The sequence below is a fragment of the Rhizobium fabae genome, from assembly GCF_003985135.1.
GTDB classification, from domain to species: Bacteria; Pseudomonadota; Alphaproteobacteria; order Rhizobiales; family Rhizobiaceae; genus Rhizobium; species Rhizobium pisi.
Genome location: NZ_ML133658.1, coordinates 31,318 through 144,485 on the forward strand (window position 1 = coordinate 31,318; position 113,168 = coordinate 144,485).

Sequence of the window (113,168 nt, forward strand, 5' to 3'; positions counted from 1 at the left end):
AAGCGCTCCCCACTTGATGGCTCTGATCATACCAGTTGGATCTATTTATTGCCTGGATTGCTGCTTTATGCGGCTTTCGTCTTCGGGCCGATTGTCGCGGCTTTGGGACTGAGTCTGACCAGCTGGGACGGCCTCACTGTGCCCAAGTGGGTTGGCCTCGGCAATTATGTCGATCTCTTTTCCGATGATCGTTTTTATATTGCCTTGCGCAACAATGCCGAGCTGATGATTTTCTATTGTGTCCTGCCGCTCGTGCTCGGCATAGCCCTTGCTGCGTGCGTCTGGAATCTGAAGCAGCGCGAACAGCTTGCCCTGCGTACGTTCCTGTTCCTGCCTTATATCATGCCGACGGCGGTGTTGGGCATCATCTGGGCGTGGCTCTACAATCCCGCATTTGGCCCATTCAATCAGTTTCTGAGAGCGGTGGGCTTGGGCGCGTTCGCACTCCCATGGCTGGGAGATTTCGACTTCGTTCTTCCCGCGGTCGGGATCGTCGCGACCTGGTACTTCTTCGGTTTTTGCATGGTCATTTTCCTGACCGGAATTCAGCGCATCGACCCATCGCTTTTCGATGCTGCCAAGGTCGACGGCGCTTCGGCGCGAAAGACCTTTTTCTGGATAACGCTGCCGCTTCTGATGCCTGAGATAAGGGTGGTTCTGCTCTTGACGGTCATCGCGTCGATCAAAAGCTTCGACCTGATTTTCACGATGACCCGGGGCGGGCCTGCCAATGCGACGCTCGTGCCGAATATCTACATGTATCAGCTCGGCTTCGAACTCAATCGGTTCGGTGCCGCGGCGGCCATCGCCATTGTCGGCGCGCTCCTGACATTCGCAATCAACTATGCAATTCACCGGTTGGTGGGCTCGCAGAATAAAGGATAGGCTTGATGAGCCGTTCGTCTAACATCCCCGCCGCAGCGCTATCGTTTCGCATTATCCTCTGGCTTCTCGCTTTCGTAACGATCACACCGTTCCTGCTTCTGCTTCTGACGTCGATAAAGAGCAAGGCCGACGTCCTGAAGGGGGCATTCGCCTTACCCGCATATCCGCATTTCGAAAATTACGTCGATGCCTGGAGCGCCGGGCATTTCAACATCTACTTCTGGAATTCGATCATCGTTGTCATACCCGTCGTTGCGGCAAGCGTCTTCCTGGGCCTGCTGACGGGCTTTGCCTTCGCCTATCTGTCATTCCCGCTCCGCCGCACGCTGTTTGGCATCCTGACAATCGGCATGATGGTGCCGGCCGAAGCCTTCATCATCCCGCTTTATTATGAGATGCGGTATCTCGGCTTGATCAATACCTATGCGGCTGTGATCGTGCCGCAGATCGCGATGTCGATACCATTTTCCACGATCTTCCTCGCCAGCGCGATGCAGCAATTGCCAGATGAAATTCTCGAAGCGGCGGTTCTGGATGGCGCCGGGCGCTTCTACATCCTGCGGAAGATCGTCATCCCGCTCATGGTGCCGGCAATGTCGACACTGGCGCTGTTCCTGTTCATATGGACCTGGAACGAGTTTCTCATTCCCTTCATTCTCGTCAACGACGACGCCTATCGGACGCTGCCCCTCGGCATGCTGTTTTTCCAGGGACGCTACACCGTCAATACGCCGGTTCTGACCGCTGGTGCGGTGATAGTCATTGCTCCGCTGATCCTGACCTATCTCGTTTTCCAGCGGCGGTTTATTGCCGGCCTGACGGCAGGAGCGACGAAATAGACAGCCCCGAAAATCGATTGACTTTCAGGCTGATACGCTAGGCGGCAAGACCTCACGCCGCTCATTTGGGGCTTCGGCCGCGCTTATGGCGCGCTTCCAGTGCCGCACAGCCCCAGACCGTGCCGAGCAGCAGGTAGACATGGCGCCAATGGTCAATGTCGATGACGTTGCCGATCGCCGCATGGCCGAAAACGGAAATCCAGGCGATCATAAGGAAGGGTTGCCAGGGCCGGTCCAGCAGCAGGTTGCGGAAGCCGATGGTGATCGTCCAGAGTAGCATGCCGACATAGCTGACGAAGCCGAGCCAGCCATAGGTGGTGAGCGATTTCAGCCAGATATTATGCTCGTCCTCGGGAAACATCGTGCCAAACACCAACGGCCCGATGCCGAACGGGCGCTCCATCATCATGGTGAAGCCGATCCGGTGGCGCTCGAAGCGGCCGAGATGCTCGCCGTCATACTGCTGTACCAGCTGGGCGCGCGCCGAAAACAGTCCGGCGACCTTCGGGATCTGCAGCGCCACTAGCAGCGAGGCGACCAGCATGATGATCGCAGCCAGCGACAGGATCAGGACCCGCAAGCGAAAGGCGCCGCTGCGCTCTTTCAGCAGCATGAGGAAGATCAATAGCACGCCGCCAAGGGCGAAGAGGCCCCAGGCGGCGCGCGAGAAGGAAAGGAAGATGCCGAGTGCAAGCACGAGCAGGGCGGCCGCTTTCAAGGGCGCTTTCTTCAGGTCGCCGACCAGAATGCCGTGGATAAGATAGAGCGAGGGCGGCACCAGGAACGGGCCGAAGACGTTCGGATCCTGGAAGGCGCCCTTGGCGCGGTCGTAGAGCGTGAAGACTTCGGAGCCCGGAAAGGCGTGGAAATAACCGAGCACGCCGAGCGCCGACGTGGCGGCGGCGGCGAAGGTCCAGGCGTTGAACATCAGCGGCAGCCGCTTGTGGCTGTCCTCGATGATTGCCGCATAAAAGACCGCCGTCAGCGCCAGAAAGGTAGAGACGGCGATATACATCGGCCCGGTCGCCAGATCCTTCATCTGCGTCAGCGACAGCATGCCGCCGATATTGAAGGTGAGGAGCAGGGCAAGCAGCGGCGCTACGCCGCGCGAAATCTTGAGGCCGAGAATGAACCACAGGCCGACCAGCCCTGCCATCCAGAGTTCATAGGGTGCCGGTTCGTCGATGACGAAGCCGGAAAGAAAGACGCCGAAAGCGACGAAGGCCGAGCCGATCAGGCGCAGCGTCATCCGCTGCGGCTGGGCGACACGGGGATATGTCGCCTCGATCGCGCTCAATAGGCGTTTTCCGTATTCAGCAGCCGGATGGGCGTCAGGAACAGGATCTTGAGGTCGAACCACAGCGACCAGTTTTCGATATAATAAAGGTCGTAGGCGGTGCGGAATTTGATCTTCTCGTCATTATCCACTTCACCGCGCCAGCCGTTGATCTGCGCCCAGCCGGTAACGCCGGGCTTGACGCGGTGGCGGGCGAAATAACCCTCGACGACATCGCCGAAGGCGCGGTCGCGGGCCTGGGCGAGAACCGCGTGCGGGCGGGGGCCGACGAGCGACAGATCGCCTCTCAGCACGTTGAAAAGCTGCGGCAGTTCGTCGATCGAGGTCTTGCGGATGAAGCGGCCGACACGAGTGACGCGCGGATCGCCCTTGGTTACCGCGGCCTTGCCTGTAGGGTCGCCCATGTTGGTGTACATCGAGCGGAACTTGAAGACGTTGATGACTTCATTGTTGAAGCCGTGGCGCTTCTGCATGAAGAAAACAGGGCCTTCCGATGTCGCCTTGATGGCGACCGCAGTCACCAGCATCAGCGGCCAGAGCAGCGAAAGCGCGATCACGGTGAAGAAGATGTCGAAGCCGCGCTTGGCGACGGAATCCCAGTCACGGATCGGCTTCTTGAAAATGTCGAGCATCGGCACCGAGCCGACATGCGAATAGGCGCGCGGCCTGAAACGCAGCCGGTTGGCGTGCGCGGCAAGGCGGATATCGACCGGCAGAATCCAGAGCTTCTTCAGGAGATCGAAAATACGCGCCTCGGCCGAAAGCGGCAGGGCGATGATCAGCATGTCGATGCGCGTCAACCGCACGAATTCGACGAGTTCGGCTACGGTGCCGAGCTTCGGATAGCCGGCGACCATGATCGGCGAGCGCTTCTCACCGCGGTCGTCGAAGATGCCGCAGATGCGGATGTCGTTGTCGTCCTGCTGCTCGAGGATGCGGATCAGGTCCTTGGCCGGTTCGCCGCCGCCGACGATGACCGCGCGCCGCTCCATGATGCCATTGCGCGCCCAGTTACGGATGCCGTAGGCGACGAGGAAGCGCTCGGCCGCGAGAAAGAGCGCGCCTGCGACGAACCAGGGAATGTAGGCATCGAACATCGCCCATGTCGTCCCGCGGACCAGCGCGGATAGACCGGCGGTCAGGACAAGCGCGATCGTCCAGGAAGCGAGGATGCGCGGCATCAGCCTGAGCTTGGCCCGAAGCGCGGGAATGGTGTAGGTGTCGGCAAGCTGTAGGGCGATGACGGTCAGAGCCGAGGCGATTGCCGCCATCCCCGTCCGCGCCAACAGCGAGTCGCCCCCGTCGCCGGGCCAGAAAATGTGGGCGATCAGGGCGATGGCGAAGAGCGCCAGGAATTCCAGCAGCCGCAATTGCCCGATGATGATGACAGGCGAATAGGGTCCGTCGCGGAATTGTTCGGCGATCTGCCGGGCATAAGGATTGATCTCTGTCGGCTCGGAAGGTTTCTCCTGAGCCGTGTCGCCGCGCACTTCGATGTCGGAAACCTGCTTGCGCAGTGCTTCCACGTCGAATTGATCGCTCTTTTCCAACTTGTTCATGGGGTTTTATCGCTCGTTGTCACAAGCGAAATAGCAGCAAGCCCCTAAGAAATATTTACGAGGCGATGGGTATTGCTTGGCCGGCAGCGGGATTGACCAGTTCATAGTACAATTTCAGGACATCGCGGGCCATGACGCTCGAGGAAAACACGGCCTTTACCGCTTCAGGCGAGGGCATCGTCTTGGCATGCCAGCCGGGCGTGCTCAGCGTTTCCGCCATGACGCGGGCAAGATCGTCGGAATTGCCGGGCTCCACAAGTGCTGCGCTGCCCTTGCCGAGCACCTCGGGGATGCCGCCGACGCGGCTGGCGATGATCGTCTTGCCGGCGCCGAGTCCTTCGAGCACGATATAGGGCATGGCTTCGGCGCGCGAGGGAACGACGAGATTCTGCGCCATGGCGAAGGCTTCATGGATGCGCATCGCCGGCAGCATGCCGATACGTTTACCGAGGCCGCGCTCGACCATCATCTCGCGGTAGCGATCGCGGTCGGGTCCGTCGCCGATCATCAGCGCCGAAAGCGGCCTGCCGAGCAGCCGCTCGGTCTTGGCGAAGGCATCGATAAACAGATCGGGACCCTTGAGGTCCCGGAGCATTCCGACATAGATGAAATGGACGGCATCCGACCGGGTATAGATCGGCTCGAATTCACGCTCGCCGATGCCGTTATAGATCAGTCTCGTCTTCGTCCGCGGCCGGCCGACCTTGCGTGCATAGGTGTCGCGCTCGTATTCGCAGATGAAGACCAGCGCATCGGTGAAATATTCCTGCAGGCGCTCCATTCTGAGGACGAATTGTCCACCGAGCGAAGAGCGCGAATAATGCAGGCTTCCGCCATGCGCGGTATAGAGGCGGGCTACGCGATACCTGTTCACCCGCAACGCTGAGCCGGCAAGTCGCGCGAGCACGCCGCCTTTGGCGCCGTGTCCGTGCAGCACATCCGGCCGCAAACTTTTGATTTTCTTGTATGTATCCCACATCGTCGCAATATCGGACGGGCTGATCGAGCGCCGGATCGGAACGCGTGTCAGGCCGAGCGAGAGAAAGGGACGAATATCGTCGAACAGACGATCCTCATACTCGCCGCCGGTCGAGCTGTCGCAGAGAATGCCGATTTCATGACCGGCCTTGCTATGCTCCTCGACGAGATCGCGGACATGGCGGAAGATCCCGCCGACCGGCGACCTGAAGCAATGGAGGATGCGGAGCGGCGGCTGTTCTTCCATCGCTCAGAATAGCCGTTCGCGAACGTAGATCGTATCGCCTGCAATGATCGGCCCCGATATGTTGACGCGGCCGGTCAGCACCTGTCCGTTGATCTTGCGGGTGACGTCGACCATGCTCTGGTTGGCGCGGTTGGTGAAGCCGCCGGCAACCGCGATGGCGTTCTGTACCGTCATCCCGGGAACATAGGCATATTGGCCGGGCTGGCCGACTTCGCCCATGAGGAAGATCGAGCGGTAGCGATCGACATCGATGGTGACATCGGGATCGCGAAGGTAGCCCTGCTGCAGTTTCTGGGCGATCTGCCCCGAAAGTTGCTGCAGAGTTCGGCCGCGGGCAGGGACCTGGCCGATGAGGGGGAAGGCGATATAGCCGGCCTGGTCCACCGTATAGGTGTTGGTCAGGCTCTGCTGGTCGAAGACGGTAATGCGCAGCCGATCGCCGCTGTCGAGCGTATAGGGCTGGATCGTCGCCTCGTTGAAGGCCTTAGGGGCCGGCTTGTACGTCGTACAGCCGCCCAATGCTGCCGTCATGGCTGCAAGGCTCAGGGCCAACAGGATCTTAGGCGGGGCGAATGACATCCGCTTTGTGCTCACAGAAAATGAACTCGGTGAAGTCGTTATCGATCCGTTAGGGTTAATGCCCGGTAAAGGACGCATGTAATTTCCCGGGTTCCTCCTGAGATCATCAGTCATTTTCTGGCGAGATTGCCATTAACCGTTGAGTTACCATGGTCGTTTACGCTTGCGGCACCTTTGTTGTGGAGTAAGAGCATGTCCGGCGTAGCTCGTGATCAGGATGTGGACATCGACCTTGGCCAGCTGGTCCGTGCGGTCTGGGCCCGCCGTCTCAGGATTTTGGCGATTACCCTAGTGGCGGCGGGCGTCGCCTTTGCCGGCGCCAAGATCATGTCGCCGCAATATCGCAGCGAAACACGCCTCCTCATCGAACCCCGCGCGCCGGCTTTCGCCAATACACAGCAGGTCAACGATGCCAGCGCCGGCCCGCTGATGGACGAATTGAATATCGCGAGCCAGGTACAGCTTCTCCAATCGGCCGATCTTCTCAAAAAGGTCATCAACGACCTGAAGCTCTATAACCTGCCGGAATTCGACGATGCAGCCAACGGCTCGGCCATGAGCAGCATTCTCGTGAAGCTGCATCTGAAGAAGAACCCGCTGGAAAACCCGCCCGAAGAGCGCATCATCGACGCATTCATCCAGCGTCTGCAGGTCTATCAGGTACCGGGTTCGCGCGTCATCGGCATCAATTTCACCTCGAAGGACCCGAAGCTCGCCGCCGCCATTCCGAATGCCATGGCGAATGTCTATCTTTCGACCCAGAGCGGCGCCAAGCTCGATTCAAACTCCGAGGCGACGCGCTGGCTGCAGCCGGAGATCGAAGGCCTGCGCCAGAAGGTCAGCGAAGCCGAAAAGAAGGTCGCCGAATATCGCACAACACACGGGCTGTTGCAGACGAACGGCACGACCACCTTTCCCGCCCAGCAATTGAACGACATTTCCGCCGAGCTGACCCGCGTGCGGGGCGACAAGGCCAATGCCGAGGCGAGGGCGCAGTCGGTGCGCAATGCACTATCTTCGGGCGAGGCGTTCGATACGCTGCCAGACATCATGTCTTCGCAGGCGATCCAGCGGCTGAAGGGAACGGAATCCGGCCTGCAGTCGCAGATCTCGGACCTGCAGACCAGCCTTCTCAACAATCACCCGCGGCTGAAAAGCCTGCGCGCCCAGCTCTCCGACATCCGCACCCAGATCCGCCAGGAGACGCAGAAGATCCTGGCGAGCATCGAGAATGAAGCCAAGGTCGCGGATCTGAGGGCGAAGGAGCTCGAACGCCAGTCGGACACGGTGCAGGCCACCAGCGCCCGCGCCGGTGAGGACGAGGTCGGCCTCAACGCGCTGGAACGCGAGGCGACCGCCCAGCGCCAGCTGCTCGAAACCTATCTGGTGCGCTACCGCGAGGCCGCTTCCCGCGCCGACGCCAATTCGAGCCCCGCCGACGCCCGCATCGTTTCGAGGGCGATCGAGCCGGTCGATCCCTATTTCCCGAAGGTCGTGCCCATCGTCATCGTCGCGGCCGTCGCGACGTTAATCATCAGCGCCATCGTCATCATGCTGGCCGAACTCTTCAGCGGTCGGGCGCTGCGCCCCGTGGATGTTTCCCCGAAGCTGACCGAGGAGGGCAAAACCATCGAGGAAGAGCATGTGCCGGAGGCGGCTCCGGTCGTCGCCAAGGCTGTCAGAAAACTCGTCCAGCCGAGCATGCTCGCCATTGTCGCGGAAGAGGATGACGCCGTCGAGGCAGTCAAGGCTGCCGAGGAGGCGCCGGACGACGACAATGAATTCTCGGTTGCTTCCGTTGCGGATTATCTCACAGGCAGCCGCGCGCCGCTGGCGATCGCCATATCCCCGACCGGTGACAACGGCTCGACCGCAACGGTTTCGTTGACCCGCATGCTCGCCCATGCCGGCCGCCGCGTGATCCTGATCGACATGACCGGTTCCGGATGCCCGACCGACCTGATGGCCGAGGACCGGTCCGCCTTTGGAGTTACCGATCTGCTTTGCGGTGAGGCCGCCTTCGGCGACACGATCCACAGTGACCGCCTTTCCGATGCCCATCTGATCCCACAGGGCCAGAGCGACGTGCGCCGTGCCATGCGCGGCGTCGACAGGCTGTCGCTTCTGCTCGATGCGCTCGCCGCCGCCTATGACCTGGTGGTGGTCGAATGCGGTGCGGCCGATCTCGCCGGCGTTTCGCGGCTGACCCACAGCCGGGACATCGAGATCATCCTCTCGCTGCCGGAGGTCGAGGAGACGATTTTCGTGACGCTGATGACGGAATTCCAGGCGGCCGGCTATGAGCGCGTCGTGCTGATGTCGGGCGGCGAGGGGACCGAGCAGATGCTCGGCCGGGCCGCCTGATGAATCAAATTCGATGCGAAGCGCCTGGCATTCAGCCGATCCGGGCGCGGATGCCCTGGGCGAATTTATAGAGCTTCGGGCGCGCCTTGATATGCGCCTTACCGCGGGTGACGATCCGGTGCGCGGCGCCACCGACGATGCCGAACGGCGAAACCGGCAGCACGACGTCGTAATGCGCGGTCTCGACCGGCGCCCAGGAACGCTTGTAGATCTGGTCGCCCAGGCCGAAATCGAACAGCGCGACACCCTTGCCATGCAGTCCCGAGATGGTCTGCCAATAAAGGAACTCGCCGGGGCTCGTATCCGGCACGAGTTCTTCGTCGATCGCGCCGAACTGGCAGATGATGTGGTCGCCCTTGCGCGAGATCCCTGAAATCGCGGCGATGCGGCCCAGGTTTTCGCCCTTGAGCCGGAGCACATGCATCTGCAGCCCGAAATATCGGTTGGCATCATCGCGTTTGTCGAGGAGGCCGTGCAGGAAGGCTCGGGTCTCCTTGTCGGCGAAGACGTCGGGCAGGCCGAGGTTGGCGAAGCGAACGCTCTTCAGGCGGAAGAACGTATCGAGCAGGTAGTGCTGTTCTTCCGATGTCTCGGGAATGACGTATTCGACACCGCCGGCTGCCTCCAGACGCTTCGATTGAACGCGGAATTTCTTGCGCCGGCCCTTGGCGTTGAGCTGCTTCAGCGTTTCCTCGAAAGTGGAGTGGAACGGCAGCTGGTAGGCGTGATTTTGGTTCTGCACCATTGGGAGCCCCGTGAGTGGGGTCTGCCGCTCGCGCCATTCCAGCGGGATGTTCTGCAGCAACAGAAGATCGGCCCGGCCCTTCAGCGCGTGCTGGAGCTGGCCGGCGAACTTGTCGGCGTCGATGCTGCCGCCGCTCTCTGCAAAACTCTCGGAAAACAGGCCGGTATTGATGTTGCTGTGGTCGGCGGCGATGAACTTCGCGACGGAAAGCCCGCGGGACTTGACGATCTCGACCGGCAGAATGAAAGCGGTCTGACCGTCATAGGTGCCCTTAAGGATCGCAAGCGGACGCTGAAAGGCGCTCACCCAGGCGGCGCACCAGTCGTAGCTTTGATGCAAGGATTGAAGATTGTCGCGCTCCAGCGCCCGCCAGTCGTCCTCCAGCGGCTGCATGCTGTCGAAAACGCTGATGTCAATTTCGGCCATGGCGAGTTTCATGCTCAGCTGGCGCAGGCGGGAAATGGCCGTGTCGGCCAGCGCCACTCCGTCTGACGGCTGTTCATGAACATCGAGCTTTTGCGTCTGCAAGGGTGTTCTCCGGTCAAGAATACTGAGCGGAAAGTAGGGATGCAGGACGTATATTTGGTTTAACTGCACGCGACGGGCGAGGTTTTCCGCCGATCACGGTTATTCGGCCGTTAATGGTCTCACTGCTGCCGCGGTCCGGCCATCCATTTGATGATCATCATCGCCGGCAAGACCCAGAGCAGGCCGGTGAGCAGGAAATAAAGCAGATGTCCCCACCAGGGCGCGTTGCCGAGCGTTGCCACCGCGATCGTGTTCGCCACCAGCGCATAGACGAGCACGAGCACGATGATGAGAATCGTGCCGATGAATTTGCGGAGGCGGACGGGCATCGGTTATCTCTTGCAATGGAGGGGCGAGCCGGCGCGACGGCATGCCGCAAAGGTTCGGGGCTTGTTTTGCATGAGCCGGTGGGGCAAATCAACTGCCGGATTAGAAGGAGACATCATGGCCGTCGCGAACCTTACCACGGAACAGGCGATCCTGAGCGAAGTGCGCAAGCAGAACCGCGACCGACGCGCCGTTCGCCTCTGGCTTGGCTTCGTGCTTCTGGCGCTCTTCTGTCTCGTGCTCGTCGGCGGTGCCACGCGGCTGACCAATTCCGGCCTGTCGATCACCGAATGGAAGCCGATCCACGGCGTCATCCCGCCGCTGTCGGCTGCCGAATGGGAGGAGGAATTCCGTCTCTACCAGCGCATTCCCGAATTTCAGCAATTGAACAGCTCCATGACGGTCGACGAGTTCAAGGGCATCTTCTGGTGGGAATGGGCGCACCGGCTGATTGCGCGCGGCATCGGCGTGATCTTCGCGCTGCCGCTTATCTATTTCTGGCTGACGGGGCGAATCGAGAAGCGCCTGCGCTGGCCGCTCGTCGGCATCCTGGCGCTCGGCGGGCTGCAAGGTTTCATCGGCTGGTGGATGGTCTCCTCGGGCCTTGCCGTCCGCACTGATGTCAGCCAGTACAGGCTGGCGACCCATCTCGTCATGGCCTGCCTGATCTTTGCCAGCTGCATGTGGATTATGCGCGGTCTCTCCAGGCATTCGGACGATCCGGCACCGGCGCGAAGCTCGCGCGGCTTTGCCGCAGTAATCGCCATCTTTGCGCTGTTCCAGATCTATCTCGGCGCGCTGGTGGCAGGGCTCGATGCCGGCTTTTCCTACAATACCTGGCCGCTGATGGATGGCGCCATTATCCCTTCGGACCTGCTGATCCAGCAGCCCTTCTGGATCAATGCCTTCGAGAACCCGAAGACGGTGCAGTTCATCCACCGCATCGGCGCCTATACGCTCTTTGCATTGACGCTGATCAACATGGTGATCGCCCTTCGCGCAGCGCCTTGGACCACCCATGCACGCCGCGCCGCCCTGCTCTTTTCGCTGGTGACGTTGCAGGCGGCAATCGGTGTCGCCACGCTGCTGATGCAGGTGCCGCTTCACTGGGGCCTGCTGCACCAGGCCGGCGCACTTGTTGTTTTCGGTTTCGCCGTCGCCAACTGGCGCGGGTACTACGGCGAATATCCGCACGAGACAGTGATCGCCGAGCGCGATTGAAGCGAGCAGGCTTAGCGCAGCACGCCGTCGAGCAGCGGCATGCCGATGATAGCGGCGGCAGCGATCAGGACGTAGCAGGCGATGCGGAAGGTCCGCTCTTCGGCGAGACCGAACAGTTTCGAGCCGCCATAGAGCCCGACCGCATAACTCGGCAGGATGACGACGGTGAGCGCGAAGACGGCAGGCACGAACAGTCCGCCGAAATAATAGCTGATGGCGCTGACGACGCTCGAAATCGAGAAATAGAGCACGACATTCGCCCTGACGCGGGTGAAGTCGCTTTTGCCGCCGAGCCAATAGGCGACAACCGGCGGCCCGCCGAGCTGCGCGGCGCCACTGAAAAGCCCGGCGATCAGCCCGACGCCGCTGGTAAGCGGTGCGGTCGGCTCCCCATGGTAGCGCCATCCCGATACCAGCAGCGCAAGCGGGCTGATGGCGATGAGCGTAATGCTCCAGCGTTGGACCAGCGGATCGAGCAGGGCCAGTATCGCCGTGCCGGCCGGGATGCCGAGAGTAGCGCCTGCCGCCATGACGAAGACTTCTTGCCGGTTAGCGCCGCGCCAGGCCGGCGGAATCATCCCCAATGACGCAATGCCGTCGATGACAAGCAGGATCGGCGAGATCATTTTCGGGCCGACGATCGCACCGCCGAGCGGAACGAAGATCAGTGCAGCGCCAAACCCCGAAAAGCCGCGCGCGAGCCCGGCGATGAAGGCAAAGGCCATCAGCGCGTAGATGCCGTGGTCGGGCAGGGCGGCGGTAAACCATGCGTGCGCGCCATCGACGAGCGCATCGAGCGTCATGACATCAGGCTCCGTGATTCGGGGAACGCAGGCTGGGAAGGTCCACTTTCATAGCTTAACCGTCGCCGATGATCGAGCCGAAAGCGATGTGCGGCCGCCGAGGCAGGCGACCGCGAGAAGAATCATGATGATGAGATCGACGAGAAGCTCGAACGCGCATCACGTCGATGCCGCCGCTCAGGCCTTACGAGGCGAGCATCAGGTCCATGTTCTGGACGGCGGCGCCGGAGGCCCCTTTGCCGAGGTTGTCGAGCAGCGCCACGAGGTTCACCTGCGAACCGCCCGATGTGCCGAAGACGAAGAGCTTCATTGTGTCCTTGCCTTCGAGTTCGACAGCGTTGACGCGGGGCAGCGCCTTGCTTTCCGCGAGCGGCACGACATGAACGATGTCTTGGCCGGCATAATGGGAGACGAGCGCGGCATGGATGCTCTCCATCGTCGTGCCCTCGGCGAGATCGCCGAGATGCAGCGGTACCTGCACGATCATCCCTTGCGCGAACTTGCCGACCGACGGCGAGAAGATCGGCGCACGATCGAGCAGGCCGTGCACGGTCATCTCGGGCACGTGTTTATGGGTGAGCGGCAGGCCGTAGAGGAAATGCGGCGCGGTGATCGCATCGAGGTGATCCGGATTTTCCATCTGCGCGATCATTTGTTTGCCGCCACCGGTATAGCCGGAGACCGCGTTGACTGTAACGGGATAACCGTCCGGCAGAATGCCGGCAGTGCGCAGCGGCCGGAGGAGGCCGATTGCTCCCGTGGGGTAGCAGCCTGGATTGGCGACGAAGCGGGCAGCCTTGATCCTGTCGGCCTGTGCGCTGTCCATTTCGGCAAAGCCATAGGCCCAGCCGGGATTGACGCGGAAGGCGGTCGAGGTGTCGATGACGCGCACATTGTTGTTGGCCGAAACCATCTGGACCGCTTCCTTGGAGGCGTCGTCGGGCAGGCAGAGAATGGCAATGTCGGCGCTGTTCAGCATGTCCTCGCGCAGGGCGGCGTTGCGCCGCTCAGCCTCGGGAATGGACAAAAGCTCCACATCGCGGCGGCCTGCCATGCGCGTGCGGATCTGCAGACCCGTCGTGCCGTGTTCGCCGTCGATGAAGATTTTCGGTGCCATGTTAAACCTGCGCTTTCAATGGGTTATGAATTTTTCCGGATTCAGTTTGAGCGATGATAAGTCAGCCTTGTGACACGGCGATGGCGCGTCGCTCCGCATGAAGCCCCAGCATATACATCGCCACTGTTGCCCCCGCAATGGCGGTGATATCGGCATGGTCGTAAGGCGGCGACACCTCGACGACATCGGCGCCGCGTATATCGAGCTGGTGCAGGCGCTGCAGCACCGAGAGGATCTTGGCGCTCGACGGCCCGCCGGCCACCGGTGTGCCGGTGCCCGGCGCAAAGGCCGGATCGAGGCAATCGATATCGAAGGTGAGATAGGCAGGCGCGCCGCGCGTATGAGAGATGATCGCCGAGGCGATGTCGCCGGCACTCATATCCTCGAGCTGGTGACCGTAAAGGATATTGACGCCGCAATCCTCGGGCGCATGGGTGCGGACGCCGATCTGGATCGAGCGGTCGGGATCGATGATGCCCTCGCGGGCGGCCCGCGCCACGAAGGAGCCATGGTCGATGCGCCGCTCCTCGTCGAACCATGTGTCCTGGTGCGCGTCGAACTGCACGAGCGCCAGCGGTCCATGTTTTGCCACATGGGCTTTCAGCAGCGGCCAGGTGACGTAGTGGTCGCCGCCGAGCGTCAGCAGGAAGGCGCCGCTGTCGAGGATGACGTTCGCCTGGCGCTCGATGGCGGCAGGCGTATCCTGATGGTTGCCGTAATCGAGCAGGCAATCGCCGTAGTCGATCACGGCCATGTCGGCGAAGAGATCGCGGTGGAAGGGATACTGCGCATCATTGTCGAAGATCGCCGAGGCGCGCCGGATCGCCTGCGGCCCGAAGCGCGTGCCCGGCCTGTTCGATGTCGCGGCATCGAAGGGAATACCCCAGACGGCGACGTCGACGCCAGCGAGTTCCTTGGTGAAGCGGCGGCGCATGAAGGACAGCGCCCCGGCAAAGGTCGGGTCGCTGGCGGCGGAGGTGAGGCTGGTCGCCGTGAAGGCGTGATCGATGGTCTTGTTCGCCAAGGGGGGCTCCTTTTTCGGTCGTGAAAGGTCAAGGCGTCGACAACGGGTAGGCGACCGGACGACGAATTACAAGCGATCGGAGATGGAGCGGCCGCCAAAAGCACTTGCAGGCGCGTCGTGCGAATGCCGCAGGCGCAGGAGAAACAAGGCGAACCGGCACAAAGCAAAAAGGCCGGGTCTCCCCGGCCTTCGTGAATTCCGTCTGTCCGAAGCGATTAACGCTTGGAGAACTGGAACGAGCGGCGGGCCTTTGCCTTGCCGTACTTCTTGCGTTCGACGACGCGGCTGTCGCGGGTCAGGAAGCCGCCCTTCTTCAGGACCGAGCGCAGGCCCGGTTCGAAGTAGGTGAGCGCCTTGGACAGGCCGTGGCGAACCGCGCCGGCCTGGCCGGAGAGACCGCCGCCGGCAACGGTTGCGACGATGTCGAACTGGCCGTCACGGGCAGCCGCAACGATCGGCTGGCGCAGGATCATCTGCAGCACCGGACGAGCGAAATATTCCGCGAATTCCTTGCCGTTGACGATGATCTTGCCGGAGCCCGGCTTAACCCATACGCGGGCAACAGCGTTCTTGCGCTTGCCGGTCGCGTAGGAGCGGCCGAGCGAGTCGACCTTGCGGACGTGGGCCGGAGCGGCAGCTTCCGAAGCCGTGCCGAGATCCTTCAGGGAGGAGAGGTCAGCCATGATCAGGCGCTCCTTACGTTCTTTTTGTTGAGCGCGGCAACGTCGAGTGCGACCGGCTGCTGGGCTTCATGGGGATGGTTGGAGCCGGCGTAGACGCGCAGGTTCTTCATCTGGCGACGGCCGAGCGGGCCACGCGGAACCATGCGTTCGACGGCCTTTTCGAGGACGCGCTCCGGGAAGCGGCCTTCGATGATCTGGCGCGCGGTGCGTTCCTTGATGCCGCCGGCATAACCGGTGTGCCAGTAGTAGACCTTGTCGGAATACTTCTTGCCGGTGAAAACGACCTTGTCGGCATTGATGACGATGACGTTGTCGCCGTCGTCAACGTGAGGCGTGAAGGTTGCCTTGTGCTTGCCGCGCAGGCGCATAGCGATGATGGAAGCGAGACGGCCAACGACCAGCCCTTCGGCGTCGATGATCACCCACTTCTTCTCCACCTCTGCAGGCTTCTGGGAGAAGGTTGCCATAGTGAATACTCTCTTTTAGGACCCTTGGCCCGAAGGCTTGAAGGGCGTTTCTTGTTGCTTGGATTGGCAGGCTCGAGGCATGCCAAAAAGAAAGCAGCCCGGAAAGGCTGCGTTCTGGCGCGGTGTATAAAGGGAATGTGACATCGGGTCAATATCGAGCCTTCCGGTGCCTTGAAAAAATTGCAAGCAAAAACAATTAGTTGCAGGCGTGGTATTCCAATACCTCACATTTATGAGGTGCGGCCGGCCCCCGTTTGGCTGTTTCGCGTCGCCTCTGCCGCCTTTCCTGCGGGACGTGACGCGCAGCCGCAGCCCTAGTTTTTGAACTCGCGCAGGCATTTCATCATTTCGCGAAGGCCGCGTGTCAGATGTTTGTCCCGGCGAAGAACCATGGCAAGCCGGCGCGTAAGCCTGGGCTTCAACGACGACGTGGTCACGAGGCCGGCGCGTTCGCGCTTCAGCGCCAGCCCAGGCAGGATCGACCAGCCGAGGCCGACGGCCACCAGCTCCTTGATCGCCTCGATGCTGCCGAACTCCATCGCAGGCCGGGTCCTGGCATCCGGGGCGGCCAACCATTCGTCGATCGCGCGCCGCGTATTGCCTCCCTCATAAAGCAGGAGCGCCCTCTCGCGCATGAAGGCGGCATCCGGCCCGCCTTCGGGCATGAGGCTGCCTGCAGGGGCAACGGCCAGCAATTCCTCCTCATAGAACGGTTCAATCTCGAAATTCCGTCCCGAGGCAGGCATGGCGACGACGGCGATATCGAGGCTGTTGGCCTCCAGATCGTGCAGAATGTCGTCGGCGTTACCGATGTGCACGGTGATTTCGAGACCGGGCATGCTTTTCCTGGCGGCGGCGATGGCGCGGGGAAGCAGATGGATCGACGCCGTGCCGCCGCTGCCGATGCGCACGCGGCCGCTCGCGCCATCTCGGTATGGCATCATCGCCTCTTCCGCGGCCGCCGACGCCTGAAGCAGGCGCTTTGCGTGCACAAGCAGGTCGAGGCCTGCCGCGGTGGGCTGCGCGCGCCGGCCGACGCGCTCGATCAGCCGGACGCCAAGCCGCTGCTCGAGCCCCTTGACCTGCAGGCTGACGGCCGGTTGCGTCAGTCCTTCCATATCGGCGGCGGCCGTAAAGCTTCCGAGATCGGCGACGTTGACGAAGGTCGCGAGCTGATCGAGATTGAGCGCCATACCAAAGAAATCCTTATGCATCGCATAATTTCCATAAGCTTCCTTCGCGGAATTTTCCAGCGCATCCTTCATGCGTTGGCGAAAGGAAGATGAAATGGCTTTGGAAACAGGCGAGACCACGGAGACATTGGGCGATATCGTCCGGTCGAAGGTCAGCGAGTTCATACGCTGGGGCCGGCGGTTGCTCGCGGCGATCGAGTGGCACCTCGAGAAGCGCCGCAGCCGCCGCACGCTTCTGGAGCTGACCGATGACGAACTTCGTGATGTCGGCCTGACGCGTGCGGAGGCGACGACCGAGGCATCGCAGTCATGGTTCTGGTCTTGACCGCAGCGGCCTGTGCGGGAACGGATCACGCTCGAAATTGCCGCTGCCTTGTGGCACAAAGGCTATCTGGAATCGAGCGCAGGGAGCAGTGTCATGGCCGAGATCGTATCCTTCCGGAAGGACGCAGACAGGATGGAAGAGGGCGGATTGTTGAGCCGCTCGCTGCGGGACGGCGTGTTGCGGCTCGTACTCAACAATCCGCCGACCAACGTGCTGTCGATCGCGCTTCTCGAAGCGCTGATGGCTGCGCTTGAAACGGCCGAGGCGGATCCGGATGTGCGCGTCGTCGTCATCGCCTCGACCGGTACTGTCTTTTCGGCCGGCCATGATCTCAAGGAGCTCACGGCCCATCGGGCCGATGAAGACCAGGGCGCCGGCTTCTTTGAGAAAGCCTTCCGGCTCTGCGCCGATCTGATGCTGAAGATCGCGCATCTGCCGAAGCCTGTCATCGCCGAGGTTGATGGGCTTGCCACGGCCGCGGGCTGTCAGCTGGTGGCCTCCTGTGATCTGGCGATCTGCACGGACACTTCGACATTCTGCACGCCGGGCGTCAACATCGGCCTGTTCTGCTCGACGCCGATGGTGGCCGTTACCCGTGCCACCCATCGCAAGCAGGCGATGGAGATGCTGCTGACCGGCGAAACGATCGACGCCTCGACCGCCAAGGATTTCGGCCTCGTCAACCGTATCGTGCCGAAGCAATATCTGGCGCAGGTGGTTGCCAAATATGCCGGGGTGATCGCCAGCAAGTCGCCTCTGACCCTGAAGATCGGCAAGGAAGCCTTCTACCGGCAACTCGAGCTGCCGGTGGAGGCGGCCTATGACCATACCGCCCGGGTGATGGTCGAGAACATGCTGACTGAGGATGCGCAGGAAGGGATCGGCGCCTTCCTCGGCAAGCGCAAGCCCGAGTGGAAGGGCGAGTGATCACGCCAATTTCAGAACCAGTCCGCCGACCGCGATGACGACGCCGGCGACGTAGCGCCAGATGCTGGCCTTTTCCTTGAACACGGTGACCGAGATCACCAGCGCGAAAAGGATCGCGGTTTCGCGCAAGGCGGCAACGGTCGCGACCGGGGCTTTCGTCATTGCCCAGAGTGCCAGCCCATAGGAGGCGATCGAGCCCGCGCCGCCGATGAGGCCGCGCCACCAGTTGCGGCGGATATGACGTGCCACGGCGACGCTGCCGCGCTGGGACACCGCCCAGGCAAACAACAGGACGGGCGGCAACAGCGACATCCACAACGTGTAGGAAACTGCATTGCCGGAAATACGCGCGCCGATGCCATCAACATAGGTGTAGCTGGCGATGACGCAGGCATTGGCGAGCGAGAAGATGACGGCACGGCCGCTGCCGTGCCGCGCCTCCAGAGCAAGCGTCAGGACGCCGGCTGAGAGCGTCATGATGCCCGCAAGAGCGCCGGGGGACAGATTTTCATGCAGGATAAACCCGCTGGTCGCGGCAACCAGCAACGGCGCGCAGCCGCGCATCAGCGGATAGACGAGGCCGATATCGCCGGTCCGGTAAGCGGCGGCGACCAGCTGGAAATAGGCGAACTGCAGGATGGCCGAGGCGCCGATGAACGGCCAGGCGACGGCTTGCGGCAACGGCAGGAAGGCAAGGAACGGCAGCGCCGAAACCGCGCCGCCGGCCGAGATCAGCGCCGCGTCCAGCGATTTATCGCTGCCGGCCTTGACGATGGCATTCCATGTCGCGTGCAGCAATGCGCCGAAGAGAACGAGCAGGATGACGTCGATAGGCAAGGGAGCAAATCCGGAAGGAAACGAAAAGGAGAATACGCCTCGCCATAGGCGACCTAAATTCTTGAAAAGACAACTGCGATTTGCACGAAAATGAACAGGAGTGGTCGAGCACCACGTTCAGACTGGATGACATCCTTCCAATAAGTGAACAATGGGCGCCATTGGAGCAATTTTTACGTGCGCGCGACATGCGTTCAATCTACGCGGCGCTTTCAACTATGAGATGTTTCTAATGGATGCGGGAACATAAGGCGGCATTATCGGGAACAAAAAAAGAAAATGTCCGGAGGGCTTGGGGAGCCGATTATTCTATGCTGCTGAAATATAGATATTCTTCTATAACTTTGATATATCGGGAAATTAAGCTGCTGATTGCATAATCTGCGGGAAATCGCAGCGCGGGATTGAACCCGAGCCCTTCCCAACCGCGAAGGGCGTACAGGTTATGCGTCCGTCCAATCCGGGAAAAAACATCAAAGCTGATGATGCGGAAGGAAAAGCATCCCGTCAAGGTTGTCCATGTTCTGGCAATTCAGAACCGGACAGCGGGGATCGTCCTTCGAGGGGATATGCGTCCACTCCGCATACTCTGTCGCATCGCAATAATTGCTGTTGCGGACATAGCGATCGTAAAGCGGCAGACCGCGGGGGGACTGGTAGCGGAAGATGACGGCGCCCTGATTATGGATGGCGGCGCGAATGCTGGCGCAACTCATGGAGAGCGGATTGTAGCGCGAAATCGCCAGCGCCGGCGAAGCGGCGAGCACCAGCGTGAGGGCAAGAGCGATTTTTTTCATCGAATCATCCTCATAGGCATCCAACTCATATATACGGGAAAGATGCACTGCCAGTTTCACGGAAACGCAAAAAAACATGCGGGCCGGGCCGAAGGGCTTTCGGGAGTGGAGAATTCGGGAGTGGAGAAACGGATATGAACCACGATACCTACACGGATGATTATCTCGCCGAGATCCTGGGTTCAGTAAGGACCATCGCGCTGACCGGCGCTTCGCCCAATCCGGCGCGGCCGAGCAACGGGGTCATGGGTTATCTGCTGTCGCTCGGCTACGAGGTCATTCCCGTTAATCCGGGGCAGGCGGGTAAACAGATCCAGGGCCGCACCGTCTACGCCCGGCTTGTCGACATTCCCGTACCGATCGACATGGTCGACGTCTTCCGCGCCTCCGAATATCTGGATGGGGTCGTCGACGAGGCGCTGGCGCTGAAGCCGCTGCCGAGGGTCGTCTGGGCCCAGCTCGGCGTTCGCGACGATGCGGCTGCGGCAAAGGCAGAGGCCGCCGGCATCAAGATGGTGATGAACCGCTGCCCCGCGATCGAGTATCCCCGTCTCATTGCCTGAGTTGCGGTCGGCTGAGACGGATTTTCCACGGAACGCCCATGGGTTGAAATGGATCGCGATTAACTTTCGTCCTGGAGCGGTTATGATCCCGCCCGTCAGCAATAATTGGAGGACGACATGGCCAAGAACGATCCGGGATTCAACACGTTGGCGATCCACGCCGGCGCGCAGCCCGACCCGGCGACCGGCGCTCGGGTAACGCCGATCTACCAGAGCACCGCTTTCGTCTTCAACGATTCCGATCATGCCGCTGCGCTCTTCGGCCTGCAGGCCTTCGGGAATATCTACACCCGCATCATGAACCCGACGCAGGCCGTGCTTGAAGAGCGAGTCGCAGCGCTCGAGGGCGGCACGGCCGCCCTTGCTGTCGCCTCCGGCCATGCGGCGCAGATGATCGTCTTCCACACCATCATGCGTCCCGGCGAGAATTTCATCGCGGCCCGCAGGCTCTACGGCGGCTCGATCAACCAGTTCGGCCATGCCTTCGAGAATTTCGGCTGGCAGGTGCGCTGGGCCGATTCCGCCGATCCGGCGAGCTTCGAAAGCCAGATCGACGAGAAGACGCGGGGCATCTTCATCGAGAGCCTTGCCAATCCCGGCGGCACCTTCGTCGATATTGCCGCGATCGCCGAGGTCGCCCACCGCAACGGCCTGCCGCTGATCGTCGACAATACGATGGCAACGCCCTATCTCATCCGCCCGATCGAACACGGCGCCGACATTGTCGTGCATTCGCTGACGAAGTTTCTCGGCGGTCACGGCAATTCCATGGGCGGCCTCATCGTTGACGGCGGCACCTTCGACTGGTCGAAGTCGGGCAACTACCCCATGCTGTCGAGCCCGCGGCCGGAATATAACGGCATCGTCCTGCACGCGACTTTCGGCAATTTCGCCTTTGCGATCGCAGCCCGCGTGCTCGGCCTGCGCGACCTCGGGCCGGCGATTTCGCCCTTTAATGCCTTCCTGATCCTGACCGGCATCGAGACGTTGCCGCTCCGGATGCAGCGCCACAGCGACAACGCGATCGCGGTCGCCAGATGGCTGAAGGCGCACAGTAAGATCGCCTGGGTGAACTATGCCGGTCTCGACGACGATCCGAACCACGCCCTGCAGCAGCGCTACTCGCCGAAGGGCGCAGGCTCCGTCTTCACCTTCGGCGTCCACGGCGGCTACGAGGCGGGCAAGACGCTGGTCGAGGGGCTGGAACTCTTCTCCCATCTCGCCAATATCGGCGACACCCGTTCGCTCGTCATCCATCCCGCCTCGACGACCCACCGGCAGCTGAGCGACGAGCAAAGGATTGCGGCCGGCGCCGGACCCGACGTGGTGCGCCTTTCCGTTGGCATCGAGGACGTCAAGGACATCATCGCCGATCTCGAACAGGCGCTCTCTAAGATCTGAGATCAGAGGAAACCATGGGGACCATGACAAATTTCATTACCTTTAGCATTGACGGCGTCGAACCGGAGTTCGGCGCTCCGGAGGCTGAGCGGATCATCTCCGGCGATCCGCAATTTCGCACGTGGAATCTGGAGGAGGCAGAAGGCGGCCTCTATTCCGGCATCTGGGAGGCGACGCCTGGCAAGTGGCGGATCGTCTACGAGGAGTGGGAATATTTCAGCCTGCTCTCCGGCCATTCGATCGTGATGGAGGAGGGCGGCGAGCCGGTTCATCTGAAGACGGGCGACCGGATGATCCTCAGACCGGGCTTCAAGGGAACGTGGGAAGTGGTTGAAACGACTCGCAAGGACTATGTGATGAAGGTCTGAGCAATGCCCGCAAACCGACGTCGGCGATCCGGAACCTGTCCCGGTTTGCGGCGATTATGGCCCCTTTCTCCGCGAATGGCCGCGTCTCTTTGCCGGATAGAATGCTTTTGATCTTTCGCATTAACGCCGCCTACATCGTCAAATGCTAAACCTTATCCGCAGCGCATTGCGGACATGATGTCTCCTGCCGTCTCACAGACATGACCTTGCAATCGATCTTTTCGGAATTTGCATGTCGTCGAAACTTGCAGGTAGGCACGTTCGTGCTCAGACGTTTTCCATCATTGCGACAACCGTCTGCTTCCTTGCCATCGCCCTCGTGCTGACCGGCCTCGTGAGCCATGTGGTCGTCACGATGACCCGGTCGGCAAACGAGATCGATGATGCCAGGGCCAATCGCGCCGCCCGGGCCGCGATCGCGGCCTTTGTCAGCCGCCTGAGCGCGACGACGAGGGATAACGCCGTATGGGATGATGCCTATACCGCGACCGCATCTGCGACCGCAGCCGATTGGGCCTATGAAAATTGGGGGAAAACCACCGAGGACTACCCGCTATACGACGGCGCGATCGTGATCGGCCCCGACGGGTCATCGATCATTTCCGCTTATGCAAAAGGCAAGCCTTTCGAGCCGGGCGTATTTTTTGGCGAAGCCTTTTATCGGCAGATCGATGCAGCCGCCGATCCGAAGCAGGCGCCGGTCATCAATTTCATCAAGACCGAAACCGGTATCGCGCTGATCGCGTCGCAGGCAATCCAGCCTTTCACGATAGAAGGCGAGCTGCCGAAGCTCAGCGTGCTGAGCCTCTACAAGGAATTCACGTCGGAAGTTCTCGACACGCTTTCGAACGAACACGAACTTGAGGGGTTGCGCCTTGCAGCCACCGCCGAGCCAGGTTTGCTCGACACGCCGATCACGGATATGAAGGGTGACGTCATCGGCCATCTCGTCTGGCCGAGCAAAGCACCGGGCAGCGCCGTGTTTCATCAGGTCTATCCTTATGTTGCAGCCGCAAGCATCATTCTTGTGCTGTTTCTTGTCGGCGTTCTGCTGGTGGGCGCATCCGAAGCGCGGCGCCTGCGCCAATTGGCGCAAACGGCGCTTTTCGAGGCAAACCACGATAGCCTGAGCGGACTGTTGAACAGACATGGGCTTCTCAGCCTGCTGGAAGAGCTGGAGGCCTCGGATTCTTCGCCGCCCCGGCTCCATCTGGTCGATCTCGATGGCTTCAAGGCCGTCAACGACGCCTGGGGGCATGCGGTGGGGGACGAGTTGATCCGGATGGTCTCGACCGCGCTGGTGGCCTGCCATCCCGAAGTCGTTGCCGCGGCTCGGCTCGGGGGCGATGAGTTCGCACTGGTGCAGGTCGGGTCCGCCTCGGGCGAGGAGATGGAAAGGACCATCCTGGCGCTGTTTGCCGAACCCTTCAAAATCGAAGGTCGGACGATCGAGATTGGAGCAAGCATAGGCGCGGCTGCCTGCACCACAGGCGTATCGCCGCTGGAACTTCTCCGCAGAGCGGACATGGCTCTCTATCGCGCCAAGGCAAATGGCCGAGGCCAGGCAGTCGAGTACGACTTCGAGCTGGACCGGGAGCGGCAACGGGTCGCCGAACTGGAAAGCCTGTTGAAGAGTGCGATCAATGGTGGCGCGATCGAAGCCGTCTTCCAGCCTCTCGTCTCCGCCTCGACGGGCGCCATCACCGGTCTTGAAGCACTGGCGCGTTGGCGCACGGCGACGGGGAACATCAGTCCGGAGATTTTCATCCCTCTTGCCGAGAGATGTGGCCTCATCGATGCGCTCGGCGCTCACATGCTGAAAACATCGATCGAGCATGCCAGGAGCTGGCCCGATCTTGCACTGTCGGTAAACGTCTCGCCGATCCAGCTCTGCAATCCGGAATTTGCCGCCGAAGTGATCTCTCTCCTCCAAGAGCTCGATTTCGATCCGCATCGACTGACCTTGGAAATCACCGAAGGCGTTCTGATCACGAATCCGGATCAGGCCCGGCGCTCGATAGACCATCTCAAGCGCGTCGGCATCAAGTTCGCGCTCGATGACTTCGGCTGCGGCTACGCAAGCATCGGCGCATTGCGGCAGTTCGGCTTTGATCGCATGAAGATCGACCGGTCGCTCGTGTCCGCTCTCGACGAGGCCACAAATGGTGCGGACGTTCTCCGGGCAACCATCTCTCTCGCAACCGCTCTGCAGATTCCCGTCACGGCCGAAGGGATCGAGAATAGTCGCCAGGCCGCGATCCTGCGAGATGCTGGTTGCGATCAGCTTCAAGGCTATCTGATGGGCAAGCCTATGTCGGCCAGCGACATATCCAGCAAGCTGCAGGAAGAGACCGCTGCATGATGCCTGTCTGATTTCCTCGCCGTCGCCCGCCTTGCCGGGAGGCCGATGGCCAAAGACAAGATCTCTCTTGAGAACGTCAATTTCTATTACGGCGACGCCCATGCGATCAAAGATGTGAGCCTGAGTTTTCCGGAGCGTCAGGTCTCGGCGCTGATCGGTCCGTCAGGCTGTGGCAAGTCCACGCTGCTGCGTATTCTGAACCGCATCTACATGCTGTATCCGAAGATGCGCGCCACCGGCTCGATCAAGCTCGACGGCAAGAACATCCTCGACCCAAGCTTTTCGATGAACGAACTGCGCGCCCGCGTCGGCATGGTGTTCCAGAAGCCGGTGCCGTTTCCGATGTCGATCTATGACAACATCCCCTATGGCATTCGCCACCACGAGCGCCTCAATAAGGCCGATCTGGATGTGCGCGTCGAGCAGGCGCTGCGTCAGGCGGCTCTTTGGGATGAGGTCAAGGACAAGCTGAAGGGCAGCGGTCTCGGCCTCTCCGGCGGCCAGCAGCAGCGTCTGTGCATCGCCCGCGGCGTGGCGCTGCGCCCGGAAGTCCTGCTTCTCGACGAGCCGACCTCGGCCCTCGACCCGATCTCGACTGCCAAGGTCGAAGAGCTGGTCTCGCAACTGAAGGGCGAGTTCACCATCGTGATCGTGACGCACAACATGCAGCAGGCAAGCCGTATCTCGGACAATACCGCCTTCATGTATCTCGGTGAACTGATCGAATACGGTCCGACGCTGAGATTTTCCAGTCGCCGAAGATCAAGCGCACGGAAGACTACATCACCGGCCGTTACGGCTGATACGGCAGTCCCTTGCAATGAAGAACGGCCGGCGTGCGTGTGCACCCGGCCGTTTTGATGAGAAGATCGACTGCGATGGCCTACCAGGCGAGATCCAGCCGGTCCAGCCCGTGGAAATGGTAGACGTCCTTGACCACCGGCGTCTTGGCCAGTCTTAAGCCCGCAAGCCGTTCGAACAGGATCGGCAGCACGACATTGAGCTCCAGCCGTGCCAGCGGCGCGCCGATGCAGAAGTGGATGCCGGCGCCGAAGGAGAGGTTTGCGGCCTCATTCCGATCGGGACGGAAGGTGAGGGGATCGGTGAACTTTGCCGGATCGAGATTGGCGGCGGCGAGGATGAGGCTGACCTTGTCGCCGCGCTTGAAGGAGACGCCGTCGATTTCGACGGGTTCCAGCGCCCAGCGCTGGAAGATATGGACAGGCGCGCCGATGCGCAGAGACTCCTCGACGGTGCACTCGGTTGCTGTTTCGTCGCGAAAAAGTTCAGCTGGATCGTAGCCGCTAACCAGAATGATGCGCACGGAATTACCGATCTGATGGACTGTCGCTTCATGGCCGGCATTGAGCAGCACGATGGTCGTTGAAACAAGTTCGTCTTCCGTCAGGTACTGGCCCTTGTGCTCTGTATGGATCATATGCGTCAGCAGGTCGTCACGCGGTTCGGCCCGGCGCTCGGCAATGACGGTCTTCACATAATCGGAAAATTCCCGTGCCGCCTGCTCCGCAGCATCTTCGTCTGCGCGGGTGCGCCCGAACATGTACATGCGGACATAAGCATGCGACCACTTGAGGAGCTGCGGTCCCATTTCTTCGGGAATGCCGATCATGCGGGCGATCATCGTCACCGGGATGATGTCGGCAAAGGCCGAGAGCAGCTCGACTTCGCCCTTGTCGGCAAAGCCGTCGATCAGTCTATTTGCGAGCTCCTCCAGCTCCGGCTTCATCTTCTCGACATGGCGGGAGACGAAGGCGCGGTTGACGAGCGTGCGCAGCCGCGTGTGTTCCGGCGGCTCGAGTTCAAGCAGGGAATAGCGTTCCGAAAGATCGAAACTGGCAAGATGCGGCATCGGCTCGGCAAGGCCGAGTTCCTCGCGGCTGGCGATATGCAGGATCTGTCGGCCGAAGCGACGGTCGCGCAGCAGTGCGTTCACGTGGTCGTAACCGGTGAAGAACCACTGCTTCTGCTCGCTCCAATAGAAGGTCGGGCAATGGGCGTGAAGCGCCGCATAGACAGCATTCGGATTGCCGTAAAAGGCCGGGTTGCGGGCGTCCAGCGAGACATGGCGGCTGGTGCGATCGATCGAGAGGAAGGGCGGTATCGTCATGCTTCGAGGCTTAGCGGATTTGCCGGGCCTCGGAAAGATGGACGTGAGGGGCGGTGATGGAACATTGCGTGTAGGGCGGGCTCCATCACTTTAAAATTTCAGTCTAACCCAGAGAATCGATTCCGATTTTCGGGGTCGATGCGCTAGCCGGCCCTTGAGAGCTGGCCCATGCGCCGGAGCGCCTCGACCTGGTCGTCGACGGTCGGCACGAGTTCGCCTGCAGTGTTGTCCGGCGTCGCCGGCGCCGGCGCTGCAGTCTCCGCTTCGCCGAAAGTGACCGTGCAGTTGCGGCCGGCGCCTTTCGCCGCATAGAGCGCCCGGTCGGCGGCCGAGATCAGCTTGTCGATATTGGCTTCGATCGAGGAGGCGAGCGCGATGCCGATGCTGACCGTTGCAGGAACGATCGCCTCGCCGGTGCTGACGGGAAGACGGCAGAATTCGGTGCGAATCGCCTCGGCGATCGCCTCGGCTTCCGTCTGGTCGGCGACGTCGGCGAAGGCCGCGAATTCCTCGCCGCCCATGCGGCCGAAGATGTTGTTCGGAATGTACTGGCGGGCCATGCGGGCAAACGCGGTCAGCACGGCGTCGCCGGACTGGTGGCCAAAGCGGTCGTTGACGCGCTTGAAATGGTCGAGGTCGAAGAGCATGACCGCGACCTGGCGCTGTTCAATGTGGGCTCTTTCCTGGATGGCGCCGAAATAGCCGAGCAGGCCCCGGCGGTTGAGCACGCCGGTCAGCGCGTCGGTCAAGGTCAGCGCGCGCAGGTGGCGTTCGGAACGCTCCATGATCAGCCGGCAAGTGAACGCAAAGGCGATGGTGAGCAGGAAGGCGCTTGCCATGGCGGAGGCGCCGGCGAGATTGGTTGCGTCGATCTCGCTCGGCAGCGTCAGCGCCATCGTCAGCGCCGAGCCGAAGCACAGGCAGCCCTGAATGACGAAGACGCCCATCAGCTTGACGCGGGTGCGCTCGCGGCGCATGTCGCCTGCAGCAACCGCCATGGCGAGCGCTGTGGCGCCTGTCGCGGAAGCGAGGTTGTAAAGCACGACGCGGTTCGAATAATCATCGTTGACCCAGGGCAGGAAAATCCCGGCCAGCCAGATGACCGGCGGCAGCAGCGCCCACCATTCGATCCTCTTATGCTCAAGCGCAAGGAAGCCCGCCACCCAGGCACTTTGGCCGAGTAGCGCGATGGCATTGCCCGCCTCGATGGAAAGCACGCTCGGGATTTGGCCGCGCAGCGAGATCATCGCAAAGCCGATGCCGGTCAGAAGGAAACCGAAGCCCCAATAGAGATAGGCCTCGTTCCTGACGTTGTGACGCCAGGCGACGAAGAGCACCAAAGCGAGCGTCATGGCCTCCGAACACCAGATGGCGAGACCTGTAGCGATATTGAACACGGCGGCAAACCCCTCGTCTGTCGGCCTTTTCTGTTGGCCTGCATCCTTGCCGAGGAAGTTCGCCACTTTCTTAATGCCGCTGCACTGCGGCATGGATTTGCGCCGATATCTGCCGGTAGGCTTTCCGTTGGGTAAACGTGTGTGAGCACTGCCGAATGGAGTAAGCCTTTCTTCATCCTGTCACGGAGAAAAGCCGGGGGAGACGTTGCCGAGGGCTCGCCGTTAACAGGCGTTTTGGCGAAAGAGGCTACCAGGAGCCGGAAACGGAGCCGTCTTGCCCGCCTTCTTAACGTTATCCTCATGCGTGTCTTGAAGAGAAGGGCCGGGACACTCTATGTAGGGGTAAGACATTTTCTTTGATTCCCGGCGCCGGCCGGCGAGACGTTGACAAAGGACGCACATGAGAAACCCAGTCGATACCGCAATGGCCCTCGTGCCGATGGTCGTGGAACAGACCAATCGCGGTGAACGCTCCTATGACATCTATTCCCGCCTGTTGAAGGAGCGCATCATCTTCCTGACGGGTGCCGTCGAGGATCACATGGCGACGCTCGTCTGCGCCCAGCTTCTCTTCCTCGAGGCCGAAAACCCGAAGAAGGAAATCGCGCTCTACATCAATTCGCCCGGCGGTGTCGTTACCGCAGGCATGGCGATCTACGATACGATGCAGTTCATCAAGCCCGCGGTTTCGACTCTCTGCATCGGCCAGGCCGCGTCCATGGGTTCGCTGCTGCTTGCCGCCGGCCACAAGGACATGCGCTTCGCCACCCCGAATTCCCGCATCATGGTGCACCAGCCTTCGGGCGGCTTCCAGGGCCAGGCCTCGGACATCGAGCGCCACGCCCGCGACATCCTCAAGATGAAGCGCCGCCTGAACGAGGTCTATGTCAAGCACACGGGCCGCACCTACGAGGAAGTTGAAAAGACGCTCGATCGTGACCATTTCATGGATGCCGACGAGGCCCAGGGTTGGGGCGTGATCGACAAGGTTCTGACCTCGCGCCTCGAAATGGAAGGTGAACAGGCCTAGTAATTAATTGGGATGGTGTTTTCCTCGCCACAGTTCTATCCCATTTGTGATTGAACAAGGGCTTTCATGCGGCGACGAAGACGCTAATAGTAACTATTAATGCTATGTTGAATTTTTATGACATAGCATTTGGCATTCGAAGGGGAATTCGTTGCCGCCGGAACCCGGACAGGATTGAATGGGCCCGGTTCGTAGCCCCTGAAGCCCTTCTCGGCAAAGGCTCCGGAGACGGAGTGCCGCCAGGAGCTGATTGAGTGGACCGCGATTTCGCGTTGAAATGCGGCGTGCTGGAAGGAAAGTGATATGAGCAAGGTCAGCGGCAGCAACGGCGGCGACAGCAAGAACACCCTCTATTGTTCGTTCTGCGGAAAGAGCCAGCACGAAGTCCGGAAACTGATTGCCGGACCGACCGTGTTCATCTGCGATGAATGCGTCGAATTGTGCATGGACATCATCCGCGAGGAGAACAAGTCCTCGATGGTCAAGTCCCGTGACGGCGTTCCGACGCCCCAGGACATCATCAAGGTCCTCGACGAATACGTCATCGGCCAGCGTCAGGCGAAGAAGATCCTGTCGGTCGCCGTTCACAATCACTATAAGCGCCTGGCGCACGCCTCCAAGAACGGCGAAGTCGAGTTGGCGAAGTCGAACATCATGCTTGTCGGCCCGACTGGCTGTGGCAAGACCTATCTTGCCCAGACGCTCGCCCGCATCATCGACGTTCCCTTCACCATGGCTGACGCGACGACGCTGACCGAAGCCGGCTACGTCGGCGAGGACGTCGAAAACATTATTCTGAAGCTCCTGCAGTCGGCCGACTACAACGTCGAGCGTGCGCAGCGCGGCATCGTCTACATCGACGAAGTCGACAAGATCTCGCGCAAGTCCGACAACCCGTCGATCACCCGTGACGTTTCGGGCGAGGGCGTGCAGCAGGCGCTGCTGAAGATCATGGAAGGCACGGTCGCTTCCGTTCCGCCGCAGGGCGGCCGCAAGCATCCGCAGCAGGAATTCCTGCAGGTCGACACGACGAACATCCTGTTCATCTGCGGCGGCGCATTCGCCGGCCTCGACAAGATTATCTCTGCCCGCGGCGAGAAGACTTCGATCGGTTTCGGCGCGACCGTCAAGTCGCAGGACGACCGCCGTGTCGGCGAGGTCCTGCGCGAGCTGGAGCCGGAAGACCTGGTCAAGTTCGGCCTCATCCCGGAGTTCATCGGCCGTCTGCCGGTTCTGGCGACGCTCGAGGATCTCGACGAGGACGCACTGATCCAGATCCTGTCCGAGCCGAAGAACGCGCTGATCAAGCAGTATCAGCGACTGTTCGAGATGGAGGATGTGGAGCTGAACTTCCACGAGGACGCTCTTCGCGAAATCGCCCGCAAGGCGATCACTCGAAAGACCGGCGCCCGCGGCCTTCGCTCGATCATGGAGAAGATCCTGCTCGACACGATGTTCGAGCTGCCGACGCTGGAAGGCGTACGCGAGGTCGTCATCTCGGAGGAAGTGGTGCGCGGTTCTGCCCGTCCGCTCTACATCTATGCCGATCGTCAGGAAGAAAAGGCCAACGCTTCCGCGTGACCTTGTGACTTTCACACGATTATTTTGAGGGGCTTGCCGTCGGCGAGCCCCTTTCTATTTGAAAAACCATGCGAGGCGCTGTTAGTATTTTTCGCATGGGAACCGCGATTGCCTTTGTCGATATTGCGCAAGGGGCGGTGCTTGGCAAAGATGCAGTGATTCCGTAAGCGTATTGCTGGCGTTTGTATTTTAGCCAGGTCGGAAGTGGTAAGCGCCGGTCCAGCCACGCGCTTCATAGTGTTGGCGTTCCGTTGTAATACAGCTGTCACATCCGGGGAACGCGGGCGTTAGCGTGGCTTGAAAAGCGTAGTCAGAACCTCCACTTGTAGGCCAAGTGAGAGTGCCGGCCGGTCCCAAGCGGCCGTGCAGAGAGCCCGGCAACGGGACGATGGAAAGGACATAAAAATGACGAAGAAAACGTCTGTAGCGAGCAGCACTGCCTACCCTGTTCTGCCCCTGCGCGACATCGTGGTTTTCCCGCATATGATCGTGCCGCTGTTCGTCGGACGGGAAAAGTCGATCCGTGCGCTCGAAGAGGTCATGGGTTCCGACAAGCAGATCATGCTGGTGACGCAGATCAACGCCAGCGACGACGATCCGGATCCTTCCGCGATCCACAATGTCGGCACCGTCGCAAACGTATTGCAGCTGCTCAAGCTGCCGGACGGCACCGTGAAGGTTCTCGTCGAAGGCCGCGCGCGCGCCGAGATCGACGCCTATACCAGCCGCGAGGATTTCTACGAGGCGCTCGGCCATGTGCTCGAGGAGCCGCATGACGATCCGGTCGAACTGGAAGCGCTGTCGCGCTCGGTCGTTTCCGAATTCGAGAGCTACGTAAAGCTCAACAAGAAGATTTCGCCGGAAGTGGTCGGTGCCGCCAGCCAGATCGACGACTATTCCAAGCTCGCCGATACGGTCGCCTCGCATCTGTCGATCAAGATCACCGAGAAGCAGGAAATGCTGGAGACCACCAGCGTCAAGGCTCGCCTCGAAAAGGCTCTTGGCTTCATGGAAGGCGAGATCTCGGTTCTGCAGGTCGAAAAGCGTATCCGCTCGCGCGTCAAGCGCCAGATGGAGAAGACCCAGCGCGAATACTACCTCAATGAGCAGATGAAGGCGATCCAGAAGGAACTCGGCGACGGCGAGGAAGGCCGCGACGAGATGAGCGAACTGGAAGAGCGCATCTCCAAGACCAAGCTGTCCAAGGAAGCCCGTGAAAAGGCCGATGCGGAGCTGAAGAAGCTGCGCCAGATGAGCCCGATGTCGGCCGAAGCCACCGTCGTGCGCAACTATCTGGACTGGCTGCTCGGTATCCCCTGGGGCAAGAAGTCGAAGATCAAGGCCGATCTCAACAATGCCGAGAAGATCCTCGAAGCCGATCACTTCGGTCTCGACAAGGTCAAGGAGCGCATCGTCGAATATCTCGCCGTGCAGGCCCGCGCCACCAAGATCAAGGGCCCGATCCTGTGCCTCGTCGGCCCTCCGGGCGTCGGCAAGACCTCACTTGCCCAGTCGATCGCCAAGGCGACCGGCCGTGAGTATGTCCGCATGGCGCTCGGCGGCGTTCGCGACGAAGCCGAAATCCGTGGTCACCGCCGCACCTATATCGGCTCGATGCCCGGCAAGGTCATCCAGTCGATGAAGAAGGCGAAGAAGTCCAACCCGCTCTTCCTGCTGGACGAAATCGACAAGCTCGGCCAGGACTATCGCGGCGATCCGTCTTCGGCTCTGCTCGAAGTGCTCGATCCGGCGCAGAACTCGACCTTCATGGACCACTACCTGGAAGTCGAATACGACCTTTCGGACGTGATGTTCATCACGACGGCGAATACGCTGAACATTCCGGCGCCCCTGATGGACCGCATGGAGATCATCCGTATCGCCGGCTACACCGAGGATGAAAAGCGCGAGATCGCCAAGCGGCATCTGCTGCCGAAGGCCATCAAGGAACATGCGTTGCAGCCGGAAGAGTTTTCGGTCAGCGACGACGCCCTGATGGCGATCAGCCAGCAGTACACCCGCGAGGCCGGTGTCCGCAGCTTCGAACGCGAATTGATGAAGCTCGCCCGCAAGGCGGTGACCGAGATCATCAAGGGCAAGACGAAGTCCGTTCATGTGACGGCCGCCAACATTGCCGACTATCTGGGCGTTCCGCGCTTCCGCCATGGCGAAGCCGAGGGCGAGGATCAGATCGGTGTCGTGACCGGTCTTGCCTGGACAGAAGTCGGCGGCGAGTTGCTGACCATCGAAGGCGTGATGATGCCGGGCAAGGGCCGCATGACGGTCACCGGCAATCTGAAGGACGTGATGAAGGAATCGATCTCGGCAGCGGCCTCCTATGTCCGCTCGCGCGCCGTCGATTTCGGCATCGAGCCGCCGCGCTTCGACAAGAGCGACATCCACGTGCACTTGCCGGAAGGCGCGACGCCGAAGGATGGTCCCTCGGCCGGCGTCGCCATGGCGACCGCCATCGTCTCGATCATGACCGGCATCCCGGTGAGCAGGCATGTGGCCATGACCGGTGAAATCACCCTTCGCGGCCGCGTGCTGCCGATCGGCGGTCTCAAGGAAAAGCTGCTTGCAGCGCTTCGCGGCGGCATCAAGAAGGTGCTGATTCCGGAGGAAAACGCCAAGGACTTGGCGGAGATTCCGGACAACGTGAAGAACAACATGGAGATCATCCCGGTATCCCGCATGGGCGAGGTGATCAAGCATGCGTTGATCCGCCGGCCGGAGCCGATCGAGTGGGACGGCACGGTGGAAACACCGGTCATTGCATCGGTCGAAGGCCTTGATGATACAGGCGCAACCATAGCGCATTGAGTGGCGCTTGCCACATTTATGCCCAATTGGCGCAAAAGACGCGAAAAGGCTGGCGGAAACGCCAGCCTTTTTTGTGAAAACGTCATGGAGACGCTTGCTTTTCCTTGATTTGCAGGGCTTTTGGGTTTTCGGCGGGCCTGATGAAACCTATTCGGCGCCTAGCTTACATTGAGTCGTTTCATACCATTTAGAAAGGGGTGGAAACATGAACAAGAATGAACTCGTGTCCGCAGTAGCCGAAAAGGCTGGACTGACGAAGTCTGACGCGGCTTCCGCTGTCGATGCGGTTTTCGACGTTGTACAGGCTGAACTCAAGAACAAGGGCGACATCCGCCTCGCGGGTTTCGGTAGCTTCACTGTTTCTCATCGTGCCGCAACGAAGGGCCGCAACCCGTCGACCGGCGCTGAAGTCGACATTCCCGCACGTAACGTGCCGAAGTTCACGCCCGGCAAGGGCCTGAAGGATGCCGTCAACGGCTGATTAGATAGTCCGCCAGCCGTACACGAGAGCGGTTGCGCAGGATTTTTGAGGGGTTCGGCATCGCCGGACCCCTTTTCGTTTGCTCCCTGCAACGCTTTGTTCTACGAACGAAACCGTTCTCAGGGCGGGGTGAAAGTCCCCACCGGCGGTAAGGGCTGCGGCTCGAGCCCGCGAGCGCCTTCCGGAGCCTCGGCGAGGGAAGGGTCAGCAGATCCGGTGCAATTCCGGAGCCGACGGTATAGTCCGGATGAAAGAGAATGAGCATGGCCGCGTGCGGGCAGGGAACTGTCGGCGTTTGCGTGCCGTTGGCTCATGCGTCCTGATTTGTGTTAGTCCCTGTTCAGGATCGAAGACATGAATCAGAATTCCCTTGCAGTCTCGCAATCCCGCGCCTTTGCCGGCGCCGCTTTCATGGTGCTTGGAGGCGTGGCCTTCTCGCTCCTCAACGTCGTCACCCAGTGGCTGACCATGGAGCTCGCCTTTCCCTCGGCCTCTACGGCTTTCTGGCAATATGCCTTCGCCTTCCTCTTTTCCTTGCCTTTCCTGCGCAAGGCCGGCCTTTCGGCAATGCGCACCAAATATCCGTGGCGGCATGTCGTGCGCGTTGTCTTTGCCGCGCTCGGTGTCGAGGCCTGGGTTTCGGGCCTTGCCTCGGTGCCGATCTGGCAGGCGATCGCACTCGTCATGACCTCGCCCTTCTTCATCATCCTTGGCGCGCGACTGTTTCTCGGCGAACGTGTCGGTTCGGCGCGATGGGCGGCAACGGCCGTCGGCTTCGCCGGCGCGATGATCATCCTCCAGCCATGGTCGGACAGCTTCACCTGGGCCGCATTGCTGCCTGTTCTCTCAGCGCTGCTCTGGGGCGCCTCGTCGCTCATCACGAAGAGCCTGACCGGTATCGAGAAGCCGGAGACGATTACCGTCTGGCTGCTGGTGCTGCTGACCCCAATCAACGGCGGTCTGGCGCTTGCCGCGGGCTTTGCGGTGCCGACGGGTGCGGCGCTCGCGCTCTTCCTGCTGGCGGGCCTCCTGACGGTCGTGGCGCAATATCTGCTGACCCTTGCCTATGCCAGCGCCGATGCCGCCTATGTGCAGCCGTTCGACGATCTGAAGCTGCCGCTGAACGTGCTCGCCGGCTGGCTGTTCTTCGGCTATGCGCCGGCCGGCTACCTTTGGCTGGGGGCAGCACTCATTCTTGGCTCGTCGCTCTTCATCATGAGGAACGAGATGCGCCGGGAAAGGGACGCAGCCTGACGCAAGCCCTCTGAAATGTCGCTCCGGACTTGCGTCCGGCGCGCGTGGAACGATGACGAGAATCGATGAAACGCAAATGGCCGGGCGAAAACCCGGCCATCTGCGTTTCGGCTATTTGTTCTCGAGTGTCGACGCCTACCAGCGCTGATGCACATGCGGGGCGATCAGCCGCTCGTAGATCTCGCGCGTTGCCGCCATGACATCGGCCGAAAGCGGCGCGAGGTCGGCAGCGGCGGCGTTGGCCTTGGCCTGCTCGGCATTGCGGGCGCCGGGAATGACGACGGTGACGGCATCGCTCATCAGGATCCAGCGCAACGCAAAGGTGGCCATGGTCGCCCCTGCCGGAACGAGCTTGCGCACTTCCTCGACCGCCTGAAGGCCGACGTCGAAGGGAACGCCCGCGAAGGTCTCGCCGACATCAAAGGCTTCGCCGTGGCGGTTGAAGTTGCGATGGTCATCATTGGCGAATTGGGTGTCGCGGGTAATCTTGCCGGAGAGCAGGCCGCTTGCGAGCGGCACGCGGGCGATGATCGCAACGTTCCTGCGGCGCGCTTCCTGGAAGAACAGGTGATCCGGGCGCTGGCGGAAGATGTTGTAGATGATCTGGATGCTAACGACGCCGGGATATTCGATCGCCTTCAATCCGTCCTCGACCTTTTCGACGCTGACGCCGTAACCCTTGATCTTGCCGGCCTTCTGCAGCTCGTTCAGTCTCTCGAAGACTTCAGGCTGGTAAAGCACTTCACGCGGCGGGCAGTGCAACTGCATGAGGTCGAGGCTGTCGACGGCGAGATTCTCAAGGCTACGGTCAATGAAGCCTTCCAGATTGGCCTTGGTATAGCCTTCGGCGACATGCGGGTTGAGGCGCCGGCCTGCCTTGGTGGCGACCATCGGGCGTTCTCCGCCGCGCGCCTTCAACACGTCGGCGATGATCTTTTCGGAGCGGCCGTCGCCGTAAACGTCGGCTGTGTCGATGAAGGTCATGCCGGCATCGAGCGCGGCATTCAGCGCCGCGCGTCCGTCCACCTCGCTGATATCGCCCCAGGATCCGCCGATCTGCCAGGCGCCGAAGCCGACATTGGTGACGGTGAAAGGCATGCGGCCGAAAGCATGGTGTTTCATGAAAAGTCCTCCCTACTGCTTGTCGCCTGGAAGCGTGCAGCGACGACATGCACAAAAACAAAGAGCCGACGCGTCGCATAAATCAAGCACGATGCGGTGCGCATTAGCGATGAAAGACCCCGGACTATCAGGCAGGCGACTGCGCGGCAATTGACGATCCGGCTTTGATCGGTCGCCTCGATGAAATATCGTCGCGTTACAAGGCTTCAACCGCAATGGATGGAAAAGGAAAGATCATGGAGATCACACCCGCCGGCTCTCGCCCCTCGATGAAGGCGCCGGCCGACTATTTCACCGGCGCCGTTCGCCAGGACCCGCTGATGGAAGCGCCGGCGCCGGCTCGGGTGAGGGCAACCTCCGTCACCTTCGAGCCTGGCGCCCGCACGGCCTGGCACACACATCCGCTCGGCCAGACGCTGATCGTTACATCAGGCAAGGGACTCGCCCAGAGCTGGGGCGGGGAAATCCGCGAGATCAGGATCGGCGACACGATCTGGTTCGCGCCGGGCGAAAAACATTGGCACGGTGCTGCTCCGGACACGGCAATGACGCATATCGCCATCCATGAAGCGCTGGATGGCAGTGTCGCAGACTGGTTGGAGCAGGTGAGCGACGAACAATATTCCGGCAAGGAGTGAAGCGGTTCAGAGCCGCTTCAGGCAATAGGAAAAATGCGCGTGCGATTCGACCGTCAGGAACTCGAATTGCCAGCCATAATCCTTGCAGAACTTGGTAACCGCCTCGACGACGCCGTAGACGATCGGCTTGACGGTGTTGCCGGTGCAGAAATCATGCCCGGCAATGCGTCCCGTCCGCTTCACCTTCTTCTCGCAGAGTAGGAGTTCCTGCCAGGTGAGCTCGAAGGAATGGTCGGTATCGATATAGGCCCAATCGAGAAAATCGTCCTCGAATTCCGCAAGTTTTTCGAGCGATGTGCCCTGCATCAGATGCAGCCGGCCGGCCTCGATCTCGGCCGCGAACTTCGTATGGATCGAATCGAGGCCGGAGCTGTAGCGATCCATCGACCAGGGATCGATGAGGTAGAGCTGGGCCGGCCGGTTCTTTTCCAGGATCTCCGCCGTATATTCGCCGAAGGCCGCTCCCACCTCGACCCCGATGCCGCCGTTCGGGATGCGGTAGAGCAATTCGCCGCGGTCCGGCAGCAGACGGGCGTTTTCCATATGATGGGCGCTGAGGGGAGTGCGCGGCATGTTCGCCCGGAGCGCCTGCCTTTCTTCACGTGTCTTCATCTCTGATCTCGGGACTGCGGGCGACTGACGGCCCTGATGCGGTTCGAGGGGAACGTAGGAGCAGCCGACGCCGATGACAACCGCATGACAGGAATTTGCTTCTTTCGAGCAAAGCGTTAAGTTTCATCTGCAAACCGGCACAGAGCCCTGGGAGGAGCGATTCATGAGACGGATGTGGCCTGACGAATTCAATGCCATCATTGACGATGCCGAAGAGGTGGTGCTGGAATCTCCCGCAGAGCCAGGTGAAGCGCCGCTGCGCCGCAAAGCGCTGAAGGCACGCATTGCCATGGAGGATTACGAGCGGATCTGGCCGCTCGCCGAGATGCGCTTCCGGCTTGGCGAAGGAAATTTCTCGGGCAAGGCGATCACGCTGATCACCACCAATCCCCATTACCACGCCTGGCATCCGAAGGACGGCGGCAGTCTCGAGGCTGTGTCGGACAGCGGCCGCCACTACAAGAAGGATTATATCGTCGTCCACTTCCTGCTGGACGACGTGAGGGAAACATCCCCCGCCTGACAGGCTGCGATGGCGGTGCGGCCACAAGCCGCACCGCCACTATCTGGAAGCCAAGTTGATCCCGACGCTGATGACAATGGCGGCGATATCGCTAAGTTTGGCGAACATGTTCCTATAAAATTGGAGGCTCCCGTGACGGGCAATGTGCTGGATATCCCTGTCAAAACAGTGGACGGTCGCGAAACCACGCTCAACGAATACAAGGGTAGAGTGCTCCTGATCGTCAATGTCGCCTCGAAATGCGGGCTCACGCCGCAATATGACGGGCTCGAAAAGCTTTATGAGGAAAAGCGCGAGCGCGGTTTCGTCATCGCCGCTTTCCCTGCCAACGACTTCAAGGGCCAGGAGCCCGGCACCGACGCCGAGATCCTCGACTTCTGCACCCTGACCTATGACGTCAAATTCCCGATCTTCTCGAAAATTTCGGTCAAAGGCGAGGCCCAGCACCCGCTCTACAGGCAGCTGACCAAATCGGGCGTGAAGACAACAGGCGACGGCCCGATGCGTGAACGCCTGAAATCCCACGGCATATCGGGCGACGAAGACGATATCCTCTGGAACTTCGAAAAATTCCTGATCGGCCGCGACGGCAAAATCGCCGCCCGCTTCGCGCCTGACGTGACGGCGGATGATTCGCGGCTGGTCTCGGCGGTGGATAAAGAACTGGCGAAGGGGTGAATGATGGGGCGAGCACCACCGAATAAGGGATGCTCGTTACCCCGATCACGCTCTCACAGCTGAGTCGGAGAAAATGAGAACGCGCATCCGGCAGTGTTCATGCGCTTCCGGATTGCGATGACTTGTCTGAGCAGGATCTTCAGATTCCAAGCCAGGTCACAAGTGGGGGCGTAAAGTCCTTGAAGCCCACTCTCGGCCAGTCGCACTTTCTGTCAAATCTCGTCTTTGGTTCATGGCGCTGGCATTGCGGATTCGTCTTGAACGCATATCCGGGCAGGGTGACATATCTGGCAGTTGGCGTGCAAAGGGCAATCGCGATGCACAGCGTCAATACGGAGCGCAGGGTCCTCATGGCACACCTCCAGGCGTCGTAGCCTTTGAGCGCGGAGACTTTCCGGGCGGCGAATTCTCCCACTTTTGCCGGCCGCCATCCATTCGCCCAATAGGAGGTAGCGGCATGGCGGAGGGAGTAGTCCGTTCTGGTGGAGCGCTAGCTTTCGAGCGGCGCACATCTGAAGCTGCTTAGGGGAAAAAGAAATGGTGGGCGATGAGAGACTCGAACTCCCGACATCCTCGGTGTAAACGAGGCGCTCTACCAACTGAGCTAATCGCCCATCGCAAACGAAGCCGCATCGGCCCGCCGCGTTGGTGGCCGTGATCTATGCGGATCGCGGCAAAACCGCAAGAGTGTTTGTGAAGATTTTTTGATTTTTTTGCCGGTGATCCTGTGTCCGGCGATGCCCAACAGGCTCGCACCGGCTGTGGATAAAGGGGAGGGGGAAGACGCGGGCATATTCGTTTGGACTGCGTCGTCGCCTTCGATCGGGTGCCGGCGCGGCAGCGGGCAAGGGAATTGCAGGCTTTGCCGAAACAATTCAACGACTGTCATGGTTTTGTCTCCAAACCTGCTTGACACTAAAAGGCGAACCCCGTAGTTAGCCGCTCATCGAAACGGGCAGCCGTTTCGGAGAGGGTGCGAAGGCATCCGGATTGCTTGAAATGAAGTGCGGGTGTAGCTCAGTCGGTTAGAGTGCCGGCCTGTCACGCCGGAGGTCGCGGGTTCGAGCCCCGTCACTCGCGCCATTTCAAAGCCGGCGATATTCGCCGCCGTCCGGCTCTTCCGTCCGTTATGCGCGGGTGTAGCTCAGTCGGTTAGAGTGCCGGCCTGTCACGCCGGAGGTCGCGGGTTCGAGCCCCGTCACTCGCGCCATTTTCTCCTGAAAGCCATGCAGTTTCCAGCGGTCAGCCATGCGCCTTCAGGCGGCTTGCGTGGATTTGTCGCGACATCGTTGCATCTGCTTGATAATGTCCGCGCGCACTCGTCGAATTGCCTCTGTATAAAGTCTTGCGCCGGGGCTTCGGCTGCGCTAACCACGGCTTGTTGCAACGCACGTTCGCTTGCCGGGCATTTGCCCATATGCGCCGCCTGGCGCCGCCGGCAAGCAGGGATGAACATGATGACTGAACTGCTCAGTTCCTATATTCCGATCGCCATCTTTATCGGTATCGCGCTTGTTATTGGCCTGGCGCTGCTCATCGCGCCGTTTGCCGTGGCTTTCAAAGCGCCCGATTCGGAAAAGCTCTCGGCTTACGAATGCGGCTTCAACGCTTTCGACGACGCCCGCATGAAGTTCGACATCCGCTTCTACCTCGTGTCGATTCTCTTCATCATCTTCGACCTCGAAGTCGCCTTCCTCTTTCCCTGGGCCGTTTCTTTCGGCGCCATCGGCTGGTTCGGCTTCTGGTCCATGATGGTCTTCCTTCTCGTGCTGACCATCGGCTTTATCTATGAATGGAAGAAGGGAGCCCTGGAATGGGAGTAGCCCCTGTGAGCAATCAACCGCTCGTCGCCCAGCAGCCGAAAGGGATCATCGATCCTTCGACCGGTAAGCCGATCGGCAGCAACGACGCCTTCTTTGGCGAGATCAATAACGAGCTCGCCGACAAGGGTTTTCTCGTCACGTCGACCGACGAACTGATCAACTGGGCCCGTACCGGCTCGCTGATGTGGATGACCTTCGGCCTTGCCTGCTGCGCTGTCGAAATGATGCAGCTGTCGATGCCGCGTTATGACGTCGAGCGTTTTGGTTTTGCGCCGCGCGCCTCGCCGCGCCAGTCCGACGTGATGATCGTCGCCGGCACCCTGACCAACAAGATGGCGCCGGCGCTGCGCAAGGTCTATGACCAGATGCCCGAGCCGCGCTACGTCATCTCGATGGGCTCCTGCGCCAATGGCGGCGGCTATTATCACTATTCCTATTCGGTGGTGCGCGGCTGTGACCGCGTCGTGCCGATCGACATTTACGTGCCGGGCTGTCCCCCCACGGCTGAGGCGCTGCTCTACGGCGTGCTTCTGCTGCAGAAGAAGATCCGGCGCACCGGCACGATCGAACGCTAAGGGTTAAGGACAAGGCATATGAGTGAAGCCCTGACAGAGCTTGCGTCCTACCTTGGCGAAGCGCGCGGCAACCTGATCGCCGCTTCGCAGATGAAGTATGGCGAGCTGACGCTGACGGCAACGGGTGAGAACGTGATCGCGCTTCTGACCTTCCTGCGTGACGACGCCAAATGTGGTTTCGTCAACCTGATCGATATTTGCGGCGTCGACTGGCCGCAGCGCGAGCTGCGTTTCGACGTGGTCTATCATCTGTTGTCGCCGAAGAAGAACCTTCGCATCCGCGTCAAGGTCGCAACCGATGAGGACACGCCGGTTCCGTCGGCCTGCGCCGTCTATCCCGGCGCCGACTGGTTCGAGCGCGAAACCTGGGACATGTACGGCGTGCTCTTCACCGGCCATCCGGATCTGCGCCGCATCCTGACCGACTACGGTTTCGAAGGCCACCCCCTGCGCAAGGACTTCCCGACGACAGGTTTCGTCGAGGTCCGTTACGACGATGCGGCAAAGCGCGTCGTTTACGAGCCGGTCGAGTTGAAGCAGGAATTCCGCAACTTCGACTTCATGTCGCCCTGGGAAGGCACGGATTATGTGCTTCCTGGCGACGAAAAGGCGAAACAATAAAATCCAAGGCGGCTGACAGGCACTGCGCCCGTCATTCACTGGTTATCTGAGAACGCGAGCCATCGCCATGACCGAACATAACGTCCGCAACTTCAACATCAATTTCGGGCCGCAGCATCCGGCGGCGCACGGCGTTCTTCGTCTTGTCCTGGAGCTTGACGGCGAAATTGTGGAACGCGTCGATCCGCATATCGGCCTGCTGCATCGCGGCACCGAGAAGCTGATCGAGACGAAGACCTATCTTCAGGCAGTGCCCTATTTCGATCGCCTCGACTATGTCGCGCCGATGAACCAGGAACATGCCTATGCGCTGGCCGTCGAAAAGCTGCTCGGCATCGAGATCCCGATCCGCGGCCAGTTGATCCGCGTTCTCTATTCGGAAATCGGCCGCATCCTCTCGCATCTGCTGAACGTCACGACTCAGGCCATGGACGTCGGCGCGCTGACGCCGCCGCTCTGGGGCTTCGAAGAGCGTGAAAAGCTGATGGTGTTCTATGAGCGCGCCAGCGGCTCGCGCATGCACGCCGCTTATTTCCGTCCGGGCGGCGTCCACCAGGATCTGCCCGAAAAGCTCGTGCAGGACATCGGCGATTGGTGCGACCCGTTCCTGAAGGCGCTTGACGATATCGACAACCTGTTGACCGGCAACCGCATCTTCAAGCAACGCAACGTCGATATCGGCGTCGTCTCGCTGGAAGATTGCTGGGCCTGGGGCTTCTCCGGCGTCATGGTGCGCGGTTCCGGCGCTGCCTGGGATCTGCGCCGCGCGCAGCCCTACGAATGTTATTCCGATCTCGAATTCGACATCCCGATCGGCAAGAACGGCGACAACTACGACCGTTATCTGATCCGTATGATCGAGATGCGCGAATCGGTCCGCATCATGAAGCAGTGCGTCAACCGCCTGCTCTCGGATGCGAAGACCGGTCCTTTCTCGTCGATCGACGGCAAGGTCGTACCGCCGAAGCGCGGCGAGATGAAGCGCTCGATGGAAGCGCTGATCCACCATTTCAAGCTCTATACCGAAGGTTATCACGTGCCGGCCGGCGAAGTTTATGCAGCCGTCGAGGCGCCGAAGGGCGAGTTCGGCGTCTATCTCGTCTCCGATGGCAGCAACAAGCCCTATCGCTGCAAGATCCGCGCTCCCGGTTATGCGCATCTGCAGGCGATGGACTTCATGTGCCGCGGCCACCAGCTTGCCGACATCGCGGCCGTCCTCGGCTCGCTCGACATCGTCTTCGGTGAGGTGGATCGCTGATGCAGCGTCTGCCGCTCGTCGTCGCAATGCTCCTTTCGGCATCCGGGGTTTCGGCTCAGGAGACCGACACCCTCGGCACGCCGCTGGGGCATAAGGAAGTGACGCCGCCGGCACAGCAATCGTCCATGGGCGAGCTTTTGTCCAAGGGCTATCAGATCAAGGCTGCCGTCCCGAACGGCAGCAAATTCGTAGTGTTTATGCAGAAAGACCAGTCGGCCTATGCCTGCGAAATGCAGTCTTTGACCGCTTCGCGGTGTGGAACCCTAAACTGACAAGGCGTGAGGAAGAATGTCCGTTCGTCGATTAGCCGAAGATCAATTTCAGCCTGCCGCATTCGCATTCAGCGATGAGAATGCGGTCTGGGCGGACAAGACGATCCAGAAATACCCCGCCGGCCGCCAGCAATCGGCGGTCATTCCGCTGTTGATGCGGGCGCAGGAGCAGGACGGCTGGGTCACGCGCGCGGCGATCGAGAAAATCGCCGACATGCTGGATATGGCCTACATAAGAGTGCTCGAGGTCGCGACCTTCTACACGCAGTTCCAGCTGCATCCTGTGGGAACACGCGCCCACGTCCAGGTCTGCGGCACGACGCCTTGCATGCTACGGGGCTCGGAAGCGCTGATGTCGGTCTGCAAGAGCAAGATCCATGCCCATACCTTCGAGCGCAATGCCGAAGGCACGCTGTCCTGGGAAGAGGTCGAATGTCTCGGGGCCTGCGTCAACGCCCCGATGGTGATGATCGGCAAGGACACCTACGAGGACCTGACGCCCGAGCGTCTCGAAGAGATCATCGACGCCTTTGCCGCCGGGAACGGCGCAAGCGTCAAGCCCGGCACCCAGATCGACCGGATATTCTCGGCACCTGAAGGCGGGCCGACCTCGCTGACGACGGAAGAGCCGAAGGCAAGGACGCGCGCCAAGAAGACGGATGCCGAAGCCATTTCGGCTCCTGTCGACGGCGCTCCGGTTCCGCCCTCCGAGGCTGCCCGCCCGAAGAGCACTGACGCGGAAACCAATGCCGCCCTGAAGACGCCGGCAACGGCGCCGAAGGCTGCGGCGAAGAACGCAAAGGCTGCCCAGGAGCAGCCGATCTCCGGCACCGCGCTTGCGGAACCAGCGCCTGCGGCTGCGGTCAAGGCGGAAGCAGCTCCGGCGGCAAAGCCCAGCCTGACCGACAAGAACCGTCCGTCCGGCATCGAGAAGCCGGCTGCGCCGGATGATCTGAAGATGATTTCAGGCGTCGGTCCGAAGATCGAGGCGACGTTGAACGAAATCGGCATCTTCACCTTCGCACAAGTCGCAGGCTGGAAGAAGGCCGAGCGCGAATGGGTCGATGGCTACCTGAATTTCCGCGGCCGCATCGAGCGAGACGACTGGGTCAAGCAGGCCAAGGCGCTCGCCAAGGGCGGTGAAGCGGAATATATCAAGGTCTTCGGCAAGAAGCCGCGGTAAGAGGTGAAGCATGTTACAAGATAAAGACCGCATCTTTACCAACATCTACGGCCTCAAGGACAAATCCCTGAAGGGCGCGATGAGCCGCGGCCACTGGGACGGCACCAAGCACATCCTCGAAAAAGGCCGCGACTGGATCATCAACGAGATGAAGGCATCCGGCCTTCGCGGTCGCGGTGGCGCCGGCTTCCCCACCGGTCTCAAATGGTCCTTCATGCCGAAGGAAAGCGACGGCCGCCCGCATTATCTCGTCGTCAACGCCGACGAATCCGAGCCCGGTACCTGCAAGGACCGCGACATCATGCGCCACGATCCGCATACGCTGATCGAAGGCTGCGTCATCGCAAGCTTCGCCATGGGCGCCAATGCGGCCTACATCTACGTGCGCGGCGAATATATAAGAGAGCGCGAAGCGCTGCAGGCGGCGATCGACGAGTGCTATGATTACGGTCTGCTCGGCAAGAACAACAAGCTCGGCTGGGACATGGACATCTACGTCCATCACGGCGCCGGCGCCTATATTTGCGGCGAAGAAACCGCGCTGCTCGAAAGCCTCGAAGGCAAGAAGGGCCAGCCGCGCCTGAAGCCGCCATTCCCGGCCAATATGGGTCTCTACGGCTGCCCGACGACGGTCAACAACGTCGAATCGATTGCTGTTGCACCGACGATCCTGCGCCGCGGCGCCGGCTGGTTCTCGGCCATCGGTCGCCCGAACAATGTCGGCACCAAGCTGTTCATGCTCTCCGGCCACGTCAACAAGCCGTGCACGGTCGAAGAGGAAATGGGCATCACCTTCCGTGAGCTGGTCGATCGCCACGCCGGCGGCATCCGCGGCGGCTGGGACAACCTGCTCGCCGTCATTCCGGGCGGCGCATCCTGCCCGATCGTTCCGGCCAAGGACATTATCGACTGCCCGATGGATTTCGACGGCCTGCGCGGCGTCGGCTCCTCCTTCGGCACGGCCGCCGCAATCGTCATGGACAAGTCCACCGACGTTATCAAGGCAATTGCCCGTATCTCGGCCTTCTTCAAGCACGAGAGCTGCGGCCAGTGCACGCCCTGCCGCGAAGGCACGGGCTGGATGTGGCGCGTGATGGAGCGCATGGCCAAGGGCAATGCCCAGAAGCGCGAAATCGACATGCTGTTCCAGGTGACGAAGCAGATCGAAGGCCACACCATCTGTGCGCTCGGCGACGCCGCCGCATGGCCGGTGCAGGGTCTGATCCGTAACTTCCGCCCCGAGATCGAAAAGCGCATCGACCAGTATACGGCAAGCGCGCTCGATCACGGCGCGGTTCTGGAGGCGGCTGAGTAATCATGGTGGACAAGGCATCTGATGGCAGGAAGAAGGAAGAGGCTGCCGATTTCGCGGCCGGCTTCGGCCGGCTTGCCGCCGAGATGCTGGAAAATGCACGGGCGATGCCGGTGCATCCGCTGATGGCGCATCCCGCTGCAGCTTTTGCCGCCGCAACCGCGATTGGTGTTGGTCTCTCGACCCAGATGGCTGGCGCCTTCTTCGGCGCCTTCCAGAGCGCCCTGGAAACCACAGGCAAGCTCGCCGCTGCCCTCGATGATACGCCGCCGGACGAGCCGACGGCCGACGTCGACGTTCGGCCGGTGAATATTCGCCCGGCCGTCAAGGCTGTCGCGAAGCCTGCGGCCGAAAGCAAGCGGGTTGTCGAGAAGAAGGCAAGGCCAAAACTGACGGTCGTTGTGCCGGTCAGCGCGCCGATGCCCGCCACCAAGCCGGCGCCGGCCGCAAAAGCGAAGCCGGTTACGCGCACGGCGAAGGCTGACGATCTGAAGCTGATCGCCGGCATCGGCCCGAAGCTTGAGCAGGTGTTGAACGCCAAGGGCATTCGCAGCTTTGCCGAGATCGCCGGCTGGAGCGACGAGGAAATCGCTCGGCTCGACGCCGAACTCGGTTTCAACGGCCGTATCGGACGTGACGACTGGACCGGCCAGGCAAAAATTCTCGCGACGCGGGGTCGCAGGAAGAAATGATAAAGTGTCCGGCCGTATCAAGCGGCCGGAAAGATGGGCAGATCGGCGTACGGGCGGGGGCCTCAAGCTGCAGATGCCGAGCGGGTTCCGGGTCTGGAACGCGCGACAGAGAATTTCGGCGACATCAGCTGTCGGCAGGACGAAAGATCCGGCTTGGCAATGATGATGTTGCAAAAATAGGTTTGTTTGCCGTCTTCAGGCAAACGGGAAACAGGACTGAGCGACGATGGCAAAACTGAAGATTGACGGAAACGAGATCGAAGTTCCGGATCATTTCACGCTGTTGCAGGCGTGTGAAGACGCTGGCGCCGAGGTTCCGCGCTTCTGCTTCCACGAGCGCCTGTCCGTTGCCGGTAACTGCCGCATGTGCCTCGTCGAAGTGAAGGGCGGCCCGCCGAAGCCGCAGGCCTCCTGCGCCATGAGCGTTCGCGACATTCGCGGCGGCCCGAACGGCGAACTGCCGGAGGTCTTCACCAATACGCCGATGGTCAAGAAGGCCCGCGAAGGGGTGATGGAATTTCTGCTCATCAACCATCCGCTCGATTGCCCGATCTGCGACCAGGGCGGCGAATGCGACCTGCAGGACCAGGCGATGACCTTCGGCATCGACACCTCGCGCTATCAGGAAGACAAGCGCGCCGTCGAGGACAAGTATATCGGCCCGCTCGTCAAGACAGTGATGAACCGCTGCATCCATTGCACGCGTTGCGTCCGCTTCACCACAGAAGTTGCCGGCATTTCCGAACTCGGCCTGATCGGCCGTGGCGAAGATGCCGAGATCACCACCTATCTCGAGCAGGCGATGACCTCCGAGCTGCAGGGTAACGTTGTCGATCTTTGCCCGGTCGGCGCGCTCACCTCCAAGCCCTTCGCCTTCACCGCGCGTCCCTGGGAATTGAACAAGACCGAATCGATCGACGTCATGGATGCCGTCGGTTCGGCGATCCGCGTCGACACCCGTGGCCGCGAGGTCATGCGCATCCTGCCGCGCGTCAACGAAGCGATCAACGAGGAGTGGATCTCCGACAAGAGCCGCTTCATCTGGGACGGCCTGAAGACCCAGCGCCTCGACCGGCCCTATGTCCGCCGCGACGGTCGCCTGCAGCCCGCCACCTGGGCGGAGGCCTTCGCTGCCATCAAGGCAGCCGTCAGCGCCACCTCCGGCGACAGGATCGGCGCGATATCAGGCGATCTCGCTTCCGTCGAGGAAATGTATGCGCTCTCGGAGCTGGTGAAGTCGCTGGGCTCGGAGAACCTCGACTGTCGCCAGGATGGGACGGCACTCGATCCGTCGCTTGGCCGTGCGAGCTACCTCTTCAACCCGACCATCGCAGGCATCGACCAGGCAGACGCACTGCTGATCATCGGCGCCAATCCGCGCTTCGAAGCGGCGATCCTCAACGCCCGCATCCGCAAGCGCTGGCGCCGCGGCAAGTTCCCGATCGGCGTGATCGGTGAGCCGGGCGAGCTGCGCTACAGCTATGATTACCTCGGCGGCGGTCCCGACACATTGAAGGATCTGGTCGACGGCACCCACGGCTTCGCGGATGTCCTGAAGAATGCGGCAAAGCCGATGATCATCATCGGCCAGGGCGCGCTGTCGCGCACCGACGGCGCCGGCGTTCTCGCAAGCGCTGCCAAGCTTGCCGGTTCGGTCGGCGCGGTCGTTGAAGGCTGGAACGGTTTTGCTGTCCTTCACACCGCTGCCTCGCGCGTCGGCGGCCTCGACCTCGGCTTCGTGCCGGGCGCCAAGGGCGTCAATGCCGCCGAGATGCTGACGGCGATGGACGTGCTCTTCCTGCTCGGCGCCGACGAACTCGATTTTACCGCCAAGAAGGCCAAGCTCACCGTCTATATCGGTTCGCATGGCGACAACGGCGCGCACCACGCCGACGTCATCTTGCCGGCCGCAGCTTACACCGAAAAGTCCGGCACCTGGGTCAACACCGAAGGCCGCGTTCAGATGGGCAACCGCGCAGGCTTTGCGCCGGGCGATGCCCGCGAGGACTGGGCGATCATCCGCGCTCTTTCCGACGTGCTCGGCAAGAAGCTTCCGTTTGATTCGCTGAGCGAATTGCGCGCAAGGCTCTATGCCGCTTTCCCGCATTTCGCCGCCATCGACGAGATCGCCGAAACCGATAGCGCCCAAATTGCCGCAGTCGCGAAAAAAGCCGGCAAGATGAACAAGTCAGGGTTTGCGTCGCCGGTGAAAGACTTCTATTTGACGAACCCGATAGCGCGCGCCTCGGCTGTCATGGCCGAGTGCTCGGCATTGGCCCGCAACAACTTCAAAGTCGCGGCAGAGTAAGGGCAGGGGACTATGGATTCTTTCTTTTCAACCTATGTCTGGCCGGCGATCATCATGATCGGTCAGTCGCTGCTGCTTCTCGTCTGCCTGCTCGTCTTCATCGCCTACGTGCTGCTCGCCGACCGCAAGATCTGGGCGGCAGTGCAGCTGCGCCGCGGCCCGAACGTCGTCGGTCCCTTCGGCCTGTTCCAGTCCTTCGCCGACCTTCTGAAGTTCGTCTTCAAGGAGCCGATCATTCCGGCCGGCGCCAACAAGGCTGTCTTCCTGCTTGCCCCGCTGGTAACAGTGCTTCTGGCGCTCTCCACCTGGGCGGTCGTGCCGCTCGCCGACGGATGGGTGATCGCCAACATCAATGTCGGTATCCTCTATATCTTCGCGATCTCGTCGCTCGAAGTTTACGGCATCATCATGGGCGGCTGGGCTTCGAACTCGAAGTATCCGTTCCTCGGCGCGCTGCGTTCGGCCGCGCAGATGGTGTCCTATGAAGTCTCGATCGGCTTCGTCATCGTCACCGTGCTTCTCTGCGTCGGTTCGCTGAACCTGACCGATATCGTCAATGCGCAGCATACCGGCCTCGGCACCATGCTCGGCCTGCCGGCGTCGTTCCTCGACTGGCATTGGCTGTCGCTCTTCCCGATGTTCATCGTCTTCTTCATTTCGGCGCTCGCCGAGACGAACCGTCCGCCCTTCGACCTTCCGGAAGCCGAATCGGAACTCGTCGCCGGCTTCATGGTCGAATACGGCTCCTCGCCATACATGATGTTCATGCTGGGCGAATATGCGGCCGTCTGCCTGATGTGCGCGCTGACGACGATCCTCTTCCTGGGCGGCTGGCTGCCTCCGGTCGATATCTGGATCCTCAACTGGGTTCCGGGCATCATCTGGTTCACACTGAAGGCCTGCCTGGTGTTCTTCATGTTCGCGATGGTCAAGGCTTTCGTTCCGCGCTACCGCTACGACCAGCTCATGCGCCTCGGCTGGAAGGTTTTCCTGCCGCTGTCGCTCGCCATGGTCGTCATCGTTGCATTCGTGCTGAAACTGATGGGTTGGGCATGATCATGTCCGCTCTCGTTTCCGGCAAAATTGGAGGTTGAAGATGGCAAGCTTGTCCAGCTCCATCAACTCGCTGTTTCTCAAGGAATTCGTCGGCGCCTTCTTCTTGTCGATGCGTTATTTCTTCCGCCAGAAGGCGACGATCAACTATCCCTTCGAAAAGGGGCCGGTTTCTCCGCGTTTCCGCGGCGAGCATGCGTTGCGCCGTTACCCGAACGGCGAGGAACGCTGCATCGCCTGCAAGCTCTGCGAGGCGATCTGTCCTGCCCAGGCGATCACCATCGAGGCCGGTCCGCGCCGCAACGACGGCACGCGCCGCACGGTGCGTTACGACATCGACATGGTGAAGTGCATCTATTGCGGCTTCTGCCAGGAAGCCTGCCCGGTGGACGCGATCGTCGAAGGGCCGAATTTCGAATTTGCGACTGAAACTCGCGAAGAACTCTATTTCGACAAGGCGCGGCTTCTGGATAACGGAGACCGATGGGAGCGCGAAATCGCACGCAACATCGCGATCGACTCGCCGTACCGCTGATTGAGATTTTGAAATGCCGCGAGAGCGCCTAGGCGTCGCGGTCAATATGCACAGGAGCTTTGCCGGTTAGCGCCGTGAAAAGCTCTATCGGGCAGGGAAACTCCCGGCTGCCCGGGGGAAGATGAAAAAGGCACCAACATGGGTCTGCAGGCTCTATTTTTCTATCTTTTCGCCTTTGTCGCGGTGGCGTCGGCGTTCATGGTTATCTGGGCGAAGAACCCGGTTCACTCGGTTCTGTTCCTGATCCTGGTGTTCTTCAATGCCGCCGGCCTCTTCCTGCTGCTCGGCGCCGAATTCCTGGCGATGATCCTGCTCGTCGTCTATGTCGGTGCCGTCGCGGTTCTCTTCCTCTTCGTGGTGATGATGCTCGACATCGACTTCACCGAGCTTCGCGCCGGTGTTCTCGAATATGCGCCCATCGGCGGCCTGATCGGGGTCATCCTCGCAGCCGAGCTGATCGTCGTCATCGGCGGCAGCGTCATCTCGCCTGAGATCGCAAAGACCGTTGCCATGCCGATCCCGGCGCTCAGCGAGCGCACGAATACGGCCGCTCTCGGCGACGTTCTCTACACCAACTACGTCTACTTCTTCCAGATCGCCGGCCTGGTGCTCCTGGTAGCCATGATCGGCGCGATCGTTCTGACGCTGAGGCACCGCACCAACATCAAGCGGCAGAATATTTCCAGACAGGTTGCCCGCACGCCCGCCACCGCCGTCGAGGTGGTTTCGGTCAAGCCCGGGCAGGGCGTCTAAAGGCAGGTCAAGGAACAAAGAACATGGTCATCGGACTTTCCCATTACCTGACGGTCAGCGCCATCCTCTTCACGCTCGGCGTCTTCGGTATCTTCCTGAACCGGAAGAACGTCATCGTCATCCTGATGTCGATCGAACTGATCCTGCTTGCCGTCAACATCAACATGGTCGCCTTCTCCTCCTTCCTGAACGATATCGTCGGCCAGGTCTTCGCGCTGTTCATCCTGACGGTCGCGGCTGCCGAGGCGGCGATCGGTCTTGCAATTCTCGTTGTCTTCTACCGCAACCGCGGCTCGATCGCGGTCGAAGACGTCAATATGATGAAGGGCTGAGTGGCTCATGTTCCTCTATAAGGCTATCGTCTTTCTTCCCTTGATCGGCGCGATCATCGCCGGCCTGTTCGGCCGCGCGATCGGCGCCAAGGCTTCGGAATATGTCACCAGCGGCCTGATGATCATTGCGGCCATCCTGTCCTGGATCGTTTTCTTCAACGTCGGCATGGGCCACCTCGAAGGCGGCCCGATCAAGGTCGAGGTGCTGCGCTGGATCCAGTCCGGCGGCATTGACGTCTCCTGGTCGCTGCGCGTGGATACGCTGACCTCGGTCATGCTGATCGTCGTCAATACGGTCTCGACGCTGGTGCATGTCTATTCGATCGGCTACATGCACACCGATCCGCATCGCCCGCGCTTTTTCGCTTATCTCTCGCTCTTCACCTTCGCCATGCTGATGCTGGTGACCTCGGACAATCTCGGCCAGATGTTCTTCGGCTGGGAAGGCGTCGGTCTCGCCTCCTATCTCTTGATCGGCTTCTGGTACAAGAAGCCGTCCGCGACGGCTGCGGCGATGAAGGCCTTCATCGTCAACCGTGTGGGCGACTTCGGCTTCGTGCTCGGCATTGCCGGCGTCTTCGTGCTGTTCGGCTCGATCAATCTCGACACGATCTTCGCCAATGCTTCGAACTTCGCCCCGCATGAAGGCGGCAGCGAGGCGAGCGAGGTGATCCTCAACCTCTTCGGCATGCAGCTCGACAAGGCGCACGCGCTGACCGGCATCTGCCTGCTGCTCTTCATGGGCGCGATGGGCAAGTCGGCGCAGTTCCTGCTCCACACCTGGCTGCCTGACGCCATGGAAGGCCCGACCCCGGTCTCGGCGCTCATCCATGCCGCCACCATGGTCACCGCCGGCGTCTTCCTCGTCGCCCGTATGTCGCCGCTCTTCGAACTGTCGCCGGACGCCCTCGTCGTCGTCACCGTGATCGGCGCGATCACCGCCTTCTTCGCGGCGACCGTTGGCCTGGTGCAGAACGACATCAAGCGCGTCATCGCCTATTCCACCTGCTCGCAGCTCGGCTACATGTTCGTGGCGCTCGGGGTAGGGGCCTATGGCGCGGCGATCTTCCATCTCTTCACGCATGCCTTTTTTAAGGCGCTGCTCTTCCTCTGCGCCGGCTCGGTCATCCACGCTGTCGATGGCGAGCAGGACATGCGCTATATGGGCGGCCTGCGTCCGCACATTAAGTGGACGTTCCGTATGATGATCATCGGCACGCTTGCGATTACCGGCGTCGGCATTCCCTTTACGCCGATCGGCTTTGCCGGCTTCTTCTCCAAGGACGTGATCATCGAGGCGACCTACGCATCGCATTCGCCGGTTTCGGGCTTCGCCTTCTCGCTGCTGGTCATCGCGGCTCTGTTTACGAGCTTCTATTCCTGGCGCCTGATCTTCATGACCTTCTTCGGCAAGCCGCGCGCCTCGCATGAGGTCATGCACCACGTCCACGAGTCGCCGCAGGTCATGCTGGTGCCGCTCTATCTCCTTGCGATCGGTGCAGTGCTTGCGGGCTATTTCTTCGAAGGACGCTTCTACGGCGAGGAATATGCCGAGTTCTGGAAGGGCGCGCTCTTCACCGGCGCCGAGAACGAGCTCGTCGAGCAGTTCCACCATGTTCCGGCGCTCGTGGGCCTGAGCCCCTTCATCGCCATGGTGCTCGGCTTCGTCACCGCCTGGTATATGTATATCCGCTCGCCGCAGACGCCGCGCATCCTCGCGCAGCAGCACCGCGTGCTCTACCAGTTCCTGCTGAACAAGTGGTACTTCGACGAGCTTTACGACTTCCTCTTCGTCCGCACTGCAAGGGCTCTCGGTCGCTTCCTGTGGAAGAAGGGTGACGTCGGCGTCATCGATACCTACGGCCCGAACGGCGTCGCCGCCCGCGTCGTCGCCGTCACCGATCGCGTGGTCCGCCTGCAGACCGGTTACCTCTATCACTATGCCTTCGCCATGCTGATCGGCATTGCGGCGCTTGTTACCTGGATGATGCTCGGGAGTTCCTTCTGATGACCGATTGGCCCATTCTTTCAACGGTCACCTTCCTGCCGCTCGTCGGCGTCGTGCTCCTGTTGCTGATGAACGGCGAGAGCGAAGCCGGCCGGAAGAACGTGCTGTGGATCTCGCTGATCACCACCGTCTTTACCTTCGTCGTTTCGCTCTTCATCTGGACCGGCTTCGACAATGCGAACCCGGGCTTCCAGATGCTCGAGAAGCGTGACTGGCTCGGCACCGGCATCGGCTACCATGTCGGCGTCGATGGCATCTCGATGCTGTTCGTCATCCTCTCGACCTTCCTCATGCCCTTCTGCGTGCTGGCGAGCTGGCTCTCGATCGAGAAGCGCCTGAAGGAATATATGATCGCCTTCCTCATCTTGGAAACGATGATGATCGGCGTCTTCGTCTCGCTCGATATCGTGCTCTTCTACGTCTTCTTCGAAGCGGGCCTCATTCCGATGTTCCTGATCATCGGCGTCTGGGGCGGCAAGGACCGCGTCTATGCAAGCTACAAGTTCTTTCTCTACACGCTGCTCGGCTCGGTTCTGATGCTGCTCGCCATTATGGCGATGTACTGGCAGGCCGGCACGACCGACATTACCGCGCTGCTCGCTTACAAGTTCCCGCCGGCGCTGCAGACCTGGTTATGGCTTGCCTTCTTCGCCTCCTTCGCTGTGAAGATGCCGATGTGGCCGGTCCATACCTGGCTTCCGGACGCCCACGTTCAGGCGCCGACGGCAGGTTCGGTGATCCTGGCCGGCGTGCTCCTGAAGCTCGGCGGCTATGGCCTCATCCGCTTCTCGCTCGGCATGTTCCCGGTCGCGTCCGATTATTTCGCGCCGCTCGTCTTCGCCATGTCCGTCATCGCCATCATCTACACCTCCCTGGTGGCGATGATGCAGGACGACATCAAGAAGCTGATCGCCTATTCCTCCGTAGCGCACATGGGCTACGTGACCATGGGCATCTTTGCCGCCAACATGCAGGGCGTTCAGGGTTCGATCTTCCAGATGCTGTCGCACGGCATCGTCTCCGGCGCTCTCTTCCTCTGCGTCGGCGTCGTCTACGACCGCACCCACACTCGCGAGATCAACGCCTATGGCGGCCTCGTCAACAACATGCCGAAATATGCCGTCGCGATGATGGTCTTCACCATGGCCAATGTCGGGCTTCCCGGCACGTCGGGCTTCATCGGCGAATTCCTGACGCTGATCGGCGTCTTCCGGGTCAATACCTGGGTCGCGCTCTTTGCCGCCACCGGCGTCATCCTCTCGGCCGCCTACGCGCTCTGGCTTTACCGCCGGGTGATCTTCGGCGCGCTGGAGAAGGAAAAGCTGAAGGCGTTGCTCGATCTTTCGCCACGCGAGCAACTGATCCTCTATCCGCTGGTCGCGCTCACCATCTTCTTCGGCGTTTACCCCGCTCCGGTCTTCGATGCGACGGCCGCCTCGGTGGATCTGCTGGTCAACAACTACACGGCCGCCGTGCACGCAGCGCAAAATATTGCGCTGTCTATGAATTGATGACGGGACTTATCGGACATGACCGCTGAAACAATTCTCCTCAGTCTGCATCTTTCCGCGCCGGAGCTTATCCTCGCGGTCGGCGCCCTTGTCCTGTTGATGGTCGGCGTCTTCTCGGGCGAGCGGTCAGGCCCCGTCGTTACCGGTCTCGCCATCGTCCTGCTCCTGGCCTCGGGTCTGTGGCTGCTCTTCGTGCCTGCGGAAGGCCTTGCCTATGGCGGCGTCTACATGGCCGACGGCTTCTCGCGCTTCATGAAGCTGGTCGCGCTCACCGGTTCGCTGGTCGCCCTGTTCATGACGATGGGTCACGCTAGGGAAAACCAACTCGACAAGTTCGAATTCCCGGTTCTCCTGGTGCTTGCGACCCTCGGCATCCTGCTGATGATCTCGGCCAACGACCTGATCTCGCTCTATCTCGCGCTGGAACTGCAGTCGCTGGCACTCTACGTCGTCGCCGCGATCAATCGCGACAGCCTGAAGTCGACCGAAGCCGGTCTGAAATATTTCGTTCTCGGCGCACTCTCTTCCGGCATGCTGCTCTATGGCATGTCGCTGGTCTACGGCTTTACCGGCCACACCCACTTCTCCGAGATCGCCCAGGCGCTGACCGTAGAAGGCACGCGTTCGCTCGGCCTCGTCTTCGGTCTGGTCTTTATCCTCGCAGGCATCGCCTTCAAGATCTCGGCCGTTCCCTTCCACATGTGGACGCCGGATGTTTACGAAGGCGCACCGACGCCGGTCACCGCTTTCCTTGCTGCTGCGCCCAAGGTTGCCGCAATGGCGATGATGACCCGCATCGTCATCACCGCCTTCCACCCGGTTCTGGCGGACTGGCAGCAGGTCGTCGTCTTCATCTCGATCGCCTCGATGCTGCTCGGCTCGTTTGCCGCGATCGGACAGAAGAACATCAAGCGACTGATGGCCTATTCCTCGATCGGCCATATGGGCTACGCGCTGGTCGGCCTTGCAGCCGGCAACCAGACCGGCGTTACCGGTGTCATGCTTTACATGGTCATCTATATGGTCATGACGCTAGGCACCTTTGCGATCATCATGTCGATGCGCCGCAAGGACGGCACCGTCGTCGAGGAGGTCAACGATCTCGCCGGTCTTTTCACAACGAACCCGTTCATGGCCGTGGTACTGACGGCGCTGATGTTCTCGCTCGCCGGCATCCCGCCGCTTGCCGGCTTCTTCGCGAAGTACTTCGTCTTCGTCGCCGCCATCGAAGCCAAGCTCTATGCGCTCGCCATCATCGGCGTTCTCGCCTCGGTCGTCGGCGCTTACTACTATCTGCGTGTCATCAAGCTGATGTGGTTCGATGAAGCGACCGGCGAATTCGCCCGTGTCTCTGGCGCGTTGCGTCTGGTCTTCGGCCTCTCCGGTCTCTTCGTCACCGCCTATGTCCTCATCGGCGGCCCGATCGGCGGCGCGGCCGAGCTTGCCGCAGCGACGCTCTTTTGATGGCTTCCGACGGACGGCGCCGGATATCGCTCGGCGATTTCAGGCACGATTCTCTGTCGGAAACATCGTCCACCAACAGCGAATGCCTCGCCCGGGCTCGGGCGGGGGATGGCGGCAACCTCTGGGTGACCGCTGAAAGACAGACCGGCGGTCGCGGTCGCCGCGGCAGGCTCTGGGTTTCCGAGCGCGGCAATCTCTACGCCTCTCTTCTCCTGATTGACCCGGCGCCGATGGAGCGCCTTGGCTCGCTGCCGCTGGCGGTTGCCGTGGCCGTGCACCAGGCGATCCGCAGGGTGCTGCCGCCGGGCGCCGAGCCACTCGAGGTCAAATGGCCGAACGATATTCTGATCGGCAGAAAGAAGACCTGCGGCATTCTCGTCGAAGGCGAGGGGTTGCCGGACGGGCGCTATGCGTTGATCGTCGGCATCGGCATCAATATCTCGGAGATGCCTGACAATCCGCTCTATCCCGTCACCTGCCTGCGTCAGCAGGGGGCGGCGGCATCGCCGGAGGAGCTCTTCGCCCACCTCTTCGCCGCGATGGCGGATGTGCTTGATATATGGGATCAGGGCCGCGGTGTCGGCGAGATCACGGCGCGCTGGCGCGAGATCGCTTGCGGCGTCGGCGAAAAGATCACGGTCAATTTACCGGACCGGTCGATTTCCGGACAATTCGCCGGAATTGATGATAATGGCTTGTTGATGCTCGATACCGGCGCTGGCAGGATAATGTCCATTGCTGCCGGCGATGTGTTTTTTGGATAGCGGAAAAAACGAAAATTATGGCGAAACAGGACGAATTGGTTTTCCTGCCTCTGGGCGGCGTTGGCGAGATTGGCATGAATCTCACTCTTTATGGCTACGGCCCGCCCGAGCATCGCCAGTGGATCATGGTCGATTGCGGCGTTACGTTTCCAGGACCCGACCTGCCGGGCGTCGATCTCGTGCTGCCCGATATCCGTTTCCTCGCCAGCGAACGCAAGAACCTCAAGGCGATCATCATCACCCATGCGCATGAAGATCATTACGGGGCGCTCGCCGATCTCTGGCCCGGGCTCAACGTGCCGGTTTATGCCTCCGGCTTTACATCAGGTCTGCTCGAAGCCAAGCGCAATTTCGAGAAGGCTACAACAGCCGAAGTGCCGGTGACGCCGTTCAAAGCGGGCGATAGGATTAATGTGGGCCCCTTCAGCATCGAAGGTGTGGCCGTCAACCATTCGATCCCTGAGCCGATGTCCCTGATGATCCGCACACCGGTCGGCAATGTCATCCATACCGGCGACTGGAAGATCGACCATGAGCCTTCGCTCGGTCCCCTGACCGACGAAACACGTTTCCGCCAGCTCGGCGATGAGGGCGTGCTGGCGCTGATGTGCGATTCCACCAATGCGCTGCGCGACGGTGTTTCGCCCTCCGAGAAGGATGTGTCGGAAAGTCTGCGCAAGATTATCGAGGATGCCGAGGGCAGGGTGGCGATCACCACCTTCTCGTCGAATGTCGGGCGTATCCGGACCGTGGCCGAGGCGGCCGAGGCAACCGGCCGCGAAGTGCTGCTGCTCGGCAGCTCGCTGAAGCGCGTCGTCGACGTGGCCCAGGATATCGGCCTGATGGAAGGGGTGAAGCCCTTCATCTCCGAGGAGGAATACGGCTATATCCCGCGCGACAAGGTCGTCGTCATCCTGACGGGCAGCCAGGGCGAGCCGCGGGCAGCCCTTGCCAAGCTCTCCCGCGACGAGATGCGCAACGTGGCCTTTGCCGCGGGCGATATCGTGGTGTTTTCCTCGCGCGCTATTCCCGGCAACGAGAAGGCGATCCAGGACATCAAGAACGGTCTCGTCGAGCAGGGTGTACATATCATCACGGATACCGAGGCGCTGGTCCACGTTTCCGGCCATCCGCGCCGCAACGAGTTGCAGCGAATGTACGAGTGGACACGGCCGAAGGTCGTGGTTCCCGTGCACGGCGAGGCGACGCATCTGACGGCCCATAAGGAACTTGCCGAACAATCCGGCATCGCGATCGTGCCGCGCGTGCGCAACGGCGACATCCTGCGGCTGGCTCCCGGGCCGGTCGAGGTGATCGGCGAGGCGCCGCATGGCCGCATCTACAAGGACGGCACGCTGATCGGCGATTTTGACGAGATGGGTATCGGCGAGCGCAAGAAGCTCTCCTATGTCGGCCATGTCGCGGTGAGCGTCGTGCTCGACGCCCGCTACGACATCATCGGCGATCCCGATCTCGTTTCGATCGGCCTGCCGGTCTATGACGACGAGGGCGACGAGATGGAGGATACGCTTTACGATGCGGCCATCGGTGCCATCGAAAGCATTCCGCGCGCCCGCCGCAAGGATCTCGACATGCTGCAGGAGGCCGTGCGCCGCGCCGTTCGTGCGGCCGCGAACCAGGCCTGGGGCAAGAAGCCTGTCGTCACCGCGTTTGTCACCAAGGTCTGACCATGCTCGGCCGGGTGAACCATATCGCCATCGCGGTTCCCGACCTTGCCGCGGCGACGGCGGCCTATCGCGATACGCTGGGAGCTGCGGTGTCGCCGCCACAGGCTTTGCCGGAGCACGGCGTTACCGTCGTTTTCGTCGAATTGCCGAACACCAAGGTCGAATTGCTGCAGCCACTGGGTGACACCTCCCCGATCGCGGCCTTCCTCGAAAAGAACCCGTCGGGGGGCATGCACCATATCTGCTACGAGGTGGATGACATCCTTCTCGCCCGCGACCGGCTGGTCGAGGCGGGCGCAAGGGTGCTCGGTGACGGCCAGCCGAAGACCGGTGCGCATGGCAAGCCGGTGCTGTTTCTTCATCCGAAGGATTTCTTCGGCACGCTGATCGAGCTCGAACAGGCCTGAACCGGGCTGCGGCAGAGTGACCCAAAAGGGGCTAAACCTCCCGCCGGCTTTGAGTTGTCCGCCGTTCCGCCGTATAAGGACGCGGAAGTGCCGATGTGGCATTAACGGAAAACATGATGCTTCAGATTTTTCTCCAGGGATTTGCCGTCTATTTCATTATCTGGTGGCTCACGCTTTTTGCGGTCCTGCCGATCGGGCTGCGCACCCAGGCCGAGGATAATGACATCGTGCTTGGCACCGTTCCGAGCGCGCCCACCCGGTTTCGCGCGGCTTTCGTCTTTTCGCTGACGACGCTGATTTCGGCTGCAATCTACGGCCTCTGGTATGTTTCCGACACCTATTTCGGCTGGGGCTTCGATGCCCTTCCACAACTCGGGCCGAGCTTCTACTAAGAGGTAGCTTTTGCTCAAACTTTGGGCAGATGTAAATTCGCTACGCCGAATTCTGTCATACTGGCGTCACGCTTTTGCGGCAAAGAGCTTGCCTAACGGAACAAGGCCCATCCCCTTACGGAAGGCAGCTTGTTTTTCGAATGAGATGGAAGCCAAAAAACCAAAAAAAAACAAGGCTAAAAGCCTTGTTTTAAGTATCGCGTGATCTGTAACCGTTGCCGGGGCTGCGACGAGCGCGCCTAAGATCTGATCCTCCCAAGACTTGACCGCGAATTTGGCAAGAATTAACTTCCCTGCCTGTTTTGTAAGCTAAAGCTAGCTCAAACATTGGGCTTTGTCATTACCTTTTTTTGCATTTTTGCTACACCCTAGCAAAATTTTTCTGTTGACAAGATTTTCGTTCAAGTCCTTATAAACACGCGCTTTTTCACGCCCTTTCATTTTGCGGGTGCGAACATGCGCTTCGGGGAGGTTGCCAACGTCCGTTGCGGGTTTCCTTCCTGCCGCGAAGCGGCTATGAACGCTCCCGACATTAACAATTGTCTTCGATTCCGCTCGCCGGCGGGATCTCAACTGCTCGGAATCCGCCATGCGTCTGTCCCGCTTTTTCATGCCCATCCTCAAGGAAAACCCCAAGGAGGCGGAAATCGTCTCCCATCGGCTGATGCTGCGCGCCGGCATGATCCGTCAGCAGTCGCAGGGCATCTATTCCTGGCTACCGTTGGGCAAGAAGGTGCTGGACAAGGTCAACAACATTATCCGCCAGGAGCAGAACCGCGCCGGCGCCATCGAGCTTTCCATGCCGACCCTGCAGTCGGCCGAGCTCTGGCAGGAAAGCGGCCGCTACGACGCCTATGGCAAGGAAATGCTGCGCATCAAGGACCGTCAGGACCGGCCGATGCTCTACGGCCCGACGAACGAGGAGATGGTGACGGATATTTTCCGCTCTTCCGTCAAATCCTATAAGGACCTGCCGCTCAATCTCTATCACATCCAGCTGAAGTTCCGTGACGAAATCCGTCCGCGCTTCGGCACCATGCGTTCGCGCGAGTTCATGATGAAGGACGCCTATTCCTTCGATCTGACACGCGAAGGGGCGGAGCATTCCTATAACAAGATGTTTGCTGCCTACCTCAGAACATTCGACCGGCTCGGCCTGCGCGCCATCCCGATGCGCGCCGATACCGGTCCGATCGGCGGCAATCTCAGCCATGAATTCATCATCCTCGCCGATACCGGCGAGTCCGAGGTTTTCTGCCACAAGGACTTCGTCGATTTCGACATTCCCGCCGAGAGCACCGATTTCGACAGCGTCGAGGGCCTGAAGGCGATCTTCGACAAGTGGACTTCGCTTTATGCTGCGACCTCGGAAATGCACGACGAGGCGGCTTTCAACGCCGTTCCCGAAGGCGATCGCCTTTCGGCGCGCGGAATCGAGGTCGGCCACATCTTCTATTTCGGCACGAAATATTCCGAGCCGATGGGCGCGAAAGTGCAGGGGCCTGACGGCAAGGAACACTTCGTTCACATGGGTTCCTACGGTATCGGCCCGTCACGCCTTGTTCCCGCCATCATCGAAGCATCGCATGACGACAACGGAATCATCTGGCCGGCTTCGGTCGCGCCCTTCGATATCGTGGTGATCAACATGAAGGCGGGCGATCAGGCCTGCGACGATACATGCGAACTGATCTATGCCGCGCTGACCAAGGCCGGCAAGGATGTGCTCTATGACGATACCGACGATCGGGCCGGCACGAAATTCGCGACCGCCGACCTGATCGGCGTGCCCGTCCAGATCATCGCCGGCCCGCGCGCGGTCGCGAACGGCGAAGTTGAAGTGAAGGACCGCAAGACTGGCGCCCGCGAAACGATGACCATCGAAGCGGCGATCAACAGGTTCGTGGCTTAAGGAAACGGAGGCGAAATGGCAGAGGCAGCAGTGGACCGGAGTTCAAAATCCGGCTTGGGTCCGGCTGGCAGGCCATTTTCCACCTTCGAACGCCTCGTGGCGTGGCGCTATCTGCGCGCCCGCCGCAAGGAGGCCTTCATATCGGTGATCGCTGGCTTCTCCTTCGTCGGCATCATGCTCGGCGTTGCGACGCTGATCATCGTCATGGCCGTCATGAACGGCTTCCGCACCGAACTCGTCTCGCGCATCCTCGGCATCAACGGCCACATGGTCGTCCAACCGTCCGATGGCCCGTTCACCGATTATCCTGACCTCGCCAGCAGGCTCGCCGCTGTGCCCGGCGTCAAGATGGCGCTGCCGTTGGTGGAGGGCCAGGTACTTGCCTCCGCCCAGGCGGGCGGCAGCACCGGCGCGCTGGTGCGCGGCGTCCGCGCGGAGGACCTGACCAAGCTCAAAGCGGTTTCTGAGAATATCAAACCGGGCGACATGGTAGGCTTTGCCTCCGGCCAGGGCGTGCTGATCGGCACGCGCATGGCCGACCAGTTGGGTCTTAGCGTCGGCGACCTTATTACGCTGACGTCGCCAGATGGTGATATTACGCCAATGGGCGTCAGCCCGCGCGTCAAGTCCTACAAGATTTCCGGACTCTTCCAGATCGGCATGTCGGAATACGACTCCTCTATCATCTTCATGCCGCTGGAGGAGGCGCAGCTCTATTTCAACGCCGAGGGGTTGGTGCAGTCGATCGAACTCTTCGTCGACAACCCCGACGATATAGACAATCTGAGGCCCAAGGTAGTGGAGGCGGCCGGCCGCCAGATCAACCTCACCGACTGGCGCCAGCGCAACCAGACCTTCTTCTCCGCACTCCAGGTCGAGCGCAACGTCATGTTCATGATCCTGACGCTGATCGTGCTCGTCGCGGCGCTGAACATCATCTCCGGCCTCATCATGCTGGTGAAGGACAAGGGCAGCGACATCGCCATTCTGCGCACCATGGGCGCCAGCGCCGGCGCGATCATGCGCATCTTCTTCATGACAGGGGCGGCGATCGGCATTGTCGGTACCATTGGCGGTGTGTTGCTCGGTGTTCTCGTCTGCGTCAACATCGAATCCGTCCGCCAATTCTTCTCCTGGGTATCAGGCACCGTTCTCTTCAATCCGCAGGTCTATTTCCTCAGCCAACTGCCGGCCGAAATGGATTTCAGCGAAACGATGTCGATCGTCGTCATGGCGCTGACACTCTCCTTCATTGCGACCATTTTCCCGGCCTGGCGCGCCTCCAGGCTCGATCCGGTGCAGGCCCTGCGCTACGAATAAGGAATGCCGCCTTCATGAAACGCAACGTCGTTCTCAAGCTTACCGGCGTCGAGCGCCATTACGGGCAGGGCAATACGCTGCTCTCGATCCTGAAGGGCGCGGATTTTTCGATGTCGAAGGGCGAGATCGTCGCTCTCGTCGCTCCCTCTGGCACCGGCAAGTCGACACTGCTGCACGTTGCCGGCCTGCTGGAGCATCCAGACGGCGGTGAAGTCAACATCAACGGGCATGCCTGTGACGGCCTTAGCGACGAGAAACGCACCGCGATCCGCCGCAACGAGATCGGCTTCGTCTACCAGTTCCACCATCTGCTGCCGGAATTCTCGGCGCTCGAAAACATCATGATGCCGCAGCTGATCGCCGGGCTTTCCTGGAAGGAAGCCGGAGAGCGGGCAGGTCAGCTTCTCGATTACATGCGCATCGGCCATCGCGGCTCGCATCGTCCGGGCGAGCTATCCGGCGGCGAACAGCAACGCGTTGCAATCGCCCGCGCCGTCGCCAATGCCCCGACCTTGCTGCTTGCCGACGAGCCCACAGGCAATCTCGACCCGGAAACGGCAAGCTATGTCTTCGACGCGCTGGAGGCACTGGTGCGCCAGTCCGGCCTTGCGGCCCTCATCGCCACCCACAATCACGAGCTCGCCCGCCGCATGGATCGGCGCGTGACGATCTCCGACGGCAAGATCGTCGATTTCTGAGCGGCGGTCACGGGATGATCAGGCCGCCGCGATAATCGAGAGCATAGGCCTTTCGGCCGTCGACCATGATGCATTCGCTGCCGCTGAATCGCTCGCAACCGCCTTCGCTGCGATCGATATAGCGGCCGAACGCATGCTCGAATTCCATTCCGCCAAGAAACCGGCCTTCGCGATACATTGCTGAAAGCGCCGCCTTGATCACCGCTCCGGCCGCGCTGCCATCGATGAGGTCAGGCGCGACGACGCAGCCGAAATAGTTCATCGCCCAGACGGGTTCGTCGGCAAACCAAACCACCTCCTGTCCGGCAAAATCGGTGCCGCCGAAATAGCTGTCGAGATAGCGCCAGCCGCCGCGATCGTACCCGATATCGTGAGCACCCGGCCGGCAGGGTAGGCGGGGCACACCACCGCCGACATAGGTCGCGGCCTTGGCCTCTACGATGAATTCGTTCAGCATCCTGGTGTCGAGCACTACCGTCTCCTCCTGACTGATCTGGTAGCGATATAGCAGGGAAATCGGAACATAAGAAGAACAAAACAGCAGGAATCGCTTAACCGCCTGTGGGAATTGGCTCGGCCTTTGAACGATCTGCGACGATCCTCTTCGGGTCTGAATGCAGGGCCGGTCGCGCGGGCATGCTCAAGGGAGGCGTCGAGGCAAGACCGATTCGGCGCATCGCGAACGAGATTTCTTAAACGCAAGTTATGAGGAAAAGATTCCTGTTGACATGCGAACATAAATGGAACAAAGTGAAAACATAACGAGTAAGGAGAGCCAAATGACTGACATGATCCGTGATATCGCAGCATTCACCTCCATCGCAATGTTCGTTGCCAGCTTTTCGCTCATCGTCATGGCGATCTAAAGTTTTCAGGGGATCGCATGGCAGTCACGCGGTTCGGACGCGGGACTTCTTCTGGACATCATCTCCCTCTATGCCGACAATGCGTCCGATTCATTCGGTCGATTGGGAAGGCATGTCATGGCGGATACGGCAAAGGGTTCAACGGGTGAGGCGATCGGCGGCACGCCGGGCTTCGTCCACCTGAGGGTCCATTCCGCCTATTCGCTTCTCGAGGGCGCCCTGCCGCTGAAGAAGATCCTCTACAAAGCGACCGGCGACAGCCAGCCGGCGATCGCGATCACCGACACCAACAATCTGTTTGTCGCGCTGGAATTTTCCCAGAAGGCGATGGACGAAGGCCTGCAGCCGATCATCGGCTGCCAGCTTTCGATCGATATGGAAGACGGGCTGGAAACGGAAAAGCGCGGTGGCCAGCAGGCGCTGATCAAACTGCCGTCGATCGTTCTTCTCGCTGCGACGGATGCCGGCTACGAACGGCTCGTCGATCTCGTCAGCCGCGCCTATCTCGGTGGCGAAAGCAACCAGGCCGTCCATATCAGCGCCTCATGGCTTGAGGAGGCCGGCACGGAAGGGCTGATTGCATTGACCGGCGCCCTGACCGGGCCGGTCGACGTGGCAATCAAGGAAGGTCATTCCGCGCAGGCGGAAGCTCGGCTGCTCGCGCTGAAGCGTCTCTTTGGCGACAGGCTCTATGTCGAGTTGCAGCGGCATGGCACCTACGACAAACGGCACGAGCAGAAGATCGTCGGGCTCGCCTATGCCCACGACCTGCCGCTGGTTGCAACCAACGAAGCCTTCTTCCCGACGCGGGACGATTACGACGCCCATGATGCGCTGATGGCGGTGGCCCACAATGCCATCGTCTCGGACGATAGCCGCTTTCGCCTGACCCCGGATCATTACCTGAAAAGCCGGGCCGAGATGGCCAAGCTCTTCGCCGATCTGCCGGAAGCGTTGGAAAACACGATCGAGATCGCCAGGCGTTGCTCCTTCGTGCTGAAGACGCGAAAGCCGATCCTGCCGCGCTTCACCGGCGCCACCGACGATGCCGAGGAGGCCGAACGCGCCGAGGCGAGCGAATTGCGCCGCCAGGCGGTCGATGGGCTTGATATGCGGCTTTCGACACTCGGCATGTCGCCGGGCTACGAGGAAAAGGACTATCGCGAGCGGCTGGATTTCGAACTCAGCGTCATCGAGCGCATGCGCTTTCCCGGCTACTTCCTGATCGTTGCCGACTTCATCAAATGGGCCAAGCAGCATGATATTCCCGTCGGCCCGGGCCGTGGCTCGGGCGCGGGTTCGCTGGTCGCCTATGCGCTGACGATCACCGACGTCGATCCGCTGCGCTTCTCGCTACTCTTCGAACGCTTCCTCAATCCGGAACGCGTCTCGATGCCGGACTTCGACATCGACTTTTGCCAGGATCGCCGCGAAGAGGTGATCCGCTACGTCCAGGCCAAATATGGCCGCGAGCAGGTGGCGCAGATCATCACCTTCGGTTCGCTGCAGGCGCGCGCCGCGCTGCGCGATGTCGGCCGCGTGCTGGAAATGCCCTACGGCCAGGTCGACAAGATCTGCAAACTCGTACCGAACAATCCGGCCAATCCGACGCCGCTTTCCAAGGCGATCGAGGAGGAGCCGAAGCTGCAGGAAGAGGCAGCCAAGGAGCCGGTTGTTGCCCGCCTTCTGGATATCGCCCAGAAGATCGAAGGCCTCTACCGCCACGCCTCGACCCACGCTGCCGGCATCGTGATCGGCGACCGCCCGCTGTCGAAGCTGGTGCCGATGTATCGCGATCCGCGCTCCGACATGCCGGTCACCCAGTTCAATATGAAGTGGGTGGAGCAGGCCGGCCTCGTCAAATTCGACTTCCTTGGTCTGAAGACGCTGACCGTGCTCAAGGTCGCCGTTGACTTCTGCAAGAAGCGCGGCATCGAGGTCGACCTTGCCAAGATCCCGCTCGACGACAAGAAGACCTATGAGATGCTCTCGCGCGGCGAGACGGTCGGCGTGTTCCAGGTTGAAAGTGCCGGCATGCGCAAGGCGCTGATCGGCATGAAGCCGGACTGCATCGAGGACATCATCGCGCTGGTCGCCCTCTATCGTCCGGGTCCGATGGAAAACATCCCGACCTACAATGCCCGCAAGCATGGCGACGAAGAGCTGGAATCGATCCATCCGATGATCGACCATCTCCTTAAGGAAACCCAGGGCGTCATCGTCTACCAGGAACAGGTGATGCAGATCGCCCAGGTCCTGTCGGGCTATTCGCTCGGCGAGGCCGATCTTCTGCGCCGCGCCATGGGTAAGAAGATCAAGGCCGAAATGGACCAGCAGCGCGAACGTTTCGTTGTTGGCGCCGTCAAGAACGGCGTGTCCAAGCCGCAGGCAGATAATATCTTCGAACTGCTCGCGAAGTTCGCAAACTACGGCTTCAACAAGTCGCACGCGGCCGCCTACGCCATCGTCTCCTATCAGACGGCCTATATGAAGGCGCATTATCCGGTCGAGTTCCTGGCCGCCTCGATGACGCTCGATATGTCCAACACCGAAAAGGTCAACGACTTCCGCCAGGATGCCAAGCGCCTCGGCATTGAAGTCATCGCGCCCTCCGTCCAGACCTCCTTCCGCCAATTCGAGACCGGCGACAACCGGATCTACTACGCGCTTGCAGCCCTCAAGGGGGTCGGCGAATCCGCCGTCGACCACATCGTCGAGGTGCGCGGCGATAAGCCCTTTGCCAGCATCGAGGATTTCTGCCTGCGGATCGATCCGCGCCAGGTGAACCGCCGTGTCTTGGAAAGCCTGATCTATGCCGGCGCTTTCGATTGTTTTGCGCTGGACCGCGCCCAGCTTGCAGCCGGCCTCGACCGCATTCTCGGCTATGCCCAGCGCGCCCAGGAGAACAAGCTCAGCGGCCAATCGGACATTTTCGGCAGTACGCTGACCTCAGGCCCGGAGAAGATCTCCTTGCCGCCTTATTCACCTTGGCTTGCTTCCGAGCGGCTGTTGAAGGAATTCCAGGTGCTGGGCTTCTATCTCACAGCCCACCCGCTCGATTCCTACAACAACATCCTCCAGAAAATGCGCGTGCAGACCTTTGCCGAGTTTTCCCAAGCCATCAAGCAGGGCGCTGCCAATGCGCGCCTCGCCGGCACCGTCATCTCGAAACAGGAGCGCAAGACTCGCACCGGCAACAAGATGGGCATCATCGTTTTCTCGGATTCATCGGGCCAGTTTGAGGCTGTGCTGTTTTCGGAGATGCTGAACCAGTATCGCGACGTGCTCGAGTCGGGAAAATCCTTCCTGCTGACCGCGACGGGCGAGGAGCGGCCGGAAGGCATCGGCCTGCGCATCCAGACGATCCAGTCGCTGGAGGAAAAATCGCTGCAGATGCAGAAGGCACTGCGCGTCTATGTCCGCGATTCCGGGCCGCTGCGGATGGTTGCCGGCCATCTGAATGCCAAGGGCGACGGCCTGGTTTCCTTCATCGTCATCAAGGAGGAGGGCAAACGCGAGGTGGAAGTGGCACTGGCGGAGAAATACCGCATCACGCCGGAGATCGCCGCCGCACTTCGCGCCGCCCCCGGCGTCGTGGATGTCGAACTCGTCTGATCACCCAGGTTGATCGAGATCACCCCCGGGTAATTGTGATGAAATCCGTGCCTTCGCCGGTCTCGGAGCCGAGGCCGGTATCGGAGATCGTCAGCGTTGAGCCGGGCGCGATCAGCGCGTCGATCCTGCGGCGGGTCTCCTCTGGGATCACGATGCGGCTGAGCGAGCGGGCAATCGGTTTGCCCATGACGATCGAGCTTTCCTGATTGGTGATCCCGAGCCGCTTCATCGTCTCGCGCGAGAGATTATTCGCCAGCGTGACGCCGAGCCAGTCCGCCGTGCCGGCCCTTTCATCGACTGCATGCAGGGTCAGAAAATGCGTGCCGAGCGCCAGGCCCGGATCGGCGATCGTCACCGGCGCTTCGAAGATCGGCTTGAAGGCCTGCCGCACCATGATGACGCCGTTCGGCGGCTCGCCTTTGCCAGCGGCCGCATAGACGGACTTGAGGAGCGTGTCGGAGACCAAGCTTCTGTCGCCGGCAAATTCCGCCGGCCGCAGCGTCTTGAAGGTATTGATCGCCTGCACGGTCGACGCGCCGAGCAACCCATCCGGATCGCCGGCGGCAAAGCCGAGTTGGTTGAGAAGCATCTGGATGTCGATCACCGTCTCGCGCAGCGTCCGCCGCGTGACGAGCATGCTGATCGGCTCGGACGGCTCGGCCTCGGACACTGCTACCGGCGCCATCGGCATCGGTATCGCAGCCGTGTCGTTCATCGCCACTTGCACCGGTTTTTGCGGGCTGTCGGGCATGGATGGCCGCAGTTCGACATCCGAAAGCAGCGGCATCGCCGCCGGCGTGTCCGGATGGAAAAGGGTGGGGTGGTCGATCGGCTGCGGCACAAGTTCGCCGTCGCTGATGATGACGGGGACGCCGGTCTCCGTCATTCCGTAGAGCATTTTAGCGAAGGCGCCTGGCATGCGCACGCAGCCGTGCGAGGCGGGATAACGCGGCACGGAATTCGACTCGTGCAACGCGATGCCGGACCAGGTCAGCCTTTGCATGAAGGGCATCGGCGCGGCCGAGTAGAGATTGGATTCGTGGTATTTCTGCTTTTCCAGCACGGAGAAGATGCCGCTCGGCGTCGTGTGGCCATCCTTGCCGGTCGAGACCTTCGAGGTCGCAACGACCTCGTCGCCGTCATAGACCGCAAGCGACTGCTTGTCCTTCGAGACGAAGATCTGCAGCGTGCGCACATCCGCGGCAAAGGCGGGGTGCACGAGTGCGGTGGCCGACAGCAAGCCGAGGCCGAAGACGAGACGCGAGAACATGATACCCAACCATACGCAATACTGGTCCGGCACATTATGGGACGAAGTTTAAGGAAGATTTTATCGGCCGGATCGCGCACCCGTCTCACGGTTTAGTGATCGCGCTTGCCGCTGCCGAAGGTATAGCCGGTCTCGACCGTCTTGTTGCCGAACTTGTCGCGCAGCTTGTCCATCGCCGCTTCCGCCGCCGCGCGCCGGCCTGATTGCCGGTCGATGAGATCGGGCGGGTCGGCGCGGGCGGCATCGCCGAGATCGGTGACGCCGATGCCGAGCAGCCGGAATTTCGTGCCGTCCGTTTCTTTTTCAAGAAGCTCGAGGCCTGTGCGAAAAATCCTGTCGGCAAGCTGTGTCGGGTCTTCGAGTTTGCGGTTGCGGGTGCGCGATTTGAAGTCGGCGGTCTTCATCTTCAGGACCACGGTCTGGCCGGCAATATCGCTCTTCTTCAGCCGCCAGGAGACCTTCTCGGAAAGGCTGCGCAGGATCGGCACCAGTTCGTCGTAGCGCGATATGTCATCGAAGAAGGTCGTCTCGGCCGAAACGCTCTTGGCCGCATCGTTGAGATGAACCTCGCGGTCGTCGATGCCGCGCGACAGCCGGGCAAGCCGCTGGCCGATGCTGCCATAGCGGCGCATCAGGTCATTCTCCTCCATCTGCTGCAACTGCCCGATGGTGCGGATGCCGTCCGCCTCCAGCGTTGCCGCAAAGGCCTTGCCGACGCCCCAGATGGTGGTGACGGGACGCGGGGCCAGGAACTCGACCGCTTCTTCGCGGCCGATGACGGAAAACCCGCGCGGCTTCTGCAGGTCGGAAGCAACCTTGGCGAGGAACTTGCAATAGGAAAGCCCGACGGAAACGGTGATGCCGATCTCCTTTTCGACGCGTCGGGCGAATTTGGCGAGCGTGCGCGCCGGCGGATCGTGATGCAGCCTCTCGGTGCCGCCCAGCTCCAGGAAGGCCTCGTCGATCGAAAGCGGCTGTACCAGCGGCGTCAGATCCTGCATCATTGCCCGCACCTGGCGCCCGACCCGGACATATTTTTCCATGTCGGGGCGGATGACGATCGCCTCGGGACATGCCTCCAGCGCCTTGAACATCGGCATAGCCGAACGCACGCCGTGGATGCGCGCGATATAGCATGCGGTGGAGACCACGCCCCGTTTTCCGCCGCCGATGATAACGGGCTTATCGGCAAGCTCCGGATTGTCACGTTTTTCGACGGCCGCATAGAAAGCGTCGCAATCGATGTGCGCAAGCGTCAATGCGTAGAGTTCGCGATGGCGCACGAGGCGTGGGCTGCCGCAGGAAACGCAACGGCGCGCCTCGCCCTTCTGCTCGGCAAGGCAGTCGCGACAGAAGCCGGGTGTCTTGTCAGGCGTGGGCGTCATCATGGGAACAAAGGTTGAACATGCTGACGTTACGCCTTAAGCTCCCGAGTCACAAGAGAGGGTGGAAGCTTTGCCTTTGGATAACGACCTTCGTTTCGAGCCGGTGACAGGAGAACGCTGGGGTGACTTCGAAACCCTGTTCGGGCCGCAGGGGGCTTTCTACAATTGCTGGTGCGTCGCGTTGCGCCTGCCGCATGCGGTGAGAACGAAGATGCCGGCCGAAGAGCGCAAGGCGCATATGCGGGAACGGATTACAGCAGGCCCACCGCCGGGCATTCTCTGTTATGCCGGGCGCGCGCCGGTCGCCTGGGTGCAGGTCGGGCCGCGCCACGACGTGCCGCAGTTCAATTCTCCGCGCACCGTCTCGCGGCCGTTGGAGGAGGGCGATGCGCATGATCCATCGATCTGGGCCGTCAGTTGCTTTTTTCTGCTGCCTGCACTGCGCGGCAAGGGGATGAGCCATCGCCTGCTCGCCGGCGCGATCGACCATGCGCGGCGAGGGGGAGCGCGGTTCCTCGAAGCCTGTCCGATCGATCACGTCAAGCAGTCGAAATCGGTCACACTCTGCATCGGCTCGACGGCGATTTTCGATGCCGCCGGTTTCGAGATGGTGGCAAGGCGCAAGGACGGCCGTCCGCTCATGCGGCTGGAGCTGCGCGACTGACCGTGTCGGAAAGGAAATGCGCCTCGATGAGTTCGGCCGCATGCACCCAGTCGGTGGCGCGGGTGATGTCGCCGGCCGCCGCCGGAGCAAAACGATGGACGGGCGAGTTCGGTATCAAGTGAATGAGCAGGCAATCGGCGACGTGATCCCTTACGGAATGCAGATTGCGCGCCATATCATCGATGAAGACGACAGGAAGGGAGCGGCTCGCATGCAGCGCGTGAACGATCGGTCCCTTGGGCTGTTCGGTGGCAAGCAGAGGAAAGAGCAGGCCCATCCTGTCGAGCAGGCGACGTCGCTGGTCCTGGAACCGTGGCTGCATGGCTGTGAGGAAAAGGACGTCGGCCTCTTCGGAAAGCCGGCCGAGCGTCTCGACAACGCGGTCGAGCGGCGTCTGCCACAGCTCTTGCGCTTCGAAGAACTCTTCGATCAGCCGGCTGACCTGCTGGTCCTCGATCGCAACCCAGTCCGCCTTCGAGACGATGTTGCCGTGAAGCCGGAACGAGCGCGGCAGGAACTCATGGCCTTGGCTTTGAAGGAAAAGCTGGAAGGGCCCGATGAACTGCAGCACGACGTCGTCGACGTCGCAGACAATCAGCGGCTGCTCGCCGAGGCGGATATGCGAGATGTCGAGTTCCGTCACGCTCAGTATTCTCCGGAATCGAGGCCCGGAGAAGAGAAATGCCGCCAGGCGGCGGTCACCGTCTCGGGGCTGAGTCCGCTCGCCGCGCAGAAGGCCATCGCCGTCGGTTCGTGGTTCATCAGGAAATCCATCATGCCGGCAAGAAATCCCGGATCGTTGACGGCACTGCGCACCTGGCTGGGCGCCACGCCGGTGAGCGCGAGGAAGCGCCCGAACATGTCGGGATCGTCGGCAAGCCAGCCGAGCACGGCGACCGCCGTCTCATGCGGGTCGGCGGCTGGTTGTTTCGAAGTCTTGAAGTTGCTTTGCATTTCGAGGGGTAAGTTACCTTTTCTTCAACCAAATACCGCTAGCGTGCAGCTATCGGTTTCACGGAGCAATTTGTCCATATGTGCATTTCCCATGGGACGAATAACTGCGCGAACGGACGTGGGGACAGCTTGTCATGCCCAAACAGGTGATGATTGTAGAAGATAACGAGCTCAACATGAAGCTCTTTCGAGACCTGATCGAGGCGTCCGGCTATACCACGATTCAGACAAGGAACGGCATGGAGGCGCTCGATCTCGCGCGCAAGCATCGCCCCGACCTCATCCTCATGGATATCCAGCTTCCCGAGGTCTCAGGCCTCGAAGTCACCAAATGGCTGAAGGAAGACGACGAACTGCACGTCATCCCCGTCATCGCCGTCACGGCTTTTGCGATGAAGGGTGACGAGGAGCGGATTCGCCAGGGCGGCTGCGAGGCCTACGTTTCCAAGCCGATCTCGGTTCCGAAATTCATCGAGACGATCAAGACCTATCTGGGCGATGCCTGACGCATCGGAAAGACGCTTATGACTGCGCGAATACTGGTGGTTGACGATATTCCGGCCAACGTGAAGCTGCTCGAAGCGCGGCTGCTCGCGGAGTATTTCGACGTGATGACCGCGGCCGACGGCTACGAGGCTCTCGCAATCTGCGAGCGTCACCAGGTCGATCTCATCCTGCTCGACATCATGATGCCCGGGATAGACGGTTTCGAGGTTTGCGAGCGGTTGAAGGCCAGCCAGAAGACCGCCCATATTCCCGTCGTCATGGTGACCGCGCTCGACCAGCCTGCCGATCGCGTACGCGGGCTGAAGGCCGGCGCCGACGATTTCCTGACGAAGCCCGTCAATGACCTGCAACTGATCTCGCGGGTGAAGAGCCTGCTGCGGCTGAAGACATTGAGCGACGAGCTGCGCATCCGCGCCGACACCGCCCATACGATGGGCATCGACAACCTCACGCGGGCAGGCGAGGGCCGAGCCGACGAGAACGCTCAGGTCCTGCTCGTCGACGGCCGCGCCAATTCGCAGGAGCGCATCATCAAGGCGCTGAAGCCCGTCGCCGACGTGCTTGCCCTTTCCGATCCGCAGGCCGCCCTCTTCGAGGCCGCCGAAAGCGCGTTCGACCTTGTCATCGTCAACGCCAATTTCGACGATTACGATCCGCTTCGCCTCTGCTCGCAACTGCGCTCGCTGGAGCGGACGCGTTTCCTGCCGATCCTGATCATCACCGAGCAGGGCTCCGACGAGATGGTCGTTCGCGCGCTCGATCTCGGTGTCAATGACTACATCGTCCGTCCGGTCGATCCCAACGAACTGGTTGCCCGCAGCCTGACGCAGATCCGCCGCAAGCGCTACAACGACCGCCTGCGCAACAGCGTCAAGCAGACGATCGAGCTTGCCGTGACCGATCCGCTGACCGGTCTTTACAACAGGCGCTATCTCGACAATCACCTGAACGTGCTTTTCAACCGTTCGATGGCCCGTGGCCGGCCGCTTTCGGTGCTGATCACCGATATCGACCGCTTCAAGCAGGTGAACGACACCTACGGCCATGACGGTGGCGACGAGGTGCTGCGGGAATTCGCAAACCGCGTCCGTTCGACCATCCGCGGTGCCGATCTCGCCTGCCGCTACGGCGGAGAGGAATTCGTCGTTGTAATGCCCGACACATCGCCGGAAGTTGCCGCCACCGTCGCTGAGCGTCTGCGCGCAGCGGTCGAAAGCACGTCTTTTGCGCTGAAACATTCAGGTCAGGCGCTGAGCGTCACCGCTTCCTTCGGCATCGCCTCGCGTATCGCCTCGGTTCTGACCCCTGATCAGTTGATGAAGCAGGCGGATCTGGCTCTCTATGAAGCCAAGAATACGGGCCGTAACCGTGTGGTCGCCGCGGCCGCCTGACGAATCATTTGCCGCCATAGACGCCATATTGGAGTTTTCCACTGCGGTAAGTGAATTATTACGGATTTTTAATGCTGGCCTGCGCGATGCGCAGTGAAAATTTTGCAACTTAATAGCCCAAAAATGGACTTCCCGCATTCCTGCGAATGTGCTGACATTCGCTAGTCTCGAAGACGTTAGGCCATCACTGGAAACGAAACAGAGACTATAAAAAACCTGCGGCCAACAGGGTGCAAATAGATTGCGCCGACGTCACCTGACTTAAGGGGAGGGGAGGCGTAAGTTATTAGGCTATATTGTCGAATTTCTTCGGCGGTTCATGCGACGCGCTTCGAACCCAAGCAAAGCCCCTAAATCTTTGTATGTACCAAAATTGGGCTTTTAACCATAGAATCAAGCTTAGAAAAATAACCATTAAGAATTTGTTGATTTTCTTTCATTTTTGCGCAAATTATCGGCTCATAAGAGAAGCGCTCCCGTAGAGGAGTTGTCGATACCCCATGATGCTCAGGTCCGCCGCATCTCCTGGGTCGTGGGGTCGGTCGGCTAGTAGGCAAGCTATAGCGGTTCCTCGTGCCGTTTTGCATGCTGGCCGACCCCCTTTCAAGAAAACGCCGCCACTTCCCGAAGATGGAAGGGCGGCGTTTGTCTGTTTGCGCTATCATCTTCAACGGCAGTCTGATTTCAACGGCAATCCGATCCGGGGAACCAATCCGGACAATAAAAAAACGCGCAACCCGAGGGCGCGCGCTTTTCAGAATTCCTGAGACCAAGTGATTACTTGATCTTGGTTTCCTTGAACTCGACGTGCTTCTTTGCAATCGGGTCGTACTTCGTCTTCGTCATCTTGTCCGTCATCGTACGGCTATTCTTCGTCGTGACGTAGAAGAAACCGGTGTCGGCTGTCGACAGCAGCTTGATCTTGATTGTTGTAGCCTTGGCCATGGTCGTCCTGCCTTTAAGAAAATGAAAGCCGTGGAAGCCGGATGAGGCTCCACGGCAAATTCTGGCGCGAAACTACGAATCCAGCCCGAAAAGTCAAGCCCGTTTTCGAATGAACATCAGCCTGATGCCGGAAAGTAGGGCATAGAGGCCGAAGAAAGCGGCGATCGCCCAGGCAAAACCGTTATTGCCGGCGACGTCGATCGCCGCGCCGATCACCTGTGGCCCCGCCACCGTTCCCATCGCATAACAGAAGACGAAGGCGGCATTGGCCGCCGCAAGATCGGAGCCTGTCAACCGCGAGCCGAGATGGCTGAGGCCGACCGTATAGAGGCCGGAGACGCAGCCGCCCCAGAAAAGCAGGATCCCGGCCATCAGCAGCCAGTTGTTGACCAGCACGGGCAGCATCATCGATCCGACGAAGCCCATCAGCGCCATGCAGGCCAGAAGTGGCCGCTTGTCGGAAATGCGGTCGGAAAGCAGGCCCAGCGGGATCTGGAAGATGACGTTGCCGACGCCCATCATGGTGAGCAGCAGCGCGGCCTGCGATTCGGTGAAATGAGCGCGCACGGCAAAGATCGGGAAAAGCGAGAGCCCGCCCGCTTCGACCGCGCCGAAGATGAAGACGGCCGCCGTCGCCGTCGGCACCAGGAGGACGTAGCGCATGAAATGCAGTTCCGGCTTTTCCTCGAGTATCGGGCTTTCGTCTCGGGCGATGAAGATCGGAATGGCAGCAAGCAGGATCGCGGCGGCGCCGATCAGGAAGGGAAAGATGCCGTCGCTGCCAAGCAGCGAAAAGAGCAGCGGTCCTGCCGCAAAGCCGAGGGAAAGCACCGTCGCATAGATGCCGAGCACGAAGCCGCGCTTGGAGGGCGGTGAGGCGGCGTTGATCCAGAATTCCGAGAGGATGAACAGCGTTGTCGTCGCACCATGAAAGGCGAAACGCAGCGGAAACCACATCCAGAATTCCTGGGCATAGTAGAATCCGAGTGCGCTCAACGCTGAAATCAGCACGGCCCAGAGCATTGTCGGCGCAACACCATATTTGTGGGCGAGCTTGGTGGTGACGGGTGCCGCGGCCATCGCCGCGATCCCGGCCATCGCCGTGTTAAGCCCGATCAGGGTGGATGAGATACCGCGTTTTTCCAGGATGATGCTGAGAAGCGGGAGCCCGAGACCGATTGCTATGCCGACGGCCGAAATGGACGAGATGGCTGCCACCAGAGAAGGCCAATGGATTTCTTCGACATCGCCTGGTGTGCCGTTTCTCGGCTGAGACATTTATCCATCCTTAGATAGCTGCGCGAGCGAATCAGCCGATCGCGTCACATAGATAGACACAAGCGTGCCAAATCCAGGTGACGAGCGGCGTTTCGCAATATTTCCGATGTGAGTGGCCATCTGCGGAATGTAAAGCCTGTTCGGACAAGAAATGCTTACCATGTCAGGTCGTTGAGGATCGTCGGCTCCCGCGTTTGGGTGTGGTCGGTGGAGGGCTGGCACTACACGTTAAATATGTCTGGAAGGTGAAGGTGCTAATCCGGCCGTCCGGGGATGTCATAATCGTCCGGGCTGTCGCTCTCCCCACCGAAGCCGTGCATGCGCAGTGCCCATTGCAGGCCGATCACGCCACCCTTGATCGGCTGGATGCAGGCGAGGGCGGTAATAACCGTGACCGGCGCCCAGATGGCCATGTGAACCCAGACCGGCAGCACGAAGGTCATGTCGGTCAGCATGTAGCCGCCGACCACGACGTGGCCGAGGACGAGGATGACGATATAGGGCGGCAGATCGTCCGAGCGGTGGTGATGCATCGCCTCGCCGCAGGCCGCGCAACGATCGATCGGCTTCAGGAAAGCGCGAAAAAGCTTGCCATTGCCGCAAGCCGGGCAGCGGTTCAGCAGTCCGCGCATGATGGAGCGCCCAAGCGGACGCTCGATGTCAGGCGAATCCCCGTAGCGGGCGACCGGATCGGTCGGTGTGCTCATCGCATCTTCCTCTTTCGGACCGGGAGTATTGGATTCGTTCCCTGAATCGGGTCCGATGCCCTAGCGGCGCCCGCGCGGGGGCCGCGTTCCCGGTTTCTTGCGAACCTGGCCCCTGTCCCGGCGGCCTGCCTTGTGGAAGGAGCGCACCGCCGTCGGCATTTCGCGCCCTTCGCTCAGCATTTCGAAACGCAACGCGCCGGCAAGTGGGATCGCTTCGGCAAGCTTCACGGTGACGCTGTCGCCCAGGCGATAGCCGAGCCCCGTCTTTTCACCTGAGAGTGCCTGATGCGCCTCGTCATAGATGAAATAGTCGGTGCCGAGCGTAGATATAGGGACGAAACCGTCGGCGCCATAGTCCGGCAAGGCGATAAAAAGCCCCGATTTCGTAACGCCCGAAACACGGCCGGCAAATTCCTCACCGATGCGGGTGCTCAGGTGATGGGCGATCAGCCGGTCGATGGTCTCGCGTTCGGCGGCCATGGCCCGCCGCTCGAAAGTCGAGATTTCGGCGGCGATATCGTCGAGAGCCGCTTCTTCGTCGGTCGTGATGCCGCCTTCGCCGAAGCCGAGGGAGCCGACCAGGGCGCGATGCACGATAAGATCGGCGTAGCGGCGGATCGGCGAGGTGAAGTGGGCGTATTTCATCAGGTTGAGGCCGAAGTGGCCAATGTTCTCGGGGCTGTAGATCGCCTGGCTCTGCGAACGCAGCACCATCTCGTTGACCATGGTCTGGTGCGCCGTACCTTCCGCCTTGGCCAGGATGCCGTTGAAGCTGTTGGCGCGCATGTTGCCGCCCTTGGCGAGCGAGATGCCGAGCGTGGCCAGGAACTCACGCAGGATTTCCTGCTTGGCGAGCGTCGGGCCGTCATGGATGCGGTAGATCAGCGACTGGCGCTTCTTCTCCAGCGTCTCGGCGGCGCAGACGTTGGCCTGGATCATCATCTCCTCGATCAGCTTGTGCGCATCGAGCCGCGGCGGCACGAAAACCCGGTCGACCGTGCCGTCGGGCTTCAGCAGGATCTTGCGCTCCGGCATGTCGAGTTCAAGCGGCTGGCGCCGGTCGCGTCCGCGCTTCATCACCTCATAAGCGTGCCAGAGCGGTTTCAGGATCGGCTCGAGCATAGGCCCGGTCTTATCGTCCGGATTTCCGTCGATTGCTGCCTGCGCCTGCTGGTAGGAGAGCTTTGCCGCGCTTTTCATCATGATGCGATGGAAGGTGTGGCCGATCTTGCGGCCTTCCCCGGAGAAGCTCATGCGCACGGCGAGCGCCGGACGGCCGACGCCTTCCTTCAGCGAGCAGAGATCGTTGGAGATGCGCTCCGGCAGCATCGGCACGACGCGGTCGGGGAAGTAGACCGAGTTGCCGCGCTTCAGCGCCTCGCGGTCGAGCGGCGAATTCGGGCGGACATACCAGGAGACGTCGGCAATAGCGACAGTGACGATGACGCCGCCGGGATTGTCGGGCGAGGGATCGAGCTCGGCATAAACGGCGTCGTCATGGTCCTTGGCGTCAGCCGGATCGATGGTGATCAGCGGCACGTCGCGCCAGTCTTCCCGATGCGACATCGTGGCGGGCTTTGCTTCTTCGGCTTCCGCGATGACCGCCGGCGGGAAGACATGCGGAATGCCGTGAGCATGGATCGCGATCATCGAGATCGCCTTTTCCGAGCCAACCGAGCCGACCACGGAAAGAACCTTGGCACGCTGCAGGCCGAAGCGGCCGAGGCGGGCGATTTCGACCTCCACCAGGTCGCCGTCCACAGCACCGCCGGTAAACTCGGGATCGATCACCATCTCTTCGCCGCGCCGTTCGATCGGCAGGAGCCGACCGGCGCCGCCAGGTGCTGCGCGGAAGACGCCCATCGATGCGCCGCGGCGTCTGTCGATCACCTTGATGATGCGCGCCGTATAGGCCGGTCCGCCACGATCGACGGCTGGGAAGATTTTTGCCAGGATACGGTCGCCGAGACCGGCGACGGGTGCCTTGCCCTTGCCCTGGCGGCCTGCCGGCGATTGCTGGCGGATGGCGACTGCGGGCGCAACGCCCTGATCCTCCGGCCATTCCGCCGGCCGGCCGATCAGGTCGCCATCCTTGTCGCGCGTGGTGATGTCAAGCACGGTGACGGGTGGCAGCGCGCCGGGGCGGATCAGCGACTTGCGGCTCTTCTGCAGCATGCCTTCCTGCTCGAGCTCCTGCAGCATGTGCTTGAGCTCGACGCGGCTGTCTCCCTTCAGGCCGAAGGCCTTGGCGAGTTCACGCTTGGAAGCCTTCTGCGGGTGATCGGCGATGAAACGCAGGATCACCTCGCGCGAGGGCAGGGCGCCGTGGACGATGTTCAGCGGCTCGACGGCGGGAGCATCCTTGCCTGGGCGGCCGATCTTGCCCGGGCGTTTGCCCGCGGGATTTGTTCTTTCGCGCGGTATCCTGCTCACGTCAGCTCTTTTTCGATTTCGCGGGCGCCTTCGCCTTCGTTGTCTTCGGCTTGGCAGCCGTCTTCGTGGCCTTGGCCTCGGCAGCTGCTGCCTTCGGCTTGGCTTTCGCCTTGACCGTCTTGCCGGCAGGAGCCTTGCCTGCCTTCTCGGCGATCAGCGCAAGCGCCTCTTCGACGGTGATCGCCTGCGGATCCTTGCCCTTCGGCAGTGTCGCATTGACCTTGCCCCAGTTGACATAGGGACCGTATTTGCCGTCGCGAACGGTGATAACGCCGCCGTCGGGATGATCGCCGAGCGTCTTCAGCGCCGCCGGCGTGCCACGCGCACCCCGGCCCGGCGCCTTGTTCGCCTTTTCGGCGATGACAGTCACGGCGCGGTTGAGACCGACCGAGAACACGTCCTCGACGGTCTCCAGATTGGCGTAGGAGCCGTCATGCAGAAGGAACGGCCCGTAGCGGCCGATGCCTGAAGAGATCATCTTGCCGGTTTCGGGATGTTTGCCGATATCGCGCGGCAGCGAGATCAGCGCCATCGCCTTTTCGTAGTCGATATCCTCGGGCTTCCAGCCTTTCGGCAGCGAAGCGCGCTTGGCTTCCTTGCCGTCGCCGCGCTGGATATAGGGGCCGAAGCGCCCCGAGCGCAGCGTCAGATCCTCGCCCGTCGTCGGATCGGTGCCGAGGTTCTTCGGCTCGTTGAGTGCGACACCTTCCGCTTCCCCACCGTTTTCGGAGGAGAGCTGACGGGTGTAATTACACTCGGGATAATTCGAGCAGCCGACGAAGGCGCCGTATTTTCCGAGCTTCAGCGACAAGTTGCCGGTGCCGCAGACCTGACAGATTCTGGGATCGCTGCCATCCTCCCGCTTGGGGAAGACGAGCGGCGCCAGCGCCTCGTTCAGCGAATCGAGCACATTGGTGACGCGCAGTTCCTTGGTGTCTTCGATCTGGGCGAAGAAATCCTTCCAGAAATCGCGCAGCACCTGCTTCCAGTTCAGCTCGCCGGCGGAAATCCGGTCGAGCTTTTCCTCGAGATCGGCGGTGAAATCGTATTCGACATATTTGGTGAAGAAGCTTTCGAGGAAAGCGGTCACCAGCCGGCCCTTGGCCTGCGGGATCAGCTTGCGCTTGTCGATCGTCACATAGTCGCGGTCGCGAAGCGTCGCCAGCGTCGCGGCATAGGTGGAAGGACGGCCGATGCCGAGCTCTTCCATCTTTTTGATCAGCGAGGCTTCCGAATAGCGCGGCGGCGGTTCGGTGAAATGTTGCGTCGAATTGATCTTCTGCTTGGCGAGGTTCTCGCGCGCATTGATCTCCGGCAGGCGGCCATCCTCGTCGTCGCCGTCGCTCTGTTCGCCGTCCTCTTTCTGGTCGGTATAGGCGGCGATGAAGCCGTCGAAGCGGATGACCGAGCCGACGGCGCGAAGGCCGGCCTTCTCGCCCTTGTTGTCGGCAGTGATCTCGGCTGTCGTGCGCTCAATTTCGGCCGATGCCATCTGGCTGGCGATGCCGCGTTTCCAGATCAGGTCATAGAGGCGGATCTGGTCGGCATCGAGGAACTTGCGCACACGGTCGGGCGAGCGGTCGAAATCGGTCGGACGGATCGCCTCGTGTGCCTCCTGGGCGTTCTTGGCCTTGGTGGAATAGAAACGCGGCTTCTCCGGCATGTAGCGCTCGCCGAACTGGTCGACGATGGCGCGCCGCGCCGCGTCGATCGCTTCGGGCGCCATCTGCACGCCATCAGTTCGCATATAGGTGATCAAACCGACTGTCTCGCCGCCGATATCGACGCCTTCATAAAGCTTCTGGGCGATCTGCATGGTGCGAGAGGCGGAGAAGCCGAGATTGGAGGAGGCAGCCTGCTGCAGCGTCGAGGTCGTAAAGGGCGGTCCGGGGTTACGCTTGACCGGTTTTGCTTCGACCGAGTCGACGATGAAGCTTGCGCCTTCGAGCAAGGCCTTCAGGCGGCCGGCTTCCTCGCCGTTGCCGATCGCGCGCGGCGGCAGCCGCTTTCCGTGCGCTGAAACCAGTTTCGCCTCGAACTCGTCGCCGCGCGGCGTCTTCAGAAGCGCCGAGAGGTTCCAGTATTCTTCCGAAATGAAGCGCTCGATTTCGGATTCTCGGTCGCAGACCAGGCGAAGCGCCACCGATTGGACGCGGCCGGCCGAACGCGCGCCGGGCAGCTTGCGCCACAGGACCGGGGAAAGATTGAAGCCGACGAGATAGTCGAGCGCGCGGCGGGCGAGATAGGCGTCGACCAGCGGCACGTCGATGTCGCGTGGATCGGCCATCGCATCGAGCACGGCCTTCTTGGTGATCGCATTGAAGACGACGCGCTTGACGGGCTTGCCGTTGAGCACGCGCTTCTTGTTCAGCATGTCGAGGACGTGCCAGGAAATTGCCTCACCTTCGCGATCCGGGTCGGTCGCGAGGAAAAGGCCGTCGGAGGATTTCACTGCGTCGGCAATGTCCTTCATCCGCTTGGCGGAGGCGCTATCGACCTCCCAAAGCATTTCGAAATCCTGATCGGGGAGGACTGAGCCATCCTTGGCAGGCAGATCGCGCACATGGCCGAAGGAGGCGAGCACTTTGTATCCTGAACCCAGATACTTGTTGATCGTCTTGGCCTTTGCAGGCGATTCCACCACTACAACATTCATGATGATTCTCTAAATAAGAAGCCACGCCAGCGTGGAAGCCGGCGCAAGACGCACCGCAACATGGATACCAGCCCCCCGACATGGACAGGGAAATCGCTGCGGTCAAGGGGTTTGCTACAATTTTACCTCTTGCGGACGGTGCAATCGAGGGAGGATTGCGCATAAAATGCAGCTTTTGATTGCTGTCCTGCTGGTTCGGCACGCGGTTCTGGCAGTTTGCAAAGCCGCTCTTTGATATCGCAAGCCTCAGCTGGAAAGCGAAACGAGGCCGCCCAGATGCCGATGCAGCCTGCCCGATATATCGAGTTCCAGAAGAACGAGATAGACCGCCGATGCCGAAAGGCCGGTGTGGCGGATGACGTCGTCGACCTCGACCGGCGTCGGCCCGAGCGCCTCGATGATGCGGTTTCGATCGGAATCGCCGGGCGGCACGATCATCGCCTTGCCGTCACGCGCGGGTTCCTCCGCCATTGATGACGGGAACAGATCGAATTGCGCAAGCGGCGCCAAAGCCTCGACGACATCGGCAGGTGCGGTGACGATCGAAGCGCCATCCTTCAGCAGCCCGTTGGTGCCGTGGCAGCGCGGATCGAGCGGTGAGCCTGGCACGGCAAACACAAGGCGGCCGAACTCGCCTGCAAGCCGCGCGGTGATCAGCGATCCCGAACGCTCCGCTGCTTCGACGACCACGAGGCCGAGTGCAATGCCGGCGATCAGCCGGTTGCGGCGCGGAAAGTCGCGGGCGCGGGGCTCCCAACCGAAGGGCATCTCGCTCACTGCCAGGCCGTTGCCGCCGGTAATCTCTTCGAGCAGGCCGATATTCTCGGGTGGATAAGGCTGGTCGAGCCCGCCGGCAAGCGCGGCGATCGTGCCCGTGTCGAGGCTTGCCCGGTGGGCCGCGGTGTCGATCCCGCGAGCCAGGCCGGAGACGACGGTGTAACCCGCCCGGCCGCTGTCGCGCGCCACCATCGCTGCGAATTTGGCGCCTGCGATCGAGGCATTGCGCGAGCCGACGATGCCGACGGCCGGTGGTTTGGCAGCGGCAAGTGCGCCCTTGACTGCCAGTAGCGGCGGCGCGCCGTCGATCTGCTTCAGCGCTTGCGGATAATCCGGCTCGCCGATGCCGACGAAGCGGGCGCCGAAACGATGCGCTGCTTCCAGTTCCCGATGCGCTTCGGCCTCGCTGGCGATACGGATAGCCCGCGTCGCGCCGCCGCGCGCCGAAAGCTCCGGCAGCGCTGCGAGTGCGGCTTCAGCCGAACCGAAATGATTGATGAGGTCGCGAAAGGTCGCGGGGCCGACATTGTCGGAACGGATCAGGCGCAACCAGGCAATTCTCTGCCGTTCGGTCAGCACAACGCCTTTTGGTGCCGCGCTCAGCCCATCCATTATCCCTTTGCTCCGATCTTGCTTTCCGTCCCGCTCATCAGGCGCGATATATTCGCCTTGTGCTTCCAGTAGGAAATCAGGGTCATGATCGCCATGATGGCTGCAACTTTTTCGTTGCCCAGGATCCACAGGGCAACCGGGATAACGAGCATGGCAACCAGCGCCGAAAGCGAGGAGTAGCGGGTGGTGAAGGCGACCGCCAGCCAGACGGCGGCGAAGAGCACGACCATGATCGGCGCGACGCCGAGCAGGGTGCCGATATAGGTGGCGACGCCCTTGCCGCCCTTGAAGCCGATCCAGACCGGGAAGAGGTGGCCAATGAAAGCGAAGAAACCGGCGATGATCGCCGCCTCGTCACCAAGGAAATAGCCGACGATCCAGGCCGCGGCCGATGCCTTCAGCGCATCGAGCAGCAGGGTCGCTGCGGCAAGCTTCCGATTTCCTGTCCTCAACACGTTGGTCGCGCCGATATTGCCGGAACCGATGCTGCGCACGTCGCCAAGACCGGCGGCGCGCGTGAGAATCAGGCCGAAAGGAATGGAGCCGAAGAGATAGCCGATGACGGCGGCGACAAGCGCGATCGGCAGCGTGATCTGCCATGACATGAGATTGGATAGCATATGCCCCACAGCCCTCCGTGGCTTATCAGTCCAGCCTTTTCCTAGAGTGCGTGGACAAGCTTTCCCGAGACGTACGTCGCGACTGCTCGCCCGCTGAAGCGCGCATCTTCGAACGGCGTGTTCTTCGAGCGGGAGAGAAGCATGTCTTTGGCGACAAGCCAAGGCTCATCGAGATCGATCAGTGCGATATCGGCAGCAGCGCCCGGCTTCAGCGTGCCGGCATCAAGCCCGAAGATCTGAGCCGGGCGGGTCGACATCGCGTCGATCAGGCGCATCAGGCTCACCTGGCCGCCATGGTGAAGCCGGAGGGCCGCTGCCAGCATGGTTTCAAGGCCGACCGCGCCGTCCGCCGCCTCGGCGAAGGGCAGGCGCTTCGTATCGACGTCCTGTGGGTCGTGCGAGGAGACGATGATATCGATCGCGCCGCGGGCGAGCGCCTCGACCATCGCCACCCGGTCGTCTTCCGGACGCAGCGGCGGATAGAGCTTGAAGAAGGTGCGGTACTCGCCGATGTCGTTTTCATTGAGCGCCAGATTGTTGATCGAAACGCCGCAGGTCACCTTGGCGCCGCGGCTGCGGGCACGCTCGATCGCTTCCACTGATTCCGGCACGGAGATCATCGCGGCGTGATAGCGACCGCGCGTCAGCTCTGCGATCCTGAGATCGCGTTCGAGCGGAATGAGCTCGGCTTCCCTAGGGATGCCGGAAAGCCCAAGCCAGCTGGCGAAAAGCCCTTCATGCATGACGCCGTTGGCGCCGAGATATTTGTCGCGCGTTTCGCAGGAGATGACGGCGCCGAATTCGCGCGCATAGGTCATGATTCGGCGGAGCACCTGCGTATTGTGGACGCTAGAATGGGCGTCGGTGAAGGCGACGGCGCCCGCCTGCATCAGGAGGCCGATTTCCGTCATCTCCTCGCCGGCAAGGCCTTTTGTGATGGCGGCTGCCGGATAGACGTTGACGGCCGCCGTATCCCGCGCCGTTTTCTTGACGAATTCGACGAGCGCGATGTCGTCGATGACGGGGTCGGTGTCCGGCATCATGATGATCGAGGTGACGCCGCCGGCTGCTGCCGCCCGGCTTGCCGACGCGATGGTCTCGCGGTGCTCGCCGCCGGGTTCGCCCACATGGACTCGGGCATCGACGAGGCCGGGCGCCGCGACAAGGCCCGTGCAGTCGCGGATATCAGCGCCTTCCGGCGCGCCCTGGTTCTGCGCATCACGGCCGGCGGCAAGGATCACGCCATTTTCTGCGATGATCGTCCCGACTTCGTCGAGATTGCGCGACGGGTCGATGATGCGGACGTTCTTGAGGACGATCGGGTTGCTCATGCCGTTGTTCCATCGGTTCGGGGACCCTGGTTCTGCGAAACGAGCAGCGTCTCCATCACAGCCATGCGTACCGCGACCCCCATTTCCACTTGCTCGGCGATGACGCTCTGCGGCCCGTCGGCCACTTCCGAAGCGATCTCGACGCCGCGGTTCATCGGGCCGGGATGCATGACCAGCGCATCTTCCTTCGCCGCCTTCAGCGTTTCGGAGTCGAGCCCGTAGAAGTGATAATATTCGCGCACCGAAGGCACGAAGGCGCCCGACATGCGCTCGCGCTGCAGCCGCAGCATCATCACCACGTCGGCGTCCTTCAGGCCTTCCTTCATCGAATGGAAGACCTCGACACCCATCTCGGCAATGCCGGCGGGCAGAAGGGTCGCGGGCGCGACGACGCGCACGCGGGCGCCCATCGCATTGAGCAGCAGAATATTGGAGCGCGCCACGCGCGAATGCAGCACGTCGCCGCAGATCGCCACGATGATGCGTGACAGCTTGCCCTTGGCGCGGCGGATCGTCAGCGCGTCGAGCAGGGCCTGGGTCGGATGTTCGTGCTGCCCGTCACCGGCATTGACGACCGAGCAGGAGACTTTTTGAGCGAGCAGGGCAGCCGCACCCGCGCTCGAATGTCGGATGACCAGCACGTCAGGTCGCATCGCATTCAGCGTCATCGCCGTGTCGATCAGCGTTTCGCCTTTCTTGACCGAGGAGTTGCCGACCGACATGTTCATGACGTCGGCGCCGAGCCGCTTGCCGGCAAGCTCGAAGGAGGCCTGTGTGCGGGTCGATGCCTCGAAGAAAAGGTTGATCTGCGTCAGTCCGCGCAGCGTCGACGTCTTCTTTTCTCTCTGGCGGCTGATCTTGACGGCCTCGTCGGCCTTGTCGAGAAGATAGGTGATATCCTGCTCGGTGAGGCCCTTGATGCCGATGAGGTGGCGGTGGGGGAAAAAGACCATGACCCTGCCTCTTGCTGTCTCTGGCGGGTCTATAAAGAGTGCGGCCCGCCTGGGCAAGCATGCGCTGTGGGCAAAGGCTTATGTCCCCATGCATTTTCGCCCGAATTCCGATAGAGCAGAATGAGCGAATCATAACTTCCGGTTTCCTTTTGCCGGGTTCTTGCACTAGAAGCGAACAATGACCTCCGCCAACCGGACTGACGACAAACTCGCAGAACTCAACCAGCCGAGCCTGTGGTCCGGCATCAATGCCTATCGATCCGATCCGCTGATCGTCGATCTGACGGCGGCGCTGCCGCGCGGCATCCGCGAGGATCTGGAAAACATGGGCCGCTACGTCACCTCGCCGGAGGCGCAGGAACTGGCGCGCATGGCAAACCAGGGCACGCCGCAGCTGCGCACCCACGGCCCGCGCGGCGAACGCCTCGACGTTGTCGAATTCCATCCCGCCTGGCACGCGCTGATGCGCCGCTCCATGTCGGTCGGCCTGCATTCCTCCGTTTGGGATCCGCAGGCCGATACCGAGGCCAAAGATGAGGCTCACAAGGTTCGCGCCGCGCGCTTCTATCTGATGGCGCAGCTGGAATCAGGCCATCTCTGCCCGCTGACGATGACGAGCGCATCGGTTGCCGCACTGTCGGCTTCGCCCGCGGTACAGAAGGACTGGGCCCCGAAGATCCTCTCGCGCAAATATGATTCGTCGAACAAGCCCGCCATGCAGAAGTCCGCCGTGACCATCGGCATGGGCATGACGGAAAAGCAAGGCGGCACGGACGTGCGCGCCAACCGGAGCGCGGCTGAGAAGGTCAGCGAAGGCATATACCGGCTGTCCGGCCACAAATGGTTCATGTCTGCTCCGATGAGCGACGCCTTCATCATGTTGGCGCAGACGAAGGAGGGCATGGGCTGCTTCCTGGTGCCCCGCCTTCTGGAGGATGGTTCGGCGAACGGCCTGCAGTTCCAGCGGCTGAAGGATAAGGTCGGCAATCGCTCCAACGCCTCTTCCGAGGTGGAATTCACCGACACGTTCGGCTTCCTGCTCGGCGGCCCGGATGCCGGCATCCGCACCATCCTCGACATGGTGACGCTGACACGGCTCGACTGCGCGCTGGCCTCGTCCGGCATCATGCGCGCTTCGCTCGCCGAGGCCGTACACCATACCCGCGGCCGCAGCGTTTTCGGCAAGATGCTCGTCAACCAGCCGATCATGACGCGCGTGCTCGCCGACATGGCGCTCGATGTCGCCGCCGCAACCGCGCTCTCCTTCCGTCTCGCCGATGCCTTCGACAAGGCGCGCGGCAATGCCGAGGAGGCAGCCTATGCCCGCGTCATGACGCCGGTCGCCAAATACTGGTGCTGCAAGATCGCGCCCGCGTTGATCTACGAGGCGATGGAATGCATCGGCGGCAACGGCTACATCGAGGAGCGCCCGATCGCCCGCCATTACCGCGAGGCGCCCGTCAACGCGATCTGGGAAGGTTCCGGCAACGTCATGGCGCTGGATGTGCTGCGTGTGCTCAACCGCGGCAAGGATCTGTTCGAGACGGTCTTTGCAGGCCTTGCCCGTGATCTCGGCCCCGCCGGCAAGAAGACGATCGACGTGCTGCGCGCCGCAATCGCGCTCTGCGAACAGGACGAGGGCGCCGCGCGCCTGCTCGTCGAGCAACTGGCACTTGCCGCCGGTGCCGCCGAACTCTATCGGTTGGGCGCTGGGCGCATTGCCGATGCCTTCATCGAGACGCGCCTTGCCGGCGGCTGGCGTTCCACCTACGGCATGCTCGATTCTCGCTTTGACGCCAGCTACATCGTCGACTTGCTTTACCCGCCGGCAGCCTGACCGCAGCCTTCTTTGTGCTGCCTAAGGGCTTTGCGCCGATGGCCGCCTCTCACCCTAACCCTTGCCCGGGTCGAGCTACAGATATCGACCCGTCCATCGGACCCCCGTAAACGGGGCGAGGGGACGTGCCTGCGAGAGGTGCGCGGGGAACGGAGAGGGGTGCGGCATGGTCCCTTCGCCCCGTTTACAGGGAGAAGTGGCAGCCGGATGAGGGGCTGGTCTCGGCGATCTCCCGGGTGGGTTGGCTGCGCTGACGCGCAATCCATACCGAACCGTCGAGAACGATTGTCCTTCAGGACTGGTCGCGACGGATCTCATTGAGATCGCTTTCCCAGCTATCCCCGAGAGAATCTGTGATCGCATTTTTCCGCCGATACTCTCGCCATAAACAAAAATCCGGCCGCGTCGCCACGGCCGGACTTTATTACTTACGTCCAAAAATCAGCGTTCAGAAGAAGCCACGGCGTTGCCACCAGCCGGCCTTCTTCGGCTTGCCGTCTTCGCTTTCGGCATTTTCGCTGCGAGTGGATTTTACCGTCGGCTCAGAGGAGGAGATGTTGGATTCGCGATTGGCGCGAACCGGCTTTGCCTCTTCCTGGACGGGCGTTTCGAGTTCGGCAGAGGCTTCGACCACCTCGGGCTCGGCTTCGACGGCGGGCGCCGCTTCCGCTACCGGTTCTTCAACCGGCGCTGCGGCAGGTTTGCGGCGGCCACGGCCACGGGCTGGCTTCGCATCCTCGGTGACGACGGCAGCACCTTCGACGGCGGCTCCTGCGGCCTGGCCTTCGCCAGTCTGCTCGGCAATCGCCTCGACGATTTCGACTTCGGCAGGAGCGACGTCATCCGAAGTGTCATCGCCTTCATCCTCGTCGCTGCCGTTGCTTTCGCCGGCTTCACCGGCCGTCAGTTCGGAGCCGTCCTCGGCGCGATTGCGGCGACCACCACGCTTGCCGCGACGGCGGCGCTTGCGGCGCTGCGATTCCTCGCTTTCGGCACGGGCTTCAGGCGTGACGGCGGCATTTTCATCGCCCTCGCTGCCTTCGTCCTCGCCGTCCTCTTCTTCGTCGCCGGCTTCGCCTGCAGCGGATGTCTGCTGCTCGGCATTGCCGTTGCGGCCGCGACGGCGCCTGCGGCGCTTGCGCTTGCGGTTGCCGTCAGCTTCGCCTTCCGAGCGCACTGTGGCGGCGCGTTCGGCAGCGGCAGGCTTTTCCTCGAGTTCCTCGTCTTCGTCCTCATCCGCCTCGATGACGATATCGTCGTCATCGTCCTCGGGAATGGCTGCGAAGTTGAAGAGGCTTTCGATCTTGACCGGATTTTCGACCGCCTCGCCGCGATCGATCGCGAAGTGCTGCGCACCGACCGAGCCGTCCGCATCGATGATGATCGCGACGCCGAAGCGAGCTTCGTAATCGACGATCGTCTGGCGCTTGTGGTTCAGCAGGTAGAGCGCGATATCGGGTGTCGTGCGCACGGTGATGTTGTGCGTCGTGTTCTTGAGCAGATATTCCTCGATGCCGCGCAGTACATGCAAGGCGACGGAAGACTGCGAACGGACATGGCCGGTGCCGCCGCAATGCGAGCAGACCTGGGTCGTCGATTCAAGAACCGAAGCGCGAATGCGCTGGCGCGACATTTCGAGCAGGCCGAAATGCGAGATCCGGCCGACCTGGATGCGGGCGCGGTCGTTCTTCAGGCATTCCTTCAGCTTCTTCTCGACGGCGCGGTTGTTGCGCTTCTCTTCCATGTCGATGAAGTCGATGACGATAAGGCCTGCAAGGTCGCGCAGGCGAAGCTGGCGGGCGATTTCTTCCGCGGCTTCGAGGTTCGTCTGGAGGGCAGTGTCCTCGATCGAGTGTTCGCGCGTCGAGCGGCCGGAGTTGACGTCGATCGAAACCAGCGCTTCCGTCTGGTTCATGATCAGGTAGCCGCCGGAACGCAGCGTTACCTGCGGCTGCAGCATCCGGTCGAGCTGGGCTTCGATGCCGGAGCGCGAGAAGATCGGGTGGATGTCGCGATAGGGCTGAACCACCTTGGCATGGCTCGGCATCAGCATCTTCATGAAGTCTTTCGCTTCACGATAGCCTTCTTCGCCGGCAACGATGATCTCGCCGATATCCTTGTTATAGAGATCGCGGATCGAGCGCTTGATCAGCGATCCTTCCTCATAAACGAGGCAGGGAGCGGTGGAAGCGAGCGTCAGCGTGCGGACATTCTCCCACAGACGCATCAGATATTCGAAATCGCGCTTGACTTCGACCTTGGTGCGGTTGGCGCCAGCGGTACGCAGGATCACGCCCATGCCCTGCGGCACTTCGAGCATGCGGGCGATTTCCTTCAGGCGCTTGCGGTCCTGCGGATTGGTGATCTTGCGGGAAATGCCCCCGCCACGCGCCGTATTCGGCATCAGAACCGAGTAGCGGCCTGCAAGCGAGAGATAGGTGGTGAGTGCGGCGCCCTTGTTGCCGCGTTCTTCCTTGGCGACCTGCACGAGCAGGATCTGGCGGCGCTTGATGACTTCCTGGATGCGGTACTGCTTGCGCGGCTTGCGTTGCACGCGGTCCGGCACCTCTTCCATCGCGTCTTCGGCGCCGACGGATTCGATGACTTCCTCTTCACCGTGATCGTCATCATCGTCGTCATCGTCATGGCGACGCTTGTTGGTGTCGATATCCTCGGAGATCGTGTCGGTTTCAACCACCGCAGCCATCGTGCCGCCGGTCGAACCGTCATCCTCGTTGTCTACGTTCGAAGCGCCTTCAGCTTCGACATCGGTGGGAACTGCATCCTCGGTCGGAGTCGTTTCGGCGACCTTCTTGCGGCTGCGGCGCGGCCTTGCCTTCTTGGCCGGCGCTTCCTCGGCAGATGCCGGGGCCTCGGTCGTTGCCGCAACTTCTTCAGTCGCCGCCGCGTCTGCTATGGCAGCCGGTTCCGGAGCCTCGGCCGGAACGATGCCGACATCCGGCTGGTCCTGGGTCGAAAGATCGACCATCGGCGCGGTTTCGACGTGTTCGACGTCCTCGTCGCGGCGATGCTCCTCGGCCTCGGCGCGAAGCAGCGCCTGGCGATCGGCGAGCGGGATCTGGTAATAGTCGGGATGGATTTCGGCAAAGGCCAGGAAGCCGTGCCGGTTGCCGCCGTAATCGACGAAAGCGGCCTGCAGCGAGGGCTCGACCCTCGTTACTTTTGCAAGATAGATGTTGCCGCGGATCTGCTTCTTGTGCTGCGACTCGAAGTCAAATTCTTCTATGCGGTTCCCGCGAACGACAACGACGCGCGTCTCTTCCTCGTGAGACGCATCGATAAGCATTTTGTCTGCCATGTAAGCTGAGCTCCTCGGCGAGGCCGCGAGAGCGCATTCCCGACTGCTGTTGAAACAGAAAGAATGCGGTCCACCGTGGCCGCGCCGGATAATGAAAGTCGCGCCTGACGCGAAGAGGAGAGCAGCAGCCAGACCGCAGCCGGAACCGTTTCGGTCCGGGGCCTGTACACTTCAGATAAAACCTGCTGCGAAACCATCAACAACCAAGCGTGATCGACAAATACGAAGACCCGTTTCGGGTCCGATGAGTTTGCTCCCTGAGAGCGTGGTGGCTGATCCACCAATGAAGTTCCGACAAAAGCCGGAAAATCAGGATCCAGTACTCGGGTTGAAGCGCATGAGACGGCGGACGATGACCGATGTGGCGCCAGGTCCTGATCTGGCTGGCAGCCTTGCGGCGACTCTATCCCGTCAGCACTTCTACCCTAAAATTCGTTGTATGTTTTCTCTGTCACAATAGCAAGGGAAAAGCCAAATGTGCCATAATATTGATGGATTTCGAAACGCATAGAAGCTGGGGATCAAGCGACTGCGAATCGGAAGGCGGCAAAGGTGTTTCGCTCCAGGGCGTCCGCTTCTGCCGTGGTGGGTCCATCGCGATATAAATAGGATGTGGCGGTTTATTGTTTAAGAGGGCTCGGATCGCGGCGAAATCCGCAACGCGGCGATCGACATTCGCAAGGCGGGTTGTGACAGCGGCTCTCGTTGCCGTTTGTCTCCTGCCTGTGGTTGCAGGTTCCGCCGAGACCAGGGATCCGCTGCTTGCCTATGGCGCGCGCATTATCGGCGATGATGCCAGAACGCGCATCGTCATCGATTTCGACCGGGAACCGCGTTTCTCCGTTCATTACATAGCCAATCCGGAACGCATCGTCGTCGATCTGCCGGCGACAGCCTTCGGGTTCCCGGCGAAGGATCTGGCTGCCCGCGGCCTCTTCAAGGACATCCGCTACGGCAAGATGGACGAGGAGAGCGCCCGCATCGTGCTGACGACCGCAAGGCCGGTAAAGCTGGCGCTCGCCAAGGTGCAGGCCGATGAGGCCGGCAAGGGCCATCGCCTCGTGCTCGAGGCCGAGATGATCGACAAGCAGGCGTTTGCCGAATTGGTCAAGACGCAATCCTGGAAGGATCAGGCCGAGGCGGCTCAGACGACGAGCGCCATTCCGGCGCCGGAAAAGACCGCTCCCGGCGATTTCGTCATCGCCGTCGACGCCGGTCACGGCGGCATCGATACCGGCGCGGTCGGCGTCGACACCAAGACTGAGGAAAAGCAGGTGACGCTCGCCTTCGCCAAGGCTTTGACCGATCGGCTGAACAAGGAGCCGGGTATCAAGGCCTTCCTGACGCGCGAGGATGACGAGTTCCTGTCGCTGTCGCAGCGCGTGCTGATTGCCCGCCAGAACCATGCCGGCCTGTTTATTTCATTGCACGCAGATACGCTGAAGCAGAAGGATATCCGCGGCTCGACCGTCTATACAATCTCTGACAAGGCCTCCGACAAACTTGCCGCCGACCTTGCCGAACGTGAAAACCTCTCCGACCAGATCGCCGGCAAGGAGACGGTCACCGAGCCGCCCGAGGTCGCCGATATCCTGCTCGACCTGACGCGGCGCGAGACGCAGGCCTTCTCGATCTCCCTCGCCGAGAGCGTGCTGAATTCCTTCAGGGATCAGGTCGGCACCATCAACAATCCGCACCGCCATGCCGGCTTTCGCGTGCTGCAGGCTCCTGATGTGCCGTCGATTCTTCTCGAACTCGGCTTCCTCTCGAATGCCGATGATGAGAAACTGCTGCTGGACGAGACTTGGCGCGGCAAGATCGCCGATCTCCTGACCGACGCCGTGAAGCGATACCGTTCCGGAGTCATGGCGAATGGCGGCTGATGCCTGCCGCCCGGAATTCCGAGCGGCTTTAGGACGGCGGTTTACCTGAAAAACAAACACTTAGGCGCGGCGCATGAATCAAATCCTGAGCAAGATGCTCCAGACTTGCGGCGGGAAGGGGCGTTGCTTGTATGTGACACTGCTGATGAAACGCTGATATCGTGGTGAATGCGGCGGGGAGGGCCCTATTTTCCTCACATTCGCGCCGTTACTCCGGCTTATGTTTCATAGCCTGAGGCGCGGAAACGGCTTGTGGCGGTAGCGCTCATGGAGTAAGCCGCGCGCAACGTGCAAATTGCCTTGATCTGTGCAATCGTTGCGTCCGCGCCGATTGAAGATCGAAGAGACCGGTAGCTGAAAATATGGTTAGACTTCTTGGATATTTCTTCGGAATGGCCTGCGTCCTGTTTCTGGTCGCGGCGGCGGGTATTGCCATCTATCTCGCCAATGTTGCGAAGGATCTTCCTGACTATGCCGTTCTGAACAGCTACGCGCCGCCGGTGACGACCCGCGTCCACGCTGGCAACGGCGCTCTGATGGCTGAATATGCCAAGGAAAAGCGCCTCTTTCTGCCGATCCAGGCCATTCCCGACCGTGTGAAGGCCGCTTTCCTTTCGGCCGAAGACAAGAATTTCTATAATCATCCGGGTGTCGATCTGACCGGCCTTGGCCGCGCAATCCTCGTCAACCTGCAGAATTTCGGCTCCGGCCGCCGCCCCGTCGGGGCTTCCACCATCACCCAGCAGGTGGCCAAGAACTTCCTTCTAAGCTCGGACCAGACGATCGACCGCAAGATCAAGGAAGCGATCCTCTCCTTCCGCATCGAGCAGGCCTACAGCAAGGACAAGATCCTCGAACTCTACCTGAACGAGATTTTCTTCGGCCTGAATTCCTATGGTATCGCCGGCGCGGCGCTCACCTATTTCAATAAGTCCGTTACGGAATTGACCGTCGCCGAGGCCGCCTATCTCGCTTCGCTGCCGAAAGGCCCGGCCAATTATCATCCCTTCCGCCATCCAGAAGCAGCGCTTGAGCGGCGCAACTGGGTGATCGACCGCATGGTCGAGAACGGCTATGTCAGCCAGAGCGACGGCGAAGAAGCCAAGAAGCAGCCGCTCGGCGTTACCGCCCGCACCACCGGTCCCTCGCTCTTCGCCTCGGATTATTTCGCCGAAGCCGTGCGCCGCCAGCTGATCGACCAATATGGCGAGAAGGTCCTCTACGAGGGCGGCCTTTCCGTGCGCACCTCGCTCGATCCACAGCTGCAGCTCGCCGCCCGCAAGGCACTGCAGGATGGTCTGGTGACCTATGACGAGCGCCGCGGTTTCCACGGCCCGATCAAGCAGATCGATGCAAGCGGCGATTGGGGCAAGGCGCTTGCCGATATTCCCGCACTGTCCGACGTGCCGGAATGGCGGCTCGCCGTCGTGCTCGCCGTGTCCGACAGCAATGTCGACATCGGCCTGCAGCCGGCCAAGGATGGCAGCGGCAAGGTCGCGGCCGACCGCCAGCGCGGCACGATCGATGCCAAGAACATGCAGTGGGCCTTCCGTTCGGCCGACGGCGCCCGCAAGACTGCGAAATCGCCGGCCGGCGTCGTGGCCCCTGGCGACGTCGTCTATGTCGCAAAGCTCGGCGACGACGCGTCGACGTCCTACCGCCTGCAGCAGCCGCCGAAGGTGCAGGGTGGCCTGGTCGCCATGGACCCGAAGACCGGCCGTGTGCTCGCCATGGTCGGCGGCTTTTCCTATTCCCAGTCGGAGTTCAACCGCGCCACCCAGGCGATGCGCCAGCCGGGCTCCTCGTTCAAGCCCTTCGTCTATGCCGCGGCAATGGACAATGGTTATACGCCGGCCTCCGTCATCATGGATGCGCCGATCGAGATCGTCTCGGGCGGCCAGGTCTGGAAGCCGGAAAACTACGGCGGCGAAGTCGGCGGGCCCTCGACGCTGCGCTCGGGCATCGAGCATTCGCGCAACCTGATGACGGTGCGCCTCGCCAACGATCTCGGCATGAACATCGTCGCCGAATATGCCGAGCGCTTCGGCATCTACGATCACATGCTGCCGGTTCTCTCCATGTCGCTGGGCGCCGGTGATACGACAGTGCTGCGCATGGTGTCGGCCTATTCGGTCATCGCCAATGGCGGCAAGCAGATCAAGCCGACACTGATCGACCGCATCCAGGACCGCTACGGCAAAACGATCTTCAAGCATGAGGAGCGTCTCTGCGAGGGCTGCAATGCCGGTGACTGGCAGAATCAGGAAGAGCCGAACGTCGTAGACAATCGCGAAACCGTTCTCGATCCGATGACCGCCTATCAGATCACCTCGATGATGCAGGGCGTCATCCAGCGCGGCACCGCCGCCGGCAAGGTCGATCTCGGCGGCCGGGACGTCGCCGGCAAGACCGGCACCACCAACGACGAGAAGGATGCCTGGTTCGTAGGCTTCACGCCGGATCTGGTTGCCGGCCTCTATATGGGCTTCGATACGCCGGCCCCACTCGGCCGCGGCGGTACCGGCGGTGTTCTCTCCGCTCCGATCTTCAACGAATTCATGCAGGCCGCCGTCAAGGACATGCCGGAATCGAAGTTCGTCATTCCATCAGGCATGAATCTGATCCCGATCGACCGCAAGACCGGCATGGCCGCCGCGGACGGCGATCCGAACACCATTGTCGAGGCTTTCAAGCCCGGCACCGGCCCGGCCGACAGCTTCTCCGTCATCGGCATGGACAGCACCATGGCGCCGGAGGAAATCCTGAAGACCTCGCCGCAGGCCAACCAGGCCGTCCAGACCGGCACCCCGGGCCTCTTCTGAGCATTGCCCTAATTTTCGGACGCGCGCCGCGGCTCTTTACTTCAGCGGCGGGCGTCTCTATGTCACCAGCACTTGAAGAAGACCGTTACAGAGAAGCAGGAAAATGCGAGCGGAAATCGAAAACGTGGTCGATGAAACCAAGCAGGCTATCACCCTGCTGAGGAGGCATCTTTGACTGGGACCAGGCGATAAGACGACTGGACTGGTTGAACAACAAGGCGGAGGATCCGAACCTCTGGAACGACGCCGCCGAGGCGCAGAAGCTGATGCGCGAGCGCCAGCAGCTCGATGATGGCATCAGCGGCGTCAAGCAGCTTGAACAGCAGCTGAACGACAATGTCGAGCTGATCGAGCTCGGCGAGGAAGAGGGCGACGATGGCGTCGTTAGGGAAGCCGAGGATACGCTGAAGGCCCTGAAGGCCGAAGCCGCGCGCCGCCAGGTGGAGGCGATGCTCTCCGGCGAGGCCGACGGCAACGACACCTATCTCGAAGTCCATTCCGGCGCCGGCGGCACCGAAAGCCAGGACTGGGCAAACATGCTTCTGCGCATGTACACCCGCTGGGCCGAGCGTCAGCGTTTCAAGGTCGAGCTTCTCGAAGTCCACGACGGCGAAGAAGCGGGCATCAAATCCGCGACCCTGCTCGTCAAGGGCCACAATGCCTATGGCTGGCTGAAGACGGAATCGGGCGTGCACCGGCTGGTGCGCATCTCGCCTTACGATAGCAACGCTCGTCGCCACACCTCCTTCTCGTCGATCTGGGTCTATCCCGTTGTCGACGACTCGATCCAGATCGAGATCAATGAGAGCGACTGCCGCATCGATACCTACCGCTCGTCGGGCGCCGGCGGCCAGCACGTCAACACGACAGACTCGGCCGTGCGCATCACGCACATCCCGACCGGCATCGTCGTGCAGTGCCAGCAGGAGCGTTCGCAGCACAAGAACCGCGCCAAGGCCTGGGACATGTTGCGCGCCCGCATGTACGAAGCGGAACTGAAGAAGCGTGAGGACGCCGCCAACGCCGAAGCCGCGTCGAAGACGGATATCGGCTGGGGCCACCAGATCCGCTCCTACGTGCTGCAGCCCTATCAGCTGGTCAAGGACCTGCGCACCGGTGTTGCCAGCACCGCGCCGGACGATGTGCTCGATGGCGAGCTGAACGAGTTCATGGAAGCAGCACTTGCCCACCGAATCAGCGGCGCCGCCGATGCGGTCGTCGATGACGTCGACTGACCGGTAAAAGCGGGATCGAGACAAAAAGGCCCCGGCAACGGGGCTTTTCTTTTGCTCAGGCCATCGCGCCGATGCCGATGTTTTGAAACAGCGCTGCCGACAGGTCGGCAATCTCTTCGTGAATGGCAGCGCGCTCGATGCCGGCAGGATCGGTAAAGAGCTCCGCCGCAAAGGCAAGGCCGAGCCCGGTACCCTCCGGCAGAAAGACATAGTGCCCGAGGCCGCCGCCGAAGATTTTAAGAGCGCTGTGTTTCAGCCGCGTATGCAGCCATGACGAACATTCTTCGGCCGGCGCCGCCCTGTCGGCATCGCCGACCAGGATTAGGCTGGGCGAATCGACCGCTTTCAGGCTTTCTTCGCTGAAACCGAGAATGGACCGACCCGGCGCGCAGACGAGCGCAGCCTTGATCCTCTCGTCTCGATAGGATCTCGACATGCGGGACCATGAATCGCAAAACACGGCGCTGGTGCGAAGCAGTGTCGGAATGTGATCGGCAAGATCGGGAAATTCCCGCGGTCCGCGCGGGCCATCCGGCTTCAGCCTTGACGGCTCGAACTGCGAGAACTGGGCGATGGCGCCGAGCAGCAGCATCACGCTATAGGCGCCGGCCGAAAATCCTGCGGCAAACACACGCGATAGATCGATATGGCCTGAAAGATCGCCCAGCCAGTCGCTGGAGTGATCGAGCATGTGGCTGAGGTCAGGCGCTCGCTCCCAAAGGCAGGCGAAGCCTTCGGCGCGATAGGGCTCGCTACCGGTATTGCCGTGATGGCTGACGCCGAGTGCTGCAAATCCGCGATGGACCAGGCGTCGCGCCAGCCACTCCAGCCCGGCGGCGGATCCGCCGGTTCCATGCGAGAGAAGAACAAGGGGGGAGGGGCTGGCTCCAGGCGTGATGGGCGCATTCCGGGCGACGGCCGCCTTCTGGAACCAGCTTCTTTCCGGCGTGTCGATTTCCAACGCCTCTTCGGCTGCGGGATACCACAGAGACCAGCTGATGGGTCTCGGGCCGTCGGCGTCCCAGTTCGGCCTTTTATCGTCGTAGAGGATGCCGTCGCGAAAGCCGAGTTTCATCTCCCGGATGCCTCTCCGAACGGTTCCTCGTCTTTCAATTGGTCGCCTTCTCGACGGTAATATCGCCGAATTCGTCGATCAGCACGGTCCAGCCGTCCGGCTCTGCCGCGGGATCGGTCTTGAGATAGACGGTGGCGAAGAGCCCCGGTTCCTTGATGATGCCGTTCGAGTTCTCGGGGCGTATGTCGGTGACGTAAGGCTTCAGGTCGCTGAACTCCTGCAACTCGATGGTCGAGACGATCGCTGGATCGGTCGCGGTCTGGGCAATCTGCTGCAGATAGATCTTCGATGTCCTGTCCTCCTGCCGGACGGCGAAGAGCTTGTAATAGCCGTGGCGCTGCACGGCTTTTCTCTCAGGATTGGCAACGGCCTCGGCGCCGGTGGGCGCTCGCTCGACTGCAGGCGAGTTGCCGTCGTCTTCCCAATAGCCGGTGCTGGTCGCAAAAATCACTGGTGCCGGCAGGATGGCATCCTGCGCAGGGGCAACCACGGCCGACCATCCCAGAAGGAGAACCGTTGTCATCAATAGCTGTCGCATTGCCATCGTCTCAATCCTTGAACTGCTCGGCGAGAATACGGTCGGACCACGAGCGGTCGGGATCGGAAAGGATACGCGCCGTCATATGCTCGGATTGGGCGATGCGGACATGCAGCACCGACTTGACCTCGGTATTGTCGGCCACCGCATTCACAGGGCGCTTTATCGGCTCAAGAACATCGATATCGACGGTCACCCTGTTCGGAAGAAGCGCTCCCCTCCAGCGCCGCGGCCTGAAAGCGCTGACCGGTGTCATGGCGAGCAACGGTGCCTCAAGCGGCAGGATCGGTCCATGGGCCGAGAGATTATAGGCGGTCGACCCGGCGGGGGTCGCCACCATCAGCCCGTCGCAGATCAGTTCTTCCAGGCGCACGCGCCCATCCACCAGGACCCTCAGATTGGCTGCCTGGTAGGACTGGCGGAACAGATAGACCTCGTTGATGGCGAGCGCGGTGGTGTTGGTGCCGTCGGCATTGGCCGTCGTCATCTTCAACGGCCGGAAGGCGTTTTCGACGGCAGAGCAGATGCGCTCCTGGAGCCGGTCGGTGCGATAATCATTCATCAGGAACCCAACGGAACCGCGGTTCATGCCGTAGACCAGCTTGCCCGAGTTCATGGTGCTGTGCAGCGTCTGCAGCATGAAGCCGTCGCCGCCGAGCGCGACGATGACGTCGGCTTCCTCCGCCGGCACGTCGCCATAGATACGAATCAACTCTTCGCGTGCTGCGAGCGCCTCCATCGTCGGCGAGGCGAGAAAGGAAAGCGTCTGGAATGAACGGCCCATGCAATGCCCTTTGTGAAGCTGCTCTAGCTAAAGGATAAAGGGCTGGTGCGACAAGGACTTTCGCATTGTCAGGCTTTGTGTCGATGCCGATCGTCAGCCACAGCAGGTCAAGCGGGCGGCCGACAGCTGCCGCTTGGCAGGTTGCGGTCGCCCCGGGATGGATTTTTCTTTACAGAATCGCAGAATCTGTTAGTTGGGCAGCTATTGCCCTTGTAGCTCAGTTGGTAGAGCACCTGATTTGTAATCAGGGGGTCGCGGGTTCGAACCCTGCCGGGGGCACCATCCTCATTGCGCGATTCACCTGTTCTCTTGATGAACATCACCTGAAGCACTGCTTCAGCAGCAATTCAGCCGCGGCGATGCATCTGATCCTCATCATCAAAGAGGAAACTGCCATGAAGATCGCGCATATTATTCTCACCGCTGCTATTTCCGCGGGCGCGGCTTTCGCGTCCATTCCGTCCGCTAACGCTATGCCCGCCAACCGGCCGGCAGTGTCCGCGCAGGGCGATGTCGTCCAAATTCATGACAGCTGGCGGCGTGATCGCTGGGGTGATGATCGCGACTGGCGGGGCGACCGGGATTGGCGTGACGATCGCGATTGGCGCCCATCCGAGTGGCGCCCATCCGAGTGGCGCTATGAGCGTCGTCACTGGCGGCCGTGGCGTGCCGAAGGTTGGCGGGAGCGCCGTGAATGGCGTTATGACGATAGAGACATGCCCCGGTTCTATCACGGCTGAGGATAGATTGTCCGGAACGCCGGCCGCCATTGCCAGCTCAATGCGTGACAGGTTCGTTGACGCTCGCTTCGATCCTGTCGCCATTGCCGGTCTGGCCGGCGCCGGAAGGCGACATCATCGCTATGCTGAGCACCGAGGCGACCATGAAGGCGACGACGGCAATCATAATGCGCATGAGCGTTCAATCCTCGTTCGGTTACGGAATTAACGCATGATCGCGGTCCTCGTTCCTGCCTGATCTATTGCACCGTTCCCGGCGTTGCCGGGCCGGGCGCCATGGGCGACAGGGGATCGGGCTGGTGGACAGGGTGTGATGTGTCCACCCATATGATGCTGAGGATGATCCCAACGAAGACCGCGATGAAGAGGACACCGAAAATCAGTGGTCGAATGGCCATGGGGCGGATGTTCCTCCTTACCTCTGATCGATTGCTGCAATCGGTCGTCGTCCGATCATAGTACGCAGGAGCATCTTTCCAAGGTAAAAATGGATCCATCGCGACATCGGCCAGGCATTGCACGATCGCTGCCGCCACCGTTTTCCATCTGTCACACCGGTTCAAACCGTGTCAGAAATACCGGAAACATCGGGGAGACGGGGAATATGATGAAGCGGGCGGTCACGACATCGGTCATCGTCGCGGCATTCATTTCCTTTGCCGGCGCATCGGAAAACGCGGCCACATTCGACAGGCCTGTGAAAGTTGACGTCGTGATGCTTCCCAGGGATGAACTCAATCCCGATGCGAAGCCGAAAATCACCTGCAGCCGTTATCCCACCTTCGCCGTCAAGGAGATCGACCTCGGCGAGGTCGGCGCCGAAAAGCTGGCGCTGCTTGCGGCTGACGCGCCTTGTGAGCGCGCCGGCGAGCGCGAGCGGGTGATCGAGGATGACACCGCCGGATATGTCATGGGCGTCAACGGCGGTTTCGTCTTCTTCCGCGCGGCAGATGGATGGAACGGCGGGTTGCCGTTCGTCGTCTATGACGCTGCGACGGGCGAGCGGCTGCTCAATGATTCCCTTGAGGGTGACGGTTTTGCCGCGATCACCAGGGGGAAGGGGGAATTGACCCTCGATTTCCGCCGCGTCTACTCAGCTTCCTGCTCGCTCTATCTGGAAGGCGCTGCATGCGGGAAGGCGATTGCCGCCGACACAGGTCTGTCGCCGAAGCGATTGCCGGATTGTGCCGCCGCCTACAAGGCGGAGATGAAGCGCAGCCCTGAAAACGCCAGGGAAATCGAAAAACTACCGAGCGTGATCGTCTATCCGATCGAGCTGGCTTATGCGGCGGGCGATACGGCGCGCAGGCCGATGGACGGAGCGACCATCTGCCGGACGCCGAGCTGATCGAGATTTACTGGCGCACCAGCGAAAGCGGCTTGCCGCCTTCCTCTTTCGATTTGTCGAAATTTCCGTCGGTACGCATGTCGAAGGCAAGTGACGAACCATCGTGGCCCATCAGCGTGATGCCGAACCCCTCGATATGCCAGAGCGCGAGCTTGAGCTTGGCGATATTGGCAGCGCAGTCACCGGAAAGTGACAATGGCGCATTGCCGTCCGCCTCGGCATTGCCCTTGAGCGTCACGCTGCAGAGCCTTTCGCCGCCCGGTCTCTGCATCGTCCATGTCCCGGCAAGGCCGCGGAAGGTCGGCAGGTGGTCGATGCCGTCGGGTGCTGCGACCAGCAGGAGCGGCACGCCGTCTTCCGTCTTCATCGGTGAGCCCTCGTTCTCGACGAAGCGCGCGAGCACCTTGCGCGTCGGATCGATCAGGATGACGCCGCCATTCCCGTCGAAATTCCAGGCGGCTGCTTCGGCGAGCGCCGGCAGCGGCTTGGCGCAGGAATCCTGGCCGGAAAGCGAATAGCCGCCGATCGCCATATCGGTCTCGAGTGTCATCCGGCATCCGGCTCTGCCGTCATCGGGAGCGATGAGATAGGTTCCGGCCTGCGCTTTGAGAATATCGGGATCGATATCCTGCCCATGCGCCAGACCACAGACAAGCAGCGTCGCCGCTGCCGAAGCCGCGAGCCTGAGAACGAAACGGATCATGACAATTCCCCCTTTGTCGCGGCCCGCCTGCGGGCCGGTCTATGCCTTCAGATAGAGCCGCGCCGCATAAAGCGCGATCGCCGCCGCATTCGAGACGTTCAGCGATTTGATCGCGCCTGGCATGTCGAGGCGGGCGAGTGCGTTCACAGTCTCGCGGGTCTTCTGCCGCAGCCCCTTGCCCTCGGAGCCGAGCACCAGCGCCACCTTCTCACCGGAGAAGGTGCCTTCAAGCGGCGCGGGCCCTTCCGAATCGAGGCCGATGGTGGAGAAGCCGAGCTTGTGCAATTCACCGAGCGCATCGGCGAGATTGGTGATCTGTATATAAGGTATCAGTTCCAGCGCGCCGGAGGCCGATTTGGCAAGCACGCCTGACTCGGTCGGGCTATGTCTCTGAGTGGTGATGACCGCGCCTGCATTGAAGGCGACGGCCGAGCGCATGATCGCGCCGACATTATGAGGGTCGGTGACCTGGTCGAGAACGAGCAGGAGAGGGCTGTCCTTCAGCGCTTCGAGCCGGCGCACCGGCAGCGGCCGTGTTTCCAGCATCACGCCTTGATGGATCGCCTCGGGGCCGAGCACCTTGTCGATCTCCTGTGGCGAGACGGTCTCGACGGGAATGCCGAGTGTCTCGACATCGATTTCGAGACGGGCGAGCGCGTTCTGCGTCACGAACAGCTTGATCTTCTTGCGCTCGGGATTGTCGAGAGCGGCGCGCACCGTATGCAGGCCATACAGATGCACCTGGTCGGGGGCGAGCGCCGGCGGTTTCCAGTCCTCGCCGCCGCGCCTGCGCTTCTGCGGCTGGGGCGTTGGGATATCGCCGCGCTCGCGCTTGGCGTCACGGTGGGCCCGCCGCAGATTGGCGTAGTGGGTATCCTTGGCGGATGGGTCGGTCGCGGTCTTGCCGCCGGATTTCTTGTCTTTGCTCATGCGGCTTTATATCCAGGGCGCTCGTCGTCGCATAGGCCCTCTTTCATGTGCCGGCTTTCGGCGACGAATGAAATTTTTCGTGTTTTTTCCGTTGTCATCGTGTTGACAGACTGAAATGCTCCGGTCATATACGCGGCGCAGACGACGGGCGGCAACGCTTCGAAGTCTGCCAAACTTGGTCTTCAAGATCCGGACGAAAACTGGAGAGATGCCCGAGTGGTTAAAGGGGACGGACTGTAAATCCGTTGGCTCAGCCTACGTTGGTTCAAATCCAACTCTCTCCACCATTCGTCATCGGATCTGACCATCCCGCGGGTATAGCTCAATGGTAGAGCAGCAGCCTTCCAAGCTGAATACGCGGGTTCGATTCCCGCTACCCGCTCCAATTTCCTGCATCAAATAGTCCATGTGATCGCTGCGGCGATGATCCGCAGATATCTCCGTTTTCTCCAGGATTTCAGGGATTTTTGAGGAGGCTTCGGCGAATCGCCTTGCAGGCGGCGAATTGTCTCCCATATGCGCTGTCACGCCAAGAATGGCGTCTGCAATTAAGTCTTGCGCAATTTCGCTGAAAGCCTTAAACGGCGGCACTAAACCGGTTCGCCGGGGCCACCATTTCGTTCACAGGAAGCATTCAAATGGCAAAGAGTAAGTTTGAGCGCAACAAGCCGCACGTCAACATTGGCACGATCGGCCACGTTGACCACGGCAAGACGTCTCTGACGGCAGCGATCACGAAGTACTTCGGTGAGTTCAAGGCGTACGACCAGATCGACGCTGCACCGGAAGAAAAGGCACGCGGCATCACCATTTCGACGGCTCACGTCGAATACGAGACGCCTGCCCGCCACTACGCGCACGTCGACTGCCCCGGCCATGCCGACTACGTGAAGAACATGATCACCGGTGCCGCGCAGATGGACGGCGCGATCCTGGTGTGCTCGGCTGCTGACGGCCCGATGCCGCAGACGCGCGAACACATCCTTCTCGCCCGCCAGGTCGGCGTTCCGGCGATCGTTGTGTTCCTGAACAAGGTCGACCAGGTTGACGACGCCGAGCTTCTCGAACTGGTCGAGCTCGAAGTTCGCGAACTGCTGTCGTCCTACGACTTCCCGGGCGACGACATCCCGGTTGTCAAGGGTTCGGCTCTTGCTGCTCTCGAAGACTCTGACAAGAAGATCGGCGAAGACGCGATCCGCGAGCTGATGGCTGCTGTCGACGCTTACATCCCGACGCCTGAGCGTCCGATCGACCAGCCGTTCCTGATGCCGATCGAAGACGTGTTCTCGATCTCGGGCCGCGGCACTGTCGTGACCGGCCGCGTCGAGCGTGGCATTGTCAAGGTTGGTGAAGAAGTCGAGATCGTCGGCATCCGTCCGACCTCGAAGACGACGGTGACCGGCGTTGAAATGTTCCGCAAGCTGCTCGATCAGGGCCAGGCTGGCGACAACATCGGCGCTCTGGTTCGCGGTGTGAACCGTGACGGCGTCGAGCGTGGCCAGATCCTGTGCAAGCCCGGCTCTGTCAAGCCGCACAAGAAGTTCATGGCTGAAGCCTACATCCTGACGAAGGAAGAGGGCGGCCGTCATACGCCGTTCTTCACGAACTACCGTCCGCAGTTCTACTTCCGCACGACCGACGTGACGGGCATCGTGACGCTGCCGGAAGGCACGGAGATGGTCATGCCGGGCGACAACGTCACGGTTGCTGTCGAGCTGATCGTTCCGATCGCGATGGAAGAAAAGCTGCGCTTCGCTATCCGCGAAGGCGGCCGCACCGTCGGCGCCGGTATCGTTGCGAGCATCGTCGAGTAACTTTCGAGTTATCCGCAATTATGAAGACCCCGCTGGAAACAGCGGGGTTTTTCATTTTCGTGGCTTCCGGTAGGTTTAACAGGTGTTGTAAAAATATCGTTAAATTGGCCTGTCACAGTATTTTGTTCATCTCACATTCAGAAACCGGTTTGTGAATGGCCCATTTTAGTCCAGACTCCTTCTTGCAAAGGAGAGCCCGGATGATTCCAAAGGCCACGTTCGTTGCGACGATATTCGCGATGTATGTTTTCACGATGTTTTTCATCGCTGCAATTCCGCAAGAGGTTGTTCAGGCAGCCGGAGTGCAGATCAATGAGGTAAGTGTCGTCAAGTGATGACCCTTGCAGGCCATCGCAGGCTTCTGCGGTGATCGGAAATGATCGGCCAGATGCTCCCGGTAGGGTGCTTCTGGCGAGGCGGGGGTGAACCCCTTGCACGACGCTCGCTTGCTCTTCGCGCGGAAGCGTCTAACTATGCCTCCGGCTTCATGACGCGGAGGATATTCCATGAAAAAACGCATCCTGTTCACAGGCGGTTCGGGCAAGGCAGGTCGCCATGCCGTGCCATGGCTCGTCAATGCCGGTTACGAGGTTCACAACATCGATCTCGTGCCGCTGGATAGTCCCGGCGTCACCAATCTCATCGCCGACATCACCGATAGCGGCCAGGTCTTTAACGCGCTTTCGATGCACCGCGATTTTCCCGATCTCGATGCGGGCAGGGGCGTACAGCCTTTCGATGCCGTCGTGCATTTCGCTGCCATCCCGCGCATCCTGATCAAGCCTGACAACGAAACCTTCCGCATCAACACGATGGGCACCTACAACGTCATCGAGGCGGCGGTGAAACTCGGCATCCGGAAGATCATCGTCGCATCGAGCGAGACGACTTACGGCGTCTGCTTCGCCGAGGGCCATCGTGATTTCCACCAGTTTCCGCTGGAGGAGGACTACGACGTCAACCCGATGGATTCCTACGGCCTTTCCAAGGTGGTCAACGAGAAGACGGCGCGCGCCTTTGCCGAGCGCTCGGGTTTCGACATCTATGCGCTGCGCATCGGCAACGTCATCGAGCCGCATGAGTATGAGCGGTTCCCGACCTACTTCGCCAATCCAGAGATGCGCAAGCGCATCGCCTGGAGCTATATCGACGCCCGCGACCTCGGGCAGATCTGCCATCTCTGCATTGAGAAGGACGGATTGGGCTATCAGGTCTTCAACGCCGCCAACAACACCGTTTCGGCCAATACGCCGTCGAAGGAGCTTGCGAAGCGATTCTTCCCGAACGTGCCTTTCACCCGCGAAATCGGTGAGTATGAAAGCCTGCTTTCAAACCGCAAGATTCGTGAGGTGCTGGGCTTTAAGGAAGAGCACGATTGGCGGAAATACGTGAGGGTCTGACCGGGTCTTGGCCGCGAAGTCAATAAGCCATTTGCCCGCATATGAGGAGAATGGCTTTGAAAACCGAAAATCGTGCTTGCCAATCCCGTGCCGTCGTCTTAAAGGGTCGCCATGCTTTTCAGCAGCGATTTGCGGGCCTTGGCCCGGGCGCTGAATGACAGGCATGAAGGGGTATAGCTCAGTTGGTAGAGCGGCGGTCTCCAAAACCGCAGGTCGGGGGTTCGAGCCCCTCTGCCCCTGCCACTTTCCTCGATGCGGGACAGCGCGGACGTACTTGCAGCGTTTCGGACCGGGAATAATTGGTGGCAACTAATTTCGTTAAACTTCGGTTTCCCCCTTGTGTATTCGGAAATCGGTGTTTATTTAGGGTTCAACAGACACGCGGTGCGTGGGGCTGATAGTTTCAGCTTTACGCGCCGTAATTGCGTGGGCAGTCGATGGCATCTAAATCCAATCCATTCGCGTTTCTGCAGCAGGTTCGCTCCGAAACGTCCAAGGTCACATGGCCGTCGCGCCGCGAGACGATGATCTCGACGGTCATGGTGCTTGTGATGGTGGTTTTCGCCGCGCTGTTTTTCTTTGCCGCTGACCAGCTGATCGGCTGGGCTCTGAGCTTCGTGCTGAATACCGGCAACTGATACGGGTGGAGATGAAAATGGCGGCACGTTGGTACATCGTCCACGCGTATTCCAATTTTGAAAAGAAGGTGGCTGAAGACATCGAGAACAAGGCTCGCCAGAAGGGGCTTGAGCACCTGTTCGAGAAGATCCTCGTGCCGACCGAAAAGGTGGTGGAAGTGCGTCGCGGCCGCAAGGTCGATTCCGAGCGCAAGTTTTTCCCGGGCTATGTCATGGTTCGCGCCAATCTGACGGATGAAGCCTACCACCTGATCAAGAATACGCCGAAGGTCACAGGCTTTCTCGGTTCCGACAATAAGCCCGTTCCGATTCCGGATTATGAAGCCGAGCGCATTCTCGGTCAGGTTCAGGAAGGTGTCGAGCGGCCGAAGGCATCCATTACCTTCGAAATCGGCGAGCAGGTCCGCGTTTCCGATGGTCCGTTCGCCTCGTTCAACGGCACGGTTCAGGATGTGGACGAAGAGCGTTCGCGCCTGAAGGTGGAAGTGTCGATCTTCGGCCGCGCAACGCCGGTCGAGCTGGAATACGCACAGGTCGAGAAGGTCTGATTGCAGAAACTGGAAGCTGGCCCTTGCGGCCTGTTTCCTGCGGACGTCGTCCGCACCCGCGTGGAAGGTGAGGGGTCTTAGCCGGACCCTAATATCCGCACCACGCAACCGCAGCCGCCGGAGAGATCCGGCATCACGGGCCGGGTAACCGGCCGCTCATGAAAGGCAGAGAGATATGGCTAAGAAAGTTGCAGGCCAGCTCAAGCTTCAGGTCAAGGCAGGATCGGCAAACCCGTCCCCGCCGATTGGTCCGGCGCTTGGTCAGCGTGGCATTAACATCATGGAATTCTGCAAGGCGTTCAATGCCGCCACGCAGGAAATGGAAAAGGGTATGCCGATCCCGGTCGTCATCACCTATTACCAGGACAAGTCCTTCACCTTCGCGATGAAGCAGCCTCCGGTCAGCTACTGGCTGAAGAAGGAAGCGAAGATCACGTCCGGTTCCAAGACGCCCGGCAAGGGCGCCAAGGCCGGCTCCCTCACCAAGGCTCAGATCAAGACGATCGCAGAAGCCAAGATGAAGGATCTGAACGCAGCGGATATCGAAGGTGCAATGGCGATGATCGAGGGCTCTGCCCGCGCCATGGGCCTGGAAGTGGTGGGTTAAGATCATGGCTGGCAAGCGCACTCAGAAGATCAACGAAGGTGTTGATCCCACAAAGCTTTACGCTCTGACCCTGGCTATCGGCATGGTCAAGGAACGGGCTGTCGCCAAGTTCGACGAAACCATCGAAGTTTCGATGAACCTCGGCGTCGATCCGCGCCATGCGGACCAGATGGTTCGCGGCGTCGTTAACCTGCCGAACGGCACGGGCCGCACGGTTCGCGTCGCCGTCTTCGCTCGTGGCGTCAAGGCTGACGAAGCCAAGGCTGCCGGTGCTGATATCGTCGGCGCCGAAGAGCTCGTCGAAATCGTCCAGGGCGGCAAGATCGAATTCGATCGCTGCATCGCCACTCCCGACATGATGCCGCTCGTCGGCCGTCTCGGTAAGGTTCTCGGCCCGCGCGGCATGATGCCGAACCCGAAGGTCGGCACCGTTACCATGGACGTTGCCGGAGCCGTCAAGGCTTCCAAGGGCGGCGCTGTCGAGTTCCGCGTCGAGAAGGCTGGTATCGTCCATGCCGGCATCGGCAAGGCCTCTTTCGACGCCAAGGCTCTGGAAGAAAACATCCGCGCCTTCGCTGACGCCGTCATCAAGGCGAAGCCGGCTGGCGCCAAGGGCAACTACGTCAAGCGCGTGGCGATTTCTTCGACCATGGGCCCCGGCGTCAAGATCGAGCTCGGCTCGGTCACCGGAGCCCCGGCTGCATAAGTTTATTGCCGGGCTTTAAGTCTGGCGACTGAATTTCCGGCCTCGCAAGGGGCCGGAATATTCCGGAGAAATCCGGAATCCTGTCCGAGATTGCAGGTGGTTTTCCCTTAATCACTTCGCCTGCATGAGACGGGTAAGACCCGAATTGCATGAAGTTCGCTTCTAGGAACTCGGTTCGAGCCTTGGATGCCTTGTGCCTCTTTAGCCTTGATTGGCGCGGGAGCGCGGGGGGACAGGATCCTCAAGCGTCGCTTGGGATCTCGCATGATCCCAGGAGGCAAAGGCAACCCGGCGGGCCCGTTTTCGGTCCCGCCAACTGGAGATAGGCAGTGGAAAGAGCGGAAAAACGCGAATTCGTCACGGAACTGAACGAAGTCTTCAAGGCTTCGGGCTCAGTTGTCGTGGCCCACTATGCTGGTGCCACAGTCGCGCAGATGAACGATTTTCGTTCGAAGATGCGTGCAGCTGGCGGTACCGTCAAAGTCGCGAAGAACCGCCTGGCCAAAATTGCCCTTCAGGGTACGGAAGCGGAAGGGATTACCAATCTCTTCAAGGGTCAGACGCTGATTGCATACAGCACCGATCCGATCACCGCTCCGAAGGTCGTCATGGATTTTGCCAAGACCAATGACAAGATCATTGTTCTGGGCGGTTCCATGGGAACAACCACGCTCAACGCCGAAGCAGTCAAGTCGCTTGCGACCCTGCCTTCGCTCGACGAGCTGCGTGCGAAGCTGCTGGGCATGATCCAGACACCGGCTACCCGCATCGCTGGGGTTGTTGCAGCACCGGCAAGCCAGCTTGCTCGTGTGTTCGCGGCCTACGCCAAGAAGGACGAAGCCGCTTAAGGCGGTTTTTCGCTGTTTATAATCAACCGGTTCGAACCGAACAAAAGGAACTAGTAAAATGGCTGATCTCGCAAAGATCGTAGACGACCTCTCCTCGCTGACCGTTCTGGAAGCTGCAGAACTGTCGAAGCTTCTTGAAGAAAAGTGGGGCGTTTCCGCTGCTGCTCCGGTAGCTGTTGCTGCCGCTGCCGGTGGTGCTGGCCCGGCTGTCGTTGAAGAAGAAAAGACCGAATTCGACGTCATCCTCGTCGACGCCGGTGCCAACAAGATCAACGTCATCAAGGAAGTCCGCGCCATCACCGGTCTCGGCCTCAAGGAAGCCAAGGACCTCGTCGAAGCCGCTCCGAAGGCTGTCAAGGAAGGCGTCAACAAGGCTGAAGCCGCTGACATCAAGAAGAAGCTTGAAGACGCTGGCGCCAAGGCCGACGTCAAGTAATTCTATACTGCTTTTGGGAGGCAGCAACGACTGCCTCCCATTTGCCGTTTTTCTGAACGAATTACCCAAAAGCCGCGTCAAAACGGCTTTTGGGTAATGGGTTCTTCAAAAGGATAGTCTCGCACCGAGGGCAGCACAGCAATCCGAGCTGAGCGTTTTCGGGAGTCGGACGAGATTGAACTACCCATTGATTGACGGGGTCGACTGGCCATCGGTTCCCGTCCGTTGCAGGCCCGGGTGCAAGATTTTGAAGGAGCGACGATGGCTCAGACCCTTTCGTTCAACGGTCGCAGGCGCGTACGCAAGTTTTTTGGTAAGATCCCCGAAGTCGCAGAAATGCCGAACCTCATCGAGGTTCAGAAGGCGTCCTACGACCAGTTTCTGATGGTTGAAGAGCCGAAAGGCGGTCGTCCCGACGAAGGTCTTCAGGCCGTCTTCAAGTCGGTTTTCCCGATCACCGATTTCTCCGGCGCTTCCATGCTGGAATTCGTGTCCTATGAGTTCGAGCCGCCGAAGTTCGACGTCGACGAATGCCGCCAGCGCGACCTGACCTATGCGGCGCCGCTGAAGGTGACGTTGCGCCTCATCGTGTTCGATATCGACGAGGATACCGGCGCCAAGTCGATCAAGGACATCAAGGAACAGTCCGTCTACATGGGCGACATGCCGCTCATGACCAACAACGGCACGTTCATTGTCAATGGCACCGAGCGCGTGATCGTCTCCCAGATGCACCGTTCGCCGGGCGTCTTCTTCGACCACGACAAGGGCAAGAGCCACTCGTCTGGCAAACTGCTTTTTGCTGCCCGCGTCATTCCCTATCGCGGTTCCTGGCTCGATATCGAATTCGACGCCAAGGACATCGTCTACGCCCGTATTGACCGCCGCCGCAAGATTCCGGTGACGTCGCTGCTGATGGCGCTCGGCATGGACGGCGAGGAAATCCTCGACACCTTCTACACGAAGTCGCTCTACAAGCGCGACGGCGAAGGCTGGCGCATTCCCTTCAAGCCGGAAACACTGAAGGGTGCCAAGGCGATCACCGAGATGGTCGACGCCGATACCGGCGAAGTCGTCGTGGAAGCCGGCAAGAAGCTGACCCCGCGCCTGCTGCGCCAGCTGTCCGACAAGGGCCTGAAGGCGCTGAAGGCCGGCGACGACGATCTTTACGGCAACTACCTCGCCGGCGACATCGTCAACTACTCGACGGGTGAAATCTATCTCGAAGCGGGCGACGAAATCGACGAAAAGACGCTCGGCATCATCCTGGCGAACGGTTTCGACGAGATCCCGGTTCTCGGCATCGACCACATCAATGTCGGCGCCTATATCCGCAACACGCTCTCAGCCGACAAGAACGAGAACCGTCAGGACGCTCTGTTCGACATCTACCGCGTCATGCGTCCGGGTGAACCGCCGACCATGGAATCGGCCGAAGCCATGTTCAACTCGCTGTTCTTCGATGCGGAGCGTTACGACCTCTCCGCCGTCGGCCGCGTCAAGATGAACATGCGTCTCGACCTGACCGTCGAAGACACCGTCCGCATCCTGCGCAAGGACGACATCCTGGCCGTGGTCAGGATGCTGGTCGAACTGCGCGACGGCAAGGGCGAGATCGACGACATCGATAACCTCGGCAACCGTCGTGTCCGCTCGGTCGGCGAACTGATGGAAAACCAGTACCGTCTCGGCCTGCTCCGCATGGAGCGCGCGATCAAGGAGCGCATGTCCTCGATCGAGATCGACACGGTCATGCCGCAGGATCTGATCAACGCCAAGCCGGCGGCTGCCGCCGTCCGCGAGTTCTTCGGTTCCTCGCAGCTCTCGCAGTTCATGGACCAGGTCAACCCGCTCTCGGAAATCACCCACAAGCGCCGCCTCTCGGCTCTTGGCCCGGGCGGTCTGACCCGCGAGCGCGCCGGCTTCGAAGTCCGCGACGTTCATCCGACGCACTACGGCCGCATCTGCCCGATCGAAACGCCGGAAGGCCCGAACATCGGTCTCATCAACTCGCTTGCGACCTTTGCCCGCGTCAACAAGTACGGCTTCATCGAAAGCCCGTACCGCCGCATCGTCGACGGCAGGGTGACGAACGACGTGCTCTACCTCTCCGCAATGGAAGAGGCGAAGTACTACGTTGCCCAGGCCAACGCCGAGATGAACCCCGACGGTTCCTTCGTCGACGAGTTCGTCGTCTGCCGTCACGCCGGGGAAGTCATGCTCGCCCCGCGCGACAGCATGAACCTGATGGACGTCTCGCCGAAGCAGGTCGTTTCGGTTGCAGCCGCGCTCATCCCGTTCCTGGAAAACGACGACGCCAACCGCGCTCTCATGGGCTCGAACATGCAGCGTCAGGCCGTGCCGCTTCTGCGCGCCGAAGCCCCGTTCGTCGGCACCGGCATGGAGCCG

The 113,168-nt window shown here is 61.0% G+C and carries 105 protein-coding genes, 7 tRNA genes, 1 pseudogene and 1 riboswitch (1 of these 114 running past the window's edge); of the genes and pseudogenes, 68 read left to right on the forward strand and 45 right to left on the reverse strand.

Annotated features, from left to right (window positions below):
• Window positions 1-885: carbohydrate ABC transporter permease (locus EFB14_RS25670; RefSeq protein ID WP_164737588.1), on the forward strand; the 885-nt coding region annotated here is incomplete at its 5' end.
• A gap of 5 nt (window positions 886-890) precedes the next feature.
• Window positions 891-1,724, forward strand: coding sequence for a carbohydrate ABC transporter permease (locus EFB14_RS25675; protein WP_126829407.1), 834 nt, complete (start codon window positions 891-893; stop codon window positions 1,722-1,724).
• 61 nt (window positions 1,725-1,785) lie between these two features.
• On the opposite strand, the gene EFB14_RS25680 is transcribed toward EFB14_RS25675, so the two are convergent.
• From EFB14_RS25680 to EFB14_RS25695, 4 genes are read right to left on the reverse strand one after another with little or no spacing between them, the layout of a single operon-like run.
• Window positions 1,786-3,021 (reverse strand): O-antigen ligase family protein, encoded by a 1,236-nt coding sequence (locus EFB14_RS25680; protein ID WP_126829408.1) that lies wholly within the window; start codon window positions 3,019-3,021, stop codon window positions 1,786-1,788.
• A complete protein-coding gene (locus EFB14_RS25685; protein WP_126829409.1) occupies window positions 3,018-4,580 on the reverse strand; it encodes an undecaprenyl-phosphate glucose phosphotransferase in 1,563 nt (520 codons plus the stop codon). The genes EFB14_RS25680 and EFB14_RS25685 overlap by 4 nt, the downstream gene beginning before the upstream one ends.
• Before the next feature lie 55 nt (window positions 4,581-4,635).
• A complete protein-coding gene (locus EFB14_RS25690) occupies window positions 4,636-5,805 on the reverse strand; it encodes a glycosyltransferase family 4 protein (protein ID WP_126829410.1) in 1,170 nt (389 codons plus the stop codon).
• A gap of 3 nt (window positions 5,806-5,808) precedes the next feature.
• Window positions 5,809-6,384, reverse strand: coding sequence for a polysaccharide biosynthesis/export family protein (locus EFB14_RS25695; RefSeq protein WP_126829411.1), 576 nt, complete (start codon window positions 6,382-6,384; stop codon window positions 5,809-5,811).
• Window positions 6,385-6,576: 192 nt separating this feature from the next.
• Here EFB14_RS25695 and EFB14_RS25700 point away from each other — a divergent pair, with 192 nt between their 5' ends.
• Window positions 6,577-8,748: a GumC family protein gene (locus EFB14_RS25700; protein ID WP_126829412.1), complete on the forward strand. Its 2,172-nt coding sequence runs from the start codon at window positions 6,577-6,579 to the stop codon at window positions 8,746-8,748.
• Between the two features lie 31 nt (window positions 8,749-8,779).
• Here EFB14_RS25700 and EFB14_RS25705 read toward each other — a convergent pair whose 3' ends face one another.
• Both EFB14_RS25705 and EFB14_RS25710 read right to left on the reverse strand, forming a co-directional pair.
• Window positions 8,780-10,021 carry a GNAT family N-acetyltransferase gene (locus tag EFB14_RS25705; RefSeq protein WP_126829413.1) on the reverse strand — a complete coding sequence of 414 codons (1,242 nt, stop codon included), beginning with the start codon at window positions 10,019-10,021 and terminating at the stop codon, window positions 8,780-8,782.
• A gap of 119 nt (window positions 10,022-10,140) precedes the next feature.
• Window positions 10,141-10,350 (reverse strand): DUF2842 domain-containing protein, encoded by a 210-nt coding sequence (locus EFB14_RS25710; protein WP_126829414.1) that lies wholly within the window; start codon window positions 10,348-10,350, stop codon window positions 10,141-10,143.
• Window positions 10,351-10,465: 115 nt separating this feature from the next.
• On the opposite strand from EFB14_RS25710, the gene EFB14_RS25715 reads away from it, so the two are divergent.
• Window positions 10,466-11,569 (forward strand): COX15/CtaA family protein, encoded by a 1,104-nt coding sequence (locus EFB14_RS25715; RefSeq protein WP_126829415.1) that lies wholly within the window; start codon window positions 10,466-10,468, stop codon window positions 11,567-11,569.
• 11 nt (window positions 11,570-11,580) lie between these two features.
• Here EFB14_RS25715 and EFB14_RS25720 read toward each other — a convergent pair whose 3' ends face one another.
• The 6 genes from EFB14_RS25720 to EFB14_RS25745 form a co-directional block, all read right to left on the reverse strand.
• Entirely contained in the window at window positions 11,581-12,372 is a 792-nt protein-coding gene (locus tag EFB14_RS25720) for a sulfite exporter TauE/SafE family protein (protein WP_126829416.1), read from the reverse strand.
• A 184-nt stretch (window positions 12,373-12,556) separates the two neighbouring features.
• Window positions 12,557-13,489, reverse strand: a complete 933-nt coding sequence (argC, locus tag EFB14_RS25725) for an N-acetyl-gamma-glutamyl-phosphate reductase (RefSeq protein WP_126829417.1) — start codon at window positions 13,487-13,489, stop codon at window positions 12,557-12,559.
• Window positions 13,490-13,550: 61 nt separating this feature from the next.
• Window positions 13,551-14,513 (reverse strand): agmatinase, encoded by a 963-nt coding sequence (gene speB, locus EFB14_RS25730; RefSeq protein ID WP_125846937.1) that lies wholly within the window; start codon window positions 14,511-14,513, stop codon window positions 13,551-13,553.
• Between the two features lie 215 nt (window positions 14,514-14,728).
• Window positions 14,729-15,196, reverse strand: a complete 468-nt coding sequence (gene rpsI / locus EFB14_RS25735; protein ID WP_009995734.1) for a 30S ribosomal protein S9 — start codon at window positions 15,194-15,196, stop codon at window positions 14,729-14,731.
• Window positions 15,197-15,198: 2 nt separating this feature from the next.
• Entirely contained in the window at window positions 15,199-15,663 is a 465-nt protein-coding gene (gene rplM, locus EFB14_RS25740; RefSeq protein WP_012483399.1) for a 50S ribosomal protein L13, read from the reverse strand.
• Window positions 15,664-15,977: 314 nt separating this feature from the next.
• Window positions 15,978-16,877, reverse strand: coding sequence for a LysR family transcriptional regulator (locus tag EFB14_RS25745; RefSeq protein ID WP_183605064.1), 900 nt, complete (start codon window positions 16,875-16,877; stop codon window positions 15,978-15,980).
• A gap of 73 nt (window positions 16,878-16,950) precedes the next feature.
• Between EFB14_RS25745 and EFB14_RS25750 the strand changes: the two genes are divergently transcribed.
• Window positions 16,951-17,181 carry a DUF1127 domain-containing protein gene (locus EFB14_RS25750; RefSeq protein ID WP_126829418.1) on the forward strand — a complete coding sequence of 77 codons (231 nt, stop codon included), beginning with the start codon at window positions 16,951-16,953 and terminating at the stop codon, window positions 17,179-17,181.
• 93 nt (window positions 17,182-17,274) lie between these two features.
• Window positions 17,275-18,108: an enoyl-CoA hydratase gene (locus EFB14_RS25755; RefSeq protein ID WP_125849116.1), complete on the forward strand. Its 834-nt coding sequence runs from the start codon at window positions 17,275-17,277 to the stop codon at window positions 18,106-18,108.
• Here EFB14_RS25755 and EFB14_RS25760 read toward each other — a convergent pair whose 3' ends face one another.
• Window positions 18,109-18,945 (reverse strand): EamA family transporter, encoded by an 837-nt coding sequence (locus EFB14_RS25760; RefSeq protein WP_126829419.1) that lies wholly within the window; start codon window positions 18,943-18,945, stop codon window positions 18,109-18,111.
• Between the two features lie 473 nt (window positions 18,946-19,418).
• A complete protein-coding gene (locus EFB14_RS25765; protein ID WP_125849120.1) occupies window positions 19,419-19,742 on the reverse strand; it encodes a hypothetical protein in 324 nt (107 codons plus the stop codon).
• Between the two features lie 134 nt (window positions 19,743-19,876).
• On the opposite strand from EFB14_RS25765, the gene EFB14_RS25770 reads away from it, so the two are divergent.
• The 5 genes and pseudogenes from EFB14_RS25770 (at window position 19,877) to pstB (ending at window position 25,239) form a co-directional block, all read left to right on the forward strand.
• The gene (locus EFB14_RS25770) at window positions 19,877-20,305 is read left to right on the forward strand and encodes a CoA-binding protein (protein ID WP_125849122.1); all 429 of its coding nucleotides are present in this window, start codon (window positions 19,877-19,879) and stop codon (window positions 20,303-20,305) included.
• Between the two features lie 117 nt (window positions 20,306-20,422).
• Window positions 20,423-21,706 (forward strand): O-acetylhomoserine aminocarboxypropyltransferase, encoded by a 1,284-nt coding sequence (locus EFB14_RS25775; protein WP_125849124.1) that lies wholly within the window; start codon window positions 20,423-20,425, stop codon window positions 21,704-21,706.
• Window positions 21,707-21,729: 23 nt separating this feature from the next.
• Window positions 21,730-22,074, forward strand: coding sequence for a cupin domain-containing protein (locus tag EFB14_RS25780; protein WP_125849126.1), 345 nt, complete (start codon window positions 21,730-21,732; stop codon window positions 22,072-22,074).
• 232 nt (window positions 22,075-22,306) lie between these two features.
• Window positions 22,307-24,436, forward strand: a complete 2,130-nt coding sequence (locus tag EFB14_RS25785) for a bifunctional diguanylate cyclase/phosphodiesterase (protein WP_126829420.1) — start codon at window positions 22,307-22,309, stop codon at window positions 24,434-24,436.
• 45 nt (window positions 24,437-24,481) lie between these two features.
• Window positions 24,482-25,239, forward strand: a pseudogene (gene pstB / locus EFB14_RS25790) (phosphate ABC transporter ATP-binding protein PstB).
• An 80-nt stretch (window positions 25,240-25,319) separates the two neighbouring features.
• Here the strand turns inward: pstB and EFB14_RS25795 are convergent.
• Together EFB14_RS25795 and EFB14_RS25800 are read right to left on the reverse strand one after the other, a co-directional pair.
• The gene (locus EFB14_RS25795) at window positions 25,320-26,564 is read right to left on the reverse strand and encodes a cytochrome P450 (RefSeq protein ID WP_126829421.1); all 1,245 of its coding nucleotides are present in this window, start codon (window positions 26,562-26,564) and stop codon (window positions 25,320-25,322) included.
• A gap of 143 nt (window positions 26,565-26,707) precedes the next feature.
• Window positions 26,708-27,961 (reverse strand): GGDEF domain-containing protein, encoded by a 1,254-nt coding sequence (locus tag EFB14_RS25800; RefSeq protein WP_126829491.1) that lies wholly within the window; start codon window positions 27,959-27,961, stop codon window positions 26,708-26,710.
• Window positions 27,962-28,361: 400 nt separating this feature from the next.
• Here EFB14_RS25800 and clpP point away from each other — a divergent pair, with 400 nt between their 5' ends.
• From clpP to EFB14_RS25825, 5 genes are all read left to right on the forward strand, one after another.
• Window positions 28,362-28,991 (forward strand): ATP-dependent Clp endopeptidase proteolytic subunit ClpP, encoded by a 630-nt coding sequence (gene clpP, locus EFB14_RS25805; protein ID WP_003573944.1) that lies wholly within the window; start codon window positions 28,362-28,364, stop codon window positions 28,989-28,991.
• Between the two features lie 303 nt (window positions 28,992-29,294).
• The gene (gene clpX, locus EFB14_RS25810) at window positions 29,295-30,572 is read left to right on the forward strand and encodes an ATP-dependent Clp protease ATP-binding subunit ClpX (RefSeq protein ID WP_125849133.1); all 1,278 of its coding nucleotides are present in this window, start codon (window positions 29,295-29,297) and stop codon (window positions 30,570-30,572) included.
• Between the two features lie 405 nt (window positions 30,573-30,977).
• Complete coding sequence (gene lon, locus EFB14_RS25815) at window positions 30,978-33,395, forward strand: endopeptidase La (protein ID WP_125849135.1); 2,418 nt, start codon at window positions 30,978-30,980, stop codon at window positions 33,393-33,395.
• Between the two features lie 205 nt (window positions 33,396-33,600).
• Window positions 33,601-33,876 carry a DNA-binding protein HupB gene (gene hupB / locus EFB14_RS25820; RefSeq protein ID WP_003558438.1) on the forward strand — a complete coding sequence of 92 codons (276 nt, stop codon included), beginning with the start codon at window positions 33,601-33,603 and terminating at the stop codon, window positions 33,874-33,876.
• Window positions 33,877-33,987: 111 nt separating this feature from the next.
• Window positions 33,988-34,139, forward strand: a riboswitch (FMN riboswitch).
• Between the two features lie 82 nt (window positions 34,140-34,221).
• The gene (locus tag EFB14_RS25825; RefSeq protein ID WP_425375429.1) at window positions 34,222-35,130 is read left to right on the forward strand and encodes a DMT family transporter; all 909 of its coding nucleotides are present in this window, start codon (window positions 34,222-34,224) and stop codon (window positions 35,128-35,130) included.
• A gap of 135 nt (window positions 35,131-35,265) precedes the next feature.
• Here EFB14_RS25825 and EFB14_RS25830 read toward each other — a convergent pair whose 3' ends face one another.
• A complete protein-coding gene (locus EFB14_RS25830; protein WP_126829423.1) occupies window positions 35,266-36,252 on the reverse strand; it encodes an aldo/keto reductase in 987 nt (328 codons plus the stop codon).
• Between the two features lie 215 nt (window positions 36,253-36,467).
• Here EFB14_RS25830 and EFB14_RS25835 point away from each other — a divergent pair, with 215 nt between their 5' ends.
• Window positions 36,468-36,890 (forward strand): (R)-mandelonitrile lyase, encoded by a 423-nt coding sequence (locus EFB14_RS25835; RefSeq protein WP_126829424.1) that lies wholly within the window; start codon window positions 36,468-36,470, stop codon window positions 36,888-36,890.
• Window positions 36,891-36,896: 6 nt separating this feature from the next.
• On the opposite strand, the gene EFB14_RS25840 is transcribed toward EFB14_RS25835, so the two are convergent.
• Window positions 36,897-37,502 carry a class I SAM-dependent methyltransferase gene (locus tag EFB14_RS25840; RefSeq protein WP_126829425.1) on the reverse strand — a complete coding sequence of 202 codons (606 nt, stop codon included), beginning with the start codon at window positions 37,500-37,502 and terminating at the stop codon, window positions 36,897-36,899.
• Between the two features lie 163 nt (window positions 37,503-37,665).
• Between EFB14_RS25840 and EFB14_RS25845 the strand changes: the two genes are divergently transcribed.
• Window positions 37,666-38,025 (forward strand): hypothetical protein, encoded by a 360-nt coding sequence (locus tag EFB14_RS25845; RefSeq protein WP_126829426.1) that lies wholly within the window; start codon window positions 37,666-37,668, stop codon window positions 38,023-38,025.
• Between the two features lie 132 nt (window positions 38,026-38,157).
• Window positions 38,158-38,703 carry a glutathione peroxidase gene (locus EFB14_RS25850; RefSeq protein WP_126829427.1) on the forward strand — a complete coding sequence of 182 codons (546 nt, stop codon included), beginning with the start codon at window positions 38,158-38,160 and terminating at the stop codon, window positions 38,701-38,703.
• A gap of 139 nt (window positions 38,704-38,842) precedes the next feature.
• On the opposite strand, the gene EFB14_RS33830 is transcribed toward EFB14_RS25850, so the two are convergent.
• The 3 genes from EFB14_RS33830 to EFB14_RS25865 form a co-directional block, all read right to left on the reverse strand.
• Window positions 38,843-39,055 carry a hypothetical protein gene (locus tag EFB14_RS33830; RefSeq protein ID WP_125849153.1) on the reverse strand — a complete coding sequence of 71 codons (213 nt, stop codon included), beginning with the start codon at window positions 39,053-39,055 and terminating at the stop codon, window positions 38,843-38,845.
• Between the two features lie 186 nt (window positions 39,056-39,241).
• Window positions 39,242-39,317: transfer RNA gene (locus EFB14_RS25860), tRNA-Val, on the reverse strand.
• Window positions 39,308-39,592 (reverse strand): hypothetical protein, encoded by a 285-nt coding sequence (locus EFB14_RS25865; RefSeq protein ID WP_125849155.1) that lies wholly within the window; start codon window positions 39,590-39,592, stop codon window positions 39,308-39,310. The genes EFB14_RS25860 and EFB14_RS25865 overlap by 10 nt, the downstream gene beginning before the upstream one ends.
• A 117-nt stretch (window positions 39,593-39,709) precedes the next feature.
• On the opposite strand from EFB14_RS25865, the gene EFB14_RS25870 reads away from it, so the two are divergent.
• The 22 genes from EFB14_RS25870 (at window position 39,710) to EFB14_RS25975 (ending at window position 59,654) form a co-directional block, all read left to right on the forward strand.
• Window positions 39,710-39,786 (forward strand) — tRNA-Asp (locus tag EFB14_RS25870).
• 50 nt (window positions 39,787-39,836) lie between these two features.
• A tRNA-Asp gene (locus EFB14_RS25875) sits at window positions 39,837-39,913 on the forward strand.
• Window positions 39,914-40,157: 244 nt separating this feature from the next.
• The gene (locus EFB14_RS33035; protein ID WP_164737584.1) at window positions 40,158-40,526 is read left to right on the forward strand and encodes an NADH-quinone oxidoreductase subunit A; all 369 of its coding nucleotides are present in this window, start codon (window positions 40,158-40,160) and stop codon (window positions 40,524-40,526) included.
• A complete protein-coding gene (locus EFB14_RS25885; protein ID WP_125849159.1) occupies window positions 40,517-41,101 on the forward strand; it encodes a NuoB/complex I 20 kDa subunit family protein in 585 nt (194 codons plus the stop codon). The genes EFB14_RS33035 and EFB14_RS25885 overlap by 10 nt, the downstream gene beginning before the upstream one ends.
• Before the next feature lie 18 nt (window positions 41,102-41,119).
• Entirely contained in the window at window positions 41,120-41,722 is a 603-nt protein-coding gene (locus tag EFB14_RS25890) for an NADH-quinone oxidoreductase subunit C (protein ID WP_126829429.1), read from the forward strand.
• 67 nt (window positions 41,723-41,789) lie between these two features.
• The gene (locus EFB14_RS25895) at window positions 41,790-42,980 is read left to right on the forward strand and encodes an NADH-quinone oxidoreductase subunit D (protein ID WP_125849163.1); all 1,191 of its coding nucleotides are present in this window, start codon (window positions 41,790-41,792) and stop codon (window positions 42,978-42,980) included.
• Window positions 42,980-43,252 (forward strand): hypothetical protein, encoded by a 273-nt coding sequence (locus tag EFB14_RS25900; protein ID WP_126829430.1) that lies wholly within the window; start codon window positions 42,980-42,982, stop codon window positions 43,250-43,252. Before EFB14_RS25895 ends, EFB14_RS25900 begins: the two co-directional genes overlap by 1 nt.
• Window positions 43,253-43,268: 16 nt before the next feature.
• Window positions 43,269-44,435 (forward strand): NADH-quinone oxidoreductase subunit E, encoded by a 1,167-nt coding sequence (locus EFB14_RS25905; RefSeq protein WP_125849167.1) that lies wholly within the window; start codon window positions 43,269-43,271, stop codon window positions 44,433-44,435.
• Window positions 44,436-44,445: 10 nt separating this feature from the next.
• On the forward strand, window positions 44,446-45,750 hold the full coding sequence (nuoF, locus tag EFB14_RS25910; protein WP_125849168.1) for an NADH-quinone oxidoreductase subunit NuoF: 1,305 nt from the start codon (window positions 44,446-44,448) through the stop codon (window positions 45,748-45,750).
• A gap of 2 nt (window positions 45,751-45,752) precedes the next feature.
• Window positions 45,753-46,439, forward strand: a complete 687-nt coding sequence (locus EFB14_RS25915; RefSeq protein ID WP_126829431.1) for a 5' DNA nuclease — start codon at window positions 45,753-45,755, stop codon at window positions 46,437-46,439.
• A gap of 226 nt (window positions 46,440-46,665) precedes the next feature.
• On the forward strand, window positions 46,666-48,747 hold the full coding sequence (gene nuoG / locus EFB14_RS25920; RefSeq protein WP_125849172.1) for an NADH-quinone oxidoreductase subunit NuoG: 2,082 nt from the start codon (window positions 46,666-46,668) through the stop codon (window positions 48,745-48,747).
• A 12-nt stretch (window positions 48,748-48,759) separates the two neighbouring features.
• The gene (gene nuoH / locus EFB14_RS25925) at window positions 48,760-49,803 is read left to right on the forward strand and encodes an NADH-quinone oxidoreductase subunit NuoH (protein ID WP_125849174.1); all 1,044 of its coding nucleotides are present in this window, start codon (window positions 48,760-48,762) and stop codon (window positions 49,801-49,803) included.
• A 40-nt stretch (window positions 49,804-49,843) separates the two neighbouring features.
• On the forward strand, window positions 49,844-50,335 hold the full coding sequence (gene nuoI, locus EFB14_RS25930) for an NADH-quinone oxidoreductase subunit NuoI (protein ID WP_008521873.1): 492 nt from the start codon (window positions 49,844-49,846) through the stop codon (window positions 50,333-50,335).
• A 138-nt stretch (window positions 50,336-50,473) separates the two neighbouring features.
• Window positions 50,474-51,088 carry an NADH-quinone oxidoreductase subunit J gene (locus tag EFB14_RS25935; protein WP_125849176.1) on the forward strand — a complete coding sequence of 205 codons (615 nt, stop codon included), beginning with the start codon at window positions 50,474-50,476 and terminating at the stop codon, window positions 51,086-51,088.
• 23 nt (window positions 51,089-51,111) lie between these two features.
• Window positions 51,112-51,420 carry an NADH-quinone oxidoreductase subunit NuoK gene (gene nuoK, locus EFB14_RS25940; protein WP_003547388.1) on the forward strand — a complete coding sequence of 103 codons (309 nt, stop codon included), beginning with the start codon at window positions 51,112-51,114 and terminating at the stop codon, window positions 51,418-51,420.
• A 7-nt stretch (window positions 51,421-51,427) separates the two neighbouring features.
• On the forward strand, window positions 51,428-53,428 hold the full coding sequence (gene nuoL / locus EFB14_RS25945) for an NADH-quinone oxidoreductase subunit L (RefSeq protein ID WP_125849178.1): 2,001 nt from the start codon (window positions 51,428-51,430) through the stop codon (window positions 53,426-53,428).
• Window positions 53,428-54,939, forward strand: coding sequence for an NADH-quinone oxidoreductase subunit M (locus tag EFB14_RS25950; protein WP_125849180.1), 1,512 nt, complete (start codon window positions 53,428-53,430; stop codon window positions 54,937-54,939). Before nuoL ends, EFB14_RS25950 begins: the two co-directional genes overlap by 1 nt.
• An 18-nt stretch (window positions 54,940-54,957) precedes the next feature.
• Window positions 54,958-56,403 carry an NADH-quinone oxidoreductase subunit NuoN gene (nuoN, locus tag EFB14_RS25955; RefSeq protein ID WP_125849182.1) on the forward strand — a complete coding sequence of 482 codons (1,446 nt, stop codon included), beginning with the start codon at window positions 54,958-54,960 and terminating at the stop codon, window positions 56,401-56,403.
• Window positions 56,403-57,167: a biotin--[acetyl-CoA-carboxylase] ligase gene (locus EFB14_RS25960; RefSeq protein WP_126829432.1), complete on the forward strand. Its 765-nt coding sequence runs from the start codon at window positions 56,403-56,405 to the stop codon at window positions 57,165-57,167. Before nuoN ends, EFB14_RS25960 begins: the two co-directional genes overlap by 1 nt.
• A gap of 17 nt (window positions 57,168-57,184) precedes the next feature.
• A complete protein-coding gene (locus tag EFB14_RS25965; protein ID WP_126829433.1) occupies window positions 57,185-58,855 on the forward strand; it encodes a ribonuclease J in 1,671 nt (556 codons plus the stop codon).
• A gap of 2 nt (window positions 58,856-58,857) precedes the next feature.
• Window positions 58,858-59,262 carry a methylmalonyl-CoA epimerase gene (mce, locus tag EFB14_RS25970; RefSeq protein ID WP_126829434.1) on the forward strand — a complete coding sequence of 135 codons (405 nt, stop codon included), beginning with the start codon at window positions 58,858-58,860 and terminating at the stop codon, window positions 59,260-59,262.
• Window positions 59,263-59,378: 116 nt separating this feature from the next.
• Window positions 59,379-59,654 carry a DUF1467 family protein gene (locus tag EFB14_RS25975; RefSeq protein ID WP_125849187.1) on the forward strand — a complete coding sequence of 92 codons (276 nt, stop codon included), beginning with the start codon at window positions 59,379-59,381 and terminating at the stop codon, window positions 59,652-59,654.
• 315 nt (window positions 59,655-59,969) lie between these two features.
• Here EFB14_RS25975 and EFB14_RS33040 read toward each other — a convergent pair whose 3' ends face one another.
• Window positions 59,970-60,245, reverse strand: coding sequence for a hypothetical protein (locus EFB14_RS33040; RefSeq protein ID WP_164737581.1), 276 nt, complete (start codon window positions 60,243-60,245; stop codon window positions 59,970-59,972).
• On the opposite strand from EFB14_RS33040, the gene proS reads away from it, so the two are divergent.
• The 3 genes from proS to EFB14_RS25990 are packed head-to-tail and all read left to right on the forward strand — an operon-like array spanning window position 60,244 to window position 63,584.
• Window positions 60,244-61,566, forward strand: coding sequence for a proline--tRNA ligase (proS, locus tag EFB14_RS25980; RefSeq protein WP_126829435.1), 1,323 nt, complete (start codon window positions 60,244-60,246; stop codon window positions 61,564-61,566). The two genes, EFB14_RS33040 and proS, sit on opposite strands and share 2 nt — an antisense overlap.
• 15 nt (window positions 61,567-61,581) lie before the next feature.
• The gene (locus EFB14_RS25985) at window positions 61,582-62,886 is read left to right on the forward strand and encodes a lipoprotein-releasing ABC transporter permease subunit (RefSeq protein ID WP_126829436.1); all 1,305 of its coding nucleotides are present in this window, start codon (window positions 61,582-61,584) and stop codon (window positions 62,884-62,886) included.
• A 14-nt stretch (window positions 62,887-62,900) separates the two neighbouring features.
• Window positions 62,901-63,584, forward strand: a complete 684-nt coding sequence (locus tag EFB14_RS25990; protein WP_125849192.1) for an ABC transporter ATP-binding protein — start codon at window positions 62,901-62,903, stop codon at window positions 63,582-63,584.
• 7 nt (window positions 63,585-63,591) lie between these two features.
• Here the strand turns inward: EFB14_RS25990 and EFB14_RS25995 are convergent, their stop codons facing one another.
• Complete coding sequence (locus EFB14_RS25995) at window positions 63,592-64,056, reverse strand: DUF5680 domain-containing protein (RefSeq protein ID WP_126829437.1); 465 nt, start codon at window positions 64,054-64,056, stop codon at window positions 63,592-63,594.
• 511 nt (window positions 64,057-64,567) lie between these two features.
• Here EFB14_RS25995 and dnaE point away from each other — a divergent pair.
• Window positions 64,568-68,065 carry a DNA polymerase III subunit alpha gene (gene dnaE / locus EFB14_RS26000; protein WP_126829438.1) on the forward strand — a complete coding sequence of 1,166 codons (3,498 nt, stop codon included), beginning with the start codon at window positions 64,568-64,570 and terminating at the stop codon, window positions 68,063-68,065.
• Between the two features lie 19 nt (window positions 68,066-68,084).
• On the opposite strand, the gene EFB14_RS26005 is transcribed toward dnaE, so the two are convergent.
• Both EFB14_RS26005 and EFB14_RS26010 read right to left on the reverse strand, forming a co-directional pair.
• Complete coding sequence (locus EFB14_RS26005; protein ID WP_126829439.1) at window positions 68,085-69,335, reverse strand: L,D-transpeptidase family protein; 1,251 nt, start codon at window positions 69,333-69,335, stop codon at window positions 68,085-68,087.
• A 92-nt stretch (window positions 69,336-69,427) separates the two neighbouring features.
• Complete coding sequence (locus EFB14_RS26010; protein ID WP_126829492.1) at window positions 69,428-70,720, reverse strand: DNA polymerase IV; 1,293 nt, start codon at window positions 70,718-70,720, stop codon at window positions 69,428-69,430.
• Between the two features lie 76 nt (window positions 70,721-70,796).
• Here EFB14_RS26010 and EFB14_RS26015 point away from each other — a divergent pair, with 76 nt between their 5' ends.
• Window positions 70,797-71,384: a GNAT family N-acetyltransferase gene (locus EFB14_RS26015; RefSeq protein WP_126829440.1), complete on the forward strand. Its 588-nt coding sequence runs from the start codon at window positions 70,797-70,799 to the stop codon at window positions 71,382-71,384.
• On the opposite strand, the gene EFB14_RS26020 is transcribed toward EFB14_RS26015, so the two are convergent.
• Window positions 71,359-72,033 carry a hypothetical protein gene (locus tag EFB14_RS26020; protein WP_126829441.1) on the reverse strand — a complete coding sequence of 225 codons (675 nt, stop codon included), beginning with the start codon at window positions 72,031-72,033 and terminating at the stop codon, window positions 71,359-71,361. The two genes, EFB14_RS26015 and EFB14_RS26020, sit on opposite strands and share 26 nt — an antisense overlap.
• Window positions 72,030-72,338 carry a DUF3572 domain-containing protein gene (locus EFB14_RS26025; RefSeq protein WP_125849202.1) on the reverse strand — a complete coding sequence of 103 codons (309 nt, stop codon included), beginning with the start codon at window positions 72,336-72,338 and terminating at the stop codon, window positions 72,030-72,032. Before EFB14_RS26025 ends, EFB14_RS26020 begins: the two co-directional genes overlap by 4 nt.
• Window positions 72,339-72,472: 134 nt before the next feature.
• Here EFB14_RS26025 and EFB14_RS26030 point away from each other — a divergent pair, with 134 nt between their 5' ends.
• The gene (locus EFB14_RS26030; protein ID WP_003547430.1) at window positions 72,473-72,844 is read left to right on the forward strand and encodes a response regulator; all 372 of its coding nucleotides are present in this window, start codon (window positions 72,473-72,475) and stop codon (window positions 72,842-72,844) included.
• Between the two features lie 18 nt (window positions 72,845-72,862).
• Window positions 72,863-74,236, forward strand: a complete 1,374-nt coding sequence (locus EFB14_RS26035; protein WP_125849204.1) for a PleD family two-component system response regulator — start codon at window positions 72,863-72,865, stop codon at window positions 74,234-74,236.
• 777 nt (window positions 74,237-75,013) lie between these two features.
• Here the strand turns inward: EFB14_RS26035 and rpmG are convergent.
• From rpmG to EFB14_RS26080, 9 genes are all read right to left on the reverse strand, one after another.
• Window positions 75,014-75,181: a 50S ribosomal protein L33 gene (gene rpmG / locus EFB14_RS26040; protein WP_003587245.1), complete on the reverse strand. Its 168-nt coding sequence runs from the start codon at window positions 75,179-75,181 to the stop codon at window positions 75,014-75,016.
• Between the two features lie 93 nt (window positions 75,182-75,274).
• On the reverse strand, window positions 75,275-76,459 hold the full coding sequence (locus EFB14_RS26045; protein WP_126829442.1) for an MFS transporter: 1,185 nt from the start codon (window positions 76,457-76,459) through the stop codon (window positions 75,275-75,277).
• Between the two features lie 254 nt (window positions 76,460-76,713).
• A complete protein-coding gene (locus EFB14_RS26050) occupies window positions 76,714-77,166 on the reverse strand; it encodes a DUF983 domain-containing protein (protein WP_126829443.1) in 453 nt (150 codons plus the stop codon).
• A gap of 60 nt (window positions 77,167-77,226) precedes the next feature.
• The gene (gene rnr / locus EFB14_RS26055; RefSeq protein ID WP_126829444.1) at window positions 77,227-79,599 is read right to left on the reverse strand and encodes a ribonuclease R; all 2,373 of its coding nucleotides are present in this window, start codon (window positions 79,597-79,599) and stop codon (window positions 77,227-77,229) included.
• Window position 79,600: 1 nt separating this feature from the next.
• Window positions 79,601-82,255, reverse strand: coding sequence for a type I DNA topoisomerase (gene topA, locus EFB14_RS26060; protein WP_126829445.1), 2,655 nt, complete (start codon window positions 82,253-82,255; stop codon window positions 79,601-79,603).
• Between the two features lie 246 nt (window positions 82,256-82,501).
• Window positions 82,502-83,644, reverse strand: a complete 1,143-nt coding sequence (gene dprA / locus EFB14_RS26065; RefSeq protein ID WP_126829446.1) for a DNA-processing protein DprA — start codon at window positions 83,642-83,644, stop codon at window positions 82,502-82,504.
• On the reverse strand, window positions 83,644-84,264 hold the full coding sequence (plsY, locus tag EFB14_RS26070) for a glycerol-3-phosphate 1-O-acyltransferase PlsY (protein ID WP_125849215.1): 621 nt from the start codon (window positions 84,262-84,264) through the stop codon (window positions 83,644-83,646). Before plsY ends, dprA begins: the two co-directional genes overlap by 1 nt.
• A 41-nt stretch (window positions 84,265-84,305) precedes the next feature.
• Window positions 84,306-85,595: a dihydroorotase gene (locus tag EFB14_RS26075; protein ID WP_126829447.1), complete on the reverse strand. Its 1,290-nt coding sequence runs from the start codon at window positions 85,593-85,595 to the stop codon at window positions 84,306-84,308.
• Window positions 85,592-86,548, reverse strand: coding sequence for an aspartate carbamoyltransferase catalytic subunit (locus EFB14_RS26080; protein WP_126829448.1), 957 nt, complete (start codon window positions 86,546-86,548; stop codon window positions 85,592-85,594). Before EFB14_RS26080 ends, EFB14_RS26075 begins: the two co-directional genes overlap by 4 nt.
• Before the next feature lie 178 nt (window positions 86,549-86,726).
• On the opposite strand from EFB14_RS26080, the gene EFB14_RS26085 reads away from it, so the two are divergent.
• On the forward strand, window positions 86,727-88,385 hold the full coding sequence (locus EFB14_RS26085; RefSeq protein ID WP_126829449.1) for an acyl-CoA dehydrogenase family protein: 1,659 nt from the start codon (window positions 86,727-86,729) through the stop codon (window positions 88,383-88,385).
• Between the two features lie 448 nt (window positions 88,386-88,833).
• On the opposite strand, the gene EFB14_RS26090 is transcribed toward EFB14_RS26085, so the two are convergent.
• On the reverse strand, window positions 88,834-91,704 hold the full coding sequence (locus tag EFB14_RS26090; protein WP_126829450.1) for an Rne/Rng family ribonuclease: 2,871 nt from the start codon (window positions 91,702-91,704) through the stop codon (window positions 88,834-88,836).
• Between the two features lie 623 nt (window positions 91,705-92,327).
• Here EFB14_RS26090 and EFB14_RS26095 point away from each other — a divergent pair.
• From EFB14_RS26095 to prfB, 3 genes are all read left to right on the forward strand, one after another.
• Window positions 92,328-93,587, forward strand: coding sequence for an N-acetylmuramoyl-L-alanine amidase (locus EFB14_RS26095; RefSeq protein ID WP_126829451.1), 1,260 nt, complete (start codon window positions 92,328-92,330; stop codon window positions 93,585-93,587).
• A 362-nt stretch (window positions 93,588-93,949) separates the two neighbouring features.
• A complete protein-coding gene (locus EFB14_RS26100) occupies window positions 93,950-96,409 on the forward strand; it encodes a penicillin-binding protein 1A (protein ID WP_126829452.1) in 2,460 nt (819 codons plus the stop codon).
• Window positions 96,410-96,512: 103 nt separating this feature from the next.
• Window positions 96,513-97,644, forward strand: a protein-coding gene (prfB, locus tag EFB14_RS26105) for a peptide chain release factor 2 (protein WP_126829453.1) whose coding sequence is annotated in 2 segments (ribosomal slippage) — window positions 96,513-96,581 and window positions 96,583-97,644 — 1,131 coding nt in all. Because the reading frame shifts where the segments join, the coding sequence is not laid out codon by codon here.
• 55 nt (window positions 97,645-97,699) lie between these two features.
• Here prfB and EFB14_RS26110 read toward each other — a convergent pair.
• Genes EFB14_RS26110 through EFB14_RS26120 form a run of 3 tightly spaced genes read right to left on the reverse strand, consistent with a single transcriptional unit; the run spans window position 97,700 to window position 100,041 of the window.
• A complete protein-coding gene (locus EFB14_RS26110; protein ID WP_126829454.1) occupies window positions 97,700-98,719 on the reverse strand; it encodes an alpha/beta hydrolase family protein in 1,020 nt (339 codons plus the stop codon).
• 34 nt (window positions 98,720-98,753) lie between these two features.
• The gene (locus EFB14_RS26115) at window positions 98,754-99,263 is read right to left on the reverse strand and encodes a hypothetical protein (RefSeq protein WP_126829455.1); all 510 of its coding nucleotides are present in this window, start codon (window positions 99,261-99,263) and stop codon (window positions 98,754-98,756) included.
• 4 nt (window positions 99,264-99,267) lie between these two features.
• On the reverse strand, window positions 99,268-100,041 hold the full coding sequence (locus tag EFB14_RS26120; protein ID WP_126829456.1) for an NAD kinase: 774 nt from the start codon (window positions 100,039-100,041) through the stop codon (window positions 99,268-99,270).
• Between the two features lie 206 nt (window positions 100,042-100,247).
• On the opposite strand from EFB14_RS26120, the gene EFB14_RS26125 reads away from it, so the two are divergent.
• Window positions 100,248-100,323: transfer RNA gene (locus EFB14_RS26125), tRNA-Thr, on the forward strand.
• Between the two features lie 113 nt (window positions 100,324-100,436).
• Window positions 100,437-100,781 (forward strand): hypothetical protein, encoded by a 345-nt coding sequence (locus EFB14_RS26130; RefSeq protein ID WP_126829457.1) that lies wholly within the window; start codon window positions 100,437-100,439, stop codon window positions 100,779-100,781.
• Window positions 100,782-100,818: 37 nt separating this feature from the next.
• Here the strand turns inward: EFB14_RS26130 and EFB14_RS33045 are convergent, their stop codons facing one another.
• Window positions 100,819-100,956, reverse strand: coding sequence for a hypothetical protein (locus tag EFB14_RS33045; protein WP_003547501.1), 138 nt, complete (start codon window positions 100,954-100,956; stop codon window positions 100,819-100,821).
• Window positions 100,957-101,020: 64 nt separating this feature from the next.
• A complete protein-coding gene (locus tag EFB14_RS33050) occupies window positions 101,021-101,179 on the reverse strand; it encodes a hypothetical protein (RefSeq protein WP_164737585.1) in 159 nt (52 codons plus the stop codon).
• A 206-nt stretch (window positions 101,180-101,385) separates the two neighbouring features.
• On the opposite strand from EFB14_RS33050, the gene EFB14_RS26135 reads away from it, so the two are divergent.
• Window positions 101,386-102,129, forward strand: a complete 744-nt coding sequence (locus tag EFB14_RS26135; protein ID WP_245438309.1) for a hypothetical protein — start codon at window positions 101,386-101,388, stop codon at window positions 102,127-102,129.
• A gap of 7 nt (window positions 102,130-102,136) precedes the next feature.
• Here the strand turns inward: EFB14_RS26135 and EFB14_RS26140 are convergent, their stop codons facing one another.
• From EFB14_RS26140 to EFB14_RS33055, 3 genes are read right to left on the reverse strand one after another with little or no spacing between them, the layout of a single operon-like run.
• Window positions 102,137-102,832 carry an AprI/Inh family metalloprotease inhibitor gene (locus EFB14_RS26140; protein ID WP_126829458.1) on the reverse strand — a complete coding sequence of 232 codons (696 nt, stop codon included), beginning with the start codon at window positions 102,830-102,832 and terminating at the stop codon, window positions 102,137-102,139.
• Between the two features lie 39 nt (window positions 102,833-102,871).
• The gene (gene rlmB / locus EFB14_RS26145) at window positions 102,872-103,762 is read right to left on the reverse strand and encodes a 23S rRNA (guanosine(2251)-2'-O)-methyltransferase RlmB (protein ID WP_126829459.1); all 891 of its coding nucleotides are present in this window, start codon (window positions 103,760-103,762) and stop codon (window positions 102,872-102,874) included.
• Window positions 103,759-103,935 (reverse strand): hypothetical protein, encoded by a 177-nt coding sequence (locus EFB14_RS33055; RefSeq protein WP_164737586.1) that lies wholly within the window; start codon window positions 103,933-103,935, stop codon window positions 103,759-103,761. The genes rlmB and EFB14_RS33055 overlap by 4 nt, the downstream gene beginning before the upstream one ends.
• Before the next feature lie 29 nt (window positions 103,936-103,964).
• On the opposite strand from EFB14_RS33055, the gene EFB14_RS26150 reads away from it, so the two are divergent.
• From EFB14_RS26150 to rpoB, 13 genes are all read left to right on the forward strand, one after another.
• Window positions 103,965-104,049: transfer RNA gene (locus EFB14_RS26150), tRNA-Tyr, on the forward strand.
• Between the two features lie 24 nt (window positions 104,050-104,073).
• A tRNA-Gly gene (locus tag EFB14_RS26155) sits at window positions 104,074-104,147 on the forward strand.
• 253 nt (window positions 104,148-104,400) lie between these two features.
• The gene (gene tuf, locus EFB14_RS26160) at window positions 104,401-105,576 is read left to right on the forward strand and encodes an elongation factor Tu (RefSeq protein WP_092844923.1); all 1,176 of its coding nucleotides are present in this window, start codon (window positions 104,401-104,403) and stop codon (window positions 105,574-105,576) included.
• Window positions 105,577-105,776: 200 nt separating this feature from the next.
• On the forward strand, window positions 105,777-105,911 hold the full coding sequence (locus EFB14_RS33775) for a hypothetical protein (protein WP_008521422.1): 135 nt from the start codon (window positions 105,777-105,779) through the stop codon (window positions 105,909-105,911).
• Between the two features lie 171 nt (window positions 105,912-106,082).
• Window positions 106,083-106,976 (forward strand): NAD-dependent epimerase/dehydratase family protein, encoded by an 894-nt coding sequence (locus tag EFB14_RS26165; protein ID WP_126829460.1) that lies wholly within the window; start codon window positions 106,083-106,085, stop codon window positions 106,974-106,976.
• A gap of 167 nt (window positions 106,977-107,143) precedes the next feature.
• Window positions 107,144-107,219 (forward strand) — tRNA-Trp (locus EFB14_RS26170).
• A 194-nt stretch (window positions 107,220-107,413) separates the two neighbouring features.
• Entirely contained in the window at window positions 107,414-107,614 is a 201-nt protein-coding gene (secE, locus tag EFB14_RS26175; RefSeq protein WP_003547514.1) for a preprotein translocase subunit SecE, read from the forward strand.
• Window positions 107,615-107,631: 17 nt separating this feature from the next.
• The gene (gene nusG / locus EFB14_RS26180; protein WP_003547516.1) at window positions 107,632-108,162 is read left to right on the forward strand and encodes a transcription termination/antitermination protein NusG; all 531 of its coding nucleotides are present in this window, start codon (window positions 107,632-107,634) and stop codon (window positions 108,160-108,162) included.
• A gap of 175 nt (window positions 108,163-108,337) precedes the next feature.
• Complete coding sequence (rplK, locus tag EFB14_RS26185) at window positions 108,338-108,769, forward strand: 50S ribosomal protein L11 (protein ID WP_047620024.1); 432 nt, start codon at window positions 108,338-108,340, stop codon at window positions 108,767-108,769.
• Window positions 108,770-108,773: 4 nt separating this feature from the next.
• Window positions 108,774-109,475: a 50S ribosomal protein L1 gene (gene rplA, locus EFB14_RS26190; RefSeq protein ID WP_126829461.1), complete on the forward strand. Its 702-nt coding sequence runs from the start codon at window positions 108,774-108,776 to the stop codon at window positions 109,473-109,475.
• Window positions 109,476-109,804: 329 nt separating this feature from the next.
• Window positions 109,805-110,323, forward strand: a complete 519-nt coding sequence (gene rplJ, locus EFB14_RS26195) for a 50S ribosomal protein L10 (protein ID WP_125851139.1) — start codon at window positions 109,805-109,807, stop codon at window positions 110,321-110,323.
• A 58-nt stretch (window positions 110,324-110,381) separates the two neighbouring features.
• Entirely contained in the window at window positions 110,382-110,759 is a 378-nt protein-coding gene (gene rplL, locus EFB14_RS26200) for a 50S ribosomal protein L7/L12 (RefSeq protein ID WP_028757409.1), read from the forward strand.
• Between the two features lie 261 nt (window positions 110,760-111,020).
• Window positions 111,021-113,168: the 5' portion of a DNA-directed RNA polymerase subunit beta gene (gene rpoB / locus EFB14_RS26205; protein WP_126829462.1), read on the forward strand. The gene runs 1,992 nt beyond the window's last position; 2,148 of the gene's 4,140 nt are visible here — the first part of the coding sequence; the start codon lies at window positions 111,021-111,023; the stop codon falls past the right edge of the window.

Excerpts from the sequence above, each read along its gene's own strand:
- rplA (WP_126829461.1), top strand. The coding sequence starts at position 108,774 with ATGGCTGGCAAGCGCACTCAGAAGATCAACGAAGGTGTTGATCCCACA.
- EFB14_RS25840 (WP_126829425.1), bottom strand. The coding sequence starts at position 37,502 with ATGAAGACACGTGAAGAAAGGCAGGCGCTCCGGGCGAACATGCCGCGC.
- EFB14_RS25770 (WP_125849122.1), top strand. The coding sequence starts at position 19,877 with ATGAACCACGATACCTACACGGATGATTATCTCGCCGAGATCCTGGGT.
- lon (WP_125849135.1), top strand. The coding sequence starts at position 30,978 with ATGACGAAGAAAACGTCTGTAGCGAGCAGCACTGCCTACCCTGTTCTG.
- EFB14_RS33050 (WP_164737585.1), bottom strand. The coding sequence starts at position 101,179 with ATGGCCATTCGACCACTGATTTTCGGTGTCCTCTTCATCGCGGTCTTC.
- EFB14_RS26075 (WP_126829447.1), bottom strand. The coding sequence starts at position 85,595 with ATGAGCAACCCGATCGTCCTCAAGAACGTCCGCATCATCGACCCGTCG.
- EFB14_RS33045 (WP_003547501.1), bottom strand. The coding sequence starts at position 100,956 with ATGCGCATTATGATTGCCGTCGTCGCCTTCATGGTCGCCTCGGTGCTC.
- dprA (WP_126829446.1), bottom strand. The coding sequence starts at position 83,644 with ATGGATGGGCTGAGCGCGGCACCAAAAGGCGTTGTGCTGACCGAACGG.
- EFB14_RS25765 (WP_125849120.1), bottom strand. The coding sequence starts at position 19,742 with ATGAAAAAAATCGCTCTTGCCCTCACGCTGGTGCTCGCCGCTTCGCCG.
- EFB14_RS25950 (WP_125849180.1), top strand. The coding sequence starts at position 53,428 with ATGACCGATTGGCCCATTCTTTCAACGGTCACCTTCCTGCCGCTCGTC.
- rpmG (WP_003587245.1), bottom strand. The coding sequence starts at position 75,181 with ATGGCCAAGGCTACAACAATCAAGATCAAGCTGCTGTCGACAGCCGAC.
- nusG (WP_003547516.1), top strand. The coding sequence starts at position 107,632 with ATGGCGGCACGTTGGTACATCGTCCACGCGTATTCCAATTTTGAAAAG.
- EFB14_RS25685 (WP_126829409.1), bottom strand. The coding sequence starts at position 4,580 with ATGAACAAGTTGGAAAAGAGCGATCAATTCGACGTGGAAGCACTGCGC.
- nuoK (WP_003547388.1), top strand. The coding sequence starts at position 51,112 with ATGGTCATCGGACTTTCCCATTACCTGACGGTCAGCGCCATCCTCTTC.
- EFB14_RS25755 (WP_125849116.1), top strand. The coding sequence starts at position 17,275 with ATGGCCGAGATCGTATCCTTCCGGAAGGACGCAGACAGGATGGAAGAG.
- EFB14_RS25750 (WP_126829418.1), top strand. The coding sequence starts at position 16,951 with ATGGCTTTGGAAACAGGCGAGACCACGGAGACATTGGGCGATATCGTC.
- EFB14_RS25900 (WP_126829430.1), top strand. The coding sequence starts at position 42,980 with ATGCAGCGTCTGCCGCTCGTCGTCGCAATGCTCCTTTCGGCATCCGGG.
- EFB14_RS26165 (WP_126829460.1), top strand. The coding sequence starts at position 106,083 with ATGAAAAAACGCATCCTGTTCACAGGCGGTTCGGGCAAGGCAGGTCGC.
- plsY (WP_125849215.1), bottom strand. The coding sequence starts at position 84,264 with ATGCTATCCAATCTCATGTCATGGCAGATCACGCTGCCGATCGCGCTT.
- EFB14_RS25975 (WP_125849187.1), top strand. The coding sequence starts at position 59,379 with ATGCTTCAGATTTTTCTCCAGGGATTTGCCGTCTATTTCATTATCTGG.
- EFB14_RS33035 (WP_164737584.1), top strand. The coding sequence starts at position 40,158 with ATGATGACTGAACTGCTCAGTTCCTATATTCCGATCGCCATCTTTATC.
- secE (WP_003547514.1), top strand. The coding sequence starts at position 107,414 with ATGGCATCTAAATCCAATCCATTCGCGTTTCTGCAGCAGGTTCGCTCC.
- EFB14_RS25795 (WP_126829421.1), bottom strand. The coding sequence starts at position 26,564 with ATGACGATACCGCCCTTCCTCTCGATCGATCGCACCAGCCGCCATGTC.
- EFB14_RS25890 (WP_126829429.1), top strand. The coding sequence starts at position 41,120 with ATGAGTGAAGCCCTGACAGAGCTTGCGTCCTACCTTGGCGAAGCGCGC.
- EFB14_RS25960 (WP_126829432.1), top strand. The coding sequence starts at position 56,403 with ATGGCTTCCGACGGACGGCGCCGGATATCGCTCGGCGATTTCAGGCAC.
- EFB14_RS25775 (WP_125849124.1), top strand. The coding sequence starts at position 20,423 with ATGGCCAAGAACGATCCGGGATTCAACACGTTGGCGATCCACGCCGGC.
- hupB (WP_003558438.1), top strand. The coding sequence starts at position 33,601 with ATGAACAAGAATGAACTCGTGTCCGCAGTAGCCGAAAAGGCTGGACTG.
- EFB14_RS26045 (WP_126829442.1), bottom strand. The coding sequence starts at position 76,459 with ATGTCTCAGCCGAGAAACGGCACACCAGGCGATGTCGAAGAAATCCAT.
- EFB14_RS25700 (WP_126829412.1), top strand. The coding sequence starts at position 6,577 with ATGTCCGGCGTAGCTCGTGATCAGGATGTGGACATCGACCTTGGCCAG.
- EFB14_RS26110 (WP_126829454.1), bottom strand. The coding sequence starts at position 98,719 with ATGAAACTCGGCTTTCGCGACGGCATCCTCTACGACGATAAAAGGCCG.
- rplL (WP_028757409.1), top strand. The coding sequence starts at position 110,382 with ATGGCTGATCTCGCAAAGATCGTAGACGACCTCTCCTCGCTGACCGTT.
- EFB14_RS33830 (WP_125849153.1), bottom strand. The coding sequence starts at position 39,055 with ATGAGGACCCTGCGCTCCGTATTGACGCTGTGCATCGCGATTGCCCTT.
- EFB14_RS26030 (WP_003547430.1), top strand. The coding sequence starts at position 72,473 with ATGCCCAAACAGGTGATGATTGTAGAAGATAACGAGCTCAACATGAAG.
- EFB14_RS26080 (WP_126829448.1), bottom strand. The coding sequence starts at position 86,548 with ATGGTCTTTTTCCCCCACCGCCACCTCATCGGCATCAAGGGCCTCACC.
- EFB14_RS25835 (WP_126829424.1), top strand. The coding sequence starts at position 36,468 with ATGGATGGAAAAGGAAAGATCATGGAGATCACACCCGCCGGCTCTCGC.
- proS (WP_126829435.1), top strand. The coding sequence starts at position 60,244 with ATGCGTCTGTCCCGCTTTTTCATGCCCATCCTCAAGGAAAACCCCAAG.
- EFB14_RS26005 (WP_126829439.1), bottom strand. The coding sequence starts at position 69,335 with ATGTTCTCGCGTCTCGTCTTCGGCCTCGGCTTGCTGTCGGCCACCGCA.
- EFB14_RS26115 (WP_126829455.1), bottom strand. The coding sequence starts at position 99,263 with ATGGCAATGCGACAGCTATTGATGACAACGGTTCTCCTTCTGGGATGG.
- EFB14_RS26100 (WP_126829452.1), top strand. The coding sequence starts at position 93,950 with ATGGTTAGACTTCTTGGATATTTCTTCGGAATGGCCTGCGTCCTGTTT.
- EFB14_RS25885 (WP_125849159.1), top strand. The coding sequence starts at position 40,517 with ATGGGAGTAGCCCCTGTGAGCAATCAACCGCTCGTCGCCCAGCAGCCG.
- topA (WP_126829445.1), bottom strand. The coding sequence starts at position 82,255 with ATGAATGTTGTAGTGGTGGAATCGCCTGCAAAGGCCAAGACGATCAAC.
- EFB14_RS25715 (WP_126829415.1), top strand. The coding sequence starts at position 10,466 with ATGGCCGTCGCGAACCTTACCACGGAACAGGCGATCCTGAGCGAAGTG.
- EFB14_RS25935 (WP_125849176.1), top strand. The coding sequence starts at position 50,474 with ATGGGTCTGCAGGCTCTATTTTTCTATCTTTTCGCCTTTGTCGCGGTG.
- EFB14_RS25990 (WP_125849192.1), top strand. The coding sequence starts at position 62,901 with ATGAAACGCAACGTCGTTCTCAAGCTTACCGGCGTCGAGCGCCATTAC.
- clpP (WP_003573944.1), top strand. The coding sequence starts at position 28,362 with ATGAGAAACCCAGTCGATACCGCAATGGCCCTCGTGCCGATGGTCGTG.
- EFB14_RS25895 (WP_125849163.1), top strand. The coding sequence starts at position 41,790 with ATGACCGAACATAACGTCCGCAACTTCAACATCAATTTCGGGCCGCAG.
- EFB14_RS26130 (WP_126829457.1), top strand. The coding sequence starts at position 100,437 with ATGAAGATCGCGCATATTATTCTCACCGCTGCTATTTCCGCGGGCGCG.
- EFB14_RS25965 (WP_126829433.1), top strand. The coding sequence starts at position 57,185 with ATGGCGAAACAGGACGAATTGGTTTTCCTGCCTCTGGGCGGCGTTGGC.
- EFB14_RS26085 (WP_126829449.1), top strand. The coding sequence starts at position 86,727 with ATGACCTCCGCCAACCGGACTGACGACAAACTCGCAGAACTCAACCAG.
- rplM (WP_012483399.1), bottom strand. The coding sequence starts at position 15,663 with ATGGCAACCTTCTCCCAGAAGCCTGCAGAGGTGGAGAAGAAGTGGGTG.
- EFB14_RS26140 (WP_126829458.1), bottom strand. The coding sequence starts at position 102,832 with ATGATCCGTTTCGTTCTCAGGCTCGCGGCTTCGGCAGCGGCGACGCTG.
- mce (WP_126829434.1), top strand. The coding sequence starts at position 58,858 with ATGCTCGGCCGGGTGAACCATATCGCCATCGCGGTTCCCGACCTTGCC.
- EFB14_RS25830 (WP_126829423.1), bottom strand. The coding sequence starts at position 36,252 with ATGAAACACCATGCTTTCGGCCGCATGCCTTTCACCGTCACCAATGTC.
- EFB14_RS25720 (WP_126829416.1), bottom strand. The coding sequence starts at position 12,372 with ATGACGCTCGATGCGCTCGTCGATGGCGCGCACGCATGGTTTACCGCC.
- nuoL (WP_125849178.1), top strand. The coding sequence starts at position 51,428 with ATGTTCCTCTATAAGGCTATCGTCTTTCTTCCCTTGATCGGCGCGATC.
- EFB14_RS26135 (WP_245438309.1), top strand. The coding sequence starts at position 101,386 with ATGATGAAGCGGGCGGTCACGACATCGGTCATCGTCGCGGCATTCATT.
- nuoI (WP_008521873.1), top strand. The coding sequence starts at position 49,844 with ATGGCAAGCTTGTCCAGCTCCATCAACTCGCTGTTTCTCAAGGAATTC.
- EFB14_RS25905 (WP_125849167.1), top strand. The coding sequence starts at position 43,269 with ATGTCCGTTCGTCGATTAGCCGAAGATCAATTTCAGCCTGCCGCATTC.
- EFB14_RS25785 (WP_126829420.1), top strand. The coding sequence starts at position 22,307 with ATGTCGTCGAAACTTGCAGGTAGGCACGTTCGTGCTCAGACGTTTTCC.
- rpsI (WP_009995734.1), bottom strand. The coding sequence starts at position 15,196 with ATGGCTGACCTCTCCTCCCTGAAGGATCTCGGCACGGCTTCGGAAGCT.
- EFB14_RS25780 (WP_125849126.1), top strand. The coding sequence starts at position 21,730 with ATGACAAATTTCATTACCTTTAGCATTGACGGCGTCGAACCGGAGTTC.
- EFB14_RS25845 (WP_126829426.1), top strand. The coding sequence starts at position 37,666 with ATGAGACGGATGTGGCCTGACGAATTCAATGCCATCATTGACGATGCC.
- EFB14_RS33775 (WP_008521422.1), top strand. The coding sequence starts at position 105,777 with ATGATTCCAAAGGCCACGTTCGTTGCGACGATATTCGCGATGTATGTT.
- EFB14_RS25695 (WP_126829411.1), bottom strand. The coding sequence starts at position 6,384 with ATGTCATTCGCCCCGCCTAAGATCCTGTTGGCCCTGAGCCTTGCAGCC.
- EFB14_RS25675 (WP_126829407.1), top strand. The coding sequence starts at position 891 with ATGAGCCGTTCGTCTAACATCCCCGCCGCAGCGCTATCGTTTCGCATT.
- EFB14_RS25915 (WP_126829431.1), top strand. The coding sequence starts at position 45,753 with ATGGTGGACAAGGCATCTGATGGCAGGAAGAAGGAAGAGGCTGCCGAT.
- dnaE (WP_126829438.1), top strand. The coding sequence starts at position 64,568 with ATGGCGGATACGGCAAAGGGTTCAACGGGTGAGGCGATCGGCGGCACG.
- EFB14_RS26010 (WP_126829492.1), bottom strand. The coding sequence starts at position 70,720 with ATGACGCCCACGCCTGACAAGACACCCGGCTTCTGTCGCGACTGCCTT.
- nuoG (WP_125849172.1), top strand. The coding sequence starts at position 46,666 with ATGGCAAAACTGAAGATTGACGGAAACGAGATCGAAGTTCCGGATCAT.
- EFB14_RS26050 (WP_126829443.1), bottom strand. The coding sequence starts at position 77,166 with ATGAGCACACCGACCGATCCGGTCGCCCGCTACGGGGATTCGCCTGAC.
- nuoN (WP_125849182.1), top strand. The coding sequence starts at position 54,958 with ATGACCGCTGAAACAATTCTCCTCAGTCTGCATCTTTCCGCGCCGGAG.
- EFB14_RS26025 (WP_125849202.1), bottom strand. The coding sequence starts at position 72,338 with ATGCAAAGCAACTTCAAGACTTCGAAACAACCAGCCGCCGACCCGCAT.
- EFB14_RS33040 (WP_164737581.1), bottom strand. The coding sequence starts at position 60,245 with ATGGCGGATTCCGAGCAGTTGAGATCCCGCCGGCGAGCGGAATCGAAG.
- EFB14_RS25985 (WP_126829436.1), top strand. The coding sequence starts at position 61,582 with ATGGCAGAGGCAGCAGTGGACCGGAGTTCAAAATCCGGCTTGGGTCCG.
- rlmB (WP_126829459.1), bottom strand. The coding sequence starts at position 103,762 with ATGAGCAAAGACAAGAAATCCGGCGGCAAGACCGCGACCGACCCATCC.
- EFB14_RS26120 (WP_126829456.1), bottom strand. The coding sequence starts at position 100,041 with ATGGGCCGTTCATTCCAGACGCTTTCCTTTCTCGCCTCGCCGACGATG.
- clpX (WP_125849133.1), top strand. The coding sequence starts at position 29,295 with ATGAGCAAGGTCAGCGGCAGCAACGGCGGCGACAGCAAGAACACCCTC.
- nuoF (WP_125849168.1), top strand. The coding sequence starts at position 44,446 with ATGTTACAAGATAAAGACCGCATCTTTACCAACATCTACGGCCTCAAG.
- EFB14_RS25745 (WP_183605064.1), bottom strand. The coding sequence starts at position 16,877 with ATGCATAAGGATTTCTTTGGTATGGCGCTCAATCTCGATCAGCTCGCG.
- tuf (WP_092844923.1), top strand. The coding sequence starts at position 104,401 with ATGGCAAAGAGTAAGTTTGAGCGCAACAAGCCGCACGTCAACATTGGC.
- argC (WP_126829417.1), bottom strand. The coding sequence starts at position 13,489 with ATGGCACCGAAAATCTTCATCGACGGCGAACACGGCACGACGGGTCTG.
- nuoH (WP_125849174.1), top strand. The coding sequence starts at position 48,760 with ATGGATTCTTTCTTTTCAACCTATGTCTGGCCGGCGATCATCATGATC.
- EFB14_RS25710 (WP_126829414.1), bottom strand. The coding sequence starts at position 10,350 with ATGCCCGTCCGCCTCCGCAAATTCATCGGCACGATTCTCATCATCGTG.
- rplK (WP_047620024.1), top strand. The coding sequence starts at position 108,338 with ATGGCTAAGAAAGTTGCAGGCCAGCTCAAGCTTCAGGTCAAGGCAGGA.
- EFB14_RS25690 (WP_126829410.1), bottom strand. The coding sequence starts at position 5,805 with ATGGAAGAACAGCCGCCGCTCCGCATCCTCCATTGCTTCAGGTCGCCG.
- EFB14_RS26090 (WP_126829450.1), bottom strand. The coding sequence starts at position 91,704 with ATGGCAGACAAAATGCTTATCGATGCGTCTCACGAGGAAGAGACGCGC.
- EFB14_RS26035 (WP_125849204.1), top strand. The coding sequence starts at position 72,863 with ATGACTGCGCGAATACTGGTGGTTGACGATATTCCGGCCAACGTGAAG.
- EFB14_RS25865 (WP_125849155.1), bottom strand. The coding sequence starts at position 39,592 with ATGACAGTCGTTGAATTGTTTCGGCAAAGCCTGCAATTCCCTTGCCCG.